Consider the following 115,343-nt stretch of genomic DNA (forward strand, 5'->3'; position numbering starts at 1 on the left):
GTCGGGGTGCCAATCTGCAAGATCTTGCCGGCCGACATCACGGCGATGCGATCGGACAGCGTCAGCGCTTCTTCCTGATCGTGGGTGACAAAGATGAAGGTGATGCCGGCTTCTTTCTGTACGCGCTTGAGTTCGACCTGCATTTCCTTGCGCAGCTTGAGGTCGAGCGCCGATAGCGGCTCATCCAGCAACAGCACTTTCGGTTTCGGCGCCAAGGCCCGGGCCAGCGCCACGCGTTGCTGTTGGCCACCGGACAACTCCGAAGGTTTGCGATTGGCCAGATGCTCCATTTGCACCAGCGCGAGCATCTCGTTGAGCCGATCCGGGATCAACTTGCGATCAAGACCCTGCATCTCAAGCCCGAAGGCGATATTCTGCGCCACACTCATGTGCGGAAACAGCGCGTAACTCTGGAATACCGTGTTGACCCGGCGTTTGAACGGCGGCAGGTCATTGACCGGCTCGCCGGCCAGACGAATCTCGCCTTCGCTGACGTGTTCGAAGCCGGCGATGGTGCGTAGCAGAGTGGTTTTGCCGCAACCGGAAGGGCCGAGCAGGGTGAAGAACTCGTTGTCGGCGATGTTTACCGAAACATTGTCGAGGGCCGGCGCGAGGCCAGGATCGTCGGAGTACCGTTTGGAGACGTTGCGCACTTCAATTGCTATTGGTTGACCCATAATGGTGCAATCCTCTATTTATTGTATGCAATATCTGAATGCAATTTAGAAATACCCGGATTAATCTGCGTGTGCAACCCCCTTTTTTCCGGCTGTTCATTCGCCAGGGCAGCGTTGCCAGCACCTAAAGGAGTTTTTCAATGACCGAGAAGAAACTGGAAACCACGGTCGACCGCGTCTACCAAGGGGTTTACGAGGCGATCAGCAAGCGTTCGCTGCGCCCGGGGATGAAGCTGGGCGAGGCCTCGCTGGCCGAGTTATTTAATGTCAGCCGCACATCGGTTCGCGCCGCGCTGAAGCAATTGGAGGCCGACGGACTGGTCACCACCGAGCCCAATAAAGGTGCGTCGGTGTCGCTGCCGAGCAATGAAGAAATCCGTTCGCTGTTCGAAACCCGCCGTCTGATCGAGATCGGCATCGTCACCGAACTGTGCCGGCGCAAGGACACAGCGGCGATGCAGGACTTGCGCGAGCACCTGTTGCTGGAAGATGAAGCCCATGCCGCTGGTGACCACGAACGGCTGATTCATCTGCTCGGCGAGTTCCACATCAAACTGGCACGCAGCCTCAACAATCCGGTGCTGCTGGACTGGTTCCAGAAGCTGATTTCCCGCGCGTCGCTGTACGCTGCGGCGCTGGATGACGACAGCCACGAAGCTTGCCGCGATGACGAACACCTGCGACTGATCGAGTACATCGAAGCGGGAAATCAGAGCGCCGCGATCGAATTGACTTGCATGCACCTCAATGGCATCGAAAAAGCCATTCTCGACGTCGCCGCCAAGATGAAAACTGGCTACCATCCGCTCAAGCATCTGATCGGCGTCTGAGCTCCGGTCAGGGATTAAAATCGGCTTACTTCATATGAAACCAATACGACGACAGACGCTCGAAACAGACGGGCGTCGCGTCGTTTTGGCGTCGCGATTCATCGGGCAATCAGCACAGGACACCGAGTCAGTCGATGCAGTTTTTATCCGATAGCCACGGTTGTGACGGCTGGAAAGGCGAGATGGCCGAACGCATTCGAGCGTTCGACTGGAGCCTCACCGAGTTGGGTTCGTTGGCCATGTGGCCGGCGAGCCTGTGCAGCACAGTGCAACTGTTGCTCGCCTCGCCGTTGCCGATGGTGATGCTCTGGGGCCGGGCCGGCTACATGATCTACAACGACGCCTATTCGACATTTGCCGGTGGCCGTCACCCCTATCTGCTCGGGGTGCCGGTGGAACTGGGCTGGCCGGAGGTCGCCGAGTTCAACCGACATGTGCTGGAAACATGCCTGGCCGGCGGCACGCTGTCCTTTCGCAATAAAGAGCTGGTGCTGTTACGCGATGGCGTTCCTGAAGACGTCTGGATGGATCTGTATTACAGCCCGGTGGCCAACGACCAAGGGCAGCCTGCCGGTGTCATGGCGATGGTCGTCGAAACCACCGAGTTCATGCGCTCCGAGCGCCTGCGTCGGGATGCCGAAAATGCTTACCGAGCCGATAACGAGCGGGTGCGCCTGGCGCTGAATGCCGGGGCCTTGCTCGGCTCGTTCGTCTGGGACGTGAAAAACAATACACTGTCCGCGGACGAGCGCTTTGCTCGCACGTTCTCTTATCCGCCGAATCAGGATCTGAGCAATCTGGCGCAAGACATCGCGCAATCACGTATTCATCCTGACGACCTTGCCTGGGTGCAGGAGCGTGTCGCGCATTCGGTGCAGACCGGCGAGCCGTATAACGCGGAATACCGCGTGCTGCGCGCTGATGGTGGCTTTGTGTGGGTGTTGGCCAGCGGCGCTTGCGAGTTCGACGAACACGGCGAGGCGCTGCGCTTTCCCGGTGTGTTGATCGACATTCATGAACGCAAGAATGCCGAAGAATCCCTGCTTAAATTCACCCGCAACCTTGAGCAGCGTGTGGCCAATGAAGTCGAGGCGCGGTTGGCGGCGGAAGAGCAGTTGCGGCAATCGCAGAAGCTTGAAGCCATCGGCGGCCTGACCGGCGGCGTTGCCCATGACTTCAATAACCTGTTGCAGGTGATCGCCGGCAATCTGCATTTGCTGGCCCGGCATGAGCCGGATAATCCCAACGTGCAGCGCCGCGTCAGTGCCTCGTTGGCGGCGGTCGAGCGGGGCGCCAAGCTATCGTCGCAATTGCTCGCTTTTGCCCGGCGCCAACCGTTGTCCCCGGCGGTGTGCAATCCGCAGCAGATCTTCGAAGGTGTGGGCGAATTACTGCAACGGGCGTTGGGTGAAACCATTCAGATCGATGTGCAATTACCGCAAACGCCGTGGCATATCAACGTCGACCGCAATCAGCTGGAAAACGCCATTCTCAACCTGGCGATCAACGCCCGGGACGCAATGAAAGGCGAGGGCACCATCAGCCTCAGCGCATCCAACGTGCGACTCGACCCCGAATTCTGTGTGGGTAAAGGTCTTGTTCCCGGCGAGTTTGTCCGGGTGGCGGTCAGTGATAGCGGGGCTGGTATCGCGCCGCAGATTCTGGAACAGGTGTTCGAACCGTTTTTCACCACCAAAGCCGACGGTCAAGGCACTGGTCTGGGCCTGAGCATGGTCTTCGGTTTCGTCAAGCAGAGCGGTGGCCACGTCGAGATCGACAGTCAGGTCGGCGAGGGCACGCGGGTGCAGTTGTACTTTCCGCGCAGCTTGCGCCCGGTCCTTGATGAATCGCCCAATCCGCAACGGCAACAGGCCGGTGGCCACGAGACGATTCTGGTGGTCGAGGACAACGACGCGGTGCGTGCCTCGGCGGTTGAATTGCTGCGCGAAGAGGGTTACCACGTGTTGACGGCGGGCAATGGCGACGTGGCGATGCAAATGCTGCTCGAAGGCATTGCAGTCGATCTTATTTTCACTGACGTGGTCATGCCGGGGCTGATCAAAAGCTCCGACCTGTTTGCCTGGGCCAAGGTGCAATCGCCGCCGGTGGCGGTGCTGTTCACCTCCGGGCATACCCGCGACATTATTTCGCGCAATCATCAACTGAGCCCCGACACGCATTTGCTCGGCAAACCCTATAGCCCCGAGGCGATGTTGCAGATGATTCGATCGGTGCTCGGAGCTTGAACCCCCGATCACCGTTTTTAATACCGAACCCGAGTGCCTGTTGTGCGTCTGCGGTGTAAGCGAGCCATCTGTGTTGCAGGGAGCCATATGTTTTGTAAGGGAGCCATCTGTGTTGTAAGGGGAGCCACCTGTGTTGTAACGGAGCCATCTGTGTTGTAAGGAAACCATCTGTGTTGTAAGGGAATTACTTGTGGCGAGGGGATTTATCCCCGTTGGAGTGCGCAGCGCTCCCCAGCATTCTTCCAGTTGAACCGCATTCTCAGGTTTTACGACTGCTGCGCAGCCGAACGGGGATGAATCCCCTCGCCACGGTGAACTCTGCAATCGATGAGGTCTCATTATTCATAGCAGTTTTTTTGTTTTCCAATCAAGGCCCGCCAATGACTTCTGTGCGGGAGGCACCTGTGTTGTAAGGGAATTACTTGTGGCGAGGGGATTTATCCCCGTTGGAGTGCGAAGCGCTCCCCGGCATTCCTCCAGTTGAATCGCATCCTCAGGTTTTACGACTGCTGCGCAGCCGAACGGGGATGATGCAGTGGTCTAATTTCCCCGGACACCCCGATAGGTGGAAAATACATCTATCGAGGAGTTATTCATGACCAAAAAACGCAGGGCATTCGACGACAGCTTCAAGCTGCAAGTCGTGAAGATGATCAAGGATCAGGGGCTAACCGTTACGCAGGTTTGCCAAGATCTGAACATTGGTGAGACAGCCGTTCGACGCTGGGTTCAACAGTACGAGGCAGAGCAATTGGGGCACGCCGGAATCGGCAAGCCATTGACGGCAGAGCAACAGCGAATCCGGCAATTGGAACAGGAAAATCGCCAGCTCAAGATGGATAACGACATCTTAAAAAAGGCTACGGCCTTCTTTGCCCGCGAGCTGAAGTAAGGTATCGACTGGTTCGGCAGCTGCAACAGAAGGCCTACTCAGTGACACATGTCTGTCGGTTACTGAGCATCAGTCGCTCGGGCTTCTATGAGTCGCAAAAGCGTGCTGATGCGCCCGTCCGGCAGAGTTGTCCTGTCGTTTTGCAACTCAAGGCGTCTTTTGCCGAGAGTGGTGGCTGCTACGGCAGCCGGCCCTTGCGCGACGCTTTGCGCGGCAAAGGCCTGTCTGTTGGGCTGTATAAAATCCGCCGTTTGATGCGTACCAATGGGCTACGTTCGGCTTGGAAGCGCAAGTTTGTGCACACGACCGATAGCAATCATGATCTGCCGATTGCCGAAAATGTACTGAGCCGAAAATTTGATCCGGCAGCGCCAAACAAGGCTTGGGTGGCAGACATCACCTACATCCGCACCCGCAGTGGCTGGCTGTATCTGGCCGTGGTGTTGGACTTGTTTTCACGCAAGATCGTGGGCTGGTCGATGGCTCCGAACATGCCGGCAGAGCTGGTGTGCACTGCGATGCAACTGGCCATCGCACAGCGCCAACCGCCGCCAGGCCTGATTGCCCACTCGGATCGTGGCAGCCAATACGCGAGTGCAACTTACAGAGAGTTACTGGCAAGAAACGACATGCAGCAGAGCATGAGCCGTAAAGGTAATTGCTGGGACAATGCGGTGATGGAACGCTTCTTCCTGAGCTTGAAAATGGAGCGGGTATGGCGACGTGACTACGCCAATCATACCGAAGCGATCCGCGACATCACCGAGTACATCGTTGGGTATTACAACAACGAACGGCTTCACTCGAAACTGGGATATCTGCCACCGACCGTCTATGAGCGGGCGATGGCGTCAAAACCACCTATCGAGGTGTCCGGAATTAGTTGACCACTGCATGAATCCCCTCGCCACAGTGAACTCCGCAATCGGTGAGGTCTCATTAGTCATGGAAGTTTTTTTGTTTTCCAATCAAGGCCCGCCAATGACTTCTGTACGGGGACCATCTGTGTTGCAAGGGAATTACTTTGTGGCGAGGGGATTTATCCCCGTTGGAGTGCGCAGCGCTCCCCAGCGCTCCCCAGCATTCTTCCAGTTGAACCGCATTCTCAGGTTTTACGACTGCTGCGCAGCCGAACGGGGATGAATCCCCTCGCCACAGTGAACTCCGCAATCGGTGAGGTCTCATTAGTCATGGAAGTTTTTTTGTTTTCCTATCAAGGCCCGCCAATGACTTCTGTACGGGGGCCATCTGTGTTGCAAGGGAATTACTTGTGGCGAGAGGATTTATCCCCGTTGGAGTGCGCAGCGCTCCCCAGCGCTCCCCAGCATTCTTCCAGTTGAATCGCATTCTCAGGTTTTACGACTGCTGCGCAGCCGAACGGGGATGAATCCCCTCGCCACGGTGAACTCTGCAATCGATGAGGTCTCATTAGTCATAGAAGTTTTTGTGTTTTCCAATCAGGCCCGCCAATGTGTGTACCGGAGCCATCTATGTTGTAAGGGAGGCACCTGTCTTGCAAGGGAATTACTTGTGGCGAGGGGATTTATCCCCGTTGGAGTGCGCAGCGCTCCCCAGCGCTCCCCAGCATTCTTCCAGTTGAACCGCATTCTCAGGTTTTACGACTGCTGCGCAGCCGAACGGGGATGAATCCCCTCGCCACGGTGAACTCTGCAATCGATGAGGTCTCATTAGTCATAGAAGTTTTTTTTGTTTTCCAATCAAGGCCCGCCAATGACTTCTGTACGGGGACCATCTGTGTTGTAAGGGAGCCATCTGTGTTGCAAGGGAATTACTTGTGGCGAGGGGATTTATCCCCGTTGGAGTGCGCAGCGCTCCCCGGCATTCTTCCAGTTGAACCGCATTCTCAGGTTTTACGACTGCTGCGCAGCCGAGCGGGGATGAATCCCCTCGCCACGGTGAACTCCGCAATCGGTGAGGTCTCATTAGTCATAGAAGTTTTTTTGTTTTCCAATCAAGGCCCGCCAATGACGTCTGTACGGGAGCCATCTGTGTTGTAAGGAAGCCATATGTGTTGTAAGGGAATTACTTGTGGCGAGGGGATTTATCCCCGTTGGAGTGCGCAGCGCTCCCCAGCATTCTTCCAGTTGAACCGCATTCTCAGGTTTTACGACTGCTGCGCAGCCGAACGGGGATGAATCCCCTCGCCACAGTGAACTCTGCAATTGATGAGGTCTCATTAGTCATAGAAGTTTTTTTGTTTTCCAATCAAGGCCCGCCAATGACTTCTGTACGGGGACCATCTGTGTTGCAAGGGAGGCACCTGTGTTGTAAGGGAGCCATCTGTGTTGTAAGGGAATTACTTGTGGCGAGGGGATTTATCCCCGTTGGAGTGCGCAGCGCTCCCCAGCATTCTTCCAGTTGAACCGCATTCTCAGGTTTTACGACTGCTGCGCAGCCGAACGGGGATGAATCCCCTCGCCACGGTGAACTCCGCAATCGATGAGGTCTCATTAGTCATAGAAGTTTTTTTTGTTTTCCAATCAAGGCCCGCCAATGACTTCTGTACGGGAGGCACCTGTGTTGTAAGGGAATTACTTGTGGCGAGGGGATTTATCCCCGTTGGAGTGCGCAGCGCTCCCCAGCGCTCCCCAGCATTCTTCCAGTTGAACCGCATTCTCAGGTTTTACGACTGCTGCGCAGCCAAACGGGGATGAATCCGGGAGTGTCATAAATTTTGTGTTCGGGCATAACATGCTGCAGAGGTGCATGTATGCCAACCAAAAAGAAACCGGCCCGTGAGGCCAAGCGTGACCTTCCGTCCATTCCAAAAGAGCTGATCGACCAGTTCCTCAGCGAGACGATGAGTGCCGAAGCGATTCAGGATGCCGCGATGGCGTTCAAAAAGGCGCTTATCGAAAGAGCCCTTGGTGCCGAGTTGGGACTTCACCTTGGCTATCCTCAGGGCGCGGAGCGCCCTGAGGATTCGAGTAACCAGCGTAACGGCAAGAGCGGCAAAACCGTGCTGACCGATGACGGCCCGTTGCGTCTGGATATTCCCAGAGACCGTGACGGCAGCTTTTCTCCGATTTTGATCCCCAAACACGAGCGGCGTTTTACAGGCTTTGATGACAAGATCATTGCCATGTATGCCCGCGGCATGAGCGTTCGTGAGATTCGTGCATTTCTCTCGGAACAGTACGCAACAGATGTCTCCCATGACTTCATCAGCACCGTTACCGACGCTGTTCTGGAGGAAGTCAGTACGTGGCAACAACGGCCCCTCGAGCCCATGTACCCGGTCATTTTCTTTGATGCGCTGCGGGTTAAAATCCGTGATGAAGGCGTGGTTCGCAACAAAGCGATTTACCTGGCTCTGGGCGTACTTCCGGACGGCACCCGCGACATTCTGGGCATCTGGATTGAGAACACAGAGGGCGCCAAGTTCTGGATGAAAGTCTTCAACGACCTTAAAACCCGAGGTGTCGAAGATGTCCTGATTGCGGTAACGGATGGTCTCAAAGGCATGCCTGAAGCCTTGAGTGCAGTGTTTCCTCAGACAGCGTTGCAGACATGCATCGTTCACCTGATCCGCAACAGCCTTGATTACGCGGCATGGGACAAGCGTCGCGAACTGGCCAAGGCCCTGAAACCGATTTATCAAGCACTCAACGCCGAAGTCGCCGAGCAAGCTCTGGATGCCTTCGAATCGGGGCCTTGGGGCAAGCAATATCCAACGGTGGTTGCAGCCTGGCGACGCGCTTGGGATCGAGTTATCCCGTTCTTTGTGTTCCCGCCAGCCATACGAAAGGTGATCTACACCACCAATGCCATCGAGAGTATCAACTCGCAGCTGCGCAAGATCATCAAGACAAGAGGTCACTTTCCAACCGACGAAGCCGCGACGAAACTGATCTGGCTGGCACTGCAAAACATCACCGCCAACTGGGGAAGCGCCGCCCATGACTGGAAAAACGCTATGAATCAATTTGCGGTTTTGTACGGGGACCGATTCATCAGGTCTAACTGGTGAAATGAAGGCCTGCCTGACGGCAGGCCATTAACGGCCCGCACACAAAAAATCTGACACTCTCATGAATCCCCTCGCCACAGTGAACTCCGCAATCGATGAGGTCTCATTAGTCATAGAAGTTTTTTTTGTTTTCCAACCAAGGCCCGCCAATGACTTCCAAGCGTAATTCCCAAGCGCCTACCGGCATGGTCCGGGTGCGTGGCGCCCGTGAACATAACCTGAAGAACGTCGACGTCGACATCCCTCGCGATTCGCTGGTGGTGTTCACGGGCGTGTCCGGCTCGGGCAAATCCTCGCTGGCGTTCTCGACCTTGTATGCCGAAGCGCAACGGCGTTACTTCGAGTCAGTGGCGCCGTACGCGCGGCGATTGATCGATCAGGTCGGCGTGCCGGACGTTGACTCCATCGAAGGCCTGCCGCCTGCCGTGGCGCTCCAGCAGCAGCGCGGCACGCCGAGCACGCGTTCGTCGGTGGGCAGCGTGACCACGTTGTCGAGCCTGATCCGCATGCTCTATTCGCGCGCCGGCAGTTATCCGCCGGGGCAGCCGATGCTGTACGCCGAAGACTTCTCGCCCAACACGCCACAGGGCGCCTGCCCGGAATGTCATGGTCTCGGTCGCGTGTATGAGGTCACCGAAGCGCTGATGGTGCCCGATCCGAACCTGACCATTCGCCAACGCGCCGTGGCGTCCTGGCCGCTGGCCTGGCAGGGGCAAAACCTGCGCGACATCCTCGTGACCCTGGGCATCGACGTCGATATCCCATGGAAAAAGCTGCCGAAAAAACAGCGCGACTGGATTCTCTTCACCGAAGAAACCCCGACCGTGCCGGTGTACGCCGGGCTGACCCCGGAAGAAACCCGCGTCGCCCTCAAACGCAAGATGGAGCCGAGTTATCAGGGCACGTTCAGCGGCGCGCGCCGCTACATCCTGCACACCTTCAGCCACTCGCAAAGTGCGCTGATGAAGAAGCGCGTTTCGCAGTTCATGCTCGGCAGTCCTTGCCCGTTATGTGACGGCAAGCGCCTGAAGCGCGAAGCGTTGTCGGTGACCTTTGCCGGTTATGACATCGGTGAGCTGTCGCAGATGCCCTTGCTGCAAGTCGCTGAAGTGCTGAGACCGGTGGCCGCCGCGAGTTATCTGGAGCACGCCGACGAAGTCGGGGAAACCCTTAGCCACGTGCAAACCCGCGAAGCTCGCCAGCAACGGGTGGCCCAGGGTGCGAGTGGCCACGGCAGCGCGCCGGATGTGCGCCATACGCCAAACCTGTCGCTGGAAAAACGCCTGGCCGCGCAGCGCATTGCCGAGGATCTGCTGGAGCGGGTCAGTACGCTGACCGACCTTGGGCTCGGTTATCTGGCGCTGGAGCGGAGCACACCGACGCTGTCGTCCGGTGAGTTGCAGCGCTTGAGGCTGGCGACGCAATTGGGCTCGCAGTTGTTTGGCGTGATCTATGTGCTGGATGAGCCGTCCGCCGGTTTGCACCCGGCCGATGGCGAAGCGCTGTTCGAAGCTTTGCAACGGTTGAAGGCTGACGGCAACACATTGTTTGTGGTCGAGCATGATCTGGAGACCATGCGCCGCGCCGACTGGTTGATTGATGTCGGGCCGGCAGCCGGAGAGAAGGGCGGACACGTGTTGTACAGCGGCCCCCCGGCGGGATTGGCCGAGATCGAACAGTCGCAGACGCGCGCCTATCTGTTTGCCGAAACCCAGCGGCAAACCCGTACAGCGCGCAAGCCGACAGCGTGGCTGAAACTCGACGGCATCACTCGCAATAACCTGAATAACCTCAGTGCGGAGTTTCCTTTGGGGTGCTTTACCTCGGTCACTGGAGTGTCCGGTTCCGGCAAGTCGAGCCTGGTCAGTCAGGCCTTGCTGGAACTGGTTGGCGCGCGACTGGGGCGCCCGACCACAGAGAGCGAACCGGAAGAACTCAGCCTTGAAGATGACGCTCCGCAGGTCAGCAGCGGCCAGGTCACGGCGGGGCTGGAGTCGATCAAACGGTTGGTGCAAGTCGATCAGAAGCCCATCGGCCGCACGCCGCGCTCCAATCTGGCGACCTACACGGGGTTGTTCGACAACGTGCGCAAACTGTTCGCCGCCACTGCCGAAGCGCAGGCGGCCGGGTATGACGCCGGGCAGTTTTCCTTCAACGTCGCCAAGGGCCGTTGCGCCACGTGCGAGGGTGAGGGTTTTGTCAGTGTTGAATTGTTGTTCATGCCCAGCGTGTATGCACCGTGCCCGACCTGTCATGGCGCGCGATACAACCCGCAAACGCTGGCGATCCTCTGGCAAGGCTTGAGCATCGCGCAGGTGCTGCAATTGACTGTCGATGAGGCGGTGACGGTGTTCGCCGAGCAACCGGGGATTCGTCGTTCACTGGAGGTGTTGCGCGACATCGGTCTCGGTTACCTGCGTCTCGGGCAACCGGCCACAGAGTTGTCCGGTGGCGAAGCGCAGCGGATCAAACTGGCCACCGAGTTGCAGCGCAACCAGCGCGGCGCGACTTTGTATGTGCTCGATGAACCGACCACCGGGCTGCATCCGCGTGATGTCGATCGGTTGCTGGAACAGTTGGATACGCTGGTGACAGCGGGGCACACCGTGATCGTGGTCGAGCATGAAATGCGCGTGGTGGCGCAGAGCGACTGGGTGATCGACATCGGGCCGGGGGCGGGGGATCAGGGCGGCAAGATTGTCGTGGCGGGCACGCCGCAAAAAGTCGCCACGAACAAAAAGAGCAAGACTGCGCCGTTTCTGGCTCGTGCATTGAGCCGATAGGGTTGATGGTCGAGCTGGCCGGCTAGCTCGCACAGTTTTTGCGGCGTACACAAGACCCATGCAGGCGCTGAGTTTGCTCGCGAAAGTGCTGTATCAGTCGATATTTGCGTGGACTGACACGACGCCTTCGCGAGCAAGCTCAGCTCCTACAGTGATTTGCGTTGAAACCGAACCGTAGGAGCTGCCGCAGGCTGCGATCTTTTTGCTTCTAACTACCGTCGAGGGTACGGCGGACCTTGTCGAGCAGTTCGCTGATTTGAAACGGCTTGACCAGCATGTCCATGCCGCTGCCGAGAAATACCTGACGATTGATCGCCGTTTCCGCATAGCCGGTCATGAACAGAATCGGCAGAGCCTCACGCCAACCCCGCGCAACGTCCGCCAACTCACGTCCGCTCATGCGCGGCAAACCCACATCGGTCAGCAGTAGGTTGATCGACGGATCATTCTGCAATCGCTCCAGCGCCGTTTCGATATCCGCCGCCTGGGTACAGTGGTAGCCAGCGTCCTCCAGCACTTCCGTGACAAACATCCGCACCGACGGCATGTCCTCGACAATCAGCACATGTTCGCCGGTGCCTTGGGGATTGACGACGGGTGCAGGAATGTCGGCCCCCGTCGGATCGCTGGTGGCCGGCAACATGATCGTCACTTCCGTGCCGCGTCGAGCCACGCTGCGAATGTGTGCATCGCCACCCGATTGCCGGGCGAAACCATAGATTGTCGACAGCCCCAATCCGGTTCCCTGACCCAGGGGTTTGGTGGTGAAAAACGGATCGAACACCTTATCGATCACGTTGTGCTCGATCCCGGTACCGTCATCGCGCACCGACAATGCGACATACGCACCATCGGCCAGGTTCGGATCTCCGTGCGAGTAAGCGGCGTAGGTGTTGACCCAGATGTTGCCACCCGTCGGCAAGGCATCACGGGCGTTGATCACCAGGTTCAGCACCGCGCTTTCCAGTTGCACCGGGTCAACCAGAGCGATCGCCGGTTTGTTGGTCAACTCAAGCTTGAGGTTGATCCGCTCACCGATGGTGCGCACCAGCAATTCCTCCAGCGAACGCACCTGCTCGTTAATGTCCACCGGCCGCGTGTCCAGCGGTTGCTGACGGGCAAAGGCCAGCAGCCGGTGGGTAAGCGACGCGGCACTCATGGCCGAGTTCAGCGCGGCTTCGGTGTAAAACTGCACTTTATCCAGACGCGCGTCGGCGATCCGTTTCTGGATCAACTCCAGGCTGGTGATGATGCCCGTCAGCAGATTGTTGAAGTCGTGAGCGATGCCGCCGGTGAGTTTGCCCAGCGCATCCATTTTCTGCACTTGCAGCAGCTGCGCCTCGGCCCGCACGCGCTCGGCGACTTCCTTGGCCAGTTGCGTGGTGGTGTCGTCCAGCCGCGCCAGGTGCGAGCGTTCGCGGTGACGGTGTTCGGTAACGTCCTCGACGAACACCAGGCTCAGCTCTGGCGTGCGATACGGTGAAATCTGCCACTCGGTTTCGCGAATCTCCCCTTGGACACGCATGTTCAGCGTGCCTTTCCAGCGCTCGCCGTCGACCAGTCGCAGGCGCAGCTCATTGAGGATTGCGCTTTGATCGTCGGCAAAGCATTCATTCAGGGTTTGCGGGTTGCGATTATCGAGTATCAGCTGGGCAAAAGCGTGGTTGCACTCATGCACCTTCAGATTCGCATCGAGCACCGCGATAGGTGCCGAAACGTTGACGAAAATCTCGCGAAAGCGCGCCTCGCTCTCGCGCAAGGCGTTTTCCGTGTCGCGTACGCGCAACAACGTGCGCAGAGTCGCCAGCAGCACGTCCGGATCAACCGGATGAATCAGATAGGCATCGGCGCCCGCGTCCAGGCCAGTGATGATGTCGCCGGTCTGGATCGACGCGGCAGACACATGGATCACCGGCAGCAACGCCGTGCGCGTGTCGGCGCGCAGAATACGCACGATGTCGAACCCGCTCATGTCCGGCAGGTTGACGTCGAGGATAAGCGCATCCAGCGGCTCACTTTCGATCAGCGCCAGCCCTTCAGTGCCGGTGCCAGCCTCCAGCACTTCATAGCCGTGACGCTCCAGCCGCCGGCGCAGGGCGTAGCGGGTGGCGACGTTGTCATCGACGATCAACAGGCGGATGTCACGTTTCATCGACGTTCTCCAGAGCGATCGCCAGCGGAATGATCACGAAAAAGGTCGAACCGACCCCCGGCGCGCTTTCCACCCCGACCTCACCGCCCAACAGGGCTGCGAAGCGCTTACACAGCGACAGACCCAGGCCGGTGCCACGCAGGCGTTTCTGCAAGGGTGAGTCGACCTGGGAAAAGTCTTCGAACAATGCGCCATGTAGCTCGGCAGCGATACCGATTCCGGTGTCGCTGACGGCAAAGCGCACTTTGTCGGCGCCTTCCAGTCGCGCCGAAACCCGCACTTCGCCACGGGTGGTGAACTTCAGCGAGTTGGAAATGAAGTTGCGCAGGATCTGTGCGAGTTTTTTGTCATCGGTATACAGACGCGGCAGGCCGTTCGGTTCTTCGAAGATCAGATCGACCGCCGTCGCATCGACGATCGGCCGGAACATCCCGCGCAGGGCGGAGAACAGGTCGAACATGTCGAACCATGCCGGGGAAATGCTGATGCGTCCGGCCTCGATTTTCGCCAGGTCGAGCAAGTCATCGACCATGTCGCTCAGCTCGCGAGCGGCAGTGCTGACGAATGCCACCTGCTTGTGCTGCTCGGGGCTGAGCGGGCCGTCGAGTTCATCGGCAAGCAGGCTGTTGATGCTCAGGATCGAACCCAGCGGCGTGCGGAACTCATGGCTCATGTAAGAGAGGAAGCGGCTTTTCAAATCAGAAGCCTGGCGCAATTCCTCTGCCTGGGTGTCAAGTTCGGCGTACAAGGCCAGCACGCCCTGATTGGTCTCGTCGAGTTCTTCACGCAGGGCGGCGGATTCGCTCCGCAACTGCGCGATGAGCGCAGCCTGTTCGGCATTGCTCAAGATGGGCGACTCAGCCATGGGCGGCCTCCAGGGCAACGACCAGCACCGTTACATCGTCGCGCCCGCGACAGAAATCGCGGTTCAGGACGCTGGCTATCACGGCGGGATGGCGGTGCACCAGGCCGGGGTAGTCTTGAAGGTTCCAACGGGACTGCAAGCCGTCGCTGTACATGATCAATAGATGTCCGTTCACGTGAGCATAGTCAAAGGGCTGGGCTTTTCGGTATTGACCGCCAACGATCCCTGGATGTGAGGCCAGACCACGGGACTTGTCGGCAGCGATCAGGCTGGCGCCGATGTTGCCGACACCGGCAAACGTCAGGCTGGCGCGATCGGCGTGAAACTGCGCAAACGCCACGGCGCCGCCCCGACTGCCGATCATATCGCGGTGCATGTCTTCCATCAGTGTCACCGGTGCGCTGAACGGCGCCTCGGCAAAGGCGCGCTCGCCGGCCCGGGCAGCGCGCTCGGCTTCTTCACCGTGTCCGAGCCCGTCGATGATCAGCGCGCAGATGTCGCCGCCATGGTAGGCCAGATGCCAGACGTCACCGCAGGCCGGATCGTTGTGCAGTGAATGCTGACTGACGCCGTAGGGCAGGTCCGGCTGACGGTCGTTGCGCGGATACAGACGGGCGAGCAGCACGGCGCCGCGGTGGTCGGCATACACATCAAAGATGTTGGCCTGGCGTGCCACGGCGCCGAGGCCGATGCCCTGCGTGCCGCCGGTGGAAAAACCGTCGGTCAGGCACGCATCAAGGTCAAAACCTTGCGCACGATCGACCGCCAGCAACTCGATGCCGGCATCACCCTGACGCGGCAACAGGCGCAGGTGCAGTTCGCCACGGCCAGCATGCTTGAGCACGTTGCTCGCCAGTTCCGTGGCCACCAATGCCACGCGGCCGGCGTCACTTTCACCAAAACCATGTTGTTCGGCGAGGCGTTGCGCGGTGCGTCGGGCATAGCCGATCTGGCTGCTGTCTTCGATCAGCAGTACTTGGGTCAATGACCCGCTGATATTCATGTCCATCGGGTAATCGTTATGCGAGTGCCTTTGCCGGGTTCGGTTTCCAGTTCGAACTCGTCGACCAGCCGTTTCGCGCCGGTCAGGCCAAGGCCCATACCACTGCCGGAGGTCCAACCGTCGGTCATCGCCAGTTTGATGTCAGGTATGCCGGGGCCTTCATCACGGAAGGTCAGGCGCAGCCCGACCCGGCCGTTTTCATCGAGGATCTGCCAGTCCATGTCACCGCCACCGCCGTAAACCATGGTGTTGCGCGCCAGCTCGCTGACGGCGGTCACCAGTTTGGTCAGATCGATCAGGCGCATGCCGCACTCGGTACACAGTTTGCGCGCGGTCTGACGCGCCAGCACCACGTCCTGTTCGATGTTGATCGCTTGAGTACCGCTGCTGCGCACGCTCATTGCTGGCGTACTCGTTCCTGCAGCAGTTTCATGCCGCGCTCGACGTTCAATGCCGTGCTGACGCCCGGCAACGTCAGGCCCAGCTCGACCAGCGTGATCGCCACGGCCGGTTGCATGCCGACCAGCATGGTTTCGGCATCCATGATTTTCGACAGACCGGAAATCGTGCCGATCATCCGGCCGATGAACGAGTCGACCATGTCCAGCGCCGAGATGTCGATCAAGACCCCGCGCGCCGAGGTTTTGCTGATGCGCTCGGACAAATCATCCTGAAGGGTCAGGGCGAGCTGGTCATGCATGTCGACCTGAATGGTCACCAGCAGAAAGTCGCCCATTTGTAGAATCGGGATACGTTCCATCGGCTCAGACCGCTTTGCCGAGGCTGATGCCCAGGCGTGTCAGCGCGAGTTTCAGCGCGTCGGCCAGATTGGCCTTGGTCACCACGCCTTGCAGATCAAGCCCGAGGTGGACGATGGTTTGTGCGATCTGCGGGCGCACGCCGCTGATGATGCAATCGGCGCCCATCAGGCGGATGGCCGTGACGGTTTTCAGCAGGTGCTGGGCGACGAGTGTGTCGACGGTGGGCACGCCAGTGATGTCGATAATGGCGATTTCCGAACCGGTGTCGACGATGCGTTGCAGCAGCGATTCCATCACCACTTGGGTGCGTTGCGAGTCCAGCGTACCGATCATCGGCAGCGCCAGAACGCCGTCCCACAGCTTGACCACTGGTGTCGACAGTTCCAGCAGCTCTTCCTGTTGACGCTTGATCACCGCTTCGCGGGATTTCTGGAAGGTACGGATGGTGTGCAGGCCGAGGGCGTCGAGCAGTTCGGAGATTTCCCAGAGCTGTTCGGCGAGCAGCGCCGGTTGGTCGTGGTAATGCGCCTGGAGCAGGGCGAACAGTGGGCCTTTAAGGGCGAAGATGAAGCTGGCGGTCTGCTGCGAATCCTGACCCAGCATGGCGCGGCTGTGGGAGAGTTTTTCAAGAAACTGGCGGGTGCTTTCCCAGCCCGGTGCGTTGATGTTGTTGCCGTTGTCATTCTCCAGACCGCTGACCACCAGTTGCAGGAACTCGCCAGTCTGCTGCCGCACATCGTGGTCTTTCAGGTTACGGGTGGCGCCGCTGGCTTCCAGGCCATTGATCCATTCGCCCAGCAGTTGGTTTTGTTTGTTCTTCATCGCATCGAGTGTGCTGTTCTGCAGTGCTGCCATGTGCCTGTTGCTCCGTAGCGAAATGGGGGCCGATTTCAGAAAAAATGATCGGCGCGCTGTCAGTGACATTTGCCGTTTGAAATAGTTGTTCGTTCCGACGCGGATATTTTTGATTTGGCGCAAAGAACTTCCCGGTAACTCTAGTCGGCGTGGCCGTTTGCAGCGATCTTTTGAACGATTGCCCACCCGCAGGCTTCGAATCTTCAAGGCCCGGCGGGTTTACGTCGGGCTGGCTTCGATGAATGAGGTGGCTATGAACGAGCAATCGACGCAGCAACAGAATCAACCCGGGCAACCGATCAATCGTAATGACCCGGCGATCGACCCACAAGTCCCTGGGCAACCCGCACCCACGCAGCAACAAGGCGAGGGCGATCAGGCACAAAGTGCCGATCCTGCAGTGGATCAGAAGAGCAAAAATACGGACAACGATAATGAATTCAGTCCGGGCTTCGAACCGCAGCCAGATCGTGCGAAGCCGGGTGAGGAAACGGATGCCGATATCGATACTGACGGCGGTTAATCGTTTCAGACATGAACAGGCCGCATCCACGGGATGCGGCCTGATTTTTTACGGCGGTTATTTGCTTGGATGTTTGGCTTGCAGTTCTTTCGCAGCGGCGAGGTGTTTTTCCAGCGCCGGGAGCATTTTCTGTGCAAAGGCTTTCAGTTCGGTGGCGCCTTTGACCTTGTCGTCAGTCACGGTGTTGGCTTCTTTCTTGAACAGCTCGATGGTCTCTTCGTGGGCCTTGACCTGATTATTGGCGTAGGCCGCATCGAAAGACTCATCGCGCATGTCGAGGATTTTTTCCTTGGCCTGCTTGACCAGGGTTGTCGTGTCCGGAACCTTGATGTCGTTGGACTGGGCAATGCTCGCCAGCTCATCGTTGGCCTTGCCGTGATCGGTGATCATCATGTTGGCGAATTCTTTGATGTCAGCCGATGAGCTCTTTTCCAGCGCCAGGCGACTGGTTTCGATTTCGGCGATGCCACCCGCAGCGGCATTGTCGACGAAGGTATTGGAAGTGGCAGCGAACGCGCTGCCCATGCCGGTGCTCAAAGCGACAGCCAGCACAAGGTGACGCAGGTTGAATCCGTCCATTGGTGTATCTCCACGCAGGTTATTGTCGGTGTTACACAGTGGAGGGAAAGCTTCGAGCAAAGGTTTTATCGCATTTGCGACAGGGCGACGAACGGGCACCGCTGGTCTGACAGGTGGTCGACAGAATGACCTGACCAAGGCCATTCTGATCACTGGCCAGCGCAATCGGTCGCGTTGACCAGCCGATCAATTGACGGAGGTGTTCCATGCCGGTGACCCATGACTTGTTACAGGATTTGAAACTGACGAAGGAAGAGATCCAGCAAAAACGCACCGCGGATCCACATCTGGACGCACTGATCAACAAGTATTCCCAAGCGGATGCCGAGGTAGTCAAGGCCGAGACGGCGACCTCGGATGCACCCAGCGACGACACGCTGAAAAAACTCAAAGAGAAACGCTTGCAAGTCAAAGACAAGATCGTCGAGCAATTACAGGCCCGATCCTGACCGCCAGTCGCACCATCGACGCTCGGTGGTGAATTGACTGGAACGACGTCAATCACTGGCACCTCCAATGTTCAGAGTCTGCAATCACTGATTTTTTGCGAGGTGCCTTATGAACGATCCCAAATTCCCCAGCGAAGAGCAGGGCGCTTTTGACCCGGTTCCGACGCATCCTGAACCCAATAGCCCGGCGCGCACCACGACCCATCCTGATGAGCCGGATGAGGATTTGCCGGAAGACGAAGATCCGGAAAAATTCGACAAATCCAGCAACTGACAGACCGCTTTCGCGAGCAAGCTCAGCTCCTACAAGGGATCGCATTTCCCCTGTAGGGAGCAAGGCTTGCCCGCGAAGGCGCCAGTCAATTCAGCACAAATCCCCACTGTAGGAGCAAGGCTTGCCCGCGAAGGCGCCAGTCAATTCAACACAAATCCCCACTGTAGGAGCAAGGCTTGCCCGCGAAGGCGCCAGTCGATTCAACACAAATCCCCACTGTAGGAGCAAGGCTTGCCCGCGAAGGCGCCAGTCAATTCAACACAAATCCCCACTGTAGGAGCAAGGCTTGCCCGCGAAGGCGCCAGTCGATTCAACACAAATCCCCACTGTAGGAGCAAGGCTTGCCCGCGAAAGCGCCAGTCAATTCAACACAAATCCCCAGTGTAGGAGCAAGGCTTGCCCGCGAAGGCGCCAGTCAATTCAACACAAATCCATCTAGTTCACTTCAGCGCCGCCTCCAATGGCAGTCGCGCCATGTGCGTCGCTTTCAACGACCCCAAATACAACCACTGCCCATACTCGCGCACCGTAGTAATCGGCGAATAATTGCCGCTGCCGGCACCCTGCAAGTTCGCTATCACCTTGCCGTCCAGATCCAGTCCCAGCACAAAACCGCGCTTCTCCACCGGTTTCGGCAGCACAGTCAGCGCCCGGGCGATCATCTTGCGCACGAACGGGTGTCCGGCCGTGCCATCGAGTAACGCATTGCGCGGCGCGTACAGCGCGACCCAGACCCGGTTGCTGCCATTGAACGCGAGGTTGTCCGGCAGCCCCGGCAGGTTGTCGATAAACAGGTCATGGGTTCCAGCCTTGGGCCCGGTCAGCCAATAACGACTGATGCGGTAGGCGCCGGTTTCGTTGACCAGTACATAAGCGTCGTCCGGGCCCAGAGTCACACCATTGGCGAACTCCAGTTTGTCGAGCAATACGCTGGTCTTGCCGGTCTGGAAGTCATAGCGCAGCAAACGCCCGTCGCCGCCGTGTTCGATAATCGCCTCGCCGTCGTGGCCGTAACCCCAGCGACTGGTGGCGTCGCTGAAATAAGCGTAATGCCCGGATTCGTCGATGGCCACGTCATCGGTGAAACCGAAGGCCAGGCCATTGGCTGCATTGGTCAGAGGGATCAGGCGTCCTTGCGCGTCGAGCGAGAGCAAACCCTTGACTCCGTCGGCGATCACCAGCAAACCGTTCGGGTGACGGGCCAAGCCCAGCGGCCGTCCGCCCGTGTCGGCAAGTACCTGGCGTTCTTTGCCGTCGAGGCTGGTGCGCAGCAGTCGACCGTCATGCAGCCCGGTGATCAGAAAGTCGCCTTCCAGTAGCAGCGCCTCCGGACCTTCGATGTCGTTCGGTCCGACTCGTACCGCGCCTTTGAGCTTCTGGTTCTCGGCGTAGGTGCCGCTCTCAAGCGATGGTGCTGCCTGCGGTTTCCAGGCCACCGGCTCGACCCTGGTGGGCATCAGCAGTAAAAAAGCGATGACGAGGATGATCAGCAGCAGCAACAGACGCCGCAGCTTCATGCGCTGGCCCTCGCTGATGCAATGGATTGCGCTGCCCTGTCGCGCAGCGCCAGCATTGAAGCGGCCGATTCGCGATCAATCCGTCGCTTGAGCAATAACTGATTGGCAATGCGCATGCCCAAGCCCTCGAAGTGATAGTCGAGGGTGCGGACAAATCGCGTGCCGAGCGTGTCGCCCGAGCATTCATACGTCAGCAGCAGCGACAGGCCATGGTCGCCTTGTGCCCGCGCGCACCAGCGCCGGCCTGGCAAGTATTCGGTGACCTCCCAGCGCAAGTGTCCCTGACGACCGCCGGCATGAATCTCTTCTTCGAAGCGTGAGCCGGCATGCAGTGGACCTTGCGCGCCGTCGATCTTCAGTGAGGACGGGTGCCATTCCGGCCAGCGGCTGACACTGGCGGCGTAGGCGAGTACGGCAATCGGCTCGCCAGGGATGTCGATGTGGTGCTGCATACGGGTCATGGGCATTCTCGAATAGCGCAAAGGGTCGGCTTCCGGCTCCCAGTAGAGGGTGCCGAACAGGTAATCCATCAGTGGCAAAACGATGTTGAAGTTGCGCTCTTGCATACGCTCGCGACGGTGATGCAATTCGTGCAGTCGGCGCATCTGGCGAATCCACGGCAGGCGCGTCAATGGATTGCTCGGGGGCAAATGCTCAAAGGCATGAAACACTTCGTATGCCAGATAACCGAGCACCATGCAGCCGCCGAACAGCCCGGCAACGTTGCTGTTCAGCTGCTCGAACAACCACCACAAGGGCAGGGTGATGACCAGCGTATGAATCACGATCAGCCACGCCGGGAACAGAATCACTCGCCAGTCGCGGGCGCTGTCGAAGGTCATGTGGCCGGGGGTGAAGAAGCTGTGATGATCACCCGCGTGGCGGGCGTAGAACATTTTCGCGAAGGTTTTTTTGTGGTGGCCGAGATGGCGATGGACCATGTACACGCCGAAGTTGAAGAGCAGCAGGGTCAACGGCACCGTCAACCACTCCAGCGGTCGCACCTGTTGCACGCTGCTCCAGAATGCACCCATGGCCAGCACGCCGAACAGCAGCACGAACGCGCCATGCAGCCACGGGTTGTACAGCGGATGGATGGCCGCACGGTAGCGGCTGCGAAATGCCTCGGTGGTCTGCCTCACTGCGTTCACCTGTGGGTATGGTTGTGCTACCCGGCAGATTAGCCGATCCGGCGATTTGTGCAGGCGCGACCTTGAGGTCACATGCGCCATGCTCCGGTGTAAACCGGCAGCTTCAGCTCAGCGGATTCCAGCGTTGCGACCAGTCGTCATCGGTATGGATCACTTCGCGCAGCAGGTTGAAGGCATGTTGCAGGGTCGCCGAGTCGCGATCACGCGAATAGACCAGATAGGTCGGATAGCTGAATTCCGGAGCTTTGGTCACCGGTTCCAGTGCGCCGGTTTCAAGGTAGGTGCGAACGACGCGGGTGCGGAAGTAGCCGCTGCCACCGTTTTCCAGGATGTATTGCAGGGCCAGCGGGCCGAGGTTGAAGCTCAGCGCGGCTTTGGCTTTTTCCGGCAGGGCGGCATCGTGTTGGCGACGGAAGTCCGGGCCCCAGTCGATGTAGACGTAGGGATCCGGACGGTCAGGCGTACGCACCAGAATCAGTTTTTCTTCCAGCACTTGCTCGACCTGCAAACCCGGCCAGTATTCCGGCTGGTAGACCAGCGCTGCATCGAGTACACCCAGTTCCAATTGGCGCAGCAGATTTTCGCCATCGCGGATTTCCATACGCAGCGCATGACCGGGGATTTTTTCGCGCAGTTCGGCGGCCCAACTGAGCATCAGCGGATTGCACAGGCTGACTTCGCCACCGATGTGCAGCACGTTGTGATAACCCTCGGGCAACGGCAGGTCGCGGCGCGCGGCCTCCCAGGTCTGCACCAGTTGATTGGCATAGACCACGAAGGCTTCGCCATTGGGCGTCAGCTTCGCCCCGGCGCGGTTGCGCACGAACAGCGTGCTGCCCAATTGGCTTTCGAGTTTTTGCACCCGGGCGGTGATGGCCGTTTGTGTGACGAACAGCTTTTGCGCGGCAGCGGCGAGACTGCCGTGGCGGACAATTTCCAGAAAGGTACGGGCGAGGTCGATGTCCATGGGCGGGCCGGTGTTTGAGGTGAGCGCATTGTAAGTGCCCGCCGGATACCGCGTCATCGTTCATCGCGAGCAGGAATACCTTGTAGGCGTGAGCCTGCTCGCGATAGGGGCATCGTAAACGCCGAAGATCAGTCGGTCAGTTCGATTTCCTGTACCCGTGCCCAATCCTCGATCAATCGCGCCGGAGTGCCACAAACCTTGCGTTTGTAGACGAAGTGGCTGCACTTCTCGGCGAACTGATGTCGGTTGTGGAGCATGTCTTCCTGCATCTCTTGCAGCTCGGTTTCGCGGCATTGCTGGATCAGCGCGTGATCAACCCGCGATTTGCGTTCACGCACGGCGGCATACGTCGGATCGTTCAACACGCCATTGGCTCGTTGCAGCAGCCACAAGGAAAACTCGTCGGGGCAGCGTGGACCGATTTCCTGGACCATGCCCAGTTGCAGCGCCTGGCTGGCGCTGACCGGCAAACACGCCTGGGTCAATTGCTCAGCCATGGCCGGGCCTACCGCGCGAGGCAAGCTGTAAGTCCAGTATTCCGAGCCATACAGGCCCATGCTCTTGTAGTGCGGATTGAGCACGATATCGGCGCGCGCAAACACGATGTCGGCCGCCAGCGCGAGCATCACCCCACCGGCCCCGGCATTGCCGGTCACGCCGCTGACCACCAGTTGCCTCGCGCTGAGCAACTCTGCACAGACATCGTCGATCGCCTGAATATTCGCCCAGGCCTCAGCGCCAGGATCCTGCGCGGCCTGAATCACGTTCAGATGCACACCATTGGAAAAACTGCCGCGGCCGCCCTTGATCAACAGCACCCGGGTGTCTCGCGCCTTGGCCCAGCGCAGTGCGTCGACCATGCGCTGGCATTGCTCGGTGCTCATTGCGCCGTTGTAGAACTCGAAGGTCAGCTCACCGACATGCCCGGACTCCCGATAGCTGATCGGCTGATAGGCCTCGTCGCTGAACGGCTGACTGACGATTGACCAATCCAGGTGTGGCACCTCCGCCAGTTGCCCGGCCAGCACGTGCCGCGCCGGTTGCTTGAAGGTTTCCTCACCCGGCTGCGGTTTGCGCCGCAGGGAACCGATCCACACGCTGTGATCTCCGGTCGCCACCAGCACCGCATCGTCATGCACCGCGATGATTTCGCCGGGCATGCCGGTGCGCGAATCCAGGTGCGCGTCGTACACGTAGTACTGACCACCGGCCAGACTCGCCAGCACGCCGGGTTGGCCGTCCGCCGCATCAATGCAACGTTTGATGAAGCGCGCGCAATCGTGCCAGGTGAAGCTGCGATCGACCTGTTTCATGTTCGGCTGCAAACGCCCGCGTACAGCGGGATTGCTGTAATCCAACGGCACTGGGGCAAAGCCGTCGACGAATTTTTCCAGCACCTCGCGAATGCACAGCATCGCCGCATCACTGACCCGGCCGTTGTACAGCTCGGACTTGCGCAGGCCCGCCGGCAGGTTGAATTCGCACGTCGCCCACACCGGTCCGGCATCCATTTCTTCCACTGCCTGCAGTGCGGTCACGCCCCAGCTTGGCAGTTCGTTGGTGATCGCCCAGTCCAGCGCACTGGCGCCACGATCGCCGACGATGCCGGGATGGATGATCACCACTGGCCGCTGCGTATTGCGCCACAGCGCTTGCGGTACGCGATCCTTGAGAAACGGGCAGATCACCAGATCCGCGGCGCTGTTTTCGATCTGTTCGCACACCGAGTGTTCATCGGTAAACAGCACGACGCTGGGCGAATGCCCGGCCTGGCGCAATTCCAGCCAGGCACGTTGAGTCAGGCCGTTGAAGGCTGACGCCAGCAGAATGATGTTGAGGGGACGCATGAGGGTTCTTCCTTGATTGAGATCAGCCGCAGGCTCCCGGTGAGCCTTCCCTGGCCTTCGATGGAGAGGGGAGATTAATCACTGCTCAGCGTGAGGCAGTGATCCGGGTCAAGGTTCTGTCAGCCAATGTTTATGCGGCGACGAAGCGCTTTATTCTTAAAAGTTTGCTTGTGATGTTTTTTTATTACTTCAAATGTGTGCATCGCTATTGCACAGTCGCGCCTGATCAGAGCCGGACGATCCCGGCAGAACGATGGTTTTTCGCAGCGGGTGGGACCCGTTTGAGGGAGCAAGGCATGGGTGGACACAACCCGCATTACCAGATCATCGGGCAGATGTTCCAAAAGGACTATCGCTGGCTGTGCGCTGCCGTTGGCCGCACGCTGGGCTGCCCGCACAGTGCGCAGGACATTGCATCGGAAACCTTTCTGCGGGTGTTGGCGCTGCCGGACCCGACGGCGATTCGCGAGCCACGGGCGCTGTTGACCACCATCGCCCGGCGACTGGTGTACGAAGGCTGGCGCCGCCAGGACCTTGAGCGCGCCTATCTTGAAAGCCTGGCGCTGGCGCCGGAGCCGGTGCATCCGTCACCGGAAGAACGCGCACTGGTCATCGAAGCGTTGCTGGCGGTCGATCGGCTGCTCAATGGCCTGTCAGCCAAAGCCAAAGCGGCGTTTCTCTACCATCAACTCGACGGTTTGACTTACAGCGAGATTGGCCAACGCCTCGGCGTCTCCACCAGTCGCGTGCAGCAATACATGGTTGAGGCGTTCAAACGCTGCTATCAGGCGATGCAGGCATGAGGCCGGACGAAGCGGTGATCGATGAAGCCGCGCAATGGATGGCGCTGTTGCAATCGGACGACATCAGCCTCGCTGAGCGTGCGGCTTTCGAGGCTTGGCGTGTGGCCGATCCACGCCATCAGCAGATCATCGAGCAAATGGGCGGCGGCCTGAATTTGCTGCGTAATCCGAATTTGCGCGGCGTGCCACGCAATAGCCTGCTGCACAGCCTCAACGCCCCTTCAAGTCGTCGCAGGTTTATCAGCGGCAGTTTGAGTGTGCTGGGCGTGGCGCTGCTGGGCGGGCTGCTCGGGCGCCGTTATGGCTGGCTGCCCGAGGCGGGAGAGTTGGCGACCGGTATGGGCGAGCGGCGTGATTTCACCCTGGAGGATGGCAGTGCGTTGACCCTCAATGCGCGCAGTCGGGTAGTGCCGCTGTTCGATCACACTCAGCGGTTGCTGGCCTTGCGCAGTGGCGAGTTGTGGGTGGATGTCGCGAAGGATCCGTCACGGCCCTTCGTCGTCGAGACCGAACACGGTCGAATGCGCGCGCTCGGGACGAAATTCCTCGTGCAGCAGAGTGACGAGCTCACACGATTGGTGATGTTGCATTCGCAGGTTGAAGTGGTCACCGCCAGCGGTGCGCGGCAAGTGGTCGAGGCGGGCGAGAGTCTGCTGTTCAACGATCTCGGCATCCTGTCATTGCAACGCAGCAACGGTCACGAAAGTGCCTGGACGCAAGGTCGGCTGGAGGTTCGCGATCGGCCGCTCAGTGAGGTGATTGACAGCCTGCGTCGTTACCGGCGGGGCATTGTGCATGTCAGCCCTGAAGTGGCTGATTTGCGCTTGAGCGGCCTCTATCCACTCGACGACAGTGACCGCACGTTGCAGTTACTGGAGCGTTCGTTACCGATCCGCATTCTTTGGCACAACCCCTACTGGATCAGTATCGAACCTCGCCCGAGCTGAACCTGTAAGCCCCGGTAGGCGCTGCCGCAGGCTGCGATCCTTTGATTTTAAAAAACAACATCAAGAGATCGCAGCCTGCGGCAGCTCCTACCGGGAGGAATTCCGGTTATAGGGATATGACTGCTTGGCCTAATCGCCGCCCTATAAAAAGCGCCGGTCCGCTGCTCATTCCCTGCAGACGCCTTCAACAGGGAAGCCCCTCGATGTTCTTACTCAAACAACAATTACCTCGACTGACCCTCGCCGCCGCATTGACGATGGGCTTCAGCCCATTGCCGGTTTTTGCGCAAGAGCCTGCCGCTGCCGTGTTCACTTTCGACGTCGCCAGTGGCCCGCTCGATGAAGTGCTGCTGGACATCTCGCGGCAGACCGGCGTGCCGATCTCGTTCAGTCAGAACCTTGTGCAAGGCAAGCGCAGTGGTGCGGTACGCGGCGCCTTGGGTGGCCGCCAGGCGGTGGAGAAAGCTTTGCTCGGCAGCGGCTTGCAGGTCGAACAAAGCGCTCAGGGTTTGAGTGTTCGCGCAGCCGACAAGGCCTCGCCTGTGCCAGCGAAAGTCACCCCGGTGGCACCGGTCACCGACGCCGATTACCGCATGGAAAAAGTCACCGTGACCGGCTCGCGGATTGCCCGTGCGCAGAGCGATGGCGCCACGCCGGTCAACGTCATCACCCATGAAGAAATGGAAGCGCGCGGCTACAAGAACGTCTACGACGCCCTGGCCACCCAAACGCAAAACACCGGGATGACCCAAGGCGAAGATTACGGCAATACCTGGCAGCCAGCGGCCAGCGCATTGAACCTGCGCGGTCTCGGCCCCAACCACACGCTGGTGCTGATCAACGGTCGCCGCGTGGCGGATTACCCGACCCCTTACGACGGCAAGGTCAACTTCACCAACCTGGCGAACATTCCCTCGGCGGTCATCGAACGCATCGAAATCCTCAGCAGCGGCGCGTCGGCCATTTATGGTTCGGACGCGATTGCCGGCGTGGTCAACATCATCCTCAAGGACAAGATCAATGGCGTTGACGTCAACCTCAAGGGCGGTACCAGCGAGCGCGGTGGCGGCGACAACCAGCGCTTGCAGATCAGTGGCGGCGGCAGTTGGGGCGACTTCGACGGCTTGTTCGGGCTGGAGCTGACCAACCGCGATCCGATCTGGGCCGATGACCGCGGTTTCATGCAAAGCGGCGCGCCGTTGGCAGACGTCGGTTATCGCCGCGACCTGACCAACAACCGTTATCAGGGCCCGGGATGCGGCGCCTATCAAGGTACGTTCGACAACAAGCTGTACAACAGCGCCGGCCGCTGTCGCACCGATCAGACGTACAACGATTACTGGACCGTGCAAACCCAAAAGGAAAACTACGACGGTTACACGCGCGGCACCTGGCACTTCAGCGACAGCGGCCAGGTATTCGCCGATTTGATGTATGGCCTCGACCACATTCAGAACAACACCCGTGGCCCGACCTTCACCTCGCCGGATTTCATCAACCAGAACAGCGGCAACCTGGAGCGCTGGTATCGCCGCTTCGGCGAGGAGGAAATCGGCGGACGCACCAGCAATAACAGCAAGTGGCGCGACACCTCGTGGACCGGCACTCTCGGTCTCTCGGACAAGATTGCCGACACAGGCTGGAACTATGATCTGGCGGCCAATCGCTCGGAATATCGCAGCGTCAGAACCACCCGTTACTCGCCGCTGTCATCGATTCAGGGGTTCTACCTGGGCCCGCAGTTGGGTGTCAGCGGTGGCTATCCAGTGTTTGCCCCGGACGCTTCGCGCCTCGATCGGCCACTGACGCCCGAGGAGTGGCAGCAGTTTCGCGGCAACCTGACCCAGAGCAGCAAATCGGTGTCGACCAGCTACAACGCTTCGGTGAACGGCGATCTGTTTGATCTGCCGGCCGGCCCCGTTGGATTCGCCGGTGTGCTGGAGGCCGGGAAACAGGAATACCGCGTCGACCCGGATGACGGCCTCAACGACGGCACCTTTTACGGCGTGAGTCCGGCGCAAAGCTCCGGTGGCTCGCGCAAGCGTTATGCGGCGGGCGGCGAGTTCAGCATTCCGGTCACCGACACCGTGCTGGCGACAGCGGCGGGGCGTTGGGATCAATACAAATTCAGCGGCCGCACCGAACAACAGAAAACCTACAACCTGGGGCTGGAATGGCGGCCTGTCACCAGCCTGTTATTGCGCGGCAGCTACGGCACCAGTTTTCGCGCCCCGGACCTCAATTACATCTACCAGTCCGACAGTAACGGCTACTACCCGGCACAGGTCGACTACTACGGTTGCAGCCAAGGCGTGGAGGGCGCCTGTGATCGCGGGCGGGTCGATTACACGCAAAGCGGCACAACGGATCTGGAGTCCGAACGGGGCAAATCGTGGACCTACGGTTTTGTCTGGTCGCCGTCGCGCAATTTCGATTTTTCCACCGACTTCTGGCGCGTCGAGATCGATGACCTGCTGACCACCGTTGACGAAAACCGTCTGTTGCAACAGGAGAATGAATGCCGCAATGGCACACAGGACATCAACTCGGCCAATTGCCAATCGACCCTGGCGCGTGTCGACCGTAATGCCGGCAATGCGGCCATCGACCCCAATCAGTTACAGCGTGTGCGGGTCAACGCAATCAACGCTGCCAGCGAACGGGTCAGCGGCCTGGACTTCAAGAGCAACATTCGCTGGGGCGCGGGGCAGTACGGCGCGTTCAGTTCGGCGCTGGGTTACACCCTGGTGTTGTCCCACTACTACAAGGAGTCGGACGAGGCGCCGGCCCAGGACTGGCGCACCTCGCGCACCAATTACGACTGGCGCAGCAAGGTCAACGCCAGCCTGACCTGGGACTATCAAAAGGCCACGGCGACGCTGATGGGCATTCGTTATGGGTCGGTGACCAATGGCGCCGGTGACGGGCGTCTGTCGCCATGGACAGTGTTCAACGCCAGTGCGCGCTACAAATTGAATGATCGGGCGAGTGTCGGCCTGACGGTCAACAACGTGCTCAATCAAGTCAAACATGATGATTCGGCGGGCTGGCCCTATTACCCGACCGGCAATTACGACCCTTACGGGCGCCAGTGGTGGCTGGATGTGAGTTATCACTTCGGCAGTTAAAAGGTGAAAGTACGTCGTTGACGTCCTACGGAAACGGGAGCGGTTTGTGCAATGTGGGGGATATTTCCGACGACTATTTCAGGTTGGTCGTCGGAAGCGCGGTCTATAGGATCAGTCATGACATTGAAGTCGCTGAGCAGCTTGGACGCTCGGAGCCCAGAAAAAGGATGAAAGATGCGAACCCCACACCTTGAGCATGAAAAGCCTGCTTATTCCCTGCGCAAATTCTGGATCGACGATCGCGCCAGATGCCCCATGGAGGATGTCGCGATGCCCACACTCAAAGCGCCCCGGCTGACGGGGCTGAAGAAGGTTGAGGGCAAACCTGTCGACCTGCTCGTGAACGGCCAGAACATCGGTGACGATGCCATGCTGATCATCCGCCTGACCGACGAAGGCTTTGAGCTAAGCGATGTCGTCAACATGCTTTCAACTTCCGAGCTGTACCTGCGCGAAGACATGGTCAGACGCATAACCGGCAAGTCGGTAAGAACCGTGCGCCGGCTCATGCAGGAAAGCAAACCGGTACGGCTTGACGCGCAGCAGAGTGTCGTCGCCTACCAATATGCGGTGGTGTTGGAGATGGCCACTCGGGCGTTCGGAGGGCTGTTACAGGCGGAGGTATGGATGCAGAAGCCCACCCCTTACCTTAACGGCCATGTGCCGTTGGAATTGACCCGACATCCACTGGGTTTCCAGATGGTCGAGCAATACTTGTGTCAGATCATGTACGGAGGTTACCCATGAATCCTTTGCCTTGGGACGGGCATTGGTATGCGTGGCGGCTGGACCGGGAGGTCTACGGATCCAAGTGGGACAGCGGGATGGGTTCAAAACTGAAGGGAGGTCGATGGAATACACCCGGCCGACGAGTCGTTTATGCATCGGTCGACCCGTCCTCTGCCATTCTGGAGGTGGCAGCCAATCGCAGTTTTGCTGTACTGGACACAGAACCTTATGTACTGACGTGCTTTGAGGTCATCAGCGATGCACAGGTCAAAGTCGTTCAGCCCGAAGAGGTGCCGAATCCTTATTGGTTGAGTCCCACGTGGCCGTCGCCCAATCAACAGCGGTTTGCCGACGATTTACTGGCCGAGCATCCGTTTGTGCTGATCCCCTCGGTGGCAACTCGGCATTCGTGGAACCTACTGGTGAGCTGCGAGCTGGCAGAAGGGCAGTTCCAGATGATCTCTCAGGAACGGTTTGGCCTGGATACCCGGCTGCTGCGATAGGCGGCGTTGGTCTGATGCACGCGCTTGCATTTTTTGCATAACCTCATCACCCAACGGTCTAAACCGCGCCCTATAAATCCCCCTGCGCCATCGCACATCCCTGCATAAACCAAAACGCAGGGATGGCTGTTCATGATTCAGTTTTCACCGGTCAAATCACCATTGAGCCTGGCCTTGCTGCTGGCTATCAACACGCTGCCGGCCATGGCCGCTGACAGCACGGCAACCGAACCGACGACCCAACTGCAACGGGTTGAAGTCACGGGCACGGCGATCCGCCGGGTCGATGCCGAAACCGCAGTGCCGGTCACCATCCTGCGCGTCGAAGAATTGCGCGAGCAGGGCGTTTCGACCACGGAGGAGCTGGTCAGCCGTATTTCCGCCAACCAGTCTTCTGTCGGCTCCGGGCGATCGGTGGGGTCGAGCAGCGGCGGTGCTTCCTACGCGGATTTACGCGGCATCGGCCCGAACAAGACATTGGTGCTGCTCAACGGCCGGCGTTTGAGTAACAACGCCACCAACGCGATCAATGGCTCCGGGGTCGACCTCAACACCATCCCGTTCGCCGCCATTGACCGTGTAGAAGTGCTGCGTGACGGTGCTTCGGCGTTGTACGGCACCGATGCGATCGGCGGGGTGATCAACTTCATCACCAAGACCAGCCTCACCGAAGGGCAGATCAGCAGCAACTACGACTCACCGACGCATTCGGGCGGTGGCGAAAGCCGCAATTTCAGTGGCAGTTGGGGGTTCGGCGATTTGCAGGATGACCGCTTCAATGTGTTTGGCGTGGTCAGTTATGACAAACAGCAACGACTGGCTGCCGATGACCGCGCCTATACCTACAACTACCAGCCTGGACGCGGGCTCGATTACACCTCTGGCACTGCATCGCCGGCCAACTGGAGTCAGGGCAGTAATGCAACCAACCCACTGGCCGGTTCCGGCTGCAACGCACCGGGACTGTTGTCGCGCAACGGCATCTGCCGTCAGAGCCTGTGGAATTATCTCGATCTGGTGCCGGAAACCGAAAAAACCTCAGCGTTCGCCAAAGCCACCGGCAAGCTGTCGGACGATCACAATGTCAGCCTCGAATATTTCTGGGCACGCAACGAGAACCGCACGCAGATCGGCCCTGGCACCTTGATGGGCAATCAGGTCAATCCGGGCACTACGTTTTATCCGGGCAACGGCATCACACCGGGGCCAAGCGGCTTCGCCCTTGACCCGACGCAGCCAGTCGACGTGAACTGGCGTGAAACGGCCGTCGGCGCGCGCCAGCATGAAGACGACAACACCGGCCAGCGCTTGCTGCTGAGTTTCGACGGCACGCTGGTCGGCTGGGATTACAACCTCGGTGCTTCCTACAACCAGAACAAAGTGGTCAACAGCATCGAGAGCGGTTACGTCAATGATCGGGCGGTCAGCGCAGGCATTGCCAACGGTGTAATCAATCCGTTCGGGCCGCAGACCGCAGCCGGTTCGGCGTTATTGGCCGCCAACGCGGTGGATGGCGATTACGCCACGGCGGTAGGGCGGGTGAAGGCCATCGATGGGCGCATCAGCCGCGAGATTGGTGACTGGTTCGGCGCGGGCCCTTCGGCCCTGGCGCTGGGCGGCGAGTATCGCAAGGAAGACTTCCATCAGGATTTCGCGCCGTTTGCCGGCGACGTGCAAAGCCTTGGCGTCGACCCGAACGGCAGCGTCGCCGGGGATCGCAGTGTTTCGGCTGAATATGCCGAGGTGAACGTGCCGGTGCTCGACAGCCTGGAGTTGTCCGCCGCCGTGCGTCACGACAAGTACAGCGATTTCGGCAGTACCACCAACCCGAAATATTCGTTCCGCTTTCAGCCTTTCAAGGAGCTGGTGGTGCGTGGCGCCTACAGTGAAGGTTTCCGCGCGCCGTCGTTGTATGAGCTGTACAACCCGAATTTCACCACATTCACCAATGCCAATTACAACGATCCGCGCTTGTGCGCCGGTGGTAATCCGAGTAACGGCGGTATTGCCAATCGCGACTGCGCACAGCAGTTCAATCGCAGCACCGGCGGCAACACTGACCTGAGCCCGGAAACCGCGCGCAACGTCACCCTGGGGTTTGTCTATCAGCCGTTCGAGCGTCTGACCACCGGCCTGGATTTCTGGTGGATCGACATCGCCAACCAGATCGCCGAGTTCCCGGAATCGGCAGTCTTCGAGAACCCGGAACTGTACCCGGAACGGCTGATCCGCAAGCCTGACGGTTCCATCGACCATGTCGTTACCGGCCTGGCCAACCTCGGCAAGATCAAGACCAATGGCGTCGATGTCAGCTTCGATTACCGTTTGCCCAGCACCCCGTACGGTAATTTCGGCATCGGTCTGCAAGGCACTTATGTCACCCGATACGACTATCAGCAGCAACAAAAGGGTGACTACATCGACAAACTCGGCGACTTCCGTGGCGGTGATTTCGCCTCGGCCGGTGCCGTGGCCCGCTGGCGTCACAGCCTGACCGGCAGCTGGAACTACGGCCCGTACGGTGTGGCGCTGACCAACCGCTATACCAGCGGTTATCACGATTCCGACCGTGACACCCACGATTACGTCGGCTCGTACAACGTCTGGGATCTGGCCGGTACCTACACCTGGCGCAAGACCCTGAGCGTGACCCTCGGCGCGAAAAACCTGTTCGACCGCGAGCCGCCATTCAGCAACCAGACCTACACGTTCCAGAGCGGCTACGACCCGAAATATGGCGATCCGTTTGGGCGAACGCTGTACACGCGGATTGCCTACAAATTCTAAACAAACCCTGTAGGAGCTGCCGCAGGCTGCGATCTTTTGATCTTCCAAAAACCAAAGATCGCAGCCTGCGGCAGCTCCTACAGGGGTATCGCCGGCCTGTTGCGCATCACCGGCCGGCAGGAAATGTGCTGATTGTCTGGTAGTCATCGCCAGCAGGCTGGCTCCCACAGGGTATTGATGGGGCCTGCCAGCGAAGAGGCCATTAGCCGCACCGTGTAAAAAGGATCTGCCAAATGCTTTGCAGACATCACCTTCTGGGCCTTTGCCTGTTACTGAGCCCAACGACATGGGCCGCGCCGCAACCGGCACTCACCGTCTATGGCGAAGCCCCCAAGTACGCCGCCGATTTCCAGCATCTGGCCTACGCCAACCCCAACGCACCCAAGGGCGGCAGCCTGCGGCGTTCTTCGCTGGAAAGCGGCCCGTTCGATCACCTGATTCCCTATACCGACAAAGGCACCGGTGTTGCCGACGTTGACGGCTGGCTGTATGCGCCGCTGGCTTATCGCAGCAAAGACGAGCCCTACAGTGTCTACGGCCTGGTGGCGCAAAAAATCGAGCTGGACAGCAATCGCCGCTGGCTGCGTTTTTACCTCAACCCCAACGCGCGTTTTGACGATGGCACGGCGATTACTGCCGAAGACGTTCGTTACACGTTCAACCTCTTCATCACCCAAGGCAGCCTGAAATACCGCCAGCAGTTTCGCGATGTTGGCGAAGTCATTGTCGAGTCGCCGACCCAAGTGCGCTTCAATTTTAAAAGCACCGACAGCCGCACTTTGCCACTGGACCTGGCGACATTGCCGGTGCTGCCCGAGCATTGGTGGCGCAGCCGCGACTTCGCTGAAGGCGGTGGTTTCGAGATCCCTCCGGGCAGCGGTCCTTATCGGATCAGCGCGGTGGACGCCGGGCGCAGCGTGAAATTTCAGCGGGTTCAGGACTGGTGGGCGAAGGACCTGCCGATCACCCGCGGACTCTACAACTTCGATCATCTGAGCGTGGAGTTCTTCGCCGACACCGATGTTGCGCGTCAGGTATTGAAGGCCGGTGGCTTCGATTACAACCGCGAATTTTCAGCGACCAGTTACACCATTGGCTATGCCGGCGCCGCGCTGGAGCAAGGCAAATTGCTGCGCGAGCACTTGGCGCCGGGCGCTGCCCAGGGCGCGCAGGGTTTTGTGTTCAACCTGCAAAAACCGCTGTTTCAGGATCGCCGTGTGCGTCAGGCCATCGCCATGCTCTGGGATTTCGAGTGGACCAACCGGCAGATGATGCGCAGCCTGTATTTGCGTCAGCGTAGTTACTTCTCCCACAGCGCGCTGGCAGCCAGCGCATTGCCGGATGCCGAAGAGCTGAAGATCCTTGAGCCTTTGCGCGGGCAGATTCCCGACGAAGTCTTCACCGAGGTGTTCCAGGCGCCAAAAACCGATGGCAGCGGCAACATACGTGCCGAGCAGTTGCGAGCCTTGAAACTGCTCGAAGCGGCAGGCTGGAAACCTCGCGGCGATCAGTTGGTGAATGCCAATGGCGAGCCGCTGCAATTCACCTTTCTCAACGGCCAGAAAGGCTTCGAGCGATTGTTGCTGCCGTTCAAGCGCAACCTCGCACAGATTGGTATCGGCTTCGATATCCGCCAGGTCGACACCGCGCAATACACCAATCGCGTGCGCAATCGCGACTACGACATGATCGTCGCTGCTTATCCGGTGAGTCAGGCGCCGGGGCGCGAGATGTTCAATTACTTCGGTGCCGAGGGCGCTGATGACCCCGGTTCGAACAACTACATGGTATTGCGTGATCCGGCCGTCGATGCGTTGCTCGAAGGGCTGGTACAGGCCGACAACCGCGAAAGTCTGTTGCGTCACGCCCATGCGTTGGATCGCGTATTGCAGTGGGGCTATTACTGGATTCCCAACTACTACCCGCCAGGCATTTCCACCGTGTGGTGGAACCGTTTCGGCCGTCCGGCCATTGCGCCGCTGTACGACGCCGGTCTCGACACCTGGTGGGAAATCAGCCCGACCGCACTGACCTCGACCCAGCTGCAAAAGGAGTACAGCCATGTGGGGTTATAGCCTGCGACGTCTGCTGCTGATCGTGCCGACGTTACTGGCGATTCTGCTGGTCAACTTCGTCATCGTCCAGGCCGCGCCCGGTGGCCCGGTGGAGCAAGCCATTGCGCGCTTGCAGGGCATCGGGGTTGGCGGCGTGGGCGCCAGCCATGTCGAGTCCATCGGCGGTGAATCCCGCGCCACCCGTGGCCTGGACCCGAAACTGGTGGCCGACATCGAGCGTCAGTACGGCTTCGATAAACCTGCCAGTGAGCGCTTGTGGCTGATGCTGAAAAGTTACGCGCGACTGGATTTCGGCCAGAGCTTCTTTCGCGGTGCCAGCGTCACCGAACTGATCTGGCAAAAGCTCCCGGTGACGTTGTCGCTGGGATTATGGGCAACGCTGATCACGTATCTGGTGTCGATTCCGCTGGGCATTCGCAAAGCCGTGCACAACGGCTCGGCGTTCGATGTCTGGAGCAGCGCGGCGATCATCATCGGTTACGCGATGCCGGGTTTTCTGTTCGCGCTGTTGCTGATTGTGGTGTTCGCTGGCGGCACGGCGCTGGACTGGTTTCCGGTGCGCGGGCTCGTTTCGGACAACTTCGCCGAACTGTCGCTGTTGGGCAAGGTTGCCGACTATTTCTGGCACCTGGTGCTGCCGGTCACCGCGCTGGTGATTGGCGGGTTCGCCACGCTGACGATTCTGACCAAGAACAGCTTTCTCAATGAAATCTCACGGCTGTACGTGGTGACAGCGCGGGCGAAGGGGCTGAACGAGCGGCAGGTGTTGTACGGACATGTGTTTCGCAACGCGATGCTGCTGGTGGTCGCCGGCCTGCCGCAAGCGCTGGTCACGGTGTTTTTCGGCGGTTCACTGCTGATCGAAGTGATCTTCTCCCTCGATGGCCTCGGCCGGCTCAGTTACGAAGCAGCGGTGTCGCGGGACTACCCGGTGGTGTTCGGTTCACTGTTCATCTTCACGTTGTTCGGGCTATTGATAAAATTGCTCGGCGACCTGTGTTACACGCTGGTCGACCCGCGAATCGACTTCACCTCGAGGGCTGCCTGATGCTGACGTTAACTCCAATCGGCCAGCGTCGCTGGGCGCGGTTCAAGGCGCATCGGCGTGGCTGGTGGTCGTTGTGGCTGTTTCTCGCGCTGTTCGGCCTGAGCCTCGGTGGCGAGTTGGTGGCCAATGACAAACCGTTGCTGGTGAGCTATCAGGGCGACTGGTACTTCCCGGCGTTGAAGCGCTACAGCGAACAGGATTTCGGCGGTGAACTGCCGTTTCAGCCTGACTATCGCAGCGCTCAGGTGCGGCAGTTGATCGAGGGACAGGGCGGGCGGATGTGGTTTGCGCCGATTCCGTTCGGTTTCGACACGGTCAATTACGACCTGACTGAACCGGCGCCGAGCCCGCCGACCGAGCAGAACTGGCTGGGCACCGACGATCAGGCACGGGATGTTTTGGCACGGGTGATATTCGGCACGCGCGTGTCGCTGTTGTTTGCCTTGGTGCTGACGGCGGTCAGTGCGCTGATCGGTATCGCGGCCGGAGCGTTGCAAGGTTACTACGGCGGTTGGGTTGACCTGCTCGGGCAGCGCTTGCTGGAGGTGTGGTCGGGTCTGCCAGTGCTGTATTTGCTGATCATTCTGTCGGGGTTCGTCGAGCCGAATTTCTGGTGGCTGCTGGGGATCATGGCGTTGTTTTCCTGGCTGAGTCTGGTCGACGTCGTCCGCGCGGAATTCTTGCGCAGTCGTGGCCTGGAATATGTGAAAGCCGCACGGGCATTGGGCGTTGGCGATGCGCAAGTGATCGTCCGGCACATTCTGCCCAATGCCATGAGCGCGACCCTGACCTATCTGCCGTTCATTCTGACCGGGGCAATTGCCACCCTGTCGGCGCTGGATTTCCTCGGTTTCGGCATGCCCGCCGGCAGTGCTTCGCTGGGCGAACTGATCGGGCAGGGCAAGAACAATCTGCAAGCGCCGTGGCTTGGACTGACGGCGTTTTTCGCGTTGGCGTTGATCCTTTCTCTGTTGGTGTTCATTGGCGAAGCGTGCCGTGATGCCTTTGATCCGAGGGCTTGAAATGAACCAGAAGCTGATTGAAATTCGCGATCTGCGAATCGCCTTCAACGGACATGAAGTCGTGCATGGCATTGATCTCGACGTGCGTCCCGGTGAATGCCTGGCGCTGGTGGGCGAGTCCGGTTCCGGCAAATCGGTGACGGCGCACAGCATCCTGCAACTGCTCGACCCGGCTAGCACGCGCATCGACGGCAGCATTCGTTACGCCGGCGAAGAGCTGCTGGGCGTGCATGAGCGGTATCTGCGGCAATTGCGCGGCAATCGCATCGCGATGATTTTTCAGGAGCCGATGAGCTCGTTGAACCCGCTGCACACTATCGAACGGCAGTTGGGTGAAAGCCTTGCGCTGCACAAGGGCCTGGCCGGCGCGGCCGCCCGCGCACGTATTCTTGAACTGCTGGAACTGGTCGGCATTCAGCGCCCGCGCGAACGGCTGAAGGCTTATCCGCATCAACTGTCGGGCGGCCAGCGGCAACGGGTGATGATTGCCATGGCGCTGGCCTGCGAACCGCAGTTGTTGATCGCTGATGAACCGACCACAGCGCTGGACGTGACCGTGCAGCGCAAGATTCTTTTGCTGCTCAAAGAACTGCAGCAGCGATTGGGCATGGCGCTGTTGATCATCAGCCATGACCTTAATCTGGTGCGCAATATCGCTCAGCGCGTGGCAGTGATGCGCGGGGGACTGATTGTCGAGCAGGCGCCTTGCGAACAGCTGTTCAGTGCGCCGCAGCATCCTTACAGCATTGAATTGCTCAATGCCGAACCGGGCGGCACGGCGCTTTGTCGCGATGCGACAGAAGATCTGTTGCAGGTGAGTGATCTCAACGTGCGCTTCCGGCTCGGCGGAGGCTGGCTGCGGCCGAGGACTTATCTGCACGCGGTGAAGGGGATTGGCCTGAATCTACAGCGCGGCAAGACCTTGGGGATTGTCGGCGAATCGGGTTCTGGCAAATCCACATTGGGGCAGGCGATCCTGCGCCTGATCGATGCCGAGGGCCAGATTCGCTTTCAGGGCGAGGCGCTGGAGCAACTGAGCGGCAAGCAACTGCGGCCACTGCGCAAACGCCTGCAAGTGGTGTTTCAGGATCCGTTCGGCAGTCTCAGCCCACGCCTTTGCGTGGAGCAGATCATCGCCGAAGGATTAAGCGTGCACAGTGATCTGAACGCTGACGAGCGGGAGCAGGCGGTGATTGCCGTGCTACGCGAAGTCGGCCTCGATCCGGCAACGCGCCATCGCTATCCCCATGAGTTTTCCGGTGGTCAGCGACAACGCATCGCCATCGCCCGCGCACTGGTGCTCAAACCGGACTTGATCCTGCTGGATGAACCGACCTCGGCGCTCGATCGTACGGTGCAAAAACAGATCGTTGCGTTGTTGCGGCGATTGCAGGAGGAACACGGCTTGACCTACCTGTTCATCAGCCACGATCTGGCGGTGGTGCGGGCGCTGGCGCATGACTTGATCGTAATGAAGGATGGCGAGGTGGTGGAGCGTGGCGCGACGGATGAGCTGTTTCGTCAGGCGCGCCATCCTTATACGCGAGAGTTGCTGGCAGCCTCGTTCGCTGCGCCGGATTTGCCCCTGACAGCCAAGGACAGACTTTTATCCCTGGTCTAGATCCGGTACATTTCGCGGCTTGGCTCTCACAAGGATGTAGATGATGGCAAAACCTGCCGCCCGACTCAGTGATCTCAACGCCTGCCCGGTAACCGGCCACGGCACCAATGCCAGCACCGCCGGTTCACCCAACGTGAACATCAACGGCATGCCGGTGCTGCGCGTCGGCGACGCCACGGCCTGCGGCGATGCGGTCAGCGAAGGCATCGGTAACATCCTGATCAATGGCCAACCCATTGCGTTCCTCGGCAGTGCCACCGCCCACGGCGGCATGATCATCACCGGCTCTGGCGACGTCTTCGTCGGCACCCAGGCCGGCGCCGCACCGTTCATTCCGATCGTGACGGTCCCCAAACACAGCGAACGTTTCCAACTGGTCGACGAAACCACCGGCGAAGCCATTCCCGACATGCTCTTTTGCATCGAAACCGGTGATGGACAACGCCTTGTCGGCCATACCGACAACCACGGCAACGCTGCACGGGTGTTCACCGCTGATCCGACTTCCATTGTCGTGCAATGGGGCAAGGAAGCCGCCGCTCACCTGGATGCACTGGGCATCGCTTACTAAAGAAGGTTCATCGTGGCGACACCGGACAAGAAACAGGGCGAAACGAGCGATCAACACGCGACGACGCAGGTGAAGGGCTCGCTGGCGCAGGACTATGTGACTGTCGTGGGGGCATCCTACATGTCGCTGTACGAGAAGGTTCGCGGCCAGAAAGGCAACAAGATGCGCTTTATCAATCAGGGCATCCGTCAACTCACCAAGTACCCGGCAGGCACTCCGACCTTTTCTGTCCAGCGAGTGTTTCTGGTGTTCAAGAATGATTACCCGGACAACTTGCTGGCGGCTTTGAAAGACGTCGTGGAGAACCAACACGGTGCGCAGTATCGAGAGATGGATTCCATTTCCGGTGTTGTCGACTTCATTGCCACCCGGCAACGTCGGGGCCGGGAAATCAAACAACTGGATTTTTTCTCCCACGGCGTAGTGGGCAGTATCGAACTGGGCTATGAACTGGATAAAAACGACAGTTATCGGCTGCGTGATGCGCAGGCTCAGATGTTCAAGCCCGAGGCATTCGCTTACGGTGCGAAAATTTACTCGTATGCCTGCCGTACCGGTTTGGGTATCAACGCCGATTTCAAAGTGAATGAAGGCGAAGACCCCCATTTCGAACGCAGTCTGGCGCAGATTCTAGCCAACTCGACTAAGACCACCGTTTGGGCGTTTCCACGACGCAGCAACTACGACACCACCTACGGCACCTCGGCCGAGCGCGAGTCCGTGCCGGGGATCCGTAAGCAGGCGAGTAGTGATGCCCAGGCAATGGAGGCATACACAGGTCAGAAGATTGCCTATCAGCGAAAATTGGCAGCGCATCGCAAGCAGGCGAATGACCCCGCTGCTCAAATTCCTGGAGAACAGGCGCCGCAGGCACCCAAACCCACGCTCACCGAAGAACAGCGTAACTTGATGGCGCACGACGACAGTCGAGCGTTGTATGAAAAGAAGGTCGGGTTCCCTCTGGATGCTTTAGGCGCACATCGTGATGTTCGTTCAGGTGATACGCCTGATGGTGTTCCTAAACAACTCTGTGCCTATAAACCCCTATGAAAATAAGGGCGTTAACGGCTAAGCAGCTCCTATCGTGCGTGCTGCTGGCCGTCGTCAGTGTTGCAACACTCTTTATTTACGCCAAGGAAGAACACATGTCCGCCAAAGTGATGATGTATTACGGCGCCTGGAGTCCCGAAGAAGTGCGCTTTGACGCCACTCGGTGGTTCAGTTCCGGAATGTACCGCCCTCGCTTGGAGGGGACGCCGGCGCAGGCGAGTCCGTTGACCATGCTGCGTGATAAGCCGGAAAGCTTGCAGGCCATTGCAAACGACGTTCTTTTGACCAAGGTTCTGGTCGCGATCGAACAAAAATATCCGAAGGTCGATACGGAAGATCTCGTCCTGAATACCCCGGATTTGCGTCGTCAAATCCGCTATGCCTACAGCGCATTCTCTGAGCCGGACAAACCCGTGGATTCCTATTGGCTGTTTGTAACCCTCCAGAACGATACTTACGTCGTCACACTGGATTGGGACGTCACCGCCAAGCAGTTGCTGACCGGAGCCATGGCCTCGCACCTGGTGAAAGGGAGTGATGAAGAGGTCGCGTACCTGCAAGTACAAAACGATCTTGCAAAAGCGGCTGCCGCAAAGCGTTGATTTGCAGGGTTTGAAAAACTCCGCAGTCGAAATTCAAATATCGAACGAAAGTCGTCGACGCAGATGTTCGCGGGTCATCGAGTGAAAAGTCATTTTTTCAGGATCAGGGGCGTTCAAGCGCTCATGTTGCTTGCTGTCATTCTTCTCTTGAGTTTTTATTTCTGCTCTTCAAGAGTTGATATGTATTACGGCGACTGGAGTCCGGAAGAAAACCGTTTTGATGCCTCCAAGTGGTTTCGTAACGGTATGTACCGTAGTGATGTTGTCGATGGAAAAAAAAGCGCTGTAACCATGCTTCGTAACAGACCATTGCCTTTCAAACCAAGCGACAACGATGAGTTGGTAGCCGGCGCCATTGTTGCCCTCGAGGCGGCGGATCCGCCGGTCAATGGCGACTTGCTTGGCAAGGAATGGCCGATGCTGGTTCCACGCATCCGCTATCGCTACAGCGCCTTCGAAGCGCCGGATCAGCCACGGGATTATTACAACATTTACCTGAAGTACCAGGGTGAGCGGTATGTCATCACCTTCGCCCGTGATGCGCAAACCGGCGAAATCATCCCCGGTGGCAGCGTCCAGTTAATGTACCCCGACAGTCAGACCCAGATCGCCGATCGGCAGGTCTTCAAGGAGCTGGACGCTGACGGCATCCAGTGACCCTGAAACGACAAATCCCGCCAATGGCGGGATTTGTTTGTAAGCGAACGGCAGTCTTACGAAGGGAACAGCTCGGACAGTTTCATCGCCAGCATCATGTCGCCTTCAGCGCGCAGTTTGCCGCCCATGAACGCCTGCATGCCGTCGGTCGAACCGTCGACGATGCCTTCCAGGGTTTCGCCGTCCATCACCAGCGTGACCTGGGCGTCCGGGTTCTCGCCTTCTTGCAGCTCGCAGGTGCTGTCCTTGACGATCAGCGAGAAGTTCTTGGTCTCGTCGATGCGGAAACCGAAGACCAGGTCCAGGCCGGCAGCGGCGGCTGGGTTGAACTTGGCTTTCATTGCTTGTACGGCATCAGCTACGGAGGTCATGGTTCGATCCTTTCTTGGGTAATGAGAGCTGGGTGATTACAGCCAGGGTCACAGTTATCCGGACTCAGCGGAAAGTGATGAGTTCCGGGGCCTTCAGCAGTTGCAAATGAGCGTGACTGTTGAAGGTAGCCAAAGCCACCTCGCGACCGCGGAACTTCAGCTGGTTGAGCGAGGTGTTGACGATTTGCCAATTCAATTCAAAAGCCTGTTTGGCAGGCATTTGTGTAATGAGGTGGAGCAGGGCAGTGATGGTGCCACCGGAGGTGAACACGGCGATTTTCTGATTCTTTTCAGCCTGTTCGAGGATTCGATGCAAACCGCCTTGAACCCGTTCGACGAAGCCCAGCCAGCTTTCCAGCCCCGGTGTGTCGTAAGTGCCGGCCAGCCAGCGTTCGATGATCAAGGCGAAAATACGCTGGAATTCGCCACGGTTTTGCGCAGCGTTGCGCAAAATCTCGAGGGCTTCCGGTTCGTCGTCCAGCATGGGCGGGAGCAGGGCGCGGATGACCGCGTCGGCATCGAACTCATTGAACGCGGAATCGGTTTCCAGGTTCGGCACCGCAACGCCTTTGGCACTGAATTGCTCCAGCGCGCTGGTGGCTGTGTGTTGCTGGCGACGCAGGTCACCGGCGATGCAGCGATCAAAGCTGATCCCCAGCTCAGCGAGGTGCTGTCCGAGTATTTCTGCCTGGCGCACACCGATCGGCGACAGGACGTCATAGTCGTCTGCACCAAAGGAGGCCTGGCCATGTCGAATCAGATAGATGCTGCCCACGTCCGCGTCATCCCGGTACGTTGAAGGTTTGGCGAGGTTATGAGGATGACGGAGAGCTGTCAATGAAAAAACATACGCTTGTTTGAAATGCCCGTTACAGGCGTGTTGCCAGAGGTTTCACGGCTGGCCGCCGAGCCGGCGCATGGGTATGCTGGAACCATCCCGCGTGTGCTTCACATCCACGCATTGTTTTAAGGAGCCTCTGTGGAGTTTTTTACCGAATACGCCAGCTTCCTGGCCAAGACCGTGACCCTGGTGATCGCCATTCTGGTGGTGCTTGCCAGTTTTGCCGCATTGCGCAGCAAGGGCCGGCGCAAATCGGCCGGTCAGTTGCAGGTCAGCAAGCTCAATGATTTTTATAAAGGCTTGCGCGAGCGTCTCGAGCAAACCCTGCTCGACAAGGATCAGCTCAAGGCCCTGCGCAAAGGCCAGGCCAAGTCCGAAAAAAGCGAGAAGAAGCAGAAGAACAAGCCCGAAGCGAAAGCACGGGTGTTCGTGCTGGATTTCGACGGCGACATCAAGGCCTCGGCCACCGAGAGCCTGCGCCATGAAATTACCGCGTTACTGACCCTCGCCACACCGAAGGACGAAGTGGTACTGCGTCTGGAAAGCGGTGGCGGCATGGTCCACAGCTACGGCCTGGCGTCCTCGCAACTGGCACGCATCCGTGAAGCCGGTGTGCCTCTGACCGTGTGCATCGACAAGGTCGCTGCCAGCGGCGGCTACATGATGGCGTGCATTGGGCAGAAGATCATCAGCGCGCCGTTCGCGATTCTCGGCTCCATCGGTGTGGTCGCCCAGTTGCCCAACGTCAACCGCTTGCTGAAGAAGCACGACATCGATTTCGAAGTGCTGACTGCCGGCGAATACAAACGCACACTGACCGTGTTTGGCGAGAACACCGAGAAGGGCCGCGAGAAGTTCCAGGAAGACCTGGACATTACCCATCAGTTGTTCAAGAACTTCGTTGCCCGTTATCGCCCGCAACTGGCGATCGATGAAGTCGCCACCGGTGAAGTCTGGCTCGGTGTCGCCGCGCTCGACAAACAACTGGTAGACGAACTGAAGACCAGCGACGAATACCTGGCCGACCGCGCGAAGAAATTCGAGGTTTATCACCTGCATTACGCCGAGCGCAAAAGCCTGCAGGAGCGCATCGGCATGGCCGCCAGCGGTTCGGTCGACCGCGTACTGTTGAGCTGGTGGAGCCGTCTGACCCAACAGCGCTTCTGGTAAATCAGTCAGCCATAAAAAACGCCGGTCAATGACCGGCGTTTTTTTTGTCCGCGATAAAACCGTGTGGTCAGCGCCGACGGAACAGCGGCAGCGGCTCGTCAGTGGCGGCCTGATAGGTCACCGAGAAATCCTTGAGACCTTCAAGGGCTTCGTACGGATCTTTATCCGGGCGCACGGCAAAAGCGTCGAACCCGCAGCGGTGCATGTAGAACAACTGATCGCGCAGCACGTCGCCAATCGCTCGCAGTTCGCCTTTGAAACCGTAACGGTCACGCAGCAGACGGGCATTGGAGTAGTTACGGCCGTCAGTGAACGCCGGGAAGTTCAGGGCAATCACCTGGAACTCCGCGACGTCTTCTCCGATTTCTTCGGCTTCTTCGTCGGCGTCCAGCCATACACCCAGACCGCCGTCGCGAGCTTTGAGCATGCGGCTGTGTTCGCGCCACAGTTGCAATGGAACGATCAAATCGTCGCAGTTGCTGATCTCGTCGATGTTGAAGTCCTTTGGCAGCAGGTGCCAGGTTTCGTCGACGACTTCGTTGTTCTTAATGATTCGCTGCATAGACGCGTTCCTTGAAGAGGTCGATGCCAATACGCTGATAGGTGTCGATGAAGCGCTCGTCTTCAGTACGTTGTTCGACGTACACGTCGATCAGCTTCGAGATCACGTCAGGCATGACTTCCTGAGCGAAGGAGGGGCCGAGAATCTTGCCCAAGCTCGCATCACGGCTGGCGCTGCCGCCGAGGGACACCTGGTAGAACTCTTCACCTTTCTTGTCCACCCCGAGAATACCGATGTGGCCGACGTGGTGGTGACCACAGGCGTTCATGCACCCGGAGATGTTCAGGTCCAGCTCGCCGATGTCGAACAGGTAGTCGAGGTCGTCGAAACGGCGCTGGATCGATTCGGCGATCGGGATCGACTTGGCGTTGGCCAGCGAGCAGAAATCGCCGCCAGGGCAGCAGATGATGTCAGTCAGCAGACCAATGTTCGGCGTAGCGAAACCACCTTCACGCAGTTCGCCCCACAGGGCGAACAACTGGCTTTGCTCGACGTCGGCAAGAATGATGTTCTGCTCGTGAGAAGTACGCAGTTGACCGAAGCTGTAGCGGTCGGCCAGATCGGCGACGGCATCGAGTTGCTTGTCGGTGATGTCGCCCGGCGCAACGCCGGTCGGTTTCAGCGACAGGGTCACGGCAACATAGCCCGGCTTTTTGTGGGCCAGGGTATTGCGGGTACGCCAGCGAGCAAAACCCGCGTGCTCTTTGTCCAGATCGGCCAGTTGGGCGGTCTGGTTGTCCAGCGCCTTGTAGTCCGGATCGACGAAGTGCTTGGCCACACGCTGCAATTCGGCCTCGGTCAATGTGGTCTGGCCACCGCGCAGGTGCTCCATTTCCGCATCGACTTTCTGCGCGAACACTTCAGGCGTGAGGGCTTTGACGAGGATTTTGATCCGCGCCTTGTATTTGTTGTCACGACGGCCATAGCGGTTGTACACGCGCAGGATGGCGTCGAGGTAGCTCAACAGATCCTGCCATGGCAGGAATTCGTTGATGAACGCACCGACCACCGGCGTACGGCCGAGGCCACCGCCGACCAACACACGGAAACCCAGTTCGCCAGCGGCGTTGTGTACCGGTTCCAGACCAATGTCGTGGACTTCAATGGCCGCACGGTCAGCGGTCGATCCGTTGACGGCGATTTTGAATTTACGCGGCAGGTAGGCGAATTCCGGGTGGAACGTAGTCCACTGACGGACGATCTCGCACCATGGGCGCGGGTCGATCACCTCGTCGGCAGCGACACCGGCGAACTGGTCGGTGGTGACGTTGCGCAGGCAGTTGCCGCTGGTCTGGATCGCGTGCATTTGCACGGTGGCCAGTTCAGCGAGGATGTCCGGGATGTCTTCCACCGCCGGCCAGTTGAACTGCACGTTCTGCCGCGTACTGATGTGGGCGTAGCCCTTGTCGTAGTCGCGGGCAATCTTGGCCATCATGCGCATCTGGCGCGACGTCAGTTGGCCGTAAGGCACCGCCACACGCAACATCGGCGCAAAGCGCTGGATGTAGAGGCCATTTTGCAGGCGCAGGGGGCGGAATTCTTCTTCGCTCAGCTCACCTGCCAGATAGCGTCGGGTCTGATCACGGAACTGCTTGACGCGGTCCTCGATGATCCGCTGATCGTACTCGTCGTATACGTACATATAAGTCCTGTTCTCAGGCTTGGGCCATTCGGAGTAGCACTGCGTTTTCGCTTGCTGGAGTCCGATTGTGCCTCTGCAATTCTGCGCGCACGGCCGCGCTCTCCCTAACGGAGCCGGGGCAATATACCCGTTTGCAGTTATGCGCAAAAGTGATGTTTGAGTATATGTAAAGAACCAAAACGCCTAACGAGAACGACTGTCAGCTAATCCACATTTGTCGTGCGGACAATCATCGTCTTAACTGTGGTCGAGTCTTTCTGCAATCACCGATAAAACCGACAAGAGGCGATGCAATGAGCAATCCGACCAAGGCAAGAAAAAGCGACAGTAGCGTCGATGCGTGGGCCATTTTGTTCCTGATAATTCTGGTAGTGGGGACAGCGGTATTCTGGGTCAGTCATCAGTAAACGACCCATCCGGGCCCGTTTCCGATGGATTGTCGGACAAAAGCGGGATCAAGCGTCATTAGCCGCTGATTCGATGGCTATAATGCGCGGCCATTTTTCCTCGGGCCCGGATGACTCATGTTGAAGATTTTCCACCTTGGCCTGCTGCTGTTCGGCGTGGCTTTCGGGTCCGCTGCGCGGGCCGAATCGGTGCTGTTCCTCAATCCGGGTTCGACCCAGGAAGCGTTTTGGGTCAGTTATTCGCAATTCATGCAAGCAGCAGCCCGGGACCTGGGTATCGATCTGAAAATCCTCTACTCGCAGCGCCAGCCGGAATTGACGCTGGCTCAGGCACGCCTGGCATTGCAGGGGCCGAATCGGCCGCAGTACCTGATTTTCGTCAACGAACAATACGTTGCACCGCAAATTCTGCGCCTGGCCCAGAACAGCGGGGTAAAGCTGTTTATGGTCAACGCTGCGCTGACCGTTGATCAGCAGGCCCTGGTTGGCGAACGTCGAGACCTGATCGGCAGTCTGGTGCCGAACGACGAGGAGGGCGGGTACTTGATGATGAAGGAACTGATTCGTCTGCACCCGCCGCTGGAAAACGGCGAGCAGATTGAAATGCTCGCGTTCTCGGGGCTCAAGGTCACGCCATCGGCGCAGTTGCGCGAGCACGGCATGCAGCGCGCCCTGAGCGAACATCCAGAGGTGCGACTGCGACAATTGGTTTACAGCGGCTGGACGCAAGACCGCGCCTATGAACAGGCGAAGCAACTGTTCGGCCGCTATCCAAAGGTGTCCCTGGTGTGGTCGGCCAACGATGAAATGGCGTTTGGCGCAATCCGCGCATACGCCGAGACGGGCAAGGTCCCGGGTAAAGATGCGTTGTTCAGTGCGGTAAACACATCCCCGGCGGCATTGCAGGCTTTGCTTGACGGACGCCTCAGCGCGCTGGTTGGCGGGCACTTTACGCTGGGGGGCTGGGCTTTGGTCGAGTTGCATGACGATCAGCAAGGCGTCGACTTGAAGCACTACGGTGGGCGCGATCGCATGCTGCCGTTGCTGCAATTGGTCGACAAACCCCATGCACAGCAAATGCTTGCCTTGGGCAAGTCGCCGAATTATGGCGTGAGCTTTCGCAAGCTGTCGGCCAAGGGCCGTCCAGCGACGTATCGCTATCCGTTCACCCTGCAAACGCTGATGCGCTGAAACCCGTCAGACACCGGCGAAGTGCAGCACCAGTTTGACAATCGCAAACAGCGTCAGCGCGAACACCGCCGTGAACAGAATGCCCAGCATCACGAAATGGCTGGGCTTGCCATGGGTGAAATCCCTTGCCCGGTTCTTGCCGCTTTGAACCCCGAACGCCGCCGCCATGACGCTGTGCAGCATCTGCCAGAAGGTCGGCGGTTTGTTGTCGACTGGATCGTCCATAAATCCCTCGTCATCACGGTGTAAAAACCAAGCATAGCCAATTCGACTGGCTGGGGCGTTTTTCCGGGCAGGTATATATATGTACCGCCATTGATCGTGCTCGCGATGTTTGACTGACGCTTCATACAAAGTCGTCAGGTAACGCCACATGAGTGAAACCACATCGTCAAGGGAGGGCGGGCTGCACCAGCCTTTCGTCAAACAAAAGCTGCAACACCGTCTACGGCATTTCACCGCCGCGAATATCAAGCAACTGGGCAGGGCCAGAATACCGGGAGGTTTGGCTGAGGACGCCATGCCTGACTGGTTCGCGGCGCTGACCGCCGTGCAACGACAGATAGTCCGCGACAGCCAGCAACGCAGTCGCACGTCCAGCCAGACGCTGGCGAAAACCCTCAAAGGGCTCAAAAGTGTCGCCGAGTTCGCGCAGCCTTTGCTTGAGGGGGCTTTGCACAAAAGGTTCGGCATCAAAGTCGATACGCTAAACACCTGGCTGTACCACGTGCCTTTCAGCAACGTGCTGCTCACCGATCAGAACCTGCTGCAACTGGCACTGCGCAACTTTGAAGACGATCAAGTATTCGCGCCAACGCAACTGATCGCCGAGCAGGGTGAAGCGGCGCCTCAAGGGGAGGGGAGTGAGGGGCTTTACGGTTGGTATTACCCCTCATTCGGTCCATCGAAGTGCTACAGGATCAAAAAACTGGCGATCCAGCCGGCTGACTTTGCGCGGTTGTGTCGCGAACTGGATATCGGCAAACAATATCAGGAGCATTTAGCGACGATCTTCGATGATGGCGAGAGCGCCTCGGACGTAAAGTCGCAGACGATCGAGGCGTCGAAGGACAGCCTGCGCACACACGCACACGTTGCGCGGCTCACGTCGCTGCTCACGCCAACCGGTTATCTGGCGGTGCTCGGCGTGCTGAATGGCGAGCAGTCGCCAAAACTGGACGGCGAGGCGGTGACGTTCAGCCAGTTGCATGTGCTCGGTGTGCCTGTCAGCGAGATGTTTGTCATTGGTGGAAGCCGGCGCAAGCGAAAAAAAGTCGACCTGAGTTGGTCCAATCCGGGCACCAACCTGCTGGACGTGGCGACTTACACAGACTCACGGATCATCGTGTGCATGCCGGGTGACCCGGTAGCGGCGATCAAGGAGTACGCCTCGCTGGCGGCGTTTGAACAAGATCTTGCGTTGCGCCTGCGTGATGTCGCCTATCAGCGTTCATTTTTGCGACTCATCCCTCATGGTGATGCCGGCAGGTTCCTCGGCACGCTGCAGACTGCCTTGGAGACGCGCGAATGGGATTCCCACGCAGCGCATCGTGAACAGACCCTCACCGGGCACATTGACGGAATTTACCGTCGGGTTTATCGCGAAGAGCCGACGCTGAATCTCGCCGAAGGCTTTTTCGATGGCGACCTGTTCGATGAGTTGTATACCCGGCATGAAACGCGCCTGAAGGAGTCGGCCGCGCAATTGGCGGTGCCAACGGCCACGGTTGACCACGACGCCTGGAAGGCGCGACTTGAGCACTACGCCGAGTGGGGACTGAACATACTCAACGTGGCAGCATTCTTCATTCCAGGGCTGGGTGAGGTGATGATGGCGGTGATGGCCGTTCAACTGACCCTGGATGTCTACCACGGTGCCGAGGCCTGGAGTGTCGGCGACACGGATCAAGCCTGGGGTTATCTCGGCTCGGTAGCGGCTAACCTGGCCTTCGTGGCGGTTCTCGGCGCTGCGGCCGGCAAAGCGCCGAAAATACTCTCCGCGCCGATTGTCGACGGCATGGTCAGGATCAAGCTGCCGTTTGGTGACGAGCAATTGTGGCGACCAAGCCTGGCGCCCTATAAGAGTAATGTAGTTTTGCCCGCGGGACTCAAGCCCAACAGCTTGGGCCAATATGAAGTGGCGGGCAGCACTTACATTCGCCTCGAAGACAATGTCTACGAAAAAACCTTCGATCAGGCCCTCGGCAAGTGGCGCCTGAAACACCCGAACGATCCGCAGGCTTATCAGCCCGTCCTGCAATCGAATGAGCAGGGCGCCTGGCGTCACACCTTCGAACGCCCCTTGGCGTGGGATCGCCAGACACTGCTTCGTCGTCTGGGGCACGTCACTGATGAGCTGGACAGCGCGACGCTGGAGCACATTGCGCGGATCAGCGGCGTCGATGACAACGCGCTGCGCAAAATCCATGTCGATCTGCAGCCTGTGCCTTCGGTTCTGTCGGACACCTTGCGTCAGTTCCGGTACGACCGTTGGCTCAACGAGGTGAATGCGCGAGCCGGTCGCGGTGAGCCTGTTGCGGCATCGGACTTTCTGGATGCTGTTGGCGGCACTCACGTCTCAGGGCCGCAAGCCGCCGGTTTCGAGCCACTGCACAAGGCGTTCCCCAGTCTGTCGACTGACGCGCTAAATGAAGTATTGAGCAGCGCCACGGTTCGCGAGCGCCTGTCTATCCAGCAAACGGCCAAGCTGCCAGCCAGCCTGTTGCTCAAGGCCCGCACCCGCGCCCGATTGGCGCGTTTGAACACAGCGCTGGCCGGTATGCACCTGCAAAGTCTGGCGTCCCTCGACAGCCAGCGCCTGGCGCTACGGGCGTTGGAAAAACTGCCTGGCTGGCCGCAACGGTTGCGCCTGGAACTGCGTCAGCACCATTACACCGGCAAAGTTCTGGCGAGCGTCGGCAGCGAGTCGGGCCGAGGAGATCAAATACCTGGTCACCGACGGCCATCAACATCATCAAACTCATCAGTTCCAGGCCTTTGACCAATACGGCAACCCGTTGAACAGTGTGCCCCGCGAGGGTGACAATTTTTACGCGTCGATCATGCATGCCCTGCCGGATGACGCGCGCGTGCAGCTGGGTGTGCCGAATGTAGGGCAAAGCCCGGCGTTGCAAGAAGCCCTTTGCACCTACGCCCGAACCCATCGAGAGTCAATGTTCGAAACGCTGCTGCCAACCGTTGCCGGCCGGCGGTTCAAGGCACCTCAGCGTTTGGCCGACGGTCGCGTGGGTTATCCGTTGAGCGGCCGTGGCACTGGCGCGATGGTCAATCCTTCACTGATCTGCCGAGTGCAAGACCTCTATCCCGAATTTTCCGATGAGATGGCCGAAAGGATGGTCAGCAACCTGCTGCTTGATGGCAGCACTGAAACGCAAATCGCGCATTTATTGAGCCTGCGCGCCCTGGAATACGAAACCCTTGCCACGCAACTGGAGCAATGGAGCCGCAGCGGTGGCGAGCCTGCGGCCCGACGACAAGCGGTGCAAACGATCAAAGAGGCCTGGCGCTCTGGCGGGCTGGCCGATGTCTCGGAAGGCGTTCACCTGGACTTGGGCAACGCCGGAGTTCTACCCGAATTAACCGCACGCTTTCGTAACGTCAGCAGCCTGCGCTTGAGTGTTCAGAGTTTGCTCAGTCAGTCCAGCGAAGCGTTTGTGCGGCAGTTCCCCAACGTCCATACGCTTGAGCTTTACGTGTGGGACACCTTGGAACGCACCCAATTGGTCGAAAAACTCAGTGAGTTGACCGCTGTGCGTGGCTTGTTACTGGGCGGCAATCTCGGTCAGGAGTTCAGTGCGACCGCCCAGATGCTGGTCAATGTCATGCCGCAACTCGAGACCATGACGCTGCGCGGGATCAGTACGCAACTGGATGTCAGTCGGTTGCCCAATCTGCGCACGTTGAATCTGGCCGGTAATCTTCAGGCCTGGCCTGAAGGCGCGTTGCAGCTACCCAATCTTGAGAAGATCAATTTCAGCAGCACCGAACTTGCGACGCTACCGGCCGAACTGTTCTCGGGACACGAGAACCTGTGGCGCGGTCTGGACCTGAACTGGGCACGCCTGGAGCCTGAACAGTTTGTCAAAGCGTATGAATATGTGCGCGACAACCCTGCCCATCTGCTGGATGTCGACACAATGCTTGATCGCTACAGTCAGGGTGCGCTGCAAGTCGCAATCAATTGCGACAGCGAACTGGCCGTTACAGCGCTGCGGCAACTGAAGGCCGAAGGGCTGTCCGGGCGGGCGCTACTCGATCACGTCAATGGCGTGCGTCATGAGCAACAGGCTTTGTCCCGGCAGATGATGGTATGGCAGGAACATTCGGCGACGGTCAATGGCCGCCCAGTCGATGCGCGAGGGCGAGAAACCGCTGCCAGGCTTATTCGTGAATGCTGGAGGAGCGGGTTGCTCCGCCGTTACGGCAAAACCGGGGAGCTGCCGATCAGTGCAGATCTTGCCCCCGGTTCATCGATCTCACAGCCGTTGCCCGTGATTGAGCTCGACAGCGCAGCGACGCTTGATTTATCCGGGACGGCCCTGGGTAATCTGCCGGATTTGTCGGTGCTGCAATCCAGCGGTTTCGCTCACGTTCAAACGCTGAAAATGGCCGACGTCATGGCCCCGGTGGACAACCTCGGGCAATTCCTGCAGCACTTCAGCGAGTTGCGTTCGCTCGACCTTCGCTCCAATCAGCTGTTCGACTTGCCATCTACTCTGGGCGGGCTGACGAAACTGAAAGAACTGAGCCTGCCGCGCAATTACCTGACGATAACTGTAGGTGCTCAGGAGCGCCTGAACAGGTTGACGGCCCTGGAGTTCCTCGACTTGCGTTACAACCGCATCGAAACGCTGGATATCAGCTCGTTGCGTGCCTTGAAGCGCCTTCGTTTGGGCTACACGGCCATTTCCAGCTGGCCTCGAGGCGCGCTGGACGTGCCGGCGCTGGTTCAATTGGAATTGAACAACAGTGCCGTCGCCACGATTCCCCAAGCCATATTCAATGGCCACGGACATCTTTGGGTTGATATGAGCGGCTGTCTGCTGACCGCCGAGGCCCGTTACGACCTGCTGGCGAACAGTCCCTCTGTCGCGCCCATGGGCATTTCCCGAGCCGATCTCAGAGACGGCATCAACATTGGCGGCCCGGCCTATTTTCCGCCGCTGGCCAGCCTGCACCCCGAGCTGTTGTTGCCGTTGCGTACGGAGACGGCGGAGCAACTGGCACGCTTCACGCCAAAAGCACGTTTGCAGAGGCTTGATCCTGATCTGCTCGACGTCGAGGCATTGCGGGCCGTCGATGATCTGACGTTGAGTACGGGCGGGGCGGGAGCGCTGTTCGCGCAGATCGATGAATGGGACAAGCAGTTTCAGGCACTGACTGAAACCCTCAATGAATGGATCACCCAGCCACCCTTCCAGTTACGGGAGCTGAGTGTGCCGCTCTGGGTCAGCGTCATGGAACGTCGCAAAGCGGCTGACCAGATTCTCAGTTGTTGGCGGCATAATTTGCGCGGTGCGGCGGTGGCCGATGGCTCTGCCAGTCATACCCTCGATATGTCCGAAAATCCTTTAGGCAGCTTGCCAACGTTGACCGGTGACTTCTCCCATGTCGGCACGTTAAAGCTGAACAAGGTGTTTATCTACGAAACCGGGGCTGATGGTTTCATGCGTTCGTTCGAAGGCATTCACACCCTGGAGCTCGATGGCAATTTCCTGACAGCCTTGCCCGAGCCCGTTACCACGCTGACGCATCTCACGCGACTGTCGGCATCCTCTAATCAGCTGAGTTGGACGCCGCAACTTCAGCGCCAGATCGCTGCATTGGGTCAGTTGCAGTCCCTCGACTTATCGCACAACTGGCTGGAGGTGCTGGATGTCAGTTCGCTCACACAGCTACACACGCTCGACGTGCGCAGCAATCGTCTGGTCGACTGGCCGGCCGGGGTTTTGCGCCTGCCGGCGCTGACCTCGCTGAACCTGCGCGACAACATGCTTGAGTCGATTCCCCAGGCGTTGCTGACAGAACCCTACCGCGAGTTGCGTTTGGGTACCAATGTGACTAGCAACGACAACCTGGACGGTGCGGCCCTGCTGATGTTGCGCAATGAAGTGACTGAGGGCGAGTCGATCATGGGCTGGTCGACAGAGGAACTTGATGAAGTGTTGGATGGTTTTGACACCGATAGTGCTTTCGACGGCGACACTTCGGATATCAGCGACGAGGATGTGGATATTGAGCACGTAACCGGTCCAGAAGCACGGCAACGCTGGATTGATGAGGCGGCCAGCGACGCTGACGAGATGACACGGATCTGGAGCAATCTTGAGCAGGCGCCGAACAACGCGGCTTTTTTCAACTTGCTCGACCGAATGGAGGGCACGAAAGACTTCAAATTGGGACGAGCCGATCTGACGCGACGCGTGCATCGGGTACTGACAGCGGCTGCCAGTGATGCCGAATTGCGCGACACGGTATTTGTCATGGCGCAATCGGCGCAGACGTGTGGCGACGGCCGCATTCTGTTGTTCAGCGACATTGAAGTGAAGGTCTTCGAGTTCGATACGGTCAAATCGACGCCAGCCAACCAACAAGACAGCGTGTTGTTCAAACTGGGCAGGAAGCTGTTTCGTCTGGGGCGGATCGAGAAAATCGCCAACCGCGATGTGCAGCAACGTCAGGCGCAGGGCGGTCGGCCGGATCCGGCGGAAGTGCGACTGGCTTATCGGATTGGTCTTGGCGACAGGCTGGAACTGCCGGGGCAGCCGAAAGACATGCTGTACAGCGGCAACGTCAGCGCCGCCAGCCTGGACGCGGCCTATGCCGAAGTGATTGGCGCCGAGCAGTCGGCCGAGTTCAAGGAAGATCTGGTCACGCGCAAGTACTGGACCGATCAGCTGAAGCGTAAATATGCAGCGCGATTGGCGGCACTCAAGGACAAACAGGCGCAGATACAAAGCGAGCTGGAAGACCGCCATACAGCGATAACCGAGGCATATCTGGCAGAGGTCGTAGCGCTGGAGGTGACGTTCAAAACGCAGGAAACCGCGTTATTGCTCGAATTGACGGAGGTTGAGCGACAGCAGTTCAGCCAATAACTGGCTGACGCCTACCTCGATAGCCAAACGGTCTACCGAGGTAGGTTCAAAGGATCAGTTGTCGTAACCCAGGTTCGGCGCGAGCCAGCGCTCGGTCACGCTCAATTCCTGACCTTTACGCGAGGTGTAGCTGGCGACCTGATCCTTGTCGATCTTGCCCACGGCGAAGTACTGCGCCTGCGGATGCGCAAAATACCAGCCGCTGACCGCGGCGGCCGGGAACATCGCGTAGTGCTCGGTGAGGAACACACCGCTGCGGCCGGCGCGCATTTCTTCCGCTTCAGGATCAAGGAGGGCGAACAGCGCCGCTTTCTCGGTGTGATCCGGGCACGCCGGGTAACCCGGAGCAGGGCGGATGCCGCTGTATTGCTCTTTGATCAGCGCCTCGTTGTCGAGGGTCTCGTCCTTGGCATATCCCCAGTGTTCTTTACGTACCTGCTGGTGCAGCCATTCGGCACAGGCTTCGGCCAAGCGGTCGGCCAGGGCTTTGACCATGATCGAGTTGTAGTCGTCGCCAGCGTCCTGATAGGCCTTGGCAACTTCTTCGGCGCCGATGCCGGCGGTGGTGATGAAACCACCGACGTAGTCGGTGACTTCACTGTCTTTCGGCGCGACGAAATCGGCCAGCGAAAAGTTCGGTTTGCCGTCGGTCTTGATGATCTGCTGGCGCAGGTGATGCAGCTTGGCCAATGGCTGGCCATCATCGCCGTACAGCTCGATGTCGTCGTCATGTACTTGATTGGCCGGCCAGAAACCGAACACGGCGCGGGCGCTGATCAACTTCTCGTCGATCAGTTTGGCGAGCATTTCCTGCGCATCCTTGTACAGCGAGGTGGCGGCTTCACCGACCACTTCGTCTTCGAGGATGCGCGGGAATTTGCCGGCCAGGTCCCAGGAAATAAAGAACGGCGTCCAGTCGATGTATTCGGCCAAGACCTTGAGGTCGATGTTGTCGAGGACCTTGCTGCCGGTGAAAGTCGGTTTGACTGGCGCGTAAGTCGCCCAGTCGAACTGTGGTTTCTTGGCGATGGCCGCTGCGTAGCTCAACCGTTCGGTACGCGCGCTGCGGTTGGCGGTGCGCTCACGCACGTCGACGTATTCCAGTCGGGTTTTCTCGACGAAACCGGCCTTCAACTCTTTCGACAGCAACTGGGTTGCCACGCCGACCGCACGCGAGGCGTCGGTCACGTAGACCACCGCGTCGTTGCTGTACTTCGGTTCGATCTTCACGGCGGTGTGCGCTTTGGAGGTGGTCGCGCCTCCGATCATCAACGGCAGGTGGAAATCCTGACGCTGCATTTCACGGGCGACGTGAACCATTTCATCCAGCGAAGGCGTGATCAGGCCAGACAGGCCGATGATGTCGCACTTCTGCTCTTTGGCCACTTGCAGGATTTTCTCTGCCGGCACCATCACGCCGAGGTCGACGATGTCGTAGCCGTTGCAGCCCAGCACCACGCCAACGATGTTCTTGCCGATGTCGTGTACGTCACCTTTCACCGTGGCCATGAGGATCTTGCCCTTGGCTTCCGGCTTGTCGCCTTTTTCCAGTTCGATGAACGGGATCAAGTGCGCCACGGCCTGCTTCATCACACGGGCGGATTTCACCACCTGTGGCAGGAACATTTTGCCGGCGCCGAACAGGTCGCCAACGATGTTCATGCCGGACATCAGCGGGCCTTCGATCACTTCGATCGGGCGGGCGAAGGACTGACGCGATTCTTCGGTGTCTTCAACGATGTGTGTGGTGATGCCTTTGACCAGCGCATGCTCCAGACGCTTGTTGACCCCCCAGCTGCGCCACTCTTCGGTCTCGGCTTCCTTGACGCTGCCGTCGCCCTTGTACTTGTCGGCGATGGCGAGGAGGGCGTCGGTGCCGTTTGGCGTGCGGTTGAGCACCACGTCTTCGACGGCGTCGCGCAGTTCGACCGGGATCTGGTCGTAGATCTCCAGCTGACCGGCGTTGACGATGCCCATGGTCAGGCCCGCACGGATCGCATACAGCAGGAACACCGAGTGGATCGCTTCACGCACCGGGTTGTTGCCACGGAACGAGAACGACACGTTGGATACGCCGCCGGAGGTCAGCGCGTACGGCAGTTCATCGCGGATGTAGGCGCAGGCATTGATGAAGTCCACAGCGTAGTTGTTGTGTTCTTCGATGCCGGTGGCGACGGCGAAGATGTTCGGGTCGAAAATAATGTCTTCCGGCGGGAAGCCGACTTCGTTGACCAGAATGTCGTAGGAGCGTTTGCAGATTTCTTTCTTGCGCGCTTCGGTGTCGGCCTGGCCGGCTTCGTCGAACGCCATCACCACCACCGCAGCACCATAGCGCTTGCACAGTTTGGCGTGATGGATGAACTGCTCGACGCCTTCTTTCATGCTGATCGAGTTGACGATGCCCTTGCCCTGAATGCACTTGAGGCCGGCTTCGATGACTTCCCATTTCGACGAGTCAATCATGATCGGTACACGGGAGATATCCGGCTCACCGGCGATCAGATTGAGGAAGGTCACCATGGCCTTCTTCGAATCGAGCATCCCTTCATCCATGTTGATGTCAATCACCTGCGCACCGGCCTCGACCTGTTGCAGGGCGACTTCCAGCGCTTCGGTGTAGTTGTCTTCACGGATCAGACGGGCGAACTTGGCGGAACCGGTGATGTTGGTGCGCTCGCCGACGTTGACGAACAGCGAGCTGCGATCGATGGTGAATGGTTCCAGGCCCGACAGGCGGCACGCCTTGGGAATGTCCGGAATCTGACGCGGCGCGTAACCGGCGACGGCTTTGGCGATGGCCTCGATGTGGCCCGGCGTGGTGCCGCAGCAGCCGCCGACGATGTTCAAGAAACCGCTCTGGGCGAATTCTTCGATGACCTTGGCGGTTTCCGATGGCAGTTCGTCGTACTCGCCGAATTCGTTCGGCAGGCCGGCATTCGGGTGCGCGGAAACGTGGGTGCTGGCCTTGTTCGACAGCTCTTCCAGGTACGGACGCAATTCACTGGCGCCGAGCGCGCAGTTGAGGCCGACCGAAATTGGCTTGGCGTGCGCCACCGAGTTCCAGAACGCTTCGGTGGTCTGGCCCGACAAGGTACGGCCGGAGGCGTCGGTGATGGTCCCGGAAATCATGATCGGCAGTTCGATGTGCAGCTCTTCGAACACACCTTGCACGGCAAAAATGGCCGCTTTGGCATTGAGGGTGTCGAAGATGGTTTCGATCAGGATCAGGTCGGCGCCGCCCTCGATCAGGCCTTTGGTGGCTTCGGTGTAGTTCTCCACCAGCTCATCAAAGGTGACGTTGCGATAGCCCGGGTTGTTGACGTCTGGCGACAGCGAGCACGTGCGGCTGGTCGGGCCGAGCACGCCGGCAACAAAGCGCGGCTTGTCCGGGTTCTCGGCGGTCTTGGCGTCAGCCACCTTGCGCGCCAGGCGTGCGCCTTCTACGTTTAACTCGTAGGCCAGCTCTTCCATGCCGTAGTCGGCCATGGAAATGCGTGTGGCGTTGAAGGTGTTGGTTTCGAGGATGTCGGCACCGGCATCCAGGTAGGCTTTCTCGATACCGCCAATCACGTCCGGACGGGTGATCACCAACAGGTCGTTGTTGCCCTTGACGTCACTCGGCCAGTCCGCGAAGCGTTTGCCGCGATAATCCTGCTCTTCGAGCTTGTAGCTCTGGATCATCGTGCCCATGCCGCCGTCGAGTATCAGGATGCGCTCTTTGAGGGCTTGCTTGAGAGCTTGAAGACGGACGCTGCGATCGGACATTTGGACTACTCGGAAAGACCATTACGAAGGAGCGGGATCATAACAAACCTGTGCGGTTTTAGAGCATGTGGAGGTTTTGCATGAATATCGTTCATGTTGGTACGAGCGTCATACTGTAGAATCGCGGCGTTTTTCTTCAGGGTCGGGATCAGGCACATGTCGTACCGCGTCATCAGCATTGTTTTGCTGTTTTTAAGCTGGGGCGCCGTTGCGCAAGAGCCCCTGATTTCCTACACCCGTGATATCCAGCCGATCTTCACCGAGAAGTGTGTGGCCTGCCATGCGTGCTACGACTCTGCCTGCCAGCTCAACCTTGGCAGCGGCGAAGGCGCGGCCCGTGGCGCCAGCAAGATGCCGGTCTACGACGGCGAACGCACGCAAGCGGCGCCGACCACCCGACTGTTTTACGACGCCTTCGGCAAACGCGCCTGGCAGCAAAAGGACTTCTATTCCGTACTCGACGCGCAGGGCAGCCAGGCGGCGTTGATGGCACGGATGCTGGAGCTGGGCCATAGAACCCCGTTGCAGCCGAATGCCAAACTGCCTGAAGAAATCGTTCTGGGTTTGAATCGCGCGAATCAATGCGCGATGCCCGCCGAGTTTGACGGCTACGCCGGTGCTCATCCGAAGGAAGGCATGCCGCTGGCCGTGACCGGCCTGACCGATCAGCAATACCAGACCTTGCAGCGCTGGCTCGCTTCCGGTGCGCCGATTGACGAACAGGGTTTGGCGCCGAGCGCACAAGAGGCGCTGCAAATCGTCCAGTGGGAAAACCTGCTCAACAGTCCTGGCGCTCGCCAGAGTCTGGTCGGCCGTTGGCTCTACGAGCACCTGTTCCTCGCGCACATCTATTTCAAGGATGGCGAGCCGGGGCATTTCTTCCAATGGGTGCGTTCGCGCACGCCGACCGGTCAATCCATCGACCTGATCGCTACTCGCCGCCCCAACGATGATCCGGGCACACAGGTGTACTACCGCTTGTGGCCGGTGCAAGGGGTGATCGTGCATAAAACCCACATCACTTATCCGCTGAGCGCGGCGAAAATGGCGCGGGTCAAAAGCCTGTTCTACAGCGGTAACTGGCAGGTCAACGCGTTGCCGGGTTACGGGCCGAACAGCCGCGCCAACCCGTTTGCTACGTTCGAGGCCATTCCGGCGCAGGCGCGTTACCAGTTCATGCTCGATAACGCCGAATATTTCGTCCGCACCTTCATTCGCGGCCCGGTGTGCCGTGGCCAGATCGCGACCGACGTGATTCGCGACAACTTCTGGGCGCTGTTCCAGGCCCCGGATCACGACCTGTACATCACCGACCCGAACTATCGCGGCCAGGCCACGCCGTTACTGGCGATGCCGGGGCAGAACGATGATGTCGGCAGCGTGTTGACCCTGTGGCACAACTACCGCGACAAGCGTAATGAATACGAGGCCCTGCGCCGCGACAGTTACGCCGATCAACCAGCGCCGAGCTGGTCGACGCTGTGGGCCGGCAACGACAACGCGCTGCTGAGCATCTTCCGCCACTTCGACAGTGCTTCGGTGACCAAGGGCCTGATCGGCGAAGTGCCGCAGACGATGTGGTTGTTCGACTATCCCTTGCTTGAACGCACCTATTACCAGTTGGCGGTCAACTTCGACGTGTTCGGCAACGTCTCCCATCAGGCGCAGACTCGCCTGTATTTCGACCTGATCCGCAACGGCGCCGAGCAGAACTTCCTGCGCCTGATGCCGGCCGATTCGCGCGAGGACTACCTCGACGATTGGTACCAGAGCAGCGGCCAGTTCAAGATGTGGCTGGATTACGAGGCCATTGATGACGACAAACCGACCGCGCTGAAACTCGACGAAAAAGATCCGAAATACGATTTCGCCATGCAGTTGCTGGCGCGTTACGGCGATCTGAATGCGCGTCCCGATCCGATCAACCGTTGCGACAATGCCTATTGCTCACGGCCGAATATCGACCCGGCGTTGCAAAATGCCGAACAGGCGTTGAGCCGCCTTACAGCACGGCCCGCTGCCGGTTTGAAGGTGATCGACCAGTTGCCGGAAGCAACCATGCTGCGCATTGAAACGGCCAGCGGCAAACGCGAGGTCTACAGCCTGCTGCGCAATCGCGCGCACAGCAACGTGGCGTTTTTGACGGGGGAGTCGCTGCGCTATCAACCGGGGCTGGACACGTTGACTATCTATCCGGGCGTGCTAAGCAGTTATCCGAATTTCATCTTCAACATCCCGGCCGATCAGGTGCCGGCATTTGTCGATGCCATGGAAAGCGCCAAGGATCAGCCTCAGTTCGAGAAAATCGTCGAACGCTGGGGGATCCGCCGCAGCCATCCGCAGTTCTGGTTGTATTTCCACGATCTGAGCCAGTACCTGCACGAAACCGACCCGGTGGAAGAGGGCGTGCTGGACATGAACCGCTACGAGAATCTTTGATCATTTAAGAGCGTTCTGCTGTCCCAATTCTGACTAGACCCACATTCCCTGTGGGAGCTGGCTTGCCAGCGATGAGGGCGGCCCATTCAACATTTATGCGGCCTGACACTCCGCCATCGCGGGCAAGCCCGCTCCCACAGGGTTTAGTGGTATTTCAGGAACTGTGACGGGAGCGCGCGATGTTGATTTCAGTGCAGGCCCTGCGTGCGCTGGCCGCGTGGACAGTGGTCTGCCATCACTTCATGCAGATTTTCTTCAATTTCGAAGCACGTGGGCCGATCGGCCAGTTGTTCATCGACAAAGGTGCGGTGGGCGTGGATATCTTTTTCGTCATCAGTGGCCTGGTGATTTTCCTTTCCACCGAGAATAAACCGCTGCCGCCGGCGCGGTTTCTGTTGTACCGATTGTTTCGCATCGTCCCGGCGTATTGGCTGTACACCGTGCTGATGGCGTTGCTGGTAGTGTTTGCCCAACCGTTGTTGCCGGATCAGACGGTGGATTGGAACCATCTGCTGCTGTCCTTGCTGTTTATCCCGACTGAAAACCCCGGCGGCTACGGGATTTACCCGACGCTGAATGTCGGCTGGACGCTCAATTACGAAATGCTCTTCTACGTGCTATTTGCCTGGGCCCTGCTGTTTCGTTTGCAGGTGCGCCTGCTGGTGGTCGCGGCGCTGCTGTTTGCCGTGAGTCAGGCGTGGACAGGGTTTGGCTGGATCAGCGAGTTCTATCGCTCGGACATCGTTTATGAGTTTCTGCTGGGGATCGGCATCGGCATGCTCCATCGTCGGGGCTGGATCGGCGCCGGTCTATGGCTGCCCCTGGCGGGCATCGTCGCGGCATTGTTGACGATTTATCACTTGGCGCCGGCGCCGAGGCTGCTCAATTGGGGCGTACCGAGTGCGGTGCTGGTGATGTCGTGCATGGCGCTGGAGCGTTACGTCGAGCGCAGTCGGTTGCTCAAGTTGCTCGGTGATTGCTCCTACTCGGTGTACCTGATGCACGTGCTGGTGTTGTCGACGGGCGGTTTTCTTGCACGGCGCTATGGCATCAACCCGTATCTGATGTTTGTCGCGTGCGCATTGGCGATCGCAGGCGGTTCATGGCTGAGCTACGAATGGGTGGAAAAACGCAGCTACCGTTGGCTCAAGGCTCGGATCGACGGCGAGCCTGACGAGAATCTTTCCCGACAAAAATACTAGGACTTTGTCCGGCGCAACGATTGGCGTAAACTGCGCCCAAGCCTGCGAGGAGTTTCCATGACCGCTATTACCATTACCGACGCCGCCCACGATTACCTGGCCGATCTGCTCTCCAAGCAGAACACCCCAGGCATCGGCATCCGCGTCTTCATCACCCAGCCTGGCACCCAGTACGCCGAAACCTGCATTGCCTACTGCAAGCCGGGCGAAGAAAAACCTGAAGACACCGCGCTGGGGCTGAAAAGCTTCACCGCGTATATCGATCACTTCAGCGAAGCCTTTCTTGACGACGCCGTTGTCGACTACGCGACCGACCGCATGGGCGGCCAACTGACCATCAAGGCGCCCAACGCCAAAGTGCCGATGGTCAACGCCGACAGCCCGGTCAACGAGCGCATCAACTACTACCTGCAAACCGAAATCAACCCGGGGCTGGCCAGCCACGGCGGTCAGGTCAGCCTGATCGATGTGGTTGAAGACGGCATCGCCGTTCTGCAATTCGGTGGCGGTTGCCAAGGCTGCGGCCAGGCCGACGTGACCCTGAAGGAAGGCATCGAGCGCACCTTGCTCGAGCGCATTCCCGAGTTGAAGGGTGTTCGCGACGTGACCGACCACACGCAGAAAGAAAACGCCTACTACTAAGTGGTGTTCGCTGCGGACAAGAAAAACGGCACCCCGTGAGTGCCGTTTTTTTACGCCTGCGATTTATGTGTGGCTGCCTATTTTGTGGCGAGGGGATTGTGTATAGCGATTTTCAGGGTCTGTAGAGGTGTGCATGCCCGGCGCGATACAGCGATGACTCACTGAAAACCTCACTCCCCAGCACTCGTCCCACCAGTATCAACGCCGTCCGCCGAAAGCCCTTGGCCTCAACCTTCTCGGCAATATCTTCCAGCGTCCCGACCACCCAATCCTGATCCGGCCACGTCGCCCGGTGAATCACCGCGATCGGGCAGTCCGCGCCGTAATGCGGCAGCAGCTCCGCCAGAATCTTCTGCAGATGGTTGACCCCCAGATGAATCGCCATGGTCGCGCCATGCTGGGCCAAGTTGCCCAATTCCTCACCCGCTGGCATCGGGGTCTTGTCTGCATAACGGGTCAGAATCACGCTTTGCGAGACGTCCGGCAGGGTCAGTTCAGCACCCAACAACGCAGCGCACGCCGCTGTGGCTGTTACGCCGGGGATGATTTCGAACGGAATATTCAGCTCGCGCAAGTAACGAATCTGCTCGCCAATTGCGCCATACAGACTCGGATCCCCTGAATGTACCCTTGCCACATGCTGGCCTTTGGCGTGCGCGGTTTTGATCAGTTCGATGATCTGTTCCAGATGCAATTCAGCGCTGTTGACCACGGTTTCAGCCTGATGACCGTCCAGTACCGCCGCAGGCACCAGCGAGCCTGCATAGATGATCACCGGGCAACTGCGGATGAGCCGTTGACCTTTGACAGTGATCAATTCCGGGTCGCCGGGGCCGGCGCCGATGAAGTAGACGGTCATCAAGAAATCCTGTGAAAAACGGGGCAGGGCAATGCTTCAGATGAAGATTGCTCATGATCAATGGCGGGGATTATCGGGGTTTTATGCAGCGCCGGCCAATGCCAAGGTCGCTTGAGCGTATTTTTGCCGGGAAATCAGCAGTTTTGCCGGTGCCTGGATCATCTGTTCAGCGAGTGCCAGTGCAGCACTCTCGGCAACGCCATAACAACCGGTGCGCTCGAAAGCGATTTGCGAATGATGGCTGAGTCGTTGCTGGTAACTGGCCAATTCTTCGCTGCTGAAGTACAGCAAGGGCAGGGCCAGTTGCGTGGCGAGTTCCTGCAAACCGGGCTCATCGCGCTTCAGGTCGATACTGGCCAAAGCCTTGACCGCTTCCAGCTCGATGCGGTGCGCCTGCAAAGCCTGGTCGAGTAACGCGCGCAACGTGCTGGCGGGGCAGCCGCGCTGGCAGCCCAGGCCGACCACAAAGGTCGGCGCTGTGCTGTCATTGGTCATGCGTGGTATTGACCGTCGCTTTTGCGGCGGAACAACCAGGCGCTGATCAGGCCCAAGGCCAGCCAGAACGCCACGTTGGTCAACTGCGAAGCGATTTTGAACTGAGCTTCCAATGCTTCTGGAGCGAGCATCGAATGCACTTCCGGCTGCGGTGCGCCGATCACATGCGGGACGGCAAGAATCGCCACGCCGAGGATTTTCATCAGCCAGTGACGGCTGAACGCAATCAACGACAGGCCGACAGCGGTTGAGGCGGCCGTGCCGATCCACCACATCTGTCGCGACGCCAGATCAGCGGCAGCGGTGCCCGGCAATTCCGGCGGCAGGCCCAGAGTCGGCGCCAGAACGAAAGTCGCGTAACCGGCCAGGCCCCAGAGCAGACCTTGCGAGGTTTTGGTCGGTGCGCGCAGGGTGTAGAGACCCGCGAGCATCAGGGCGAAACCAACGGCCACCACCAGATTGCCGCCCGTGGTCGAAACCACGCGCTGCCAGCCGTTTTCCGGCTCCCAGGCTTCGGCATCATGAGTGTGCGCAGCGGCGCCGGCGGCGTGTTCGTGAACTTCAGCCACGGGTTCGGATTTCTCGAAGGTCTCGGCCTGCAGAATCAGCGGCGAGACCCAGAAACTTTGCAGCAGCGTGAGGAGCAGGGCGGCCAACAGGCCGGTGAAACCTGCGGTTTGCGCAATTCGCTTGATCATGTCGACAGGTCTCAGTGGCACGGGAACGCGGCGCTGTGGCGGGTATCGTGGGCGGCGTTGTGCACCGCTTCGATGTGCGAGAAACCGGCGAAGTAGACCAGACTGGCGCCGAGGATCGACGCGAAGATGGCAGCGCCAAGGCATTGGCTCAGTGTGGCGGTGCTGGTGATTTTGTCCGTGTTGCTGCCGGTGCTGCTGATGATCGACATGGCGCTTCCCTCTGGAGTGTCAGCGGGTGAATCGAGCGCATGAAAACCCCTGCGGGTCTGGCTCGCAGAGGTTCGAACAGCGCCCGCCCACCGCGGGTTTGTTATGTTCAGGCCGCACAAAGTGCGGGCTGTGTGTTGCGGGCCGGTCTCCGGGCTCACGAGGGGTTGGCGTCTGGCCGACCTGCAAGCATCACCTTCCCATGCCTTGTTGGCACAGTGGATCTGACGCTTCGCTCGCTTACCGTTGCGGGGGCAGCACCGGACTGACATGGGCTTGAGTAAAGCACATGATTCACCGGTTTCCCGTTTCACCCTGTGAAGGGCACCCGTAACAAGTTGTGTAGGAGAGCATGAGGGGGGATTTGAGTCAATTGGGGGGGGGCAGATCCGTTGCTGCGGTAACGACTGCTTAGGGTTTCGCCCTGACGGCGAGTCACCTTTTCCAAACGCCGAAAAGGTAACCCAAAAGGCTTTACCCTGACGTACGGCCCTCGCTGTGGCTCGGGTTCCTTCGCTGCGGGATCGATCCGGGCGCATCGCCTACGGTTTGCTGCGCTGCACCTCCTCTCGATGCATTTGGCTGCGCCAAACGGTCGCTGCGCTACCACCCCCGGATCAATCCCTCCACTCAGCCTGCCGACGGGCCTTCTAGATCAAGAGCGGTACTCGAGCTAACGCTCATTGTGTTGAGTGGGGCGGCATGCGCCGCGTTTGGGGGTGTACTCGTTTTTTTTGGCAGCGATGGCGGCCTGACAGCCGACCAGTCTCTGGCGGGTGGGCCTGGCTCAAATTGTGGGAGGGGCTTGCTCCCGAATGCGGCCTGACAGCCGACCTGTTTCTGCCGGTTGTACTCGACCCCTGTGGGAGCTGGCTTGCCAGCGATGGCGGCCTGACAGCCGACCAAGCTCTGGCAGGTGTACCCATTCCCTGTATGAGCTGCTGAAGGCTGCGATCTTTTGATCTGCTCTGGCTCTGGCTCTGGCTTTGCTTTTGATTTTTTGCCCCTTCGGCAGGCCGAGCGGAGGTGTTCATCGGGGGGTTAGGCGCGCAGCGCCGTTTGGCGAAGCCAAACACATCGAGAGGAGGTGCAGCGCAGCAAACCGTAGGCGATGCCCCCGGATGGACACCGTAGCGAGGGAACACTGAGCCTCAGCGAAGTGCCGTACGCCAGGGGCAAAGCCTTTTGCTTACTTTTCGGCGTTTGGAAAAGTGAGTCGCTGTAAGAGCGAAACCGCCAGCGGCAGCTCCCGCAGCAACGGATATGCCCCCAATCCAAACATTGACCGGTCACCACCCGATGCGTAGCCTTGCGCATTCGAGGTTCTTCGGCCGATGCCGAAGCTAAGAAGGGAACGCGGTCAATGCCGCGGCTGCCCCCGCAACTGTGAACGGTGATGTTCGTTGCCACGCCACTGCCAGCTCAATCGATGAGCCAGCGGGAAGGCGCAACGAATGCCAGGCCCAAGCCCTGAACGCCGTCAGCCAGGAGACCTGCCTCGTCACAGATTCTCACTACAACCGGGCGGGGTGATCCGGTGGCGAACGCTTCCGGCGCGCACGCGCGTTGCCGGTTCTCGTCCCGTATGCCCGCCGCTTGCCAAAGGGCATACCGATGAAAACACTGGCCAAACTCCCCGTCACCATCGTCACCGGCTTCCTCGGCTCGGGCAAAACCACACTGTTGCGCCACATGCTCGACAACGCTCAGGGCCGTCGCATCGCGGTGATCGTCAACGAATTTGGCGAACTGGGCATCGACGGTGAAATCCTCAAGCAATGCACCATCGGCTGCACCGAAGAAGAAGCCACCGGTCGCGTCTACGAACTGGCCAACGGCTGCCTGTGCTGCACCGTCCAGGAAGAGTTCTTCCCGGTAATGCGCGAACTGGTTGCCCGTCGCGGCGACCTTGACCATATCCTCATCGAAACCTCGGGCCTGGCCCTGCCAAAACCACTGGTGCAAGCGTTCCAGTGGCCGGAAATCCGCAGCGCCTGCACCGTCGACGCAGTGATCACTGTGGTCGACAGCCCGGCCGTGGCCGCGGGCACCTTCGCCGCGTTCCCGGATCAGGTCGACGCCCAGCGCAAACTGGACCCGAACCTCGACCACGAATCGCCACTGCACGAGCTGTTCGCCGACCAACTGGCCAGCGCCGACCTGGTGATCCTCAACAAGGCCGACCAGACCAGCCCGGAAGACCTCGCTCGCGTACGCCTCGAAGTCGCCGAAGAACTGCCGCCTGCGGTGAAAATCATCGAAGCGAGCAACGGTCGCGTGCCGCTGGACGTGTTGATCGGCCTCGGCGCCGGTTCGGAAGAACACATCGACAGTCGCCACAGCCATCACGATCATCACCACGGTGAAGGCGATGACGATCACGATGACCATGATCACGACGCCTTCGATTCGATCTCCATCGAACTGCCACAGGCCGACGAAAGCTTGCTGCTCGACGCGCTGACGCAATTGGTGGTCAAGCACGGCATCCTCCGTGTCAAAGGTTTTGCCGCGATCCCGAACAAACCGATGCGCCTGTTGATTCAGGGCGTGGGCACGCGTTTCGACAAGCATTTCGACCGTCAGTGGGGCGCCGATGAGGCGCGCGTCACGCGTCTGGTGTTGATCGGTCAGGAGCTCGACGCCGCGCAACTCGAAGCGCAACTGCGCGCCGCGCTCAGCGTTTAAGCCATGCACCTGCTCAGGACCCAGCCCGGCGGTTTCGTTTCGGATGACAACATTGCCGACCTTGGCCAAACCCCCGCCGAGTTGGTGATCCTGTGCAGCGGCGACTCCAGCCTGGCGCTGCTCGCCGAAGCCGCGCAGCAATTGCCCGAGGATTATCCGAGCCTGCGTCTGGCTAATCCCATGCAGGTGCAGAATCACGCCTCGGTCGATCTGTACGTCGATGAAGTGCTGCGCCACGCCAAAGTCATTCTGATTTCGCTGCACGGCGGCATCGCTTATTGGCGCTATGGCGTCGAACGTTTGATCGAGCTGGCCGAGCGCGGCGTGCAGGTGATTCTGGTGCCGGGCGATGATCGCCCCGACCCGGAACTCAGTGACTTGAGCACCGTTGGCGCCGAAGATCGTGATCGGCTGTGGCAGTTCTTGCGTCAGGGCGGCATGGGCAATGCGCTGGATTTTTTCCGCTGCCTCGCCAGCCGTTGGCTCGCTCGCGATTACGTCTGGGGCGAGCCGCAAGCCTTGCCGCGCACCGCGATTTATCACCCGAACAAAACCGCCGCCGCACTGAGTGACTGGCAAGCCGATTGGCTGCCCGAGCAACCGGTCGCGGCGGTGTTGTTTTACCGCTCGCACCTGCAAGCGGCGAACACCGCGTTTATTGATGTTTTCTGCCAGCGCTTGCAGGCGGCGGGACTTAACCCGCTGCCCGTCGCGGTGGCCAGTCTGAAAGAGCCCGGCTGCCTCTCGGTGGTCGAGGATTGGCTGGACGAAGTCGAGGCGGGGGTGATTCTCAACACCACCGGGTTCGCCCAATCGAGCCCCGAAGCGCCACACCTGCGGCCGTTTCGCCGCAATATTCCGGTCATTCAAGCGATCTGTGCCCAGGACAACGAACCCGGTTGGCGCGACAGCGAGCAAGGCCTCGGCCCTCGGGATCTGGCGATGCACATTGCGCTGCCGGAACTCGACGGGCGGATCATCAGCCGGCCGATCAGCTTCAAGGATCTGGCCTGGCGCAGCGAGCGCAGTCAGTCCGATGTGGTCTGCTATCGGGCGCAACCCGAGCGCATGGATTTCGTCGCCGAACTGGCGCGGCGCTGGATCGATCTGGCGCGGGTACCGAATGCCGAGAAACGTATTGCGCTGATCCTCGCCAACTACCCGACTCGCGATGGGCGTATCGGCAACGGTGTCGGCCTCGATACGCCAGCGGCGGCGCTGAACATCCTGCGCGCATTGCAGGTTGAGGGTTATCCGATCACGGCAGAACTGCCGAGCAGCGGCACCGAGTTGATCCAGCAATTGCTCGGTGGCGTCAGCAACGATCTTGACACCATTGACCTGCGTCCCTGCCAGCAAAGCCTGGCGATGGACGCTTACCTGACGATGTTCAATGAACTGCCCGAGGCCAATCGCGCGGCGGTGGTCGAGCGTTGGGGGCCACCGCAAAGCGACCCGATGTGCCGCGACGGGCGGATGATGATCGCCGGTTTGCGCTTTGGCCTGACCTTCGTCGGCATTCAACCGGCGCGCGGTTATCAGGTTGACCCGAGCGCGGTCTATCACGACCCGGATTTGGTGCCTCCGCACGCTTATCTGGCGTTCTACTTCTGGTTGCGCAACACCTACAGCGCCCACGGCGTGATTCACGTCGGCAAGCACGGCAATCTGGAATGGTTGCCGGGCAAGGGCGTCGGGCTCTCGGAAAACTGCTGGCCGGATGCGCTGCTCGGGCCGTTACCGAATATCTATCCATTTATCGTCAACGACCCGGGCGAGGGCGCTCAGGCCAAACGGCGCACGCAAGCGGTGATCATCGACCACTTGATGCCGCCGCTGACCCGCGCCGAAACCTATGGCCCGTTGCGCAATCTGGAGCTGCTGGCTGACGAGTATTACGAAGCGCAGTTGCTCGATCCACGCCGCGCCCGCGAGTTACAGAAGGACATTCTGCAGTTGGTGCGTGACACGCAGATCGACCGAGAACTGCAGCTCGACGCGGCGCTCGACAGCGACGCCGATGCGGCGATCTGGCTGCCGCGGCTCGATACGTATCTGTGTGATCTGAAGGAGTCGCAGATCCGCGATGGCTTGCACATTTTCGGTGAATCGCCGACCGGGCGTTTGCGCATCGATACCTTGCTGGCGTTGCTGCGCATTCCACGGGGCGATGGCAAAGGCGCGCAATCGAGCCTGCTGCGAGCGCTAGCCAAAGCCTTCGCGCTCGGCTTCGATCCACTCGACTGTGCGCTGGCTGATCCATGGACAGGCCCACGCCCCGAAGCGCTGCAATCACAAAGCAACGAGTCTTGGCGCACCGCCGGCGACACCCGCGAACGCCTCGAACTGTTTGCCACGACCCTGATTTCCCAAACACTACAAACCCCGTGTGGGAGCGAGCCTGCTCGCGAAGGCGTCCTGTCAGCCGCTACCCATTTACCTGACCCACCGCTTTCGCGAGCAGGCTCGCTCCTACAGGGGCCGGGGTGGGCTGATGTAAATCTGATCATCCAGTCTCTGCGCGAAGTCGTCGCCCCACGCCTCGACGCCTGCGGCCCCGCCGAAATGCGCGGCTTGCTCGATGCCTTGAGCGGGCGTTTCGTCCCGGCCGGCCCGAGTGGCGCGCCCAGCCGGGGTCGTCTCGACGTATTGCCGACCGGACGTAACTTCTATTCGGTGGATGTGCGCAACCTGCCGACCACCACCGCGTGGCGCATCGGTTTCCAGTCAGCGACGCTGATTCTCGAGCGGCATATGCAGGATCATGGTGATCATTTGCGTCAGCTCGGTTTATCGGTGTGGGGCACCGCGACCATGCGTACCGGCGGTGACGACATCGCCCAGGCCATGGCACTGATGGGCGTGCGTCCTGTCTGGGCCACGGGCAGTCAGCGTGTCGACGATTTCGAGATTTTGCCGCTGAGCCTGTTGGATCGTCCGCGTGTCGATGTCACGCTGCGAGTCTCAGGATTTTTCCGTGATGCCTTTGCCAACCTGATTCGCCTGTTCGATGCTGCCGTGCAAGCAGTTGCTGCGCTCGATGAGCCCGACGATCTCAATCCATTGGCCGCGAAAGTGCGCGCCGAACGCGAAGCCTTGCTGCAATCGGGCCTCGATGAAGAAACCGCGCGACGTCAGGCCGGTTGGCGGATTTTCGGTGCCAAACCCGGTGCCTACGGAGCAGGCGTGCAGGGCGCCATCGATGGCCGTTTGTGGCAGTCCCGCGAGGACCTCGCCGAGGTTTATCTGAACTGGGGCGCTTACGCCTATGGCGGCGCCGACGAGGGTACGGCCGCGCGCGAGCAATTCGTCCAACGCCTCAGCCAGGTGCAAGCGGTGCTGCAGAATCAGGATAATCGCGAACACGACTTGCTCGATTCCAACGACTACTACCAGTTCCAGGGCGGCATGCTCGCGGCCGTGGAAACCCTGCGCGGCGAAGCAGCGGCCAGTTATCACGGCGATCACAGCCAGCCGGATCTGCCGAAGATTCGCACGTTGAAAGAAGAGCTGAACCGGGTAATCCGTTCACGGGCGGCCAATCCGAAATGGATCGACGGGGTCAAACGCCACGGCTATAAAGGCGCGTTCGAGATGGCCGCGACCGTCGACAACCTGTTCGCGTTTGATGCGACCACGCAATTGATCGACGACCATCAGTACGCGTTGCTGGCCGATGCTTACTTGCTTGACCCGGCGACTCGGGATTTCGTCCGCGAGCATAACCCGCATGCACTGCGCGACATGACTGAGCGCATGCTCGAAGCTCAACAGCGGGGCATGTGGCAGGAACCGGGGGCTTACAAAGAAGCGCTGGAGAATCTGCTGCTGGATATAGAGGAAGATATGTAGCCCCAGCCTTCGCGGAGGGAGAGGGGGGCGATTTATCTTGGCTTCAAGACTTGAATTCAACTCGGTACCTCAGGTCGGCGAAATTGCAGAGAACACCTCGTTAGGTGCCCTCTCCCCCGGGAGAGGGCTAGGGTGAGGGCCACCCCAACGGTCACCCCACAACACCCAGGCACACCAGAGACCACGAAAGAGAAAACCCAAATGACCGACACCCCACATTTCCCGCTCTCCGCCGTGGTCGGCGCCGATGACTTGAAACTCGCCCTGTGCCTCACCGCCATCGACCCGAAAATCGGCGGCGTACTCATCGAAGGCCCACGCGGCATGGCCAAATCGACGTTGGCGCGGGGCTTGGCCGACGTGCTCGCCAGCGGCCAGTTCGTCACCTTGCCGTTGGGCGCCACCGAAGAACGCTTGGTCGGCACCCTCGACCTCGACGCGGCCCTGAGCGCCGGGCGTGCGCAGTTTTCCCCCGGTGTGCTGGCCAAGGCCGACGGCGGCGTGCTCTACGTCGACGAAGTCAATCTGCTGCCCGATCACTTGGTCGATCTGCTGCTGGATGTCGCCGCCAGCGGCACCAACCTGATCGAGCGTGACGGCATTTCCCACCGCCATTCGGCGAAGTTCGTGCTGATCGGCACGATGAACCCGGAAGAGGGCGAGTTGCGCCCGCAATTGCTCGATCGTTTCGGTCTGAATGTCGCCCTCAGCGGCCACACTGCACCCGCCGATCGTGGCCAGATCATTCGCCGGCGGCTGGATTTCGACAGCGACCCGCAAGCGTTCTGTGCGCAATGGGAAACGCAGCAGCAAGCCCTGCGTGAGCGTTGCGAAGGCGCTCGCCGTAAGTTGAACGACATTGCGCTGGACGATGCGGCGTTGGCGCAGATCACCGAGCGTTGTTTCGCTGCCGGCGTCGATGGTTTGCGTGCTGACCTGGTGTGGCTGCGCGCCGCGCGGGCGCACGCTGCGTGGCGTGGTGCTGACGCGATTGGCGAAGAGGATATCGATGCTGTGGCCGAATTTGCCTTGCGCCATCGCCGCCGTGAACAGCCTTCGTCCAGCCCGCAACAACCGGCGCAATCACCGAGTAATACGCAAACCACGCCAAGCGAAGGGCAGGGCCAGTGGGGCGACCTGCCGGCACCGTCAATCGCCACGGGCGCGCGGCGTGAAGTGCCGAGCTGGCCAGCAAAAAAGCCTTAGGCATTCGCCCCCGATCCGCTGCGGGGGCGAATGCCAGACCCCGCGCCGGACGCCTGGATAACGGCCGCCAAGGCAAACGCCATGCCGCTCGCAGCGGCACGGTGAACTGGCCGGGAACGCTGCTCAATGGCCGCCCGCAAACCCGCGCCGACCTGCTGTTGCAATGGCGTACGCGCAGCCCGCATGAACTGTGGCTGGTGGTCGTCGATGCTTCGGCCTCCACGCGTCGCCATCAGGCATTGAGTGATGCCAAAGGCCTGCTCGCGCAATTGTTCGATGACGCTTACCGACAGCGCGCGCGGTTGGCGCTGTTGACGGCCAGCGGCACCGCGCCGAAGTGGCAGGTGCAGGGCCTGAAGGCTTCCAGTGGTTTACGCGCATGGCTCGATGCCTTGGGCGCGGGCGGTGGCACGCCGTTAGTGGCGGCGCTGGCGCAGGCACAGCAATGGCTGACGGCGCGGCGCAAACGCTTGCCCGCCGAGCAGCAACGTTTGCTGGTGGTGACGGACGGGCGCTTGAAAGCCTGGTCGGGGCTGCCGGTGCTGGAGTGTCCGGGGCTGTTGATCGATATCGAGCGGGGGCCGATTCGGTTGGGGCGGGCGAGGGAGTTGGCGGAGGGGCTGGAGGCCGAATATCGGCATATAGATGAGCTGCTTTCGGTCTGACATGGGTGGTGTCTGATCGGGCCTCTTCGCGAGCAAGCTCGGCTCCTACAGAGTTTGCGGCGTTGTGGCATTGCGGCATTGCGGCATTGGGGCATTGGGGCATCGCGGTTTTTGCAGGAGCAAGGCTTGCCCGCGCATGCATCACCTCGGTCTCAAAACCCGCGTACAAAAATGCCAGTCAGCGCGAACTGACTGGCATCGGCTTCAATCGCGTAAAAATCAACGACGACCGAGCAACAACCCCACCACCAGACCAAAACCGGCGGAAATAGCCACGGTCTGCCATGGATGGCCGCCGATGTAGCTCTCGGTGGCCTCGACTGCAGGTTTGGTGCGTTCGCGTACGTTCGACACCGATTCCAGGGCTTGCTCCAGCTTCAGGGCTATTTGCCCGCGCAGGGTTTCCGCTTCCTCGCCAACCAGTGAGGCACTGTTTTTCAGCAGTTTGTCGGATTCTTCGATCAATGCCTGAAGCTCGCTGAAGGCTTGATCCTTGATTTGATCCTGGGCGGCTTGCACGGCGGATTTCCGGGCCATTGGGTGACTCCTTGCAGTTGAATGGACAGTGATCAATGGAGTGTGGCGCATCGCGAAAAGTTGCACTGAATTTAGGTCAGAAAGAAAAACCTGCGCGGGAGATTTCTGTCGAGCGTGTAAGATGTCGCCATTTTACGCAGCAGGATAATTCCCCATGAGTTTCAATCTGGCCGACAAATCCCTCGCAGAGCGCGCCGCTCTGGAAGACGAGAAATCCCGTCTGTTCGAACTCTGGCAGAACAATCTGGGCAAAGCCAAAGGTGAAGCCGCGCGGTTGTTCGGCGAGCGCGCCAAGCGCAAGGGCAAATGGGCGGAGTGGGTTCGCGCGGAGCTGGATACCATGTCACCGCCCGAGTTCGCCAACATGGTGCGCAGTGAAGTCAACCGCTTGATGGCCGCGAGCAAGTAACCTTTCAGCCGAAACTGGCGGCAATCGCCTCACGCACTTTGACCACCACCGGATCGATCTGCGTACTGGTGCGCCAGCCCAGTTCGATCGGGTAACGCGGCAAGGCCAGCGGGCAGGGCAGCAAGGTCAGCCCGCTGATCGCCGCAATACTCTGCGCAGCATGCGCCGGAATGGTCGCCACCGCCTGACTGCCCTTGAGCAGATAAGGCAGCGCGGCAAAATGCGTGGTCGACGCGCACACCCGACGACTCAAGCCCAGCGCCGCCAGCCCTTCATCGGTAATCCCGATAAATCCCCCGGACGACACCAGCAAGTGCTCGCGGGCGACAAATTCCTGCAGATCGATCTGCTGCTGGCCCGGCGCCAGGCTCGCCGGATCGACCAGACACGCATAACCGCCTTCGCCCAAGACCTGACGGCTGAGCAGCCGCTCGGCAAATCCGCCGGCGGTGATCGCCAGATCAATGCTGCGTTCGATCAGATCGCGGGCGACGATCTGGCTGTGGGTCTGGCGAAAGATCAGGCGCAGTTTCGGCGCGCTGCGGGCAATCTCTTCGATCAGACGCCGGCCGTAGGCAATCTCGAAATCATCCGAGAGGCCAACCGTTACCGAGCGACCGTCATACTGCTGCGTGGTCGGATCGACCATCGCCAGACTCTGCCGACACTTGTTCAACGCTTCGCTGAGCACCGGTTTCAGCTGATTGGCTTGCAGCGTCGGCGCCAGGCCGCGACCGGTACGCACGAACAATTGATCGCCATACACCTCGCGCAAACGCCGCAACGCCGCGCTGACCGCCGATTGCGTCACGCCCAGGCGCAATGCTGCACGGCTGGCGCTGGACTCCTCGTGCAGGGCTTCAAAGACTTTCAGCAGGTTGAGATCTACATCGGTGATATTCATGTGGCTCATATCATTCAGCAGTGCTTTGGGCTTTATTCATGATCGCGTGGCGCCGCAGAATCAGCAACATCTGAACCTGACGGAGTAAACGTGATGGCCAAATCGATAGTCGCCGCCCTGCAAATCGGCTCTCTGCCCGGTGGCAAAGGTGAAACCCTGGAACAGATTCTCGGCTGGGAAGCGGCGATCATTGCCTGCGGCGCGTCGCTGGTGGTGATGCCGGAAGCCTTGTTGGGCGGCTATCCGAAAGGTGAAGGGTTCGGCACGCAACTGGGTTATCGACTGCCGGAAGGGCGTGAGGCTTATGCCCGTTACTTCGCCAATGCCATCGACGTGCCGGGCACGGAAACCGAAGCCCTGGCGGGTTTGTCGGCGCGTACCGGCGCCCATTTGGTGATTGGCGTGATTGAACGCGCCGGCAGCACGCTGTATTGCACGGTGCTGTATTTCGACCCGCAGGCCGGGCTCGTCGCGAAACACCGCAAACTGATGCCGACGGGCACCGAGCGGCTGATCTGGGGAAAAGGCGACGGTTCGACGCTGCCAGTGCTCGACACGTCCGTCGGCAAGCTCGGCGCGGTGGTGTGCTGGGAAAACATGATGCCGCTGCTGCGCACGGCGATGTACGCCAAGGGCATTGAAGTGTGGTGTGCGCCGACGGTGGACGAGCGTGAAATGTGGCAGGTGAGCATGCGCCATATCGCCCACGAGGGCCGCTGCTTTGTGGTCAGCGCCTGTCAGGTGCAGGCATCGCCGAACGAGCTGGGCGTAGAGATTGCCAACTGGCCGGCGGAGCGCCCGTTGATTGCCGGAGGCAGCGTGATAATCGGGCCGATGGGTGACGTGTTGGCCGGGCCGCTGCGCGGTGAGGCCGGATTGCTCACCGCCGAGATCGACACCGATGAATTGATTCGTGCGCGGTATGACTATGACGTGGTCGGCCACTACGCGCGGCCGGACGTCTTCGAGTTGAGCGTGGACGAACGCGCCAAACCAGGCGTGCGCTTCACAACGTGACCCCGAATATCCCCTGTAGGAGCTGCCGAAGGCTGCGATCCTTTGATCTGTCTTTTTATAAACAAGATCAAAAGATCGCAGCCTTCGGCAGCTCCTACCTGAGGATTAGTGGTTTTGCAGCCATTCTTCGCGGGTGATTTCCCAGAGGTCGCGGGGGAAACGGCCGCTGACGAAGTCGTCTTCATCGCTGCGGATCAAGCGCATACCGGCGCGTTCGGAGAGTTTGCGTGAGCCGATGTTCGGCGCGGCTTTCGGGACGCGCATCAGCGGGCGATCAAGGCTCTTGAACCAGTAATCGGTCACCGCGGCACACGCTTCGGTCATCAACCCTTGACCCTGCGACGCTGGCGCCAGCCAGAAGCCACGGTTGTTGTCCGGCTGATCCATCAGGCTGATGTTGCCGATCAACTGCTCGGGCGCCGACTTCAAGCGAATCGACCAATGCCACTCTTTGCCAGCCGATATCGCCGGCAACGCAACGTCACGCAGGTAGCTGAGGGCGCCGTCATCAGGGTACGGCCAAGGCACGGCGGCATTGAGATAACGCACCACTTCCCAATGGGCAAACTGTTGCTGCACGGCGTCAGCATCGGCCAGTTCCAACGGGCGCAGGATCAGCCGTTCGGTGTACAACGTCGGTGTGTCTTCCATAAACCTGCAGCCTCCCTGAGTGTCTTTGATAGACGTGGGAGGCTAACGCATTTTTACCAGGTCGCGGCACTGGCCTTGGGCAAACTGAGCTTGCCACTGTCGACAAAACGCATGGTGCCGAACACACCGCCCGCGAGTTTGCCGCGCAACACGTAAGGCAGGTTGTCGAGGGTTTGTGTCTGGCTGAGGCCAAGGGTCTGGCGCAGTACCGAGAACGCGGAAATGCTGACGGGTACGCTGACGATGGTTTCGGAAAAGCGAGGAATCGAACCGCTCTGGTCGCTCACGCCCGACGCCAGCGAATGGCCGTTGACCTCCAGATCCAAAGCAATGCCGTTGTAGTCGATCGCGGTTTCATTGGGGTTTTGCACGCGCAACTTGATGGCGAAGCGCACTTCCAGGTCCTGGCTCGGCAACGGTTCGAGGCCGACCACATTGATGTTCACCGGATCACGGTTGGGGAACAGCGCGCAGGCGCTGAGGGACAGCAGAAGCAGCGACAGGATGACGGCATGGACACGGCGCATAAACGGTCTCTCAACGAAAAAGGGCTGAACCGTTGCCGGCTCAGCCCTTTTTTGCCAAGGCCAGACGTTAGCGGTTCAACTGTGCGACAGCCGCCGCCGGGGCAGGTTCACCTTTGGCCGGCATGTCGGGATTTTCCATGACCTGAAGAATCGACGCTTCCGGGTCAAAATCATCTTCTTCCAGCTCGATGAATTCTTCCGGCAGGAAGACATTCAAGACGATAGCGCAGAGTGCGCCAACGGTGATCGGCGATTCGAAGATGTTGCGCAGCGCTTGCGGCAGTTCGCGCAGAACCTCCGGTACCGCCGCGATGCCCAGGCCCATGCCGAGGGATATCGCCACGATGAGCATGTTGCGTCGATGCAGGCCGGCCTCGGCGAGGATCTTGATCCCGGCGACGGCGACGGTGCCGAACATCACCAGTTCAGCGCCGCCGAGTACCGGTTTCGGCATCAGTTGCAGCACCGCGCCAATCATCGGGAACAGTCCCAGTATCACCAGCAGCCCGGCAATGAAAAACGCCACGTAACGGCTGGCCACGCCAGTGAGCTGAATCACGCCGTTGTTCTGCGCGAACGTCACCATCGGCATGCTGTTGAACACCGCAGCCATGGCCGAGTTGAGGCCATCGGCAAGCAGGCCGGACTTGATTCGGCGGATGTACAACGGGCCTTTGACCGGCTGACGCGAGATCATCGAGTTGGCCGTCAGGTCGCCCGCAGCCTCCAGCGGCGAAACGAGGAAAATCACCGCCACCGGGACGAAGGCGACCCAGTCGAAGTTGAAGCCGTATTTGAACGGCACCGGCACACTGACCAGCGGCACTTCGGGCATCGTGGCGAAATCCACTGTGCCCATCAGCCACGCCACCACGTAGCCGAGGGTCAGGCCGATAACAATGGCGCCCAGGCGCAGAAACGGCACGTCGACGCGGTTCAGTACAACGATGGTGCCAATCACCAGCGCCGCCAGAAAGATATGGCTGGACGCGCCCAGGTCGGCGGCGCCGAAGCCACCGGCAATGTCGGTCATCGCCACTTTGATCAGCGACAGGCCCATCAACGTGATGATCGTGCCCGTGACCACCGGGGTGATCAGCATGCGCAGTTTGCCGATGAACTGGCTCAGCACCACCTCGATGAACGCGGCGAAAAAGCACACGCCGAAGATCGTCGAGAGGATTTCATCGGTGCCGCCACCCCGCGCCTTGACCATGAACCCGGCGCTGAGAATCACGCTGATAAAGGAAAAACTGGTGCCTTGCAGGCACAGCAAACCCGAGCCGACCGGGCCGAAACGTTTGGCCTGGACGAAGGTGCCGAGGCCGGAAACGAACAGCGCCATGCTGATCAGGTAAGGAATTTCGCTTTGCAGGCCGAGCGCGCCACCCATGATCAGGGTCGGCGTGATGATGCCGACAAAGCTTGCCAACACGTGCTGCAGAGCGGCAAACACGGTGGCAGTCAGGTGTGGACGGTCGTTGAGGCCGTAGATCAGATCGTTGTTGCGCGGGACTTTTTCAGAGGCGGTCATGGTGTTTTGCGCGCCGTGAGGCGGGGCCGGGTCAGAAAATGGAGGCGCAGGATGCCGGAAGAGGGCGGCGAGGGCAACGCAATAAAATTGCCTGAAAGGTCAGGTTTTATTGGGCGCCATCGGCAAACGCCCGTGTAGGAGCTGTCGAGTGAAACGAGGCTGCGATCTTTTGACCTTGAAAAGCACAATCAAAAGATCGCAGCCTGCGGCAGCTCCTACAGAGGGGTGAATGCGGCCAATAAGTCCTGTTCAAAGGCTTTTTGCGCATCGCCCGGCACTTGCGCCCGATGCCGGGCCAGATGAAACGCGACCTCGAAACTCAACTCGCCGGGGCGCAAGGCCCACAGCAACCCGTTGTCCTGCCACTGGCGCGCATAGTGGTCCGGCAGATACCCGACATGTTTGCCCGACAGAATAAACGCGAGGGTACCTTCAACCTGTTCCGAGCGCGCCGAACACACCTTGCCCTGAAACGGCTCGTCACTGCGCAAAAACCGATACGGATGATCAACCCGGTCGCAGGCCGCCAGCGCGGCGTCCGATGGCGCTTCAGCGGCAAACAGCGGATGCCCGGCCGCGCAATACAAGTGCTGGGTTTCGCTGAACAATTGGCGGTAATCGAATGCACTCTGCACCTGCGAAAAATAACCGATGGCCAGGTCCAGCCGCTGTTGCAGCAGCAAACGCTCCATCTCGCCGGGCATGGCGCTGATCAGTTCGATGCGCACCGATTCATCGCGCTCGCGAAACCGCCGGATCGCCTCGGCGACTCTTTGCAGTACCGCAGGCTCGACTGATTCGGAAATGCCCAAACGCACTTCACCGATCAAGCGCCCGGCGACGCCGTTGGATTGATGGCGAAAGGTTTCTATCGATTCAAACAGCGTGCGCACGGCGATCAGCAGTTGCTCACCCTTGGGCGTAATGCTGAAACCACCCTTGCCACGGCTGCATAATCGGTAGCCGAGACGGGTTTCCAGTTTGGCCATTTGCTGGCTGATGCTCGATTGGCTCAGGCCCAGATCACCTTGCGCAGCACTGAAACCGCCGCACTCGACGACCCGCACAAACAGGCGCAACAACTGCAAATCGACATCGTGAAGCTGCCCGAGCATCACATTACTCCGCGATAAAGTCAGGTTAACAAACTTGATATTTTGCCAATGTATCCGACGGCGCATTCTGCAACCACTTCCTCCGGTCAGGTGTTCGTCATGGCTCCCATGTTCAAGCTGTGTTTTCCCGCGCTGTTGTTGTCCGTGGCCATCAATGCTCAAGCCGAGGACAAAACCCTCAACCTCTACAGCTGGGCCGATTACGTACCGCCGCAGACCCTGCAGCGTTTCGAAAAAGAAACCGGCATTCACGTGCGGTACGACACCTTTGATACATCCGAGGTGTTGGAAACCAAGTTGCTCACTGGCGGCAGTGGCTACGACGTTGTGGTGCCGTCGTCCAGCGTGCTGGCGCGGGGATTGGCCGCGGGCGCGCTGAAAGAAATCCCCCACGAGGGCCTCAAGGGCTACGCCAATCTTGATCCGGATCTGCTGGAAAAACTCGCCGCTGTCGATCCCGGCAACCGCTTTGGTGTGCCCTATACGTGGGGCACGCTCGGCCTGGGGATGAATGTCGAAGCGTTGAAACAACGCCTGCCCGGCGTGCCGCTGAACAGTCTCGATCTGCTGTTCAAACCGGAATACGCCAGCAAGCTGAAGGATTGCGGGATCGCCGTGCTCGATTCGCCGCAGGAAGTCATCGGCCTGGCGTTGCATTACCTCGGTAAAGATCCCTACAGCACCGACAAGAATGATCTGACTGCCGCCGAAGCGTTGTTGCAAAAACTGCAGCCGTCGGTGCTGTACGTCGCCACGGGGCGACAGATCAACGATCTGGCCAGCGGCAACGTCTGTCTGGCGCTGACTTACAACGGCGACGCGAGCATGGCGGCCGATCAGGCGCACAAGGCCAACAAACCGTTTGAGGTGGCTTACCGCATTCCCAGGGAAGGCACACTGATCTGGCAGGACAACCTGGCCATCCCCAAAGACGCGCCACATCCCGAAGCCGCGCGGGCGTTCATCGAGTTCATGCTGCGCCCCGACTCAGTGGCCGAACTGACCAACACGCTGTTTTTCGCCACCGCCAACCAGGCTGCAACGCCGCTGGTGGATGAAGCGGTGCGCACCGATCCGGACATTTATCCACCCGCAGAAGTGCGCGAGCGCTTGTACGCCGATCGCAGCATGAGCCTCAAGGACATGCGCCTGCGCACCCGTCTGTGGACCACTTTCCGTAGTCACCAATAGCCTCTAAACAACAAGGAGCACATCGATGGACGTGCCAATGATCAACGATCAGGCGATGACCCGTGACAGCCTCTACGGTACTTCCGCCGAAAGTACCTACGCCGGTATTACCAGTTTCATGCGCCGTCGCTACAGCCGCGATTTGCGTGGCATCGACGTGGCGGTCAGCGGCGTGCCGTTCGACACTGCCACCAGTAACCGTCCGGGCGCGCGTTTCGGCCCACGGGGCATTCGCGCCGCCTCCACCGGGATCGCCTGGGAACGCCACTGGCCGTGGGCATTCGACCCGTTCGATCATCTGGCGGTAATCGATTACGGCGACTGCGATTTCGACTACGGCTCGCCGCACACCATCCCGGAAAGTATCGAGGCCCACGCCGAGCGGATTCTTCAATCCGGCAGTGCCATGCTGACGTTCGGTGGCGACCACTTCATCAGCTACCCGCTGCTCAAGGCCCATGCGCGCAAGCACGGCACACTGTCGTTGATCCATTTCGATGCACACAGCGACACCTGGCCAGACGAAGAGGGCAAACGCGTCGATCATGGCACCATGTTCTGGCACGCGGCACGCGAAGGTCTGGTGGATCCGGCGCGTTCAGTGCAGATCGGTTTGCGCACCACCAACGACGACCCCATGGGCTTCCAGATACTCGATGCGCGGCAAGTGCATCGCCGTGGCTGTGAGGCAATCGTCGAGGCGATCCGTGCGCGGGTTGGCGATAACCCGGTGTACCTGACGTTCGACATCGACTGTCTTGATCCGGCGTTTGCTCCGGGTACCGGCACCCCGGTGTGCGGCGGCCTGAGCACGGTGCAGGCGCTGGAAATTCTCGGCGGCTTGCGCGGGATCAATCTGGTCGGCATGGACGTCGTCGAAGTCGCACCGGCCTACGATCACGCCGACGTCACTTCCCTGGCGGCCGCTACGCTGGCCATGGAAATGCTCTGCCTCTACGCCGCCAAACACAAAGTCGACCGCTGAAACACCCAAACCCCTGCAGGCGTTGTCGCAGGCTGCCATCTGATCGTTCCCACGCAGAGCGTCGAAGCGATCAGGTACAGGGGGTGTATGTTTATCCGCAAGATTGCCGTGGCATACTGCCGCGCATGACTTTCGACTCCCCCCTCAGCGCTTGGCAGCACGCCATCGAACACAAGGGCTTCATCCAGGATGAAGCTCAGGAGCACGCCGTCTGGGCGCTGCAAAAATGCCACGAAGCCCTGCACGCCGGAGCCCGTGCCGTTACCGGCGTTTACTTGTGGGGCCCGGTCGGGCGCGGCAAGACCTGGTTGATGGACCAGTTCTATCAGAGCCTGCGCGTGCCAGCCCGGCGTCAGCATTTTCATCACTTCATGGGCTGGGTCCATCAGCGCTCGTTCCAGTTGAGCGGCATTGCCGATCCGCTACGCGCGCTGGCCAAAGAGCTTGCCGCTGAAGTGCGGGTGTTGTGCTTCGACGAACTGTTCGTCAATGACATTGGCGACGCGATCATTCTGGGGCGGTTGTTTCAAGTGATGTTCGAAGAAGGCGTGGTGGTGGTCTGCACCTCAAACCTGCCGCCGGACGATTTGTATGCCGATGGCTTCAACCGTGATCGGTTTGTGCCGGCGATCGCCGCGATCAAGGCGCACATGCAGGTGGTGCCGGTGAACGGTGCCGAAGATCATCGCCTGCATCCGGGCGCAGGGCTGCAGCGCTATTTTGTCGATGTGGCGGGTTCAAACAGCGCGCTGGACGAAGTGTTCAAAACGCTCGCTGCGGGGCAATCCGCCAGTGGTCAGCCGGTGTCGGTCGGACATCGTGTGTTGAACGTGGTGCAAGCGAGCGAATCAGTGTTGTGGTGCCGCTATGCCGATCTTTGCGAGCAACCGTTTGCCGCCATGGACTTCATCGCTTTATGCGACCGCTATCGCGCTATTCTGTTGGGCGAGGTGCCAAACCTCAGTGCACAAAAGCGCGAAGGGCGAATCGCCCGAGGCACTGAAGACGGCGCCGAGCGAGTTGTGGCGGGTGATCGCGAATTACCGCAGCTGTCGGTACACGACGATGGCGTGCGCCGCTTCATCGCGCTGGTCGACGAGTGCTACGACCGCAAAGTGCCGCTGTACATCGAGGCGCACGTGCCGATGGACGCGCTGTACACCGAGGGCTATCTGGAATTCCCGTTCCGCCGCACCCTCAGTCGCCTGCAAGAGATGCAATTGCAGCGCTTTGCCGAAGCTTGATTGAAGAGGGCGCCGACATGACCCAGCCGCTTTCCCATCATTTGTTGACCATGGCGTATCAAAACGCCTGGGCCAATCACCGACTGGCCAAGGCCTGGACGCAACTCTCTGAAGCCGATCTGGTGGCGCCACGGGTGAGCTTTTTCCCGGGCATTCGCCTGACCCTCAATCACCTCCTCACCTGTGACTGGTTCTACGTCGATGCGCTGGAGCGTGAGTTGCGCGGTGACGAGCCGCACCCGGATTGCTATGTGTTTTTCAATCAGGACGAGCCGTTCACCGAGGCCGCCGCGCTGCACGCCGAACAGGCGCATGTCGATCGGCGCCTGATCGCCTATTGCGAGCAACTGCGCGATGCCGATCTGGGCCGTATCGTCACCATTGCCCGCGACACACCGCAACACGACAGCCGTTTGCGCATGCTCTCGCACCTGTTTGAACATCAGCTCCATCATCGTGGGCAGGTGCATGCGATGCTCAGTGATACGCCAGTGAAACCGCCACAACTGGATGAGTTTTTCTGTGCGGGCGAGGCCGGATTGCGTGCGCAGGATTTCGCTGAACTTGGCTGGACTGAAGAGTTGATCTGGGGGCGCTGAGGTTGAGGATCAACAGATCGCAGCCTGCGGCAGCGTCTACAGGGGGATTTGGATCTTTTGCTGGAACCGGGTTGTCTGGCGTAGCGCCTCGCGCTAAGGTCGAAGCGCCTTTCAGCACGCACTTTGCGCGCCGGGGCGCTAGTGTGTTCGGGGATGGAAATGGATTCCGCAGAAATTCTTGTGCTTCAAGCCAGTTACACCAATCCGCTGCACGCCGAGGCCATCGGTGTCGTGCTCAATCACTATGCCGAAGACCCCATGGGCGGTGGCCATCCGATCGCTCCCGAGCTGCTGCAGCGCTTGCCGGAAGAACTGGCCCGACGGCCTCATGCCTTCAGTGTGCTGGCGTTTGTCGGCGGCGAACCGGCGGGGCTGGTCAACTGTTTTGAAGGCTTTTCAACGTTCGCCTGCAAGCCGTTGGTGAATGTCCACGATGTTGCCGTGGTGAATCGCTTTCGCGGTTTGGGACTGAGCCAGAAAATGCTGCGCAAAGTCGAAGAAATCGCTCGTCAGCGCGGTTGCTGCAAGATCACCCTCGAAGTCCTTGAAGGCAACGACGTGGCGCAGGGCGCCTACCGCAAGTTCGGTTTTGCGCCGGGCATGTTCGACCCGGCGTACGGGCGGATGCTGTTCTGGATCAAGGATCTGCAGGCATAAAAAAAGGCGCCCGAACGGGGCGCCCAACTGTCATCTCCCAGGCCAGAGCTGAGCCATGGGAGGTTCATCGGTTGCTCAAGAAAACTCAGTTTCGATAGGGCTCCGTCACTTGCGCCGTCTGGTCGGCGGGGACGCGAATTTCCTTTGCTTTGGCCTCGTCGGTCTGTGCGCTTTGCGCATGGTGGACCGGGAAGTTGTCGTAGTAATAATGCATGCGCTCAGCGCCGCCTTCGGCAAAAACGCTGGCAGAGCCAAGGGTGAATAGACCGGCAAGGATTGCGGTAGTGATTTTCATGGTGCCTCCTACTGAAAAACGTCGGAGCCGTTCATCCATGAAGCTGAACTCGAAACAAAGTCTGTAGGACGTGAATTAACTCGGGGTTAACGCAACAAAATGGTCCCGGACACATCTGTGGTGAGGGGGTAATGCCCCTCACCACAATTGATCGTGGTGGCAGGGCAGAGGTCAGAGCTTCCAGTCCAGGCTCAAGGTTACCGTGCGCGGGTCACCCCAGTACACGCCGTTGTAGAAACCGACGTTGTCGTAATACTTCTTGTCGAACAGGTTGTTGACGTTCAGCGATGCTGACAGGTGCTTGTCAAATTCATAACGCGACATCAGATTGACCACGGTGTAAGCGTCCTGGCTGATTCGCGTACGCTCGGTGATGATCCGGCCATTGGCACCACGCCCGACCGGGCGGTTGGAATTGCCATAAACGTCGCTCTGCCAATTTACTGCGCCGCCAACCGTCAAGGCATTCCAGTTGCCTGGCAAGCGATACGCCGTGGACAAACGCAGCATGTTCAGCGGTTGGTTGGTGTTGGTGCGCTCCTTGTCGCCATTCACTGAATGGGTGTAGGTGTAACCGGCGGTCATGTTCCAGCCATGGAGGATCTCGCCGGAGACTTCGGCTTCAAAGCCATTGACCTTGTTGCCCTTGCCGCCGCTTTTGTAGAACTCCTCGCCGGTGACCGGATCCGGCGCGACCGAATCGTCGACTTCGGCAACGTTGTCCTGTTTGCTCCAGAACACTGCCGTCGACAGATTCAGGCGTTCTTCCAGCAGGCTGCCCTTGAGTCCCAGTTCGTAATTGCTGCCAACCACCGGATCGAGGTAATTGCGGCTGCTGTCGCGATTGCTTTGCGGTTTGAAAATGTCGGTGTAGCTGACGTAGGCGGTGTATTCCGGCGTCAGGTCATAGAGCAGGCCAGCGTAAGGTGTCCAGATGTCGTTATGGCGCTGGCTGGTGGCGTCGACGCTGCTCAATTTCAACTGATCGTCGTAATAGCTGTCGCGGCTGGAATCCTCCCAACTGCCGTAACGGCTGCCGAGGACGGCATGCAATTCGTCCGTGAAACTCAGGCGGGTCGCCAGATACCCGGCCTTCTGCCGCGTCTTGCTTTTGGAGCCGCTCAGGCCGGTGACGGTGTCGGAAAACCTGGCAATGTCCCCCATGTATTTCCAGTCACGAATACTCTCGTAATCCGCCGCTCGCGGGCCGTCTATGGTGTAGGGAGAGTCGGCTCGACGCTCGGCTTCGCCATAACCGAACATCAATTCGTGTTCACGACCGAGCAGCGAATAGGGCCCGGAGACATTGAAGTCATAGGCGTTCATGCTCTGGTCGCCGATCATGTGGCCCATGTAGGCGGTCATGCCGCTGCGGTCGGCCTCGGGAAAGCCTCCACCGCCGTAATAGGTTTTGCCGTCGGAGTCACTTTTGCGATGGGTGTATGCCGCCCGGAGTTTCCAGCCTCCCGCCAGTTGTTGGTCGAGGGTAGCGAAGGCGGTTTTGTCGCGCAGCGGCCAGGAACTCCACGAGGTCGCCATGTTGGTCGAGCGCCCGAGACCAGCCTTGCTGCCATCGGCATTCCAGTAAGGCACGGTGCCCCAGGAACTGCCTTGGACCTGTTTATCCTGATAGTCATAACCGACGGCAAGTACGGTGGACTCGGTCAGGTCAGCTTCGAGAATGCCGTAGCCGACCTCGCGTTGCAGGGCGTATTTGTCGCGTATCGATTGGCTGTCGCGATACGCCAATACCGTACGCCCGCGCAGACGGCCATCGAACGCCAGCGGGCCACCGACATCGACGTAGCTGTAGTAATCGTCATAGCTGCCGCCGCTGACCCCGGCCAGCGCCTGCAATTGTGCAGTCGGCCGCTTGCGCACCATGTTGATGGTCGCAGAAGGATCGCCCGCGCCAGTGGTCAGGCCCGTGGCGCCGCGCACCACTTCAATGCGGTCATAGATGATGGTGTCGGCGTCGGTCTTCATCCGGTCGAAGGTGTTGAGCATCCCGTCGATCTGGAAGTTGTTGATCGAATAACCGCGTGACGAATAGTTCACGCGGTCCGAATCGAGGTGCTGCACAACGACCCCGGTGGTCTGACGCATGGCCTCGGACAATGTACCGAGTTTGAAATCATCCATTTGCTGACGAGTGACCACGGACACCGATTGCGGGGTTTCCTTGATCGACAGGTTCAACCGCGTCGCCGTGCTCATCGCGCCGGTCGTATAAGAATCAGTGTTTTCAGTGGTGGTGCCCAAGCCTTCGGCGGTGACGCTGGTGGAAGCCAGTTCCAGCGCCGGCGCGGCAGGCTCGGACTGATTGTCAACGTCGTTTTCGGCCAACAGATCGGCGCTGAATGCGGCACCGCACAGGCCGAGGGTGAGGGAAATGGAACGGGTGATAGGCGCGAACATCGCAGCCGACTCCTTGTCTTCGAGGGGAATATCCTTTGGTTCAAAGACGAAGAGGGGAGTCGCGATTTAGTATCAAACGAGAAATATTATTATTTAAGGATATTTCCAAGGCCAGAAAAAGGGGCCGTTTCGGCCCCTTTCTGTTGTTACTTTTGTGCGACATCCGCTGGGGGAGCGTCGGGTTTCTTCGGCTTCATCAGGCTGAAGTCGATCAACGCTCGCTGTTCACGCTCATACGGGTTGCCGATCAGCAGCGGACGCGGCTTGAAGCTGTCGCTGACCAGGCTTTTGCTGCGATCAAGCTCATCAAAACTCAATCCGGCCATGTCCGCCCACGTGTGGATCAACTGCGAGCTGCTATACGGCCGCCCGAGATCACCAGCGAAGCTCCAGTCATGGTTTTCACGCCACTTCGGCGAAGCCCAGGCCATGAAGGGAATGGTGTACATCGGCGCAGTCGGTTTGTTTTCGTTGCGTCCCAGCGTGCTGTGGCCGACCGAGTCAAAGACGTCTTCGCCGTGGTCGGAGAGGTACAGCAGGAAACCGTTCGGGTCGGACTTGGCGTAATCCTTGATCAGGCTGGAGACCACGAAATCGTTGTACAGCACCGCATTGTCGTAGCTGTTGTAGGTCGGCAACTGATCGTCACGCACGCCGGCCGGTACGCCATCGCGATCCTGGAACTTGTCGTAGCTCGGCGGATAACGGTACTGATAGCTCATGTGCGTGCCGAGCAAATGCACGACGATGAGTTTGCGTTGCGCAGGATCGGTCAGGGCCTTGTTGAACGGCTCGATTACGTCGCCATCGTACTGCGCCGCGTTCTGGTTGCGGTTGTTGTTCAGGTACACCTGCTCATCGGCCTGCTCGGAGAACGTAGTAAGCATGGTGTTGCGCTTGGTCATGGTCTGCTGGTTGGTGATCCAGAAGGTCTTGTAGCCGGCCTGTTTCATCATGCTCACCAGCGACGGTGTCGACAGGTACAGATCCGGGTGTTCTTCATCGGCAAACGTCAGCACCTGTTGCAGCGCCTCGATGGTGTAAGGGCGCGGAGTGATGACGTTGTCGAACACGGCGAGCTGGTCTTTGAGTTTGTCCAGTTCTGGCGTGGTCTTGCGCGGGTAGCCGTAGAGGCTCATGCGCTGACGGTTGGTCGATTCACCGATCACCAGCACCAGCGTGGAAGGCTGATTGGCACCGGCATCCTTGAGGTTGTGCAGCGGCGGGATCTTGCTGGCGCTGTGCAGCATGCCCTGCATTTCGGCGAGGGTGTCGAGGTAGCGGTGATACGCCACGGCCATCTGCCACGGCACGGCAGGCTCGATGCGTGTTTCGAATTTTTCGAAACCGCCGGCGAAGCTGCCGGTGCGCATGGTCTGCTTGACCAGCGGATAGCCGACGACGGCCACGATAATCGCCATGGCTGCCACGAACGCACGGCCACGGGGCAGGTACACCGGGCGCAGGCGAGTCCAGAGGAAGTAGGCGAACAAGGTGTGGGCAAGAAACGCTGGAATCATCCACCAGGCAAAGTACTGAGTCATGTACTCGCCCGCTTCAGAGATGTTCGACTCGAACATGATGAAGATGACGCTCTGGGAGAATTCCTGCTGATAGATGAAGAAGTAACCCAGGCTGGCCATCGAGCAGGCCCACAACACGATGCCGATCACGGCGGCGAGCAGTTTGGTGCGCTTGGGGAACAGCAACATCGGCGCCAGCCAGATCGCGCTCATCACGAACGCCTGGCGGAACCCGGTGAACCCGGAGGTGCCGGTCAACTGAATCAGCAGCTGGGTAATACCGGAAAAGTACCAGAAGAAAACGAACAGCCAGAGAAGTCCGGCCCAGTCGAAACCTGTCGCAGTCGTTTTGCTGCGTTTGAACAATGCCATTCAGCACTCCAGCTCAGTCGTTGCAACCACCGCCGGAAAGCTTCCATGGAACCGACGAACGGAGGCCGCACGCGAACGTCCGGCCAGAATGCGCCGGAGTATCACCAAGGGGATGTGAAAACTTTGTTAGTTGCAGATGACCGTCAGAGGTGAATCATGTAGGGAACGACGGGCGCCGTTCCCGATCAGGCGGGGTCAGGCGTGCGGGTTGCGCATGACCACCGGCAGAGGTTTGGGCTGAGCGCCCTGAGTCAACGCGCGCAACTGCGCCAGCTCCTGCTTGAGTTGGTCGCGCTCGTCTTTCAACTGGCGCAATTCATCGCGACGGATTGTCACGTACAGGGTTTGTGGCGGCATTGCTGTGTGTACTGTGCCCATTGCTCACCTCGCAAATGGCGTGCATCAACTGTAAATCGCTGCCGTTTTTGGCTGCTGACTTACTATCGGCGCCAATTTTGATTTCTTTTGCTTGTGAATGGAACTTTTTTATTTTTCAGGGTCGGTGTGTCTTCGCCACGTTTCGGGGCGTTATCAGTCTGATTCGGGCACAATGCACGGAAACTTCATCGCAACGCTCTGGACTAACCTCCATCAGTCGCGTTGGGCTATAACCAATGACACACATTTATTTGTAGTAAGGAGCATCAGCACATGCAACTCGGGATTATTGGACTGGGCCGCATGGGCGGCAATATTGCGCGGCGTCTGATGCTCAACGGTCACACCACCGTTGTTTACGACCGCAATACCGCTTTCATCGATAACCTGGTCGCCGAGGGCTCCACCGGCGTCGCCGACCTCCCGGCACTGGTTGCCGGCCTGGCCAAACCGCGTGCGGTCTGGGTCATGCTGCCGGCCGGCGCGCCGACCGAAGACACCATCGCCACCCTGAGCACTCTGCTTGAAGCTGGCGATACCATCATCGACGGCGGCAACACCAACTATAAGGATGATATCCGTCGGGCCAAGAGCCTGGCCGAGAAGGGCCTGCACTACATCGACGTGGGTACCTCCGGCGGCGTCTGGGGCCTGGAGCGCGGCTATTGCATGATGATCGGCGGCGACGCTGAAACCGTGCAGCGCCTCGACCCGCTGTTCGCCGCACTGGCGCCGGGCATGGGCGACATCCCGCGCACCAAGGATCGCAAGTCCGACGACCACCGTGCCGAACACGGCTACATCCACGCCGGCCCTGCCGGTGCGGGCCACTTCGTGAAGATGATTCACAACGGTATCGAGTACGGCATGATGGCCGCGTTCGCCGAGGGCTTCGACATCCTCAAGACCAAGTCCAGCGAGCGTCTGCCGGAAGATCAGCGTTTCGACCTCAACGTCGCCGACATCGCCGAAGTGTGGCGTCGTGGCAGTGTGGTGTCGTCCTGGCTGCTCGACCTGACCGCCGATGCCTTGGCCAGCGATCCGAAACTCGACGGTTTCTCCGGTTCCGTCGCCGACAGCGGCGAAGGTCAATGGACCATCGAAGCGGCTATGGAACAAGCGGTGCCGGTACCGGTGCTGTCGAACTCGCTGTTCTCGCGCTACCGTTCGCGCGGTCAAGGCACCTTTGGCGACAAGATTCTTTCGGCCCAGCGCTTCGGCTTCGGCGGCCACGTGGAGACACCGAAGAAATGACCCATACGATCCGTAGAAAATCGAAGGCAGAACCCGCACCACCGACCACGCTGTTTTTGTTCGGTGCCCACGGCGACCTGGTCAAGCGTTTGCTGATGCCAGCGCTGTACAACCTCAGTCGCGACGGCCTGCTTGACGAGAATCTGCGGATCGTCGGCGTTGACCACAACGCCATTACCGATGAGGCCTTCGCGCAGAAGCTCGAAGACTTCATCCGTACCGAAGCGGCGGCGAAGGTCGGCAAGGGCGATCAGATGCTTGATCCGGCCTTGTGGGCCAAGCTCGCCAAAGGTATCAGCTATGTTCAGGGGGACTTCCTGGACGACAGCACATATTCCGCGCTGGCGGCGAAAATCGCCGACAGCGGCACCGGCAATGCGGTGTTTTACCTGGCCACCGCACCGCGATTCTTCAGTGAAGTGGTGCGCCGTCTCGGCAGCGCCGGTTTGCTCGAAGAAGCCCCGGAAGCGTTCAGAAGGGTGGTGATCGAGAAGCCGTTCGGCTCCGATCTGCAAACCGCCGAGGCGCTCAACGCCTGTTTGCTCAAGGTGATGTCCGAGAAGCAGATCTATCGGATCGACCATTACCTGGGCAAGGAAACCGTGCAGAACATTCTGGTCAGCCGGTTCTCCAACAGTCTGTTCGAAGCCTTCTGGAACAACCATTACATCGACCACGTACAGATCACCGCCGCCGAAACCGTCGGCGTCGAAACCCGTGGCAGTTTTTACGAACACACCGGTGCGCTGCGTGACATGGTGCCCAATCACCTGTTCCAGTTGCTGGCCATGGTTGCCATGGAACCACCGGCGGCGTTCGGCGCCGATGCGGTGCGTGGCGAGAAGGCCAAAGTGGTCGGTGCGATCCGCCCGTGGACCGTCGAAGAGGCTCGGGCCAACTCGGTGCGCGGTCAGTACAGCGCGGGTGAAGTCGGCGGCAAGCCGTTGAACGGTTACCGCGAAGAAGCCAACGTTGCACCCGACAGCAGCACCGAAACCTACGTCGCCCTGAAGGTGATGATCGATAACTGGCGCTGGGTCGGCGTGCCGTTCTACCTGCGCACGGGCAAACGCATGAGCGTGCGCGACACCGAGATTGTCATCTGCTTCAAACCGGCGCCGTACGCGCAGTTCCGTGACACCGAAGTCGACGAGCTGCAACCGACCTATCTGCGCATCCAGATTCAGCCCAACGAGGGCATGTGGTTCGACCTGCTGGCCAAACGGCCGGGGCCGGCGTTGAACATGGCTAACATCGAGCTGGGGTTTGCCTACAAAGACTTCTTCGAGATGCAGCCGTCGACCGGCTACGAAACGCTGATCTACGACTGCCTGACCGGCGACCAGACGCTGTTCCAGCGCGCCGACAACATCGAGAACGGCTGGCGTGCGGTGCAACCGTTCCTTGATGCCTGGCAGCAGGACGCAAGCATTCAGACCTACGCCGCCGGTGAAGATGGCCCGCAAGCTGCCGAAGAACTGCTGACTCGCGATGGCCGCGTCTGGCATGGTCTCGGATGAGTGATTTGCCGAAACAACCTATCCGTTTTCTGCTCAGTGACATGGACGGCACGCTGTTGCTGCCCGATCACACCCTGAGCCAGCGCACCCTGGATGCTGTCCGTTCGTTGCGCGAGGCCGGCGTGTTGTTCAGCCTGGCCACCGGGCGTCCACCGAAAGCCATGTTGCAACAGATCGAGGCGTTGGGCGTTGATGTGCCGACAGCGGCGTTCAATGGCGGCACCATCGTCAACCCGGACGGCAGTTTGCTGGTGGCGCATTACTTGCCGGCGACCACCGCGCTGATTGCGCTGGCAACCTTCGCTGATCAGCCGGATGTCGAAATCTGGGTGTTCAGCGGTGGCGACTGGCTGCTGAAGGACCCGCACGGGCCGATGGTGCCGCGCGAGCAGCATGGCCTCGGCTATCCGCCGGTGGTGGTTGAGAGCTTCGAGCCGTACCTGGAGCGCATCGACAAGATTGTCGCGACCAGCAACAACACTGAACTGTTGGTTGAGTTGGAGGCGCGGTTGTTAGCCAAGGTCAACGGCATGGCGCAGGTTTCGCGCTCGCAACCGGTGTATCTGGATGTCACCGCGCTGGAAGCCAACAAAGGCACGGCATTGGCGACCCTGGCCAAACACCTTGGCGTGCCGCTGGAGCACACCGCTGCCATCGGTGACGGCGGCAACGACCCGGCGATGTTCCATTGTGCGGGGCTGTCGATTGCCATGGGCCAGGCGGAGGAGGCGGTAAAGCGCCAGGCCGATGTGGTCACCGCCCCCAACACCGAAGACGGCGTGGCCCAGGCCATCGAAAAATACATCCTCCAGTCACACCTGTAGAAGCTGCCGAAGGCGGCGATCTTTTGATCTTGCTTCATAAAAACAATCAAAAGATCGCAGCCGGCGTTTTTCAAGTTTGTTGTCAGAGCCAGTAGCTGACGGCATACCAGCCCAGCAGGCCCATCACGACGGTGTAGGGCAACGCCATCCACACCATTCGCCCGTACGACAAGCGTACCAGCGGCGCAATCGCCGAGGTCAGCAGGAACAGAAACGCGGCCTGACCATTCGGCGTGGCCACACTCGGCAGGTTGGTGCCAGTGTTGATCGCAATCGCCAGCGTCTCGAAATGTTCACGGCTCATGTGTCCGGCCAGGAACGCCTGTTTCACTTCCGTGATGTAAATCGTCGCGACAAATACGTTGTCACTGATCGCCGACAGCACGCCGTTGGCGATAAACAGCATGCCCGGTTGTTGCTCGACGGGCAGCGCCAACACCCACTCGATCAGCGGTGCAAACAGCTGTTGATCGTGAATCACCGCTACCACCGCAAAGAACACCACCAGCAGCGCAGTAAACGGCATCGCGTCCTTGAATGCGCTGCCCAAGCGATGCTCGTCGGTAATCCCGCTGAACGCCGTGATCAGTACAATCACCATCAAGCCGATCAGGCCGACTTCCGCTACGTGAAACGCCAGGCAGCCAATCAGGATCAGCGCCGCCGTACCTTGCACCAGCAACGCAGCGCGTTGGCGTGAGGTGCGTTCAGCATCGTCTTCGGCCGCGTAATTGGCTAGCACGGCGCGGACGTTGTCCGGCAGCAGCGTGCCGTAACCGAACCAACGCAGTTTCTCCAGCAGCACACACGTCACCAGGCCTGCCGCCAATACCGGCAACGAAACCGGGGCGACTTTCAGGAAGAACTCAGCGAAGTGCCAGCCCATTTCGTGACCGATCAACAGATTCTGCGGCTCGCCCACCAGCGTGCAGACACCGCCCAGCGCGGTGCCGACTGCGCCGTGCATCAGCAGGCTGCGCAGGAACGCGCGAAATTGCTCAAGGTCATCGTGGTGCAGCTTTGGCAGGTGCTGATCGTCGCCGAACTCGCTGTCCTGGCGCGGATCGTTGCCCGAGGCCACCCGGTGATACACCGAATAGAAACCGACGGCGGCACTGATGATTACCGCGGTCACGGTCAAGGCATCAAGAAATGCCGAGAGGAAGGCCGAGAGGAAACAGAACATCAACGCCAGCGCCGCTTTCGAGCGCACACCCAACAGCAGGCGCGAGAACAGATACAGCAGCAGATCCTTCATGAAGTAGATGCCGGCGACCATGAACATCAGCAGCAGGATCACCGGGAAGTTGTGCACCAGTTCATCGTAAAGCGCTTGTGGCGTGGTCATTTTCAGCAGCAGCGCTTCGATCAGCAGCAGCCCGCCGGGCATCAATGGATAACACTTGAGTGCCATCGCCAGGGTGAAAATGAATTCGATCACCAGCAGCCAGCCGGCAGCGACCGGGCCGACCGTCCATAACACCAGCGCATTGAGGATCAGGAAACCGACGATGGTCGCCTTGTACCAGCGTGGCGAGTGCCCGAGAAAGTTTTGCGCGAACGCCTGGGCCATTGAACCGGACATCGGTTGCTCCTTGTCTTGAGAAGCGCGCAAGTTGCCGGATGTGTCACGCAAGTTCAAGTGCTTAATGGCTCAACTCAATAGCCTGTCGCCCTGTAGGAGTTGCCGCAGGCTGCGATCTTTTGATGTTGATCTTGGTTTTAAAAACAAAGTCAAAAATCGCAGCTTCGTTTCACCCATCAGTTCTTACAGATTTTTGCCTGCAACTGACAAAGATCTAGTGATTGAGGTAGCGCGCGACCATCGCCCGATAATTGCCATCGAGGGAATAACCACCAACGAGGATCGCGCCATCCTTTTGCATGGCCAGTGAATTGGCTGTGTCCAGACTTCGCCCCAATCGCGTGCGTAACCAGCCTTTGCCATGGCCAAAACTCGAGTCAAGGCCGCCATCGCTCAGATAGCGGGCAACGATGAAGTCCGCCTCGATCCCGCCAATGGTTGCCCCGACGGCAATAATGCGCCCGTCGCTCATGCGTTGCGCTGCGCTCCATTGGCAGCCACTGGGGCCGATTTCCAGCAGTTGTGGCAATCCGTCATGTTGGTGAAGGTCGGGGCGGCCATTGCGATGAAGGCTGAGCGCCAGGCAGCGAATGGGGTCGCGGCTGCTGCCAAAACAGTGCAGGTGGTGCGCCGACTCGATGACCTGACTGACTTGCGCACTGCGTCCGCCAGCGGTGAATGCCATAAAACCGTCGACGGCAAAACGCTCGTCGAGACTGCCGTTGGGCAGGTAGCGGGCGAGCAGGCCTTCTTGCGGGAAATCGATCGAGCCGCCCACTACAATCCTGCCGTCGTCCTGCAACAGCAGGCTGCTCAACCAGGTATTGAGTAACAGGTGGCGGACCATCACGAAACCGCGCCCGTTGAACGTCTCGTCCAGCGTGCCGTCAGGCTTGATGCGGATCAGCATGCCGACATGGTCAGCCAGTTCGAATTGATGATTGGCGATCAACAGGACGTGCCCGTCAGGCTGCACGGCGAAATCACAGGCCTCGGCTCCCGGCACGCCCGGTGGCAGCCAGACGTCGCGGGTGCCCATGGATAGGTCCCCCGGCAGGCGGACGATCTGCACGCCGTTATCGCCGAACGTCAAGTCGCGATTGCCCTGAGCATCGAAGCGGGCGAGGGCGGGGAGTGCGCGGCGGGCATTTTCATAATGAAAGCCGGCCAGCAGGATTCGGCCGTCAGCCAACACTTGCACTTTGCTGCCGGCAGCCTCAAAGCCAGGGGCGAATTCGGCAATTACGCTGCCCTGATGAGCAAAGCCAAGATCCGCGGAACCGTCGGCAAGCAGGCGTGCCAAGCCAAAACGACTGCCGGCGGCGGTGCCGATTTTCGCCGCTACCAGCACGCGACCTTGCTGATCGACAGCGACGCCTTGAGTCATGCTTGACTCGCTGCCGGCAAAATACACTTGCGCGACGCCGTGGGCGGCAAAGGTTTTGTCGAGCTGTGCGTCACTGTTTAACGGTGGCGCGAGCGCGAAAGCGTTCGAACTGAACATGCACGCATCTCCTTGCAAGTTAACCATCACCCGGGAACCGAGTGGGTAACTGCATGAGCCGGATATTCAATCCCTGATAACGAAGGAGTTCAACTGTAAGAACTAACAGGTGGAGGGTCGCACTGTGCCACAACAGTGTCTTTTTGAACCAATTGCAAGCCTGCCAAGCAGTTATGCCTGAAGCCGTCGCTTAATGTTGTACAGGCGCACGCGCCGTGGAAAAGAAAGTGCAACTAACAGGGGCGCTGCGGATGACCTGAGTGTCATCCGCAGTACTGTGTAAATCAGTGCGGCATCGACCAGGATTGCAACAGGTAACCCTCTTCGCTCAGTTCAGCGCGGGCCTGTTGCAACAGCACTTCGAGCTGTGCCGGATCAGAATAGGCACTGCTCGGAATTTGTTTGCGTCCGATGTGCGAGTTGGTGCGATCGACAACGGTCAGGCTCAGTTCGCCATTGCCGTCTTGTGGAGCCCAGGCCACGCACTGGAAAGGTTTGAAGGCGTGGTTGGCAATCAAAAGAGCTTCGTTGATACGGAGCGGGCCGGTCATGGGGTCTTCTCTCTGTCGTGCCCAATCAAGTGATGTGCCGTCGGTTGGGCTTACCGTTCGGCTGGTTACTTGTACTGATGCACGCAACCCGCTAGCGGGTCACACCTGACACAAAGAAAATTTCAACTTTCTTTCATCTGGCTGGTTTTTAGACGGCTTTCGAAAGCCTAGTGAAAGCTTTGAAAGCAAAACAAGTCGATAGGACACTAACAACCTGGTTTCTTATAACGTGTTTGCTTGTACGCCTATAAGCAATCGGTACAAGGCGCTGTCAAAATCTTGCTAATGTTACAGTCGGGTCTGCCAAATGACTGTTTTTACAATCATTTCTAATATTTGGCGCCAAGGAACAGTCATGAGCGAAGCGCCTCCGTTAAGACGTTTATTGGTAGTCGATCCCTGCGACGACTGTCACCGCTTATTGCCCGGTTTGCGCGCGGTAGGTTGGGATGTCGACAGTTGTACTCTGGAAAACGCCGCCGACCGTAGTTGTGATGTCGGCTTGTTGCGCTTGCAGCCGTTTCATCTGGAACGCCCCGAAGCGGTCAAAGAGTTGATCAGCCGCAGTGGCACCGAATGGATCGCTGTACTCAACCAGGAAGTTCTGCGTTTGCAGAACGTCGGCGATTTCGTCTGCGAATGGTTTTTCGATTTTCATACCCTGCCGTTCGATGTGTCGCGGGTGCAAGTTACCCTCGGCCGGGCGTTCGGCATGGCGCGCCTGCGCGGGCAGGGGACGATTCACGTCGATCAGCCCGAACATGAATTGCTCGGCGACAGCAGGCCGATTCGCGAACTGCGCAAGTTGCTCAGCAAACTGGCGCCGACCGAATCGCCGGTGTTGATCCGTGGCGAAAGCGGCACCGGTAAAGAACTGGTCGCGCGTACCCTGCATCGGCAATCGCAACGCCACAGCAAACCGTTTGTGGCGATCAATTGCGGGGCGATTCCGGAACATTTGATTCAGTCCGAATTGTTCGGCCACGAAAAAGGCGCGTTTACCGGCGCGCATCAGCGCAAGGTCGGGCGCATCGAGGCGGCCAACGGTGGCACCTTGTTTCTCGATGAGATCGGTGACTTGCCGCTGGAGTTGCAGGCCAATCTGTTGCGTTTCCTTCAGGAAAAACACATTGAGCGGGTCGGCGGCAGTCAACCGATTCCGGTAGATGTACGGGTACTGGCGGCAACGCACGTCGATCTGGAAGCCGCCATCGAGAAAAAACGCTTTCGCGAAGATTTGTATTACCGGCTCAATGTTCTGCAAGTGGTTACCGCGCCACTGCGGGAGCGGCATGGCGATCTGTCGATGCTGGCCAACCACTTTTCGCACTTCTACAGCCACGAAACCGGCCGCCGTCCGCGCAGTTTCAGTGAAGACGCGCTGATTGCCATGGGCAAGCACGACTGGCCGGGCAACGTCCGAGAGCTGGCCAACCGGGTACGCCGTGGGCTGGTGTTGGCCGAAGGCCGGCAGATCGAAGCGCGGGATCTCGGCTTGATCAGCCAGCACTCGATCGCTACGCCCATGGGCACGCTGGAAGACTACAAGACTCGCGCCGAACGCCAGGCGTTGTGCGATGTATTGAACCGGCACAGCGACAACCTGAGCATCGCGGCGAAAGTGCTTGGCGTGTCGCGGCCGACGTTTTACCGCTTACTGCACAAGCATCAGATTCGCTGAACAAAGATCGCAGCCCGTAGGCGCCGAGCAAGCTCGGCGCCTACCGGTTTCTCCTGGTTTAGAAGTAGTACGGGAATTTCAGGCTGAAGGTGAAGTCCGGTGCATCGTCGGTCAAACCAATCGACAGGTTTGGCACGATGGTCAGGTTGTCGGTGGCTGCGATGGTCATGCCGACGTTGAAGTAACCGGCGTTGGCGTCACTGGACACCACCGATTGCCAATCGCCGCCATCCTGTTTCAGCTTGCTCTTGCGCTGCACCAGGTCAGACATCGAGAACGACATACTCATCTTCTCGTTCAGTGCGAAAGCTACACCGGCACCGATCTGGAAGCTGTCGCCGATTTGTACCTTGCCCGGGGTTTTCTGGTTGACGGTCGAGCTGATGTCGTCAAACGACTCCTCCAGGTTGTGGGTGTAGGACAAACTGCCGAACAGCACCGCCGGGTCGAAGGTCTTGACCAGCGAGAGGCCAGGGGTGACCGACCACACGCCGTTGCCGGTTGGCAGGGTGTCAGGCACGAACAGGTTGGAGTTGGCATCGCTCTGGCGCAGCTTGATGCCGAACGGATCCTTGCCGGTCGGTGCCTTGACCCGCAAGGTGACCACGGCGTCCGGGGTGTTGGCCGACTCGTCGAGGAACTTGTAGGCGATGCCGAAGTTCACGTCACCGAGGGTTGGGTCACGGGTTACATCCTGTTCGGTTGTGACATTGGACGCGCCGCCGTTGCCGCCGCCGGACTGATAAGTCGAGTCGCGATAGATGACCGGTACGTTCAGGTCGAACTGCCAGCGGTTGTCGAAGTTGTAACGGCCTGTCAGGTCGAGCGTCCAGGTATCCGCCTTGATCCGGTCAAGGTTGATGTTGCCGAGGAAGATCGAGTCCAGCGCGAGAAAGCCGTTGAGGATCAGCTGTCGGGTGTCGTAGCGCGAATAGGTGATGCCGGTTTCAAGACTGAATTTGCCCCCGCCGAAGAAACCGCTGGCCTCGTCGTACAGGTTGGATACGCTCTGCGCCGGTTGCGAATCATCTGCCAGCGACTGACCGTAAGAAGCGCCACTGCCCCCGGCTGCGCCCCCCGACGCTGCTGCTGCACCGGTGCCGGTGGCCACTTTAGGATTGCCTTTCAAGTCGGACGGCGACTTGGCCAGACGCTTCGGTTGCGGCGCCGCCGGCTGGTCTTCCACTTGGCGGACTCGTTGTTCGAGTACCGCCAGTGCTTTTTGTTGTGCTTCGTATCGTTGCTTTAGCTCCACGAGTTCCTGTTTCAGAGCTTCTACGTCGGCGTCCGGTGCCGCTTGCAACATGGCTGCAGGTAGAAGAGTGCTCAAACATACAGCGGCACGCAGTGATACTGATCGATACATGAATAAGCCGTCCCTTTAAGCCCAATGATCGAGACTCAGCGTAGTTCAATATCCGATATTGCGTAGTGCCCTGAGTTGAGTCAGGTTGCAGTCCAGTGCGCCGGCGCTCATGCCGTTATTGTTGAGTACCACGTTGAGTTGAGTCATGTTATTGACCACGTTGGCACTGCCGAGCAAACGGGTGTTCTGCAGCAAGCCACCCTGGGCGACTTGTTGCAGGGCTGTGCCCTGATTCCCCGAGGCCTGAATGGCCATTTGCACGCCACCGCCAGTGGCCGAAACCGCCACGCTGCCAGCGGCGTTACTGCCACCGATGGTTTGTCCGGCGATCAACGCCTGCCCTTGGGCGGGCACCAGCGCCGGGGCCTGATTGGCCTCCGAGACATTGATCGCGACGTTGTTGTAGGCGCTGTTGCTGTCGCCAGCGGCGCGCACGCTTTGGGTTACGCCCTGACTGCTATTGAGCCCGGCGCCCCCGGTGACTGTGCCGGTACCGGTCGCGAGGGCGTTGCCGTTACCGTGTTCCTTGATCGTTTGAACGTAGAATTCCGGTTTTACCGTGGCAGCCTGAAGTTGCATCGAGGTCGCTGCGCCGATCAGATCGCCACTGGCGTTGCGCCAGGTACTGCTCATGACAATGCCGAAGCTGATGATTCGCCCCGGCATGACATATCGACCGCGTAGCTCGGACAGTTCGTTGTCCTGTATTTCTATGGGTTTGAATCCTGCATTGGCATAGCCTGACGCGCTCGCTGCCAGGCAGGCGGCGGCCAGCCAGTATGAGGTTTTCATCTGCTGCTCCCGGGACATCCAGTCCCACTCTTTATAATCGGCGATTAAAAGAAGTCGCTCTGTATGAACCCGAAGTCCATCAATTCAGCATCTCTGACAGGGTTGAAGTTATCCAGCTTGTTCTTGGCCGTCAGCGGTGTCGGCGGGCTGCGTAATGCATTGGTTTTGTCATAACCGGGGCCGACGATGGCGAAGACAATGCCGTTCCAACCTTTGACAAAGTCATCATGGGCGTAGCGTTTGTGGCCGAGTACCGGGTCTCCGATGTAGACCCAATCCTTGTCCGAGCGCTGCAGCACCACGAAATGCTTGTAGCCGCGAATTTCCATCAGTACCACCACCGGGATTGTTACAGCGTCGAGTTTTTCCGGCGGAATCTTGTAGCCCCTGGCGCGCATGCCGATGCTTTCTATATAGCGCTTCATGTCGAGCATGGAAAAACCTTGAGTACGAACAAGGTCCTGGTCTGCGTTGACCAGCATGCCTTTGATGATGTGCTCCTCATCGACGTCGAGCCAATAGCCTTGGCGTAACACCGTGGCCAGTGCGGCAGCGCCGCAGCTGAAATCGGTTTTCTGTTCGACGATGTCGGCAAACTTGCGCTCACGGATGCTTTGCACGTGCTTGTAGATGAGCGTGCCGCCGGGAAGGGCAGCCACGGGCATCTGGGCAGCCTGGGTCAGGCCGGACAGACAAAGCAGAGCGATAAGGGCAGTCTTACGCATGATCGATACGCCTTTGCGGACTGAGGAAAAGCCCCGTTTCCGGGGCTTTCGTTTCGATCGCGATTACATGCAGGCTTTGCAACCTGCAGCGATGGACAGCGAGTTGCTTTGTTGGTTGCCTACACCGGCGGCGTTGTTGTAGCCAGCGTTGCCGGAGAAGTTGTTGCCGACATTGGAGATGTTGGCGTTGTTGGTGACAGGGTTTTTCCAGCCGTCTGGAGTCATCACTTGTTGAGTGGTCACGCCAGCCAGGCCGAATACACCCACGGCAACGAAGTCAGACTTGGTGTCTTTACCGCCGCCACTTGGGCCATGGCCTTTGTCGTTGCTGCCATAACCGCCACCGCTGTGACCATGATCGTCATCTTTGGTGGTTGCAGTACCAGCAGCGCCGAACACGCCGACGGCGGCAACGGTGCCAGTGAGGGTGTCTTTTTTGTAGGTTTGAGTGCCGTTGTTAGACACCGACAGACCACTGGAGCTTTGGTTGGCAGCTGCGGCAGCCTGAGCGACACGGCCACCCGACACAGCGATTGCCAGGTTGTTTTTCTGTTGGTTGAAGTTGCCGGCACTGTTGTTCACGCCGATGTTGCCGGAACCGCCGTTGCCGACGTTGTTGAGGCTCGCGTTGGCAGTGCTGGAGTAGTTGCCCACAGCGTTGTTGGCGTTGACCTGAGTAGCGCTGGAAGCAGACACCGCAGAGCCGAAGATGAAGCTTTCGTCAGCAGTGGCCAATGCCGCAGCGTTGTCTTGTTGGTTGCCGTCGCCTGCGGTGTTGTTCATGCCGACGTTGCCGTTGGTGCCGTTGGCCGAACCGTTGATGTTGGCGTTGTTTTGGGTGCCCTGGTTAAGCACGGCGTTGCCGCCGCTGCTTTGCACGTCGAGTACTGCGGCACCGGCGCCTGCGCCGATTTGCAGCAGCTCTTCAAGGGTTGGGCCTTGAGGTTGAGGAGGATTATGGCCGCCGTGGCCGCCATTGTTACCATGATCGTTGCCGCCTGCCTGCGCTGCCATCGCCATTACTGCTGCAAGAGCGAAAACCAGAGGTTTCAGAGCCATTTGAGTTTTCATGGTGTTTCTCCGTGCTTATTAGTTGGTTAAGTGTTGGTACTTTCTAATTGCACTGCTTTTTATTTGGGTCAGTCTGCGACCCGGATGCTCAGGGTGTTGGCCATACGGTTCCCCACCCCGGCACTCTGGTTCACCTGGATTACCCCTCGGCTGCCGGTGAAGGCCTGATCACTTGTAGTGACCTGGCGACTGCCGGGTGAGGTACCAGTTGCTCCTGAGCTCGGTAACAACGCCACGTTCTGTTGCGAAAGGGCGCTATCGTCAACGCTTTGCGGGCCAGCACTGATGCTGACGCGCGTCACGTTGGCCATCTGGTTGTTGGCCCCTGCACCCTGGTTCACGCCCAGGATCCCGTTGCCATTACTGAAAGAGTTGCCGCCAATGGTGGCGCTGGCGTTCGTTGCCGGATTGCCGGGCGTGTCGATGTGCTGCCGCACGACAGTGGTCGCGCTGGCCGAGGTGCCGATGGCGACCGCCTTGGTGTTGGTCTGTTGCATCTGGTCACCGGCGGCCTGGTTGATGTTGTAGTTGCCGCGGTACTGGATGCCGGTGTTCTGAATGTTGGCGTTGTCCACTGAGCTGGGGTCGGCCATGGCGCTGGTGCAGCCGAGCAGGGCGAGCAGGAGCAGCGTGCGCTTCATCTTATTGGCCTCCAGCCATGCGGGTCAGCGGGGCGAGGCCAGTGCTGAGCGAGCGATTGATGGTGTTGGAGATCGCGCCGCCACCGCCGCCGCCATGACCGGCACTCATGCCGGGCAGGCCGTTGGGATTGGTCAGGACACTGGTGCCTGGGAGGGCGCCGGTTGCTGTCGACATGCCGCCACGAATGGACGAGCCGCTGGCTACGCTGGCAAAGTCGCCGTCATTGAGTTCGGTGCTGGTCATCGCTTGATCGATGCGCCCGGACGGGTTGGCATTGACGGTGGTCGGGTAGGGGTCTTTGCCACCACTGCGACCGATAGGAATAGGCTGAACGTCGCGGTTGAGAACAATCACGCCATTGCCTTCAGCCTGAACATTGAAACTGAGCAATGTGCTGGCTGCTGATCCGATCAGCAGAAGGCAGGTCAAGCCTTTATTGAAGTTCCCCACGGCGGCAATTCCTTCTTCAGTGGGCTGGCTCATGTCAGCGTTGGGAAGGAGAGAGCGAAAGCTGTGCCGCTTTTTAAAATGGTTTAAGGTTCAATGAGTTATACGAATGGAACGCGTGCCTGATACACAAGCTGTTTCAAGACTGAAACACGCCGGGTGTCGCCAACCTGTCTATCGGCTGAACAATGCTCTGGAACGAGGGTTTGCGGGGGTGTGTTTCAGCGGTGTAACAAGTCGGGTGACAAACTGATGAAGGCTGCTGAAACGGGCACTTTGCGATCAGGCGAGTGTTTCAGGAATGGACACTTTGCCCCGCAACAGGGGCAAGAGTGGGTCGGGATCTGCTCGAGCCGGGTCACTTGCTGAGCAGGTGCGCCACCGCTGCGAACGCCTGTGCATGGCGCTCGGCCCAATTGCCCTGAATGATTTGCAGCGGTTGCTGGTGATCCTCCAGCCAAGCGCGGGTGGCATTAAAGAATGCCAGACGTTGCTCCAGATCCGGTTGGCAGCGCTGCCCGTCGTCGGTCCAGTCGATCTGCTCCGGCGACAACAAAAGGTGCAGGTCGTAGTGGCGCGCCAGCAGTTCGGGTTCCAGCCAGTCCGGGCAGTCGCCGAACAACGTCTGGCTCCAGAGCATATTGCTCAGCAGGTGGGTGTCGAGAATCAGCAGCGCCGGCTGTTGTGCACGTGCCTGATCTTCCCATTGCAGCTGACCACGGGCGATTTCGGGGATGTCCGCCAGGCAGGTATCGCGCGGGTTCTGCTCGATGAACCAGCGCACGTACTCGTCTACTCGCACACCGCCGAACTGTTTCTGCAAACCCGCCGCCAGCCAGCTCTTGCCGGTGGATTCAGGCCCGGTGAGCACCACCACTTTCATGTGCGCAGCGCCGGGTCGGCGCGCCATTCGCGCCAGCCTTGCACGGCGATGAGGGTGAACAAGGCGTACAAGGCTGCCGTCAGGTAGAGGTCCTTATAGATGAACAGACCGACAAAGATCACATCGAGTACAAACCACAACGCCCAGCATTGCAGGCGCTTCTGCGCCATCCACAACTGCGCAACCAGGCTGAAAGCCGTCAGCGCCGCGTCCAGCCACGGCTGCGCGGCATCGGTCCAGTGTGCCATGGCGGCGCCCAAGAGCACGCTGCCCACAGCGCCGACGCTGAGGCCGAGCAGGATCGATCGCTGATCCAGACGCGTGACTTCACGGCCGTCGTGCATCGTCCCGGCGCGCGTCCATTGCCACCAACCATAGACTTGCAGCGCGGCGTAAATCACTTGCAGCAACATGTCCGAATACAGTTTCACTTCAAAGAAGATCCAGCTGTAGAGCAGCACCATGACCAGCCCGATCGGCCAGCACCATGGATTCTGTTTGACCGTCAGCCAGACGGCGATCACACCGAGAGCGGCGGCAAACAGTTCTAGCCCGGACATGTGGGTTCCTTGGGGGGAGTTGAGGAGGGAGCGGATTGTACCCAGAAAACCTGCAGGAGTGAGCCTGCTCGCGATAGCTTCGGCACAGTCAGCAATGATGTTGAATGTTCCGCCCTCATCGCTGGCAGGCCAGCTCCCACAGAGATTTGTGTAATGCCCAAGATGGGTGGGCATAGCACAAATCCTTGTGGGAGCTGGCTTGCCAGCGATGGCGGTATGTCAGCACGGTAGATATTGGCTGACACGACGCCATCTCCAGCAGGCTCACTCCTATAGTAGGGCGGTGCTAGACGCGGAACTGGCGCAGGAGGCCGTTGAGTTGTTCACTCAACTGGCCGAGTCGCACGCTAGCGGCACTCGACTGCTCGGCTGCGATGGCCGTGCTGTGTGACAGACCGGCGGCCTGGGTCACGTTCTGATTGATGTCCTCGACCACATGTGCCTGCTGCAACGTGGCGCTGGCAATCGATGCGTTCAGACCATTGAGGTTGCGCAGCGCCTGGCCGATGGCGTTTAGGCTGGCACCGGCCAACCCGGCCTGTTCGATGGTCAGTTGCGACGCCTTGCTGCTGTCGCCGATAACTTTCACGGCTGCTTCGGAGTGATTTTGCAGGCGCTCGATCATCGACTGGATCTCGGCCGTCGATTTCTGCGTACGTTGCGCCAGCAGGCGCACTTCATCGGCGACCACGGCGAAACCGCGCCCCTGCTCACCGGCCCGCGCCGCTTCGATGGCCGCGTTAAGGGCGAGCAGGTTGGTCTGTTCGGCAATCGAACGAATGACCTCCAGGACGCTGCCGATCTGCGTGCTCTCGGCGGCGAGGGTGCGGATCACCTCGACAGCTTGATCAATGGTGCCCGAGAGTTTGTCGATCTGTTGCAGACTGCCGTCGATGTTGATCTGACCCTGTTGTGCCTGTGCTTCGGCGTCGCGCATTTCGGCGGCCGCGTGCTCGGCGTTCTTCGCGACATCCTGAACGCCGTAAGTCACTTCGTTGATCGCTGTGGCAACCAGCTCCATCTGTTGCGATTGCTGCTGGCTGCGTTGTTGCGCTTGCGAAGCATCGTTGCCCAGCTCGCTGGAGGATTGACCGAGCGCGCTGGCAGACACCTGCAATTCACCGATCACCCGGCGCAACTTGGCAGTGAAACCGTTGAAGTGATGAGCCAATTCGGTGACTTCATCCTTGCCGTGGGTATCGAGGCTGCGGGTCAGGTCGCTCTCGCCGCTGGCGATGTTGGCCATGGCGTTCACGGTTTCCTGCAACGGGCGCACGATGCTGCGTGCGATCAGGATTACCAGCAGCGCCATGATCACCGCGATCGCCAAACCGATGACCGAAGCATTGATCACCTGACCTTTGAATTCGGCCTGCACATCATCGACGTAGACACCGGAGCCGAGCACCCAACCCCAAGGTTCGAACAACTTCACATACGAGGTCTTGGCCACCGGCTCACTGGCGCCGGGTTTCGGCCAACGGTAATCGACCATACCGGCGCCTTTGGCTTTGGCGATGGCGACCATCTCGTTGAACACCGCAAAGCCATCCGGGTCACGGATCGCCGAGAGATTCTGGCCTTCGAGCTTTGGATTGGTCGGGTGCATGACCATCACGGGCGTGAGGTCGTTGATCCAGAAGTAATCGCTCTGGTCATAGCGCAGGCCGCGAATCGCTGTCAGCGCTTGTTTTTGTGCCGCTTCTTTGCTCAGCGTACCGGCGGTTTCGAGGTCGTGGTAGTAGGTCAGCAAACCGCTGGCGGTCTGCACCACATGCTGGGTTTTCTGGGCTTTGGCGCGATACAGGTCATCGTGGATCTGCTTGAGCATCAACACGCCCAAGGTCAACAACATGACCATTGCCACAATCAAAATGAGCCACAAGCGTCGGCTGATCGACACACTGCGCAAGCTGTTCATAACGCTGTCACTCCGGATTCTTTTTCTTGTAATAAACGACCGCCAGCATCCAACCACGATTTTGTGAGCGGGCATACGCGACCCAAGTCGTATAACGCGGCAGCGCTGTCAAGGCTTGTCTGTTAGGATTTCGGCCCCGCGCATGAAAACCTGAATCGAAGTTGATATTTCACGGAATTTTGACTGTTTCGTGTAGATCCTGTGTGCGCGGAATCGGTACAGCCATACACAGCTACGCTGATCGCAGTGAACGTTAGAAAAATACTATCGGAGCATGCCCGCGCGCATCGCTCTTTGGGGGATTGATGGATCTTTGGACCGCCTTGCAGGCACTGATACTTGGAGTTGTAGAGGGGCTGACGGAGTTTTTGCCCATTTCCAGTACCGGACACCAGATCATTGTTGCCGACTTGCTCAATTTCGGCGGCGAACGGGCCATGGCGTTCAACATCATTATTCAACTCGGCGCGATTCTCGCGGTGATCTGGGAGTTTCGCCGCAAGATTCTCGACGTGGTAAAGGGCCTGCCGACGCAGCCCAGTGCACGGCGTTTTACCGCCAATCTGCTGATCGCGTTCTTGCCGGCGGTAGTGTTGGGGGTGATTTTTGCCGACCTGATCCACCAATATCTGTTCAATCCGATCACGGTCGCGGCCGCGCTGGTGGTTGGCGGCGTCATCATGTTGTGGGCAGAAAAGCGTCAGCATGCCGTGCACGCCGAAACGGTCGATGAAATCACCTGGAAAGACGCGCTTAAAGTCGGTTTTGCGCAATGTCTGGCAATGATTCCGGGCACCTCGCGCTCCGGTTCGACGATCATCGGCGGTTTGCTGTTTGGTCTGTCGCGTAAAACCGCCACCGAGTTCTCGTTCTTCCTCGCCATGCCAACCATGGTCGGTGCGGCAGTGTATTCGGGCTACAAGTACCGCCACCTGTTCGTGCCGGCGGATTTCCCGGTATTCGCCATCGGTTTCGTCACTGCGTTTATCTTCGCCATGATCGCTGTGCGCGGCTTGCTCAAGTTCATCGCCACCCACAGCTACGCGGCGTTTGCCTGGTACCGGATCGTTTTCGGTCTGGTGATTCTGGCGACCTGGCAGTTCGGCTGGATCGACTGGTCGGCAGCCAAGCCATGAGTGACTCCCGCGCACGCCGCCCTGAGGGCCGGCCTTCGAGTGGCAACATCCAGCATTTGAAGTTAAAACTGGTGGTGTTGCTGATCGTCTGTGCGTTGCCGTTGTTCGGCTCGCTGTCGATGTGGTTGCGCGGGATCTCGCTGGTGCCATTGGCGGGGTACGGCATCGTCAGTGTGCTGGCGTTTTTTCTCTACTGGGCAGATAAACGCAAGGCCCGCGCCGATGCCTGGCGCACGCCGGAGAACATCCTTCATGCCGTGGAACTGGCCGGCGGCTGGCCGGGCGCGTTGATCGCCCAGCAAGTGTTCCGGCACAAGACGCGCAAGGTGTCGTTTCAGGTTTTGTTCTGGGTGATCGTCCTGTTGCATCAGGTGTTCTGGATCGACCAGCTGTTCCTCCGCTTGAACCTGCTGAACCTGTTCTGAAGAACTGCAAAAAAACAATGTGGGAGCGAGCCTGCTCGCGAAGAGGCCCTGTCAGACAACATCATCGTTGAATGAAAGTCCGCTTTCGCGAGCAGGCTCGCTCCCACAGGGTGTTCGGGTTAAAGCAGTAATCCCGGCTGGGTTTTCTTCGGCAACTTGCTCACCACCAACTGATGCGAACGCTGCAACAATTCGCGCAATTCCTCGGCCGCCAGCGGGTAGGGCGGGTGCATGATGATCCACTGCGCCCGGGCCAGATACGGCGCCGGGTGAATACCCGGACGGTCGCAATGACCGAGAAACAGATCCTTGTCGACCTTGAACGCCAGTGAGTCGCCGCGCAAACCCTGCAAGGCAAACATCTTGTTGCCGGCAATCGAAAATACCCGCACGCCACCCCACTTATAGTCTTCCCGAGCACCCGGCAATGCCAGGCAGAAGGCGGCGACGTCGGCCTCGCTCATCTTTGCCATTTTCATAACAGTCGTTCCCCACAAGCATTAAACGATTCGACCAGATGATCGATCCACGCGCGCACCGCCGGCATCACCCCGCGTCGATGCGGATACACCGCTTGCAGCCAGCCACCGGGTAACGACCATTCGGGCAGCAATTGCACCAGTGTGCCGTTTTGTAGTTCCTCTTCGCAGTACATCATCGGCAGCAAGGTGAAACCCAGCCCTGCCAGCACACAGGCCTTGCGTACGATAAAGTCATCAACGCCGAGCCGCGCCTCCATGCTTAACTCGAAACTGTTGCTCTGCTGGTCGAGCAAGCGTACGTGTACCAGACGATCCGCTTCCAGCGCACCGAGTACCGGCAGGTTTCTCAAGTCCTGCGGATGGTTGATCGTTTGACCCTGGATAAACGCCGGGCTGGCCACCACCACCGTTTGCGCCTGGCGAAGGCGTCGGGTCACCAGCAACGGGTCTTCATCGCCCTGTTCGCGTACACGCAGGGCAACGTCGAAACCTTCGGCGACCAGATCCACCCGGCGGTTGAGCAGCACGACTTCCAGCTGCACCTGAGGGAATTTACCGAGGAAGCTACTGATGATCGTCGACAGCAGTTCGTGGGCAAGGCCTGTCGGGCAAGACACCCGCAAACGCCCGCGCGGCGCGCTGGACATGCTGGCCACCGCTTCGTCAGCCATCTCGGCTTCCAGCAGCATCGCCTGGCAATGGCGCAAATAACGCTCACCCACGGCAGTCAGGTTGAGTTGTCGCGTGGTGCGCTGCAACAAGCGTGCGCCCAGGCGTTCTTCCAGTTCGGCAATCCGTCGTGACAACCGTGACTTGGGAATGCCGAGCAATCGCCCGGCTGCCGCAAAGCCGCCGGCTTCGACGACTTTGGCGAAGTAGTAGAGGTCGTTGAGGTCTTGCATGGTGTTATCCAGCTGTTCTATCAATGGGACAAACTATCGCATTGTCGGCGGCTAATCAGCTATTGGTTTCTTGCGTAGGATTGTCTCCATTCCGTCGCCACCGGCGATTCCTTCCAGGAGATTCCACATGAAACTGCTGCATATCGATTCGAGCATTCTGGGCGACAACTCGGCTTCCCGTCAGCTGAGCAGCCAAGTCGTCAAAGCCTGGCAAGTCGCTGAGCCGAGCGCTGTAGTGACTTACCGCGACCTCGCCGCTGATGCCATCAGCCACTTCTCGTCGACCACTCTGGTGGCCGCCGGCACTACTGCAGAACTGCGCAACGCCGCGCAACAGCACGAAGCCGAGCTGAGCGCTTCGACCCTGGCCGAGTTCATCGCTGCCGACGCCGTGGTCATTGCTGCACCGATGTACAACTTCACCGTGCCGACCCAACTCAAAGCCTGGATCGATCGCGTTGCCGTTGCAGGTCAAACCTTCCGTTACACCGAAGCCGGCCCTGAAGGCCTGTGCGGCGGCAAGAAAGTGGTGATCGTCTCCACCTCCGGCGGTATCCATGCCGGTCAGGCCAGCGGCATCGCCCACGAAGAGTACCTGAAGCTGGTTTTGGGCTTCCTCGGCATCACCGATATCGAAATCGTCCGTGCCGAAGGCCTGGCGTATGGCGACGAAGTGCGTAACAACGCGATGACCGCAGCTCAGGCAAAGATCAGCGAGCAATTGTTCGCCGCTGCGTAAGGCTTGCGTAAAAAACAGCTGAGGTTCAGGTAACGCCCAAAAAACTCTGTATTCTGGTTCTGCAAGGGCCAAATATGGAGTTTTTTGTTTCCGACTGTTACATAATCTGGCCCGGGTTATGCAGTCAAACGATCAACGTCTGAAGGCATTGTCGTACCGGAACACCGAATCCCCGGCGTTTCTGGCCCGCAACGCAACGGATCTTTCGATTGAGTAACAACAGGGTGGGGCATCCCATGATGCGTCTTTGTGCAACGTTACTGATTTGCCTGCTTGGCAGCATGAATTCAGTGCAAGCTGCGCCGGGGCGTCATCCTGTCTGGAGCGTCGGTTACCACGAAATGACCTTCCTTGATCCACTCGACCTGCAACCGATGCGCGCCATCGCGTTCTATCCTTCCAGTGATCGCGAGCACATGAGCCTTCTCGAGGGATATTCGGTCGAGGCCGGTGAGGATACCAAGGTCGCTATCGGCCGCTTTCCAATGCTGATGCTTTCGCATGGCAACACCGGCACGCCATTGGCCTTGCACGACCTCGCCACTTCGCTGGCCCGCAAAGGTTTTGTCGTTGTGGCGGTGATTCACCCCGGCGACAACTCCAAGGATCACAGCCGGCTCGGCACTTTGAGCAATCTCTATGGGCGACCGATCCAGATTTCCGAAGCCATTACCGCAACCTTGGGCGACCGCATGCTGGCGCCGTACGTCAACGCCGAACAAGTTGGCGTGATCGGCTATTCTGCGGGCGGCGAGACAGCTCTGATTCTGTCTGGCGCGCAGCCGGATCTGGATCGTCTGCGTCGTTACTGCCAGGAACGCCCGGATGATCGTGACGCCTGCAACACCCAGGGCGAACTCATCGTTGACCGTGATGACCTTCAGCCCGTTGCCGATCCGCGCGTTCACGCCTTGCTGCTGATGGCGCCGTTGAGCCTGAAATTCGGCCGTCACACGTTGGCCGATGTGCATGTGCCGGTGCTGCTCTACAGCGGCGACGGCGACAAGTTGGTTGCATTCGATAAAAACGCCGCCGCCCTGGCGCGCAAGCTGCCGACGGCGCCAGACTTCAAATTGCTGGCGGGGGCAGGGCACTTCGTGTTCATGGCGCCGTGCAACGAAGAGCAGATCATCGCCATGCCAGCGTTGTGCACCGATGCCGACGGCGTCGATCGCGAGGACATCCACCGCAACCTCATTTCCGAAGCCGGGCGCTTTTTCTCCCATGCGCTGGGCCAACCAACGCGCGCCGGCATGCAGACTGCCGACCAATAACCCGAGCGCCGTAGGAGCGAAGCTTGCTCGCGAAGACGAATTAACATTCAACATCGTTGTTGAATAAAATGCCGCCTTCGCGAGCAAGCTTTGTTCCTACAAGGGCTGTGTGGCGCGGCGTCTGAGCAGCAGGGTCAGCCCCAAGCCGATCACTGATAACAGCGCCGCACAGAAGAAAATCCACGAATAGCCCAGATTCAACGCCACTGCGCCCATCAATGGCCCGGCAATCGCCAGCGCCAGATCAAAGAACACCGCATAAGCGCCCAGGCCTGAGCCGCGACTGGAACTCGGCACCTGTTTGATCGCCTCGACCCCCAGCGCCGGGTACACCAACGACAACCCGAAGCCCGCCAATCCGGCGCCGATCAGCGCAAACGCGGTTGAGGGCGCCAGCCACAATAGCGCGAGGCCCACGGTCTCGATGGTCATACAGGCGATGGCCGAGTTGAACCCGCCAAATCGGCTGATAGCCGAAATGAACAACAGCCGCGAGAGTATGAAACACACGCCGAACACCGTCAGGCAATACGCCGCGCCGCTCCAGCCTCGATTCAGGTAGTACAAAGTGATGAACGTAGTCAGCGTGCCGTAGCCGATCGAGGCCAGTGTCAGGCTGGCACCGAATGGCGCAATCCGTCCGAACACCGCCCAGAATGGCAGGCGCTCGCCGCGTATCACTGGCACCGAAGGTTTGTTGCGGATCAGCAGCAATGCCCCGGTCGCCAACACAGACAGGGCGATGCCAAGGCTGGTAAAGCCGTAATCGGCCACCATCACTACGCCCAAGGGCGCGCCAATCGCAATCGCACCATAAGACGCTATGCCGTTCCAGCCGATGGACTTTGCGGTGTGTTCGACACCGACCTGGCCCATGCACCAACTGATCGTCCCAACGCCTATCAGGCCTTGGGCAACACCCAGCAACAGACGCCCGGCGATCAGAATCAACAGGCTGGTGAGGGGGAAGCTTTGCAACAGCGTCGAAATCAACGTCAGCACGCCACTCAGCACAATGCCCAGCAAACCATAAACGATTGCCCGTTTGGTGCCGATCGTATCCGACATGCGCCCGGCCATAGGCCGGCTGAGCAGGGTCGCCAGATACTGCGAGCCGATCACCAGGCCGGCAATGATCGCACTGAAACCCAGCTGTTCGTGCACGTAACCGGGCAACACCGCAATCGGCAAACCGATGCAGAGGAAGGCAATAAACGTGTAGAAAACGATGGAGACGATCTGCAGGGTGATCGCCATGGAGCTTTGCGGAGGCTGTTGCTGCGCAGACATGAGGACTCGTTCGCGGGCGGCGGTGGGAGAGTTCGCATCATGGCGTGGGTGTCAGATAAAAGAAAGCAGGCTAACTATTTTTCCCGGCCGATCGTTCCCACGCTCTGCGTGGTAGCGCCGTCACGGGATGCATTCGAACGATCGGCATTGATGCCGCTGCGCCTTTGTAGGAGCTGAGCTTGCTCGCGAAGGGGCCATTCCTTTCAACGACATTGTTGAATGTTAAACCGTCTTCGCGAGCAAGCTCAGCTCCTACAAAAACAAAAAGCCCTGTCACATGGACAGGGCTTCAGCTTGCAGCTAGCCGCTCGAAACTCGGCGCTGCTATTTAGAACACGACGCCTTGGCTACGCAGGTAGTCGTCGTAGGTGCCGCTGAAGTCGGTCACGCCATCCGGGCTCAGCTCGATGATGCGCGTGGCCAGGGACGATACGAACTCACGGTCGTGGCTGACGAAAACCAGCGTGCCCGGGTAGTTTTCCAGCGCCAGGTTCAGCGCCTCGATCGATTCCATGTCCAAGTGGTTGGTCGGTTCGTCCATGATCAGCACGTTTGGCTTCTGCAGAATCAGCTTGCCGAACAGCATGCGACCTTGCTCACCACCGGAAATCACTTTGACCGACTTGAGAATCTCGTCGTTGGAAAACAGCATGCGGCCCAAAGTACCGCGAATCATCTGCTCGCCCTGAGTCCACTGACCCATCCAGTCGAACAGCGTGACGTCGTCTTCGAAGTCATGCGCGTGGTCCTGAGCGTAGTAGCCCAGTTCTGCGGCGTCGGTCCACTTGATGCTACCGGCATCCGGCGTCAGTTCGTTGACCAGCGTGCGCAGCAGGGTGGTCTTGCCGATACCGTTCGGGCCGATGATCGCCACGCGCTCGCCAGCTTCAACCTGGAAGCTGAAGTCTTTGAACAATGGTTTGCCGTCGAAGCCTTTGGCCATTTTTTCGACGATGACCGCCTGACGGTGCAGCTTCTTGTTCTGATCGAAGCGGATGAACGGGCTCACGCGGCTCGAAGGCTTGACCTCGGCCAGTTGGATCTTGTCGATCGCCTTGGCGCGGGAAGTGGCCTGCTTGGCTTTCGAGGCGTTGGCCGAGAAGCGGCTGACGAACGATTGCAGCTCGGAAATCTGTGCTTTCTTCTTGGCGTTGTCCGACAGCAGTTGCTCGCGGGACTGGGTCGCCACGGTCATGTACTCGTCGTAGTTGCCCGGGAACAGGCGCAACTCGCCGTAATCCAGGTCAGCCATGTGGGTGCACACGCTGTTCAGGAAGTGACGGTCGTGAGAGATGATGATCATCAGGCTGTTACGCTGGGTCAGGATGTTTTCCAGCCAGCGAATGGTGTTGATGTCCAGGTGGTTGGTCGGTTCGTCGAGCAACAGCACTTCCGGATCGGAAAACAGTGCCTGAGCCAGCAACACACGCAGTTTCCAGCCTGGCGACACTTCGCTCATCGGGCCGAAGTGTTGCTCGATGCCGATAC

Annotated in this window: 96 protein-coding genes and 2 riboswitches (2 of these 98 cut by a window edge); of the genes, 48 read left to right on the top strand and 48 right to left on the bottom strand. The window is 59.3% G+C overall.

Annotated features, from left to right (window positions below; translation table 11 throughout):
• Window positions 1-677: the 5' portion of an ABC transporter ATP-binding protein gene (locus tag JFT81_RS00200; RefSeq protein WP_201225339.1), read on the bottom strand. It extends 409 nt beyond the left edge of the window; only the first 677 of its 1,086 coding nucleotides appear in the window; it begins with the start codon at window positions 675-677; its stop codon lies off the left edge, out of view.
• A gap of 140 nt (window positions 678-817) precedes the next feature.
• On the opposite strand from JFT81_RS00200, the gene JFT81_RS00205 reads away from it, so the two are divergent.
• The 5 genes from JFT81_RS00205 to JFT81_RS00225 all read left to right on the top strand — a co-directional run bounded on the left by JFT81_RS00205 (window position 818) and on the right by JFT81_RS00225 (window position 11,419).
• Window positions 818-1,507, top strand: coding sequence for a GntR family transcriptional regulator (locus JFT81_RS00205; protein WP_007969663.1), 690 nt, complete (start codon window positions 818-820; stop codon window positions 1,505-1,507).
• Window positions 1,508-1,641: 134 nt separating this feature from the next.
• Window positions 1,642-3,753, top strand: a complete 2,112-nt coding sequence (locus JFT81_RS00210; RefSeq protein ID WP_201225347.1) for a hybrid sensor histidine kinase/response regulator — start codon at window positions 1,642-1,644, stop codon at window positions 3,751-3,753.
• Between the two features lie 595 nt (window positions 3,754-4,348).
• A protein-coding gene (locus JFT81_RS00215) for an IS3 family transposase (RefSeq protein WP_201225349.1) occupies window positions 4,349-5,532 on the top strand; the annotation gives its coding sequence in 2 pieces (ribosomal slippage) (window positions 4,349-4,613 and window positions 4,613-5,532; 1,185 coding nt in all).
• A 1,844-nt stretch (window positions 5,533-7,376) separates the two neighbouring features.
• Complete coding sequence (locus JFT81_RS00220; protein ID WP_201225351.1) at window positions 7,377-8,636, top strand: IS256 family transposase; 1,260 nt, start codon at window positions 7,377-7,379, stop codon at window positions 8,634-8,636.
• A 149-nt stretch (window positions 8,637-8,785) separates the two neighbouring features.
• On the top strand, window positions 8,786-11,419 hold the full coding sequence (locus JFT81_RS00225) for an excinuclease ABC subunit UvrA (RefSeq protein ID WP_201225353.1): 2,634 nt from the start codon (window positions 8,786-8,788) through the stop codon (window positions 11,417-11,419).
• Between the two features lie 208 nt (window positions 11,420-11,627).
• Here the strand turns inward: JFT81_RS00225 and JFT81_RS00230 are convergent, their stop codons facing one another.
• From JFT81_RS00230 to JFT81_RS00255, 6 genes are read right to left on the bottom strand one after another with little or no spacing between them, the layout of a single operon-like run.
• On the bottom strand, window positions 11,628-13,571 hold the full coding sequence (locus JFT81_RS00230) for a response regulator (RefSeq protein WP_201225355.1): 1,944 nt from the start codon (window positions 13,569-13,571) through the stop codon (window positions 11,628-11,630).
• The gene (locus tag JFT81_RS00235) at window positions 13,561-14,436 is read right to left on the bottom strand and encodes an ATP-binding protein (RefSeq protein WP_201225357.1); all 876 of its coding nucleotides are present in this window, start codon (window positions 14,434-14,436) and stop codon (window positions 13,561-13,563) included. The genes JFT81_RS00230 and JFT81_RS00235 overlap by 11 nt, the downstream gene beginning before the upstream one ends.
• Window positions 14,429-15,439: an ATP-binding protein gene (locus tag JFT81_RS00240; protein WP_201226638.1), complete on the bottom strand. Its 1,011-nt coding sequence runs from the start codon at window positions 15,437-15,439 to the stop codon at window positions 14,429-14,431. The genes JFT81_RS00235 and JFT81_RS00240 overlap by 8 nt, the downstream gene beginning before the upstream one ends.
• The gene (locus JFT81_RS00245; protein WP_201203206.1) at window positions 15,436-15,840 is read right to left on the bottom strand and encodes an anti-sigma regulatory factor; all 405 of its coding nucleotides are present in this window, start codon (window positions 15,838-15,840) and stop codon (window positions 15,436-15,438) included. The genes JFT81_RS00240 and JFT81_RS00245 overlap by 4 nt, the downstream gene beginning before the upstream one ends.
• Window positions 15,837-16,199 carry an STAS domain-containing protein gene (locus tag JFT81_RS00250; protein WP_025112567.1) on the bottom strand — a complete coding sequence of 121 codons (363 nt, stop codon included), beginning with the start codon at window positions 16,197-16,199 and terminating at the stop codon, window positions 15,837-15,839. The genes JFT81_RS00245 and JFT81_RS00250 overlap by 4 nt, the downstream gene beginning before the upstream one ends.
• A 4-nt stretch (window positions 16,200-16,203) precedes the next feature.
• Window positions 16,204-17,055, bottom strand: a complete 852-nt coding sequence (locus JFT81_RS00255) for an STAS domain-containing protein (protein WP_201203207.1) — start codon at window positions 17,053-17,055, stop codon at window positions 16,204-16,206.
• A gap of 253 nt (window positions 17,056-17,308) precedes the next feature.
• Between JFT81_RS00255 and JFT81_RS00260 the strand changes: the two genes are divergently transcribed.
• Window positions 17,309-17,578 (top strand): hypothetical protein, encoded by a 270-nt coding sequence (locus JFT81_RS00260; RefSeq protein WP_201203209.1) that lies wholly within the window; start codon window positions 17,309-17,311, stop codon window positions 17,576-17,578.
• Window positions 17,579-17,635: 57 nt separating this feature from the next.
• On the opposite strand, the gene JFT81_RS00265 is transcribed toward JFT81_RS00260, so the two are convergent.
• Window positions 17,636-18,157 (bottom strand): DUF4142 domain-containing protein, encoded by a 522-nt coding sequence (locus JFT81_RS00265; RefSeq protein ID WP_201225359.1) that lies wholly within the window; start codon window positions 18,155-18,157, stop codon window positions 17,636-17,638.
• Window positions 18,158-18,363: 206 nt separating this feature from the next.
• Between JFT81_RS00265 and JFT81_RS00270 the strand changes: the two genes are divergently transcribed.
• Both JFT81_RS00270 and JFT81_RS00275 read left to right on the top strand, forming a co-directional pair.
• Window positions 18,364-18,606 (top strand): DUF465 domain-containing protein, encoded by a 243-nt coding sequence (locus JFT81_RS00270; protein WP_077573170.1) that lies wholly within the window; start codon window positions 18,364-18,366, stop codon window positions 18,604-18,606.
• A 109-nt stretch (window positions 18,607-18,715) separates the two neighbouring features.
• Window positions 18,716-18,880, top strand: coding sequence for a hypothetical protein (locus JFT81_RS00275; RefSeq protein ID WP_201225361.1), 165 nt, complete (start codon window positions 18,716-18,718; stop codon window positions 18,878-18,880).
• Window positions 18,881-19,320: 440 nt separating this feature from the next.
• On the opposite strand, the gene JFT81_RS00280 is transcribed toward JFT81_RS00275, so the two are convergent.
• From JFT81_RS00280 to JFT81_RS00295, 4 genes are all read right to left on the bottom strand, one after another.
• Complete coding sequence (locus tag JFT81_RS00280) at window positions 19,321-20,397, bottom strand: SMP-30/gluconolactonase/LRE family protein (RefSeq protein ID WP_201225363.1); 1,077 nt, start codon at window positions 20,395-20,397, stop codon at window positions 19,321-19,323.
• Complete coding sequence (locus JFT81_RS00285) at window positions 20,394-21,539, bottom strand: SRPBCC family protein (protein ID WP_201225365.1); 1,146 nt, start codon at window positions 21,537-21,539, stop codon at window positions 20,394-20,396. The genes JFT81_RS00280 and JFT81_RS00285 overlap by 4 nt, the downstream gene beginning before the upstream one ends.
• A 112-nt stretch (window positions 21,540-21,651) precedes the next feature.
• Window positions 21,652-22,515: a LysR family transcriptional regulator gene (locus tag JFT81_RS00290; protein WP_201225367.1), complete on the bottom strand. Its 864-nt coding sequence runs from the start codon at window positions 22,513-22,515 to the stop codon at window positions 21,652-21,654.
• Between the two features lie 128 nt (window positions 22,516-22,643).
• Window positions 22,644-24,362, bottom strand: coding sequence for a hydrogenase maturation protein (locus JFT81_RS00295; RefSeq protein WP_201225369.1), 1,719 nt, complete (start codon window positions 24,360-24,362; stop codon window positions 22,644-22,646).
• 296 nt (window positions 24,363-24,658) lie between these two features.
• On the opposite strand from JFT81_RS00295, the gene JFT81_RS00300 reads away from it, so the two are divergent.
• The 14 genes from JFT81_RS00300 to JFT81_RS00365 all read left to right on the top strand — a co-directional run bounded on the left by JFT81_RS00300 (window position 24,659) and on the right by JFT81_RS00365 (window position 41,905).
• Window positions 24,659-25,165 (top strand): sigma-70 family RNA polymerase sigma factor, encoded by a 507-nt coding sequence (locus JFT81_RS00300; protein ID WP_201225371.1) that lies wholly within the window; start codon window positions 24,659-24,661, stop codon window positions 25,163-25,165.
• Window positions 25,162-26,112 carry a FecR family protein gene (locus JFT81_RS00305; protein ID WP_201225373.1) on the top strand — a complete coding sequence of 317 codons (951 nt, stop codon included), beginning with the start codon at window positions 25,162-25,164 and terminating at the stop codon, window positions 26,110-26,112. The genes JFT81_RS00300 and JFT81_RS00305 overlap by 4 nt, the downstream gene beginning before the upstream one ends.
• Before the next feature lie 203 nt (window positions 26,113-26,315).
• Complete coding sequence (locus JFT81_RS00310) at window positions 26,316-29,240, top strand: TonB-dependent receptor (RefSeq protein ID WP_201225375.1); 2,925 nt, start codon at window positions 26,316-26,318, stop codon at window positions 29,238-29,240.
• A gap of 270 nt (window positions 29,241-29,510) precedes the next feature.
• A complete protein-coding gene (locus JFT81_RS00315; protein WP_201226639.1) occupies window positions 29,511-29,987 on the top strand; it encodes an MbcA/ParS/Xre antitoxin family protein in 477 nt (158 codons plus the stop codon).
• Complete coding sequence (locus JFT81_RS00320; protein WP_201203223.1) at window positions 29,984-30,472, top strand: RES domain-containing protein; 489 nt, start codon at window positions 29,984-29,986, stop codon at window positions 30,470-30,472. Before JFT81_RS00315 ends, JFT81_RS00320 begins: the two co-directional genes overlap by 4 nt.
• Before the next feature lie 132 nt (window positions 30,473-30,604).
• Window positions 30,605-33,259 carry a TonB-dependent receptor gene (locus tag JFT81_RS00325; RefSeq protein ID WP_201225377.1) on the top strand — a complete coding sequence of 885 codons (2,655 nt, stop codon included), beginning with the start codon at window positions 30,605-30,607 and terminating at the stop codon, window positions 33,257-33,259.
• Window positions 33,260-33,492: 233 nt separating this feature from the next.
• Window positions 33,493-35,334 (top strand): extracellular solute-binding protein, encoded by a 1,842-nt coding sequence (locus JFT81_RS00330; RefSeq protein ID WP_201225379.1) that lies wholly within the window; start codon window positions 33,493-33,495, stop codon window positions 35,332-35,334.
• The gene (locus tag JFT81_RS00335; RefSeq protein ID WP_201225381.1) at window positions 35,321-36,382 is read left to right on the top strand and encodes a microcin C ABC transporter permease YejB; all 1,062 of its coding nucleotides are present in this window, start codon (window positions 35,321-35,323) and stop codon (window positions 36,380-36,382) included. The genes JFT81_RS00330 and JFT81_RS00335 overlap by 14 nt, the downstream gene beginning before the upstream one ends.
• Window positions 36,382-37,404, top strand: coding sequence for an ABC transporter permease (locus tag JFT81_RS00340; RefSeq protein WP_201225383.1), 1,023 nt, complete (start codon window positions 36,382-36,384; stop codon window positions 37,402-37,404). The genes JFT81_RS00335 and JFT81_RS00340 overlap by 1 nt, the downstream gene beginning before the upstream one ends.
• A gap of 1 nt (window position 37,405) precedes the next feature.
• Window positions 37,406-39,025, top strand: a complete 1,620-nt coding sequence (locus JFT81_RS00345; protein WP_201225385.1) for an ABC transporter ATP-binding protein — start codon at window positions 37,406-37,408, stop codon at window positions 39,023-39,025.
• A 43-nt stretch (window positions 39,026-39,068) separates the two neighbouring features.
• The gene (locus JFT81_RS00350; protein WP_201203231.1) at window positions 39,069-39,596 is read left to right on the top strand and encodes a PAAR domain-containing protein; all 528 of its coding nucleotides are present in this window, start codon (window positions 39,069-39,071) and stop codon (window positions 39,594-39,596) included.
• Between the two features lie 12 nt (window positions 39,597-39,608).
• Complete coding sequence (locus tag JFT81_RS00355; protein ID WP_201225387.1) at window positions 39,609-40,646, top strand: hypothetical protein; 1,038 nt, start codon at window positions 39,609-39,611, stop codon at window positions 40,644-40,646.
• A 95-nt stretch (window positions 40,647-40,741) separates the two neighbouring features.
• A complete protein-coding gene (locus tag JFT81_RS00360; protein ID WP_201225389.1) occupies window positions 40,742-41,248 on the top strand; it encodes a hypothetical protein in 507 nt (168 codons plus the stop codon).
• A 291-nt stretch (window positions 41,249-41,539) separates the two neighbouring features.
• Window positions 41,540-41,905, top strand: a complete 366-nt coding sequence (locus JFT81_RS00365) for a hypothetical protein (RefSeq protein ID WP_201225390.1) — start codon at window positions 41,540-41,542, stop codon at window positions 41,903-41,905.
• A 56-nt stretch (window positions 41,906-41,961) separates the two neighbouring features.
• Here the strand turns inward: JFT81_RS00365 and JFT81_RS00370 are convergent, their stop codons facing one another.
• Together JFT81_RS00370 and JFT81_RS00375 are read right to left on the bottom strand one after the other, a co-directional pair.
• Window positions 41,962-42,276 (bottom strand): SCP2 sterol-binding domain-containing protein, encoded by a 315-nt coding sequence (locus tag JFT81_RS00370; protein ID WP_103302367.1) that lies wholly within the window; start codon window positions 42,274-42,276, stop codon window positions 41,962-41,964.
• A gap of 64 nt (window positions 42,277-42,340) precedes the next feature.
• Window positions 42,341-43,051, bottom strand: coding sequence for a histidine phosphatase family protein (locus tag JFT81_RS00375; RefSeq protein WP_201225392.1), 711 nt, complete (start codon window positions 43,049-43,051; stop codon window positions 42,341-42,343).
• 204 nt (window positions 43,052-43,255) lie between these two features.
• Between JFT81_RS00375 and sohB the strand changes: the two genes are divergently transcribed.
• Window positions 43,256-44,287, top strand: a complete 1,032-nt coding sequence (gene sohB, locus JFT81_RS00380; RefSeq protein WP_201225394.1) for a protease SohB — start codon at window positions 43,256-43,258, stop codon at window positions 44,285-44,287.
• A gap of 67 nt (window positions 44,288-44,354) precedes the next feature.
• On the opposite strand, the gene JFT81_RS00385 is transcribed toward sohB, so the two are convergent.
• Together JFT81_RS00385 and JFT81_RS00390 are read right to left on the bottom strand one after the other, a co-directional pair.
• Window positions 44,355-44,849 carry a DUF934 domain-containing protein gene (locus JFT81_RS00385; RefSeq protein WP_008080464.1) on the bottom strand — a complete coding sequence of 165 codons (495 nt, stop codon included), beginning with the start codon at window positions 44,847-44,849 and terminating at the stop codon, window positions 44,355-44,357.
• Entirely contained in the window at window positions 44,833-46,491 is a 1,659-nt protein-coding gene (locus JFT81_RS00390; protein ID WP_201225395.1) for a nitrite/sulfite reductase, read from the bottom strand. Before JFT81_RS00390 ends, JFT81_RS00385 begins: the two co-directional genes overlap by 17 nt.
• Before the next feature lie 524 nt (window positions 46,492-47,015).
• On the opposite strand from JFT81_RS00390, the gene JFT81_RS00395 reads away from it, so the two are divergent.
• Entirely contained in the window at window positions 47,016-48,089 is a 1,074-nt protein-coding gene (locus JFT81_RS00395) for an ABC transporter substrate-binding protein (RefSeq protein ID WP_201225397.1), read from the top strand.
• A gap of 6 nt (window positions 48,090-48,095) precedes the next feature.
• Here the strand turns inward: JFT81_RS00395 and JFT81_RS00400 are convergent, their stop codons facing one another.
• On the bottom strand, window positions 48,096-48,314 hold the full coding sequence (locus tag JFT81_RS00400) for a DUF2970 domain-containing protein (RefSeq protein ID WP_016983294.1): 219 nt from the start codon (window positions 48,312-48,314) through the stop codon (window positions 48,096-48,098).
• Between the two features lie 295 nt (window positions 48,315-48,609).
• Here JFT81_RS00400 and JFT81_RS00405 point away from each other — a divergent pair, with 295 nt between their 5' ends.
• Both JFT81_RS00405 and JFT81_RS00410 read left to right on the top strand, forming a co-directional pair.
• Complete coding sequence (locus tag JFT81_RS00405; RefSeq protein ID WP_201225399.1) at window positions 48,610-51,090, top strand: DUF6543 domain-containing protein; 2,481 nt, start codon at window positions 48,610-48,612, stop codon at window positions 51,088-51,090.
• Between the two features lie 172 nt (window positions 51,091-51,262).
• On the top strand, window positions 51,263-55,207 hold the full coding sequence (locus JFT81_RS00410; RefSeq protein WP_201225401.1) for an NEL-type E3 ubiquitin ligase domain-containing protein: 3,945 nt from the start codon (window positions 51,263-51,265) through the stop codon (window positions 55,205-55,207).
• Window positions 55,208-55,261: 54 nt separating this feature from the next.
• Here the strand turns inward: JFT81_RS00410 and metH are convergent, their stop codons facing one another.
• Window positions 55,262-58,972: a methionine synthase gene (gene metH, locus JFT81_RS00415; RefSeq protein ID WP_201225410.1), complete on the bottom strand. Its 3,711-nt coding sequence runs from the start codon at window positions 58,970-58,972 to the stop codon at window positions 55,262-55,264.
• A gap of 156 nt (window positions 58,973-59,128) precedes the next feature.
• Between metH and JFT81_RS00420 the strand changes: the two genes are divergently transcribed.
• The 3 genes from JFT81_RS00420 to nfuA all read left to right on the top strand — a co-directional run bounded on the left by JFT81_RS00420 (window position 59,129) and on the right by nfuA (window position 63,255).
• Complete coding sequence (locus JFT81_RS00420) at window positions 59,129-61,411, top strand: fatty acid cis/trans isomerase (protein ID WP_201225412.1); 2,283 nt, start codon at window positions 59,129-59,131, stop codon at window positions 61,409-61,411.
• A gap of 179 nt (window positions 61,412-61,590) precedes the next feature.
• Complete coding sequence (locus tag JFT81_RS00425) at window positions 61,591-62,613, top strand: acyltransferase (RefSeq protein WP_201225414.1); 1,023 nt, start codon at window positions 61,591-61,593, stop codon at window positions 62,611-62,613.
• Window positions 62,614-62,670: 57 nt separating this feature from the next.
• Window positions 62,671-63,255, top strand: coding sequence for a Fe-S biogenesis protein NfuA (nfuA, locus tag JFT81_RS00430; RefSeq protein WP_007912592.1), 585 nt, complete (start codon window positions 62,671-62,673; stop codon window positions 63,253-63,255).
• A gap of 112 nt (window positions 63,256-63,367) precedes the next feature.
• Here nfuA and cobM read toward each other — a convergent pair whose 3' ends face one another.
• The 4 genes from cobM to JFT81_RS00450 form a co-directional block, all read right to left on the bottom strand.
• Window positions 63,368-64,114, bottom strand: a complete 747-nt coding sequence (gene cobM / locus JFT81_RS00435; protein ID WP_201225416.1) for a precorrin-4 C(11)-methyltransferase — start codon at window positions 64,112-64,114, stop codon at window positions 63,368-63,370.
• Window positions 64,115-64,195: 81 nt separating this feature from the next.
• On the bottom strand, window positions 64,196-64,609 hold the full coding sequence (locus tag JFT81_RS00440; RefSeq protein ID WP_201225418.1) for a cobalamin biosynthesis protein: 414 nt from the start codon (window positions 64,607-64,609) through the stop codon (window positions 64,196-64,198).
• Window positions 64,606-65,307, bottom strand: coding sequence for a CbtA family protein (locus JFT81_RS00445; RefSeq protein ID WP_201225420.1), 702 nt, complete (start codon window positions 65,305-65,307; stop codon window positions 64,606-64,608). The genes JFT81_RS00440 and JFT81_RS00445 overlap by 4 nt, the downstream gene beginning before the upstream one ends.
• An 11-nt stretch (window positions 65,308-65,318) precedes the next feature.
• Window positions 65,319-65,516 carry a CbtB domain-containing protein gene (locus JFT81_RS00450; protein WP_201225422.1) on the bottom strand — a complete coding sequence of 66 codons (198 nt, stop codon included), beginning with the start codon at window positions 65,514-65,516 and terminating at the stop codon, window positions 65,319-65,321.
• Between the two features lie 122 nt (window positions 65,517-65,638).
• Window positions 65,639-65,861, bottom strand: a riboswitch (cobalamin riboswitch).
• Between the two features lie 956 nt (window positions 65,862-66,817).
• Window positions 66,818-67,030: riboswitch (cobalamin riboswitch) on the top strand.
• A 98-nt stretch (window positions 67,031-67,128) separates the two neighbouring features.
• Between JFT81_RS00450 and cobW the strand changes: the two genes are divergently transcribed.
• The 4 genes from cobW to JFT81_RS00470 all read left to right on the top strand — a co-directional run bounded on the left by cobW (window position 67,129) and on the right by JFT81_RS00470 (window position 73,925).
• Window positions 67,129-68,202, top strand: coding sequence for a cobalamin biosynthesis protein CobW (gene cobW / locus JFT81_RS00455; RefSeq protein ID WP_242485532.1), 1,074 nt, complete (start codon window positions 67,129-67,131; stop codon window positions 68,200-68,202).
• Window positions 68,203-68,205: 3 nt separating this feature from the next.
• Entirely contained in the window at window positions 68,206-72,054 is a 3,849-nt protein-coding gene (gene cobN / locus JFT81_RS00460) for a cobaltochelatase subunit CobN (protein WP_201225426.1), read from the top strand.
• Window positions 72,055-72,255: 201 nt separating this feature from the next.
• On the top strand, window positions 72,256-73,260 hold the full coding sequence (locus JFT81_RS00465; RefSeq protein WP_201225428.1) for an AAA family ATPase: 1,005 nt from the start codon (window positions 72,256-72,258) through the stop codon (window positions 73,258-73,260).
• Window positions 73,261-73,262: 2 nt separating this feature from the next.
• On the top strand, window positions 73,263-73,925 hold the full coding sequence (locus tag JFT81_RS00470) for a VWA domain-containing protein (protein WP_347340480.1): 663 nt from the start codon (window positions 73,263-73,265) through the stop codon (window positions 73,923-73,925).
• Window positions 73,926-74,144: 219 nt separating this feature from the next.
• On the opposite strand, the gene JFT81_RS00475 is transcribed toward JFT81_RS00470, so the two are convergent.
• On the bottom strand, window positions 74,145-74,462 hold the full coding sequence (locus JFT81_RS00475) for a DUF883 family protein (protein ID WP_201147888.1): 318 nt from the start codon (window positions 74,460-74,462) through the stop codon (window positions 74,145-74,147).
• A gap of 154 nt (window positions 74,463-74,616) precedes the next feature.
• Between JFT81_RS00475 and JFT81_RS00480 the strand changes: the two genes are divergently transcribed.
• Window positions 74,617-74,871 (top strand): hypothetical protein, encoded by a 255-nt coding sequence (locus tag JFT81_RS00480; RefSeq protein ID WP_201147889.1) that lies wholly within the window; start codon window positions 74,617-74,619, stop codon window positions 74,869-74,871.
• A gap of 4 nt (window positions 74,872-74,875) precedes the next feature.
• Here JFT81_RS00480 and JFT81_RS00485 read toward each other — a convergent pair whose 3' ends face one another.
• Window positions 74,876-75,784 carry a LysR family transcriptional regulator gene (locus JFT81_RS00485; RefSeq protein WP_201225430.1) on the bottom strand — a complete coding sequence of 303 codons (909 nt, stop codon included), beginning with the start codon at window positions 75,782-75,784 and terminating at the stop codon, window positions 74,876-74,878.
• 84 nt (window positions 75,785-75,868) lie between these two features.
• Between JFT81_RS00485 and JFT81_RS00490 the strand changes: the two genes are divergently transcribed.
• Window positions 75,869-76,792, top strand: a complete 924-nt coding sequence (locus JFT81_RS00490; RefSeq protein WP_201225432.1) for a carbon-nitrogen hydrolase family protein — start codon at window positions 75,869-75,871, stop codon at window positions 76,790-76,792.
• Between the two features lie 105 nt (window positions 76,793-76,897).
• Here the strand turns inward: JFT81_RS00490 and JFT81_RS00495 are convergent, their stop codons facing one another.
• The 4 genes from JFT81_RS00495 to JFT81_RS00510 form a co-directional block, all read right to left on the bottom strand.
• Window positions 76,898-77,443 (bottom strand): GNAT family N-acetyltransferase, encoded by a 546-nt coding sequence (locus tag JFT81_RS00495; RefSeq protein ID WP_201225434.1) that lies wholly within the window; start codon window positions 77,441-77,443, stop codon window positions 76,898-76,900.
• A gap of 53 nt (window positions 77,444-77,496) precedes the next feature.
• Window positions 77,497-77,970: an LEA type 2 family protein gene (locus JFT81_RS00500; protein WP_201203282.1), complete on the bottom strand. Its 474-nt coding sequence runs from the start codon at window positions 77,968-77,970 to the stop codon at window positions 77,497-77,499.
• A gap of 67 nt (window positions 77,971-78,037) precedes the next feature.
• A complete protein-coding gene (locus tag JFT81_RS00505) occupies window positions 78,038-79,504 on the bottom strand; it encodes a nucleobase:cation symporter-2 family protein (protein ID WP_201225436.1) in 1,467 nt (488 codons plus the stop codon).
• Between the two features lie 215 nt (window positions 79,505-79,719).
• Window positions 79,720-80,619 (bottom strand): LysR family transcriptional regulator, encoded by a 900-nt coding sequence (locus JFT81_RS00510; protein WP_201225438.1) that lies wholly within the window; start codon window positions 80,617-80,619, stop codon window positions 79,720-79,722.
• 99 nt (window positions 80,620-80,718) lie between these two features.
• On the opposite strand from JFT81_RS00510, the gene JFT81_RS00515 reads away from it, so the two are divergent.
• The 5 genes from JFT81_RS00515 to JFT81_RS00535 all read left to right on the top strand — a co-directional run bounded on the left by JFT81_RS00515 (window position 80,719) and on the right by JFT81_RS00535 (window position 85,295).
• Window positions 80,719-81,810, top strand: a complete 1,092-nt coding sequence (locus tag JFT81_RS00515) for a polyamine ABC transporter substrate-binding protein (RefSeq protein ID WP_201225440.1) — start codon at window positions 80,719-80,721, stop codon at window positions 81,808-81,810.
• A 25-nt stretch (window positions 81,811-81,835) separates the two neighbouring features.
• On the top strand, window positions 81,836-82,795 hold the full coding sequence (gene speB, locus JFT81_RS00520; RefSeq protein ID WP_201225442.1) for an agmatinase: 960 nt from the start codon (window positions 81,836-81,838) through the stop codon (window positions 82,793-82,795).
• 125 nt (window positions 82,796-82,920) lie between these two features.
• Complete coding sequence (zapE, locus tag JFT81_RS00525; RefSeq protein WP_201225443.1) at window positions 82,921-84,039, top strand: cell division protein ZapE; 1,119 nt, start codon at window positions 82,921-82,923, stop codon at window positions 84,037-84,039.
• Window positions 84,040-84,056: 17 nt separating this feature from the next.
• On the top strand, window positions 84,057-84,638 hold the full coding sequence (locus tag JFT81_RS00530; RefSeq protein WP_201225445.1) for a DinB family protein: 582 nt from the start codon (window positions 84,057-84,059) through the stop codon (window positions 84,636-84,638).
• A gap of 159 nt (window positions 84,639-84,797) precedes the next feature.
• Window positions 84,798-85,295, top strand: coding sequence for a GNAT family N-acetyltransferase (locus tag JFT81_RS00535; protein ID WP_201225447.1), 498 nt, complete (start codon window positions 84,798-84,800; stop codon window positions 85,293-85,295).
• 85 nt (window positions 85,296-85,380) lie between these two features.
• Here JFT81_RS00535 and JFT81_RS00540 read toward each other — a convergent pair whose 3' ends face one another.
• From JFT81_RS00540 to JFT81_RS00555, 4 genes are all read right to left on the bottom strand, one after another.
• The gene (locus JFT81_RS00540) at window positions 85,381-85,590 is read right to left on the bottom strand and encodes a hypothetical protein (RefSeq protein ID WP_201225449.1); all 210 of its coding nucleotides are present in this window, start codon (window positions 85,588-85,590) and stop codon (window positions 85,381-85,383) included.
• A 171-nt stretch (window positions 85,591-85,761) separates the two neighbouring features.
• Window positions 85,762-88,008, bottom strand: coding sequence for a TonB-dependent siderophore receptor (locus tag JFT81_RS00545; RefSeq protein WP_201225451.1), 2,247 nt, complete (start codon window positions 88,006-88,008; stop codon window positions 85,762-85,764).
• A gap of 146 nt (window positions 88,009-88,154) precedes the next feature.
• Window positions 88,155-89,903: a phosphoethanolamine transferase CptA gene (locus JFT81_RS00550; protein WP_201225453.1), complete on the bottom strand. Its 1,749-nt coding sequence runs from the start codon at window positions 89,901-89,903 to the stop codon at window positions 88,155-88,157.
• Window positions 89,904-90,098: 195 nt separating this feature from the next.
• A complete protein-coding gene (locus JFT81_RS00555) occupies window positions 90,099-90,281 on the bottom strand; it encodes a DUF6026 family protein (protein WP_008082537.1) in 183 nt (60 codons plus the stop codon).
• 273 nt (window positions 90,282-90,554) lie between these two features.
• Between JFT81_RS00555 and gnd the strand changes: the two genes are divergently transcribed.
• The 3 genes from gnd to JFT81_RS00570 are packed head-to-tail and all read left to right on the top strand — an operon-like array spanning window position 90,555 to window position 93,879.
• Complete coding sequence (gene gnd, locus JFT81_RS00560) at window positions 90,555-91,535, top strand: phosphogluconate dehydrogenase (NAD(+)-dependent, decarboxylating) (RefSeq protein ID WP_201147906.1); 981 nt, start codon at window positions 90,555-90,557, stop codon at window positions 91,533-91,535.
• Window positions 91,532-93,055 carry a glucose-6-phosphate dehydrogenase gene (gene zwf, locus JFT81_RS00565; protein ID WP_201225455.1) on the top strand — a complete coding sequence of 508 codons (1,524 nt, stop codon included), beginning with the start codon at window positions 91,532-91,534 and terminating at the stop codon, window positions 93,053-93,055. Before gnd ends, zwf begins: the two co-directional genes overlap by 4 nt.
• Window positions 93,052-93,879 (top strand): HAD family hydrolase, encoded by an 828-nt coding sequence (locus JFT81_RS00570; RefSeq protein WP_201225457.1) that lies wholly within the window; start codon window positions 93,052-93,054, stop codon window positions 93,877-93,879. The genes zwf and JFT81_RS00570 overlap by 4 nt, the downstream gene beginning before the upstream one ends.
• Before the next feature lie 82 nt (window positions 93,880-93,961).
• On the opposite strand, the gene nhaB is transcribed toward JFT81_RS00570, so the two are convergent.
• From nhaB to JFT81_RS00585, 3 genes are all read right to left on the bottom strand, one after another.
• Window positions 93,962-95,464, bottom strand: a complete 1,503-nt coding sequence (nhaB, locus tag JFT81_RS00575; RefSeq protein ID WP_201225464.1) for a sodium/proton antiporter NhaB — start codon at window positions 95,462-95,464, stop codon at window positions 93,962-93,964.
• A 214-nt stretch (window positions 95,465-95,678) separates the two neighbouring features.
• Complete coding sequence (locus JFT81_RS00580; RefSeq protein ID WP_201225466.1) at window positions 95,679-96,968, bottom strand: hypothetical protein; 1,290 nt, start codon at window positions 96,966-96,968, stop codon at window positions 95,679-95,681.
• A gap of 284 nt (window positions 96,969-97,252) precedes the next feature.
• On the bottom strand, window positions 97,253-97,519 hold the full coding sequence (locus tag JFT81_RS00585; RefSeq protein ID WP_201225468.1) for a hypothetical protein: 267 nt from the start codon (window positions 97,517-97,519) through the stop codon (window positions 97,253-97,255).
• Between the two features lie 355 nt (window positions 97,520-97,874).
• On the opposite strand from JFT81_RS00585, the gene JFT81_RS00590 reads away from it, so the two are divergent.
• Window positions 97,875-99,200, top strand: a complete 1,326-nt coding sequence (locus JFT81_RS00590) for a sigma-54 dependent transcriptional regulator (protein ID WP_201225469.1) — start codon at window positions 97,875-97,877, stop codon at window positions 99,198-99,200.
• 58 nt (window positions 99,201-99,258) lie between these two features.
• On the opposite strand, the gene JFT81_RS00595 is transcribed toward JFT81_RS00590, so the two are convergent.
• From JFT81_RS00595 to JFT81_RS00635, 9 genes are all read right to left on the bottom strand, one after another.
• On the bottom strand, window positions 99,259-100,566 hold the full coding sequence (locus JFT81_RS00595) for a hypothetical protein (protein ID WP_201225471.1): 1,308 nt from the start codon (window positions 100,564-100,566) through the stop codon (window positions 99,259-99,261).
• 45 nt (window positions 100,567-100,611) lie between these two features.
• Window positions 100,612-101,358, bottom strand: coding sequence for a hypothetical protein (locus tag JFT81_RS00600; protein WP_201225473.1), 747 nt, complete (start codon window positions 101,356-101,358; stop codon window positions 100,612-100,614).
• A 44-nt stretch (window positions 101,359-101,402) separates the two neighbouring features.
• Window positions 101,403-102,083 carry a C39 family peptidase gene (locus JFT81_RS00605; protein WP_201225475.1) on the bottom strand — a complete coding sequence of 227 codons (681 nt, stop codon included), beginning with the start codon at window positions 102,081-102,083 and terminating at the stop codon, window positions 101,403-101,405.
• A gap of 63 nt (window positions 102,084-102,146) precedes the next feature.
• Window positions 102,147-103,154, bottom strand: a complete 1,008-nt coding sequence (locus JFT81_RS00610) for a heme utilization protein (protein ID WP_201225477.1) — start codon at window positions 103,152-103,154, stop codon at window positions 102,147-102,149.
• A 68-nt stretch (window positions 103,155-103,222) separates the two neighbouring features.
• Window positions 103,223-103,795, bottom strand: coding sequence for an adhesin (locus JFT81_RS00615; RefSeq protein ID WP_201225479.1), 573 nt, complete (start codon window positions 103,793-103,795; stop codon window positions 103,223-103,225).
• Window position 103,796: 1 nt separating this feature from the next.
• Entirely contained in the window at window positions 103,797-104,246 is a 450-nt protein-coding gene (locus tag JFT81_RS00620) for a hypothetical protein (protein WP_201225481.1), read from the bottom strand.
• 355 nt (window positions 104,247-104,601) lie between these two features.
• Window positions 104,602-105,126, bottom strand: a complete 525-nt coding sequence (locus tag JFT81_RS00625) for an AAA family ATPase (RefSeq protein WP_201226641.1) — start codon at window positions 105,124-105,126, stop codon at window positions 104,602-104,604.
• Complete coding sequence (gene pnuC / locus JFT81_RS00630; protein WP_201225483.1) at window positions 105,123-105,686, bottom strand: nicotinamide riboside transporter PnuC; 564 nt, start codon at window positions 105,684-105,686, stop codon at window positions 105,123-105,125. The genes JFT81_RS00625 and pnuC overlap by 4 nt, the downstream gene beginning before the upstream one ends.
• Window positions 105,687-105,972: 286 nt before the next feature.
• Window positions 105,973-107,607 (bottom strand): methyl-accepting chemotaxis protein, encoded by a 1,635-nt coding sequence (locus JFT81_RS00635; RefSeq protein WP_201225484.1) that lies wholly within the window; start codon window positions 107,605-107,607, stop codon window positions 105,973-105,975.
• Window positions 107,608-107,912: 305 nt separating this feature from the next.
• Between JFT81_RS00635 and JFT81_RS00640 the strand changes: the two genes are divergently transcribed.
• The gene (locus tag JFT81_RS00640) at window positions 107,913-108,743 is read left to right on the top strand and encodes an undecaprenyl-diphosphate phosphatase (protein ID WP_201225486.1); all 831 of its coding nucleotides are present in this window, start codon (window positions 107,913-107,915) and stop codon (window positions 108,741-108,743) included.
• Entirely contained in the window at window positions 108,740-109,168 is a 429-nt protein-coding gene (locus JFT81_RS00645; RefSeq protein ID WP_201225488.1) for a DUF1294 domain-containing protein, read from the top strand. Before JFT81_RS00640 ends, JFT81_RS00645 begins: the two co-directional genes overlap by 4 nt.
• Window positions 109,169-109,287: 119 nt before the next feature.
• Here JFT81_RS00645 and JFT81_RS00650 read toward each other — a convergent pair whose 3' ends face one another.
• Window positions 109,288-109,647 (bottom strand): MmcQ/YjbR family DNA-binding protein, encoded by a 360-nt coding sequence (locus JFT81_RS00650; protein ID WP_201225490.1) that lies wholly within the window; start codon window positions 109,645-109,647, stop codon window positions 109,288-109,290.
• Window positions 109,644-110,552 carry a LysR substrate-binding domain-containing protein gene (locus tag JFT81_RS00655; RefSeq protein ID WP_201225492.1) on the bottom strand — a complete coding sequence of 303 codons (909 nt, stop codon included), beginning with the start codon at window positions 110,550-110,552 and terminating at the stop codon, window positions 109,644-109,646. Before JFT81_RS00655 ends, JFT81_RS00650 begins: the two co-directional genes overlap by 4 nt.
• 127 nt (window positions 110,553-110,679) lie before the next feature.
• Here JFT81_RS00655 and JFT81_RS00660 point away from each other — a divergent pair, with 127 nt between their 5' ends.
• Together JFT81_RS00660 and JFT81_RS00665 are read left to right on the top strand one after the other, a co-directional pair.
• The gene (locus tag JFT81_RS00660) at window positions 110,680-111,291 is read left to right on the top strand and encodes an FMN-dependent NADH-azoreductase (protein ID WP_201225494.1); all 612 of its coding nucleotides are present in this window, start codon (window positions 110,680-110,682) and stop codon (window positions 111,289-111,291) included.
• Between the two features lie 236 nt (window positions 111,292-111,527).
• Entirely contained in the window at window positions 111,528-112,565 is a 1,038-nt protein-coding gene (locus JFT81_RS00665; RefSeq protein WP_201225496.1) for a dienelactone hydrolase, read from the top strand.
• A 96-nt stretch (window positions 112,566-112,661) separates the two neighbouring features.
• Here the strand turns inward: JFT81_RS00665 and JFT81_RS00670 are convergent, their stop codons facing one another.
• Both JFT81_RS00670 and JFT81_RS00675 read right to left on the bottom strand, forming a co-directional pair.
• Window positions 112,662-113,855, bottom strand: coding sequence for an MFS transporter (locus JFT81_RS00670; protein WP_201225498.1), 1,194 nt, complete (start codon window positions 113,853-113,855; stop codon window positions 112,662-112,664).
• Between the two features lie 328 nt (window positions 113,856-114,183).
• Window positions 114,184-115,343, bottom strand: partial view of an ABC-F family ATPase gene (locus tag JFT81_RS00675; RefSeq protein WP_201225500.1) — the 3' portion only. 427 nt of this gene lie beyond the right edge of the window; only the last 1,160 of its 1,587 coding nucleotides appear in the window; the start codon falls outside the window, past its right edge; its stop codon occupies window positions 114,184-114,186.

It is taken from the genome of Pseudomonas sp. TH43, from assembly GCF_016650635.1.
Taxonomy (GTDB): Bacteria; Pseudomonadota; Gammaproteobacteria; order Pseudomonadales; family Pseudomonadaceae; genus Aquipseudomonas.

Bases quoted from the DNA above. Each gene is read 5' to 3' on its own strand.
- JFT81_RS00220 (WP_201225351.1), top strand. From the start codon at position 7,377: ATGCCAACCAAAAAGAAACCGGCCCGTGAGGCCAAGCGTGACCTTCCG.
- JFT81_RS00245 (WP_201203206.1), bottom strand. From the start codon at position 15,840: ATGAGCGTGCGCAGCAGCGGTACTCAAGCGATCAACATCGAACAGGAC.
- JFT81_RS00210 (WP_201225347.1), top strand. From the start codon at position 1,642: ATGCAGTTTTTATCCGATAGCCACGGTTGTGACGGCTGGAAAGGCGAG.
- JFT81_RS00600 (WP_201225473.1), bottom strand. From the start codon at position 101,358: ATGAAAACCTCATACTGGCTGGCCGCCGCCTGCCTGGCAGCGAGCGCG.
- JFT81_RS00340 (WP_201225383.1), top strand. From the start codon at position 36,382: ATGCTGACGTTAACTCCAATCGGCCAGCGTCGCTGGGCGCGGTTCAAG.
- JFT81_RS00420 (WP_201225412.1), top strand. From the start codon at position 59,129: ATGTCGTACCGCGTCATCAGCATTGTTTTGCTGTTTTTAAGCTGGGGC.
- JFT81_RS00410 (WP_201225401.1), top strand. From the start codon at position 51,263: ATGTTCGAAACGCTGCTGCCAACCGTTGCCGGCCGGCGGTTCAAGGCA.
- JFT81_RS00660 (WP_201225494.1), top strand. From the start codon at position 110,680: ATGAAACTGCTGCATATCGATTCGAGCATTCTGGGCGACAACTCGGCT.
- JFT81_RS00640 (WP_201225486.1), top strand. From the start codon at position 107,913: ATGGATCTTTGGACCGCCTTGCAGGCACTGATACTTGGAGTTGTAGAG.
- JFT81_RS00310 (WP_201225375.1), top strand. From the start codon at position 26,316: ATGTTCTTACTCAAACAACAATTACCTCGACTGACCCTCGCCGCCGCA.
- JFT81_RS00495 (WP_201225434.1), bottom strand. From the start codon at position 77,443: ATGGAAGACACACCGACGTTGTACACCGAACGGCTGATCCTGCGCCCG.
- zwf (WP_201225455.1), top strand. From the start codon at position 91,532: ATGACCCATACGATCCGTAGAAAATCGAAGGCAGAACCCGCACCACCG.
- JFT81_RS00305 (WP_201225373.1), top strand. From the start codon at position 25,162: ATGAGGCCGGACGAAGCGGTGATCGATGAAGCCGCGCAATGGATGGCG.
- JFT81_RS00315 (WP_201226639.1), top strand. From the start codon at position 29,511: ATGCCCACACTCAAAGCGCCCCGGCTGACGGGGCTGAAGAAGGTTGAG.
- JFT81_RS00595 (WP_201225471.1), bottom strand. From the start codon at position 100,566: ATGTATCGATCAGTATCACTGCGTGCCGCTGTATGTTTGAGCACTCTT.
- JFT81_RS00510 (WP_201225438.1), bottom strand. From the start codon at position 80,619: ATGCTCGGGCAGCTTCACGATGTCGATTTGCAGTTGTTGCGCCTGTTT.
- JFT81_RS00515 (WP_201225440.1), top strand. From the start codon at position 80,719: ATGGCTCCCATGTTCAAGCTGTGTTTTCCCGCGCTGTTGTTGTCCGTG.
- cobW (WP_242485532.1), top strand. From the start codon at position 67,129: ATGAAAACACTGGCCAAACTCCCCGTCACCATCGTCACCGGCTTCCTC.
- JFT81_RS00255 (WP_201203207.1), bottom strand. From the start codon at position 17,055: ATGGCAGCACTGCAGAACAGCACACTCGATGCGATGAAGAACAAACAA.
- JFT81_RS00345 (WP_201225385.1), top strand. From the start codon at position 37,406: ATGAACCAGAAGCTGATTGAAATTCGCGATCTGCGAATCGCCTTCAAC.
- JFT81_RS00350 (WP_201203231.1), top strand. From the start codon at position 39,069: ATGGCAAAACCTGCCGCCCGACTCAGTGATCTCAACGCCTGCCCGGTA.
- JFT81_RS00385 (WP_008080464.1), bottom strand. From the start codon at position 44,849: ATGCAGCGAATCATTAAGAACAACGAAGTCGTCGACGAAACCTGGCAC.
- JFT81_RS00545 (WP_201225451.1), bottom strand. From the start codon at position 88,008: ATGTTCGCGCCTATCACCCGTTCCATTTCCCTCACCCTCGGCCTGTGC.
- JFT81_RS00425 (WP_201225414.1), top strand. From the start codon at position 61,591: ATGTTGATTTCAGTGCAGGCCCTGCGTGCGCTGGCCGCGTGGACAGTG.
- nhaB (WP_201225464.1), bottom strand. From the start codon at position 95,464: ATGTCCGGTTCAATGGCCCAGGCGTTCGCGCAAAACTTTCTCGGGCAC.
- JFT81_RS00450 (WP_201225422.1), bottom strand. From the start codon at position 65,516: ATGTCGATCATCAGCAGCACCGGCAGCAACACGGACAAAATCACCAGC.
- JFT81_RS00235 (WP_201225357.1), bottom strand. From the start codon at position 14,436: ATGGCTGAGTCGCCCATCTTGAGCAATGCCGAACAGGCTGCGCTCATC.
- JFT81_RS00250 (WP_025112567.1), bottom strand. From the start codon at position 16,199: ATGGAACGTATCCCGATTCTACAAATGGGCGACTTTCTGCTGGTGACC.
- JFT81_RS00500 (WP_201203282.1), bottom strand. From the start codon at position 77,970: ATGCGCCGTGTCCATGCCGTCATCCTGTCGCTGCTTCTGCTGTCCCTC.
- JFT81_RS00485 (WP_201225430.1), bottom strand. From the start codon at position 75,784: ATGAGCCACATGAATATCACCGATGTAGATCTCAACCTGCTGAAAGTC.
- JFT81_RS00670 (WP_201225498.1), bottom strand. From the start codon at position 113,855: ATGTCTGCGCAGCAACAGCCTCCGCAAAGCTCCATGGCGATCACCCTG.
- JFT81_RS00390 (WP_201225395.1), bottom strand. From the start codon at position 46,491: ATGTACGTATACGACGAGTACGATCAGCGGATCATCGAGGACCGCGTC.
- nfuA (WP_007912592.1), top strand. From the start codon at position 62,671: ATGACCGCTATTACCATTACCGACGCCGCCCACGATTACCTGGCCGAT.
- JFT81_RS00270 (WP_077573170.1), top strand. From the start codon at position 18,364: ATGCCGGTGACCCATGACTTGTTACAGGATTTGAAACTGACGAAGGAA.
- JFT81_RS00325 (WP_201225377.1), top strand. From the start codon at position 30,605: ATGATTCAGTTTTCACCGGTCAAATCACCATTGAGCCTGGCCTTGCTG.
- speB (WP_201225442.1), top strand. From the start codon at position 81,836: ATGGACGTGCCAATGATCAACGATCAGGCGATGACCCGTGACAGCCTC.
- JFT81_RS00590 (WP_201225469.1), top strand. From the start codon at position 97,875: ATGAGCGAAGCGCCTCCGTTAAGACGTTTATTGGTAGTCGATCCCTGC.
- JFT81_RS00505 (WP_201225436.1), bottom strand. From the start codon at position 79,504: ATGACCGCCTCTGAAAAAGTCCCGCGCAACAACGATCTGATCTACGGC.
- JFT81_RS00335 (WP_201225381.1), top strand. From the start codon at position 35,321: ATGTGGGGTTATAGCCTGCGACGTCTGCTGCTGATCGTGCCGACGTTA.
- JFT81_RS00400 (WP_016983294.1), bottom strand. From the start codon at position 48,314: ATGGACGATCCAGTCGACAACAAACCGCCGACCTTCTGGCAGATGCTG.
- JFT81_RS00330 (WP_201225379.1), top strand. From the start codon at position 33,493: ATGCTTTGCAGACATCACCTTCTGGGCCTTTGCCTGTTACTGAGCCCA.
- JFT81_RS00605 (WP_201225475.1), bottom strand. From the start codon at position 102,083: ATGCGTAAGACTGCCCTTATCGCTCTGCTTTGTCTGTCCGGCCTGACC.
- JFT81_RS00475 (WP_201147888.1), bottom strand. From the start codon at position 74,462: ATGGCCCGGAAATCCGCCGTGCAAGCCGCCCAGGATCAAATCAAGGAT.
- JFT81_RS00365 (WP_201225390.1), top strand. From the start codon at position 41,540: ATGCTTCGTAACAGACCATTGCCTTTCAAACCAAGCGACAACGATGAG.
- JFT81_RS00550 (WP_201225453.1), bottom strand. From the start codon at position 89,903: ATGGCATTGTTCAAACGCAGCAAAACGACTGCGACAGGTTTCGACTGG.
- JFT81_RS00635 (WP_201225484.1), bottom strand. From the start codon at position 107,607: ATGAACAGCTTGCGCAGTGTGTCGATCAGCCGACGCTTGTGGCTCATT.
- JFT81_RS00280 (WP_201225363.1), bottom strand. From the start codon at position 20,397: ATGAAGCTGCGGCGTCTGTTGCTGCTGCTGATCATCCTCGTCATCGCT.
- cobM (WP_201225416.1), bottom strand. From the start codon at position 64,114: ATGACCGTCTACTTCATCGGCGCCGGCCCCGGCGACCCGGAATTGATC.
- JFT81_RS00645 (WP_201225488.1), top strand. From the start codon at position 108,740: ATGAGTGACTCCCGCGCACGCCGCCCTGAGGGCCGGCCTTCGAGTGGC.
- JFT81_RS00370 (WP_103302367.1), bottom strand. From the start codon at position 42,276: ATGACCTCCGTAGCTGATGCCGTACAAGCAATGAAAGCCAAGTTCAAC.
- JFT81_RS00585 (WP_201225468.1), bottom strand. From the start codon at position 97,519: ATGACCGGCCCGCTCCGTATCAACGAAGCTCTTTTGATTGCCAACCAC.
- JFT81_RS00465 (WP_201225428.1), top strand. From the start codon at position 72,256: ATGACCGACACCCCACATTTCCCGCTCTCCGCCGTGGTCGGCGCCGAT.
- JFT81_RS00395 (WP_201225397.1), top strand. From the start codon at position 47,016: ATGTTGAAGATTTTCCACCTTGGCCTGCTGCTGTTCGGCGTGGCTTTC.
- JFT81_RS00290 (WP_201225367.1), bottom strand. From the start codon at position 22,515: ATGGACATCGACCTCGCCCGTACCTTTCTGGAAATTGTCCGCCACGGC.
- zapE (WP_201225443.1), top strand. From the start codon at position 82,921: ATGACTTTCGACTCCCCCCTCAGCGCTTGGCAGCACGCCATCGAACAC.
- JFT81_RS00535 (WP_201225447.1), top strand. From the start codon at position 84,798: ATGGATTCCGCAGAAATTCTTGTGCTTCAAGCCAGTTACACCAATCCG.
- JFT81_RS00225 (WP_201225353.1), top strand. From the start codon at position 8,786: ATGACTTCCAAGCGTAATTCCCAAGCGCCTACCGGCATGGTCCGGGTG.
- JFT81_RS00405 (WP_201225399.1), top strand. From the start codon at position 48,610: ATGCCTGACTGGTTCGCGGCGCTGACCGCCGTGCAACGACAGATAGTC.
- JFT81_RS00360 (WP_201225389.1), top strand. From the start codon at position 40,742: ATGTCCGCCAAAGTGATGATGTATTACGGCGCCTGGAGTCCCGAAGAA.
- JFT81_RS00665 (WP_201225496.1), top strand. From the start codon at position 111,528: ATGATGCGTCTTTGTGCAACGTTACTGATTTGCCTGCTTGGCAGCATG.
- JFT81_RS00530 (WP_201225445.1), top strand. From the start codon at position 84,057: ATGACCCAGCCGCTTTCCCATCATTTGTTGACCATGGCGTATCAAAAC.
- JFT81_RS00615 (WP_201225479.1), bottom strand. From the start codon at position 103,795: ATGAAGCGCACGCTGCTCCTGCTCGCCCTGCTCGGCTGCACCAGCGCC.
- JFT81_RS00555 (WP_008082537.1), bottom strand. From the start codon at position 90,281: ATGGGCACAGTACACACAGCAATGCCGCCACAAACCCTGTACGTGACA.
- gnd (WP_201147906.1), top strand. From the start codon at position 90,555: ATGCAACTCGGGATTATTGGACTGGGCCGCATGGGCGGCAATATTGCG.
- JFT81_RS00320 (WP_201203223.1), top strand. From the start codon at position 29,984: ATGAATCCTTTGCCTTGGGACGGGCATTGGTATGCGTGGCGGCTGGAC.
- metH (WP_201225410.1), bottom strand. From the start codon at position 58,972: ATGTCCGATCGCAGCGTCCGTCTTCAAGCTCTCAAGCAAGCCCTCAAA.
- JFT81_RS00570 (WP_201225457.1), top strand. From the start codon at position 93,052: ATGAGTGATTTGCCGAAACAACCTATCCGTTTTCTGCTCAGTGACATG.
- JFT81_RS00275 (WP_201225361.1), top strand. From the start codon at position 18,716: ATGAACGATCCCAAATTCCCCAGCGAAGAGCAGGGCGCTTTTGACCCG.
- JFT81_RS00265 (WP_201225359.1), bottom strand. From the start codon at position 18,157: ATGGACGGATTCAACCTGCGTCACCTTGTGCTGGCTGTCGCTTTGAGC.
- JFT81_RS00625 (WP_201226641.1), bottom strand. From the start codon at position 105,126: ATGAAAGTGGTGGTGCTCACCGGGCCTGAATCCACCGGCAAGAGCTGG.
- JFT81_RS00300 (WP_201225371.1), top strand. From the start codon at position 24,659: ATGGGTGGACACAACCCGCATTACCAGATCATCGGGCAGATGTTCCAA.
- JFT81_RS00230 (WP_201225355.1), bottom strand. From the start codon at position 13,571: ATGAAACGTGACATCCGCCTGTTGATCGTCGATGACAACGTCGCCACC.
- JFT81_RS00655 (WP_201225492.1), bottom strand. From the start codon at position 110,552: ATGCAAGACCTCAACGACCTCTACTACTTCGCCAAAGTCGTCGAAGCC.
- JFT81_RS00580 (WP_201225466.1), bottom strand. From the start codon at position 96,968: ATGTTCAGTTCGAACGCTTTCGCGCTCGCGCCACCGTTAAACAGTGAC.
- JFT81_RS00490 (WP_201225432.1), top strand. From the start codon at position 75,869: ATGGCCAAATCGATAGTCGCCGCCCTGCAAATCGGCTCTCTGCCCGGT.
- cobN (WP_201225426.1), top strand. From the start codon at position 68,206: ATGCACCTGCTCAGGACCCAGCCCGGCGGTTTCGTTTCGGATGACAAC.
- JFT81_RS00650 (WP_201225490.1), bottom strand. From the start codon at position 109,647: ATGAAAATGGCAAAGATGAGCGAGGCCGACGTCGCCGCCTTCTGCCTG.
- JFT81_RS00205 (WP_007969663.1), top strand. From the start codon at position 818: ATGACCGAGAAGAAACTGGAAACCACGGTCGACCGCGTCTACCAAGGG.
- JFT81_RS00440 (WP_201225418.1), bottom strand. From the start codon at position 64,609: ATGACCAATGACAGCACAGCGCCGACCTTTGTGGTCGGCCTGGGCTGC.
- pnuC (WP_201225483.1), bottom strand. From the start codon at position 105,686: ATGTCCGGGCTAGAACTGTTTGCCGCCGCTCTCGGTGTGATCGCCGTC.
- JFT81_RS00295 (WP_201225369.1), bottom strand. From the start codon at position 24,362: ATGCGTCCCCTCAACATCATTCTGCTGGCGTCAGCCTTCAACGGCCTG.
- JFT81_RS00540 (WP_201225449.1), bottom strand. From the start codon at position 85,590: ATGAAAATCACTACCGCAATCCTTGCCGGTCTATTCACCCTTGGCTCT.
- JFT81_RS00240 (WP_201226638.1), bottom strand. From the start codon at position 15,439: ATGAATATCAGCGGGTCATTGACCCAAGTACTGCTGATCGAAGACAGC.
- JFT81_RS00445 (WP_201225420.1), bottom strand. From the start codon at position 65,307: ATGATCAAGCGAATTGCGCAAACCGCAGGTTTCACCGGCCTGTTGGCC.
- JFT81_RS00480 (WP_201147889.1), top strand. From the start codon at position 74,617: ATGAGTTTCAATCTGGCCGACAAATCCCTCGCAGAGCGCGCCGCTCTG.
- JFT81_RS00610 (WP_201225477.1), bottom strand. From the start codon at position 103,154: ATGAAAACTCAAATGGCTCTGAAACCTCTGGTTTTCGCTCTTGCAGCA.
- JFT81_RS00260 (WP_201203209.1), top strand. From the start codon at position 17,309: ATGAACGAGCAATCGACGCAGCAACAGAATCAACCCGGGCAACCGATC.